This window comes from Streptomyces sp. NPDC005878 (assembly GCF_040629815.1).
Lineage (GTDB): Bacteria > Actinomycetota > Actinomycetes > Streptomycetales > Streptomycetaceae > Streptomyces.
Genome location: NZ_JBEXWK010000011.1, coordinates 1 through 112086, shown reverse-complemented (window position 1 = coordinate 112086; position 112086 = coordinate 1). Strand labels below are relative to the sequence as shown.

General features: G+C 70.6%; 102 protein-coding genes and 1 pseudogene (1 of these 103 only partly in view). 49 read left to right on the top strand and 54 right to left on the bottom strand.

Annotation, left to right across the window (positions count from 1 at the left end; genetic code table 11):
• A protein-coding gene (locus ABZ404_RS18795; protein WP_358832597.1) for a TetR family transcriptional regulator crosses the window boundary here: on the bottom strand, positions 1–240 show its 5' end (the start). It extends 345 nt beyond the left edge of the window; only the first 240 of its 585 coding nucleotides appear in the window; the start codon lies at positions 238–240; the stop codon falls past the left edge of the window.
• A 134-nt stretch (positions 241–374) separates the two neighbouring features.
• On the opposite strand from ABZ404_RS18795, the gene ABZ404_RS18790 reads away from it, so the two are divergent.
• Together ABZ404_RS18790 and ABZ404_RS18785 are read left to right on the top strand one after the other, a co-directional pair.
• Complete coding sequence (locus ABZ404_RS18790) at positions 375–1220, top strand: SDR family NAD(P)-dependent oxidoreductase (RefSeq protein WP_358832596.1); 846 nt, start codon at positions 375–377, stop codon at positions 1218–1220.
• Between the two features lie 98 nt (positions 1221–1318).
• Complete coding sequence (locus ABZ404_RS18785) at positions 1319–2302, top strand: aldo/keto reductase (protein WP_358832595.1); 984 nt, start codon at positions 1319–1321, stop codon at positions 2300–2302.
• A 739-nt stretch (positions 2303–3041) separates the two neighbouring features.
• On the opposite strand, the gene ABZ404_RS18780 is transcribed toward ABZ404_RS18785, so the two are convergent.
• From ABZ404_RS18780 to ABZ404_RS18760, 5 genes are all read right to left on the bottom strand, one after another.
• A complete protein-coding gene (locus ABZ404_RS18780) occupies positions 3042–4310 on the bottom strand; it encodes an MFS transporter (RefSeq protein WP_358832594.1) in 1269 nt (422 codons plus the stop codon).
• Positions 4311–4327: 17 nt separating this feature from the next.
• Complete coding sequence (locus ABZ404_RS18775; RefSeq protein WP_358832593.1) at positions 4328–4867, bottom strand: winged helix-turn-helix domain-containing protein; 540 nt, start codon at positions 4865–4867, stop codon at positions 4328–4330.
• Between the two features lie 430 nt (positions 4868–5297).
• Positions 5298–7472 carry a hypothetical protein gene (locus ABZ404_RS18770; RefSeq protein ID WP_358832592.1) on the bottom strand — a complete coding sequence of 725 codons (2175 nt, stop codon included), beginning with the start codon at positions 7470–7472 and terminating at the stop codon, positions 5298–5300.
• Positions 7473–7795: 323 nt separating this feature from the next.
• Positions 7796–8083, bottom strand: coding sequence for a hypothetical protein (locus tag ABZ404_RS18765; protein WP_358832591.1), 288 nt, complete (start codon positions 8081–8083; stop codon positions 7796–7798).
• A 108-nt stretch (positions 8084–8191) separates the two neighbouring features.
• Complete coding sequence (locus tag ABZ404_RS18760) at positions 8192–9448, bottom strand: hypothetical protein (protein WP_358990569.1); 1257 nt, start codon at positions 9446–9448, stop codon at positions 8192–8194.
• 138 nt (positions 9449–9586) lie between these two features.
• On the opposite strand from ABZ404_RS18760, the pseudogene ABZ404_RS18755 reads away from it, so the two are divergent.
• Positions 9587–11326 (top strand): annotated as a pseudogene (locus tag ABZ404_RS18755) (aromatic amino acid ammonia-lyase); the annotation flags it as partial.
• A 160-nt stretch (positions 11327–11486) separates the two neighbouring features.
• Here the strand turns inward: ABZ404_RS18755 and ABZ404_RS18750 are convergent.
• The gene (locus ABZ404_RS18750) at positions 11487–12269 is read right to left on the bottom strand and encodes a phytanoyl-CoA dioxygenase family protein (RefSeq protein WP_358834089.1); all 783 of its coding nucleotides are present in this window, start codon (positions 12267–12269) and stop codon (positions 11487–11489) included.
• A gap of 119 nt (positions 12270–12388) precedes the next feature.
• On the opposite strand from ABZ404_RS18750, the gene ABZ404_RS18745 reads away from it, so the two are divergent.
• Positions 12389–13258: an AraC family transcriptional regulator gene (locus ABZ404_RS18745; protein ID WP_358834091.1), complete on the top strand. Its 870-nt coding sequence runs from the start codon at positions 12389–12391 to the stop codon at positions 13256–13258.
• A 172-nt stretch (positions 13259–13430) separates the two neighbouring features.
• On the opposite strand, the gene ABZ404_RS18740 is transcribed toward ABZ404_RS18745, so the two are convergent.
• A complete protein-coding gene (locus ABZ404_RS18740) occupies positions 13431–14549 on the bottom strand; it encodes a serine hydrolase domain-containing protein (RefSeq protein ID WP_358834088.1) in 1119 nt (372 codons plus the stop codon).
• Between the two features lie 187 nt (positions 14550–14736).
• Here ABZ404_RS18740 and ABZ404_RS18735 point away from each other — a divergent pair, with 187 nt between their 5' ends.
• Positions 14737–15396: a TetR/AcrR family transcriptional regulator gene (locus tag ABZ404_RS18735; protein ID WP_358834087.1), complete on the top strand. Its 660-nt coding sequence runs from the start codon at positions 14737–14739 to the stop codon at positions 15394–15396.
• Positions 15397–15741: 345 nt separating this feature from the next.
• On the opposite strand, the gene ABZ404_RS18730 is transcribed toward ABZ404_RS18735, so the two are convergent.
• Positions 15742–16359, bottom strand: coding sequence for a TetR/AcrR family transcriptional regulator C-terminal domain-containing protein (locus tag ABZ404_RS18730; protein WP_358834086.1), 618 nt, complete (start codon positions 16357–16359; stop codon positions 15742–15744).
• 67 nt (positions 16360–16426) lie between these two features.
• Here ABZ404_RS18730 and ABZ404_RS18725 point away from each other — a divergent pair, with 67 nt between their 5' ends.
• Together ABZ404_RS18725 and ABZ404_RS18720 are read left to right on the top strand one after the other, a co-directional pair.
• Positions 16427–17683 (top strand): beta-ketoacyl-[acyl-carrier-protein] synthase family protein, encoded by a 1257-nt coding sequence (locus ABZ404_RS18725; protein ID WP_358834085.1) that lies wholly within the window; start codon positions 16427–16429, stop codon positions 17681–17683.
• Between the two features lie 22 nt (positions 17684–17705).
• The gene (locus tag ABZ404_RS18720) at positions 17706–18353 is read left to right on the top strand and encodes a hypothetical protein (protein WP_358834084.1); all 648 of its coding nucleotides are present in this window, start codon (positions 17706–17708) and stop codon (positions 18351–18353) included.
• 178 nt (positions 18354–18531) lie between these two features.
• On the opposite strand, the gene ABZ404_RS18715 is transcribed toward ABZ404_RS18720, so the two are convergent.
• Complete coding sequence (locus ABZ404_RS18715) at positions 18532–18921, bottom strand: helix-turn-helix domain-containing protein (protein ID WP_358834083.1); 390 nt, start codon at positions 18919–18921, stop codon at positions 18532–18534.
• A gap of 148 nt (positions 18922–19069) precedes the next feature.
• Here ABZ404_RS18715 and ABZ404_RS18710 point away from each other — a divergent pair, with 148 nt between their 5' ends.
• A complete protein-coding gene (locus ABZ404_RS18710) occupies positions 19070–19516 on the top strand; it encodes a nitroreductase family deazaflavin-dependent oxidoreductase (RefSeq protein WP_358834082.1) in 447 nt (148 codons plus the stop codon).
• 144 nt (positions 19517–19660) lie between these two features.
• On the opposite strand, the gene ABZ404_RS18705 is transcribed toward ABZ404_RS18710, so the two are convergent.
• Positions 19661–21691, bottom strand: coding sequence for a M6 family metalloprotease domain-containing protein (locus ABZ404_RS18705; protein WP_358834081.1), 2031 nt, complete (start codon positions 21689–21691; stop codon positions 19661–19663).
• Between the two features lie 283 nt (positions 21692–21974).
• On the opposite strand from ABZ404_RS18705, the gene ABZ404_RS18700 reads away from it, so the two are divergent.
• The 3 genes from ABZ404_RS18700 to ABZ404_RS18690 all read left to right on the top strand — a co-directional run bounded on the left by ABZ404_RS18700 (position 21975) and on the right by ABZ404_RS18690 (position 23883).
• Positions 21975–22553 carry a TetR/AcrR family transcriptional regulator gene (locus ABZ404_RS18700; RefSeq protein ID WP_358834080.1) on the top strand — a complete coding sequence of 193 codons (579 nt, stop codon included), beginning with the start codon at positions 21975–21977 and terminating at the stop codon, positions 22551–22553.
• A 75-nt stretch (positions 22554–22628) separates the two neighbouring features.
• Entirely contained in the window at positions 22629–23411 is a 783-nt protein-coding gene (locus tag ABZ404_RS18695; RefSeq protein WP_358834079.1) for an oxidoreductase, read from the top strand.
• 232 nt (positions 23412–23643) lie between these two features.
• Positions 23644–23883: a chaplin gene (locus tag ABZ404_RS18690; protein ID WP_358834078.1), complete on the top strand. Its 240-nt coding sequence runs from the start codon at positions 23644–23646 to the stop codon at positions 23881–23883.
• Between the two features lie 29 nt (positions 23884–23912).
• Here ABZ404_RS18690 and ABZ404_RS18685 read toward each other — a convergent pair whose 3' ends face one another.
• From ABZ404_RS18685 to ABZ404_RS18670, 4 genes are all read right to left on the bottom strand, one after another.
• Positions 23913–24125 carry a hypothetical protein gene (locus tag ABZ404_RS18685; protein ID WP_358834077.1) on the bottom strand — a complete coding sequence of 71 codons (213 nt, stop codon included), beginning with the start codon at positions 24123–24125 and terminating at the stop codon, positions 23913–23915.
• 146 nt (positions 24126–24271) lie between these two features.
• On the bottom strand, positions 24272–24922 hold the full coding sequence (locus ABZ404_RS18680; RefSeq protein ID WP_358834076.1) for a DUF998 domain-containing protein: 651 nt from the start codon (positions 24920–24922) through the stop codon (positions 24272–24274).
• 300 nt (positions 24923–25222) lie between these two features.
• Positions 25223–25960, bottom strand: coding sequence for a VOC family protein (locus ABZ404_RS18675; protein WP_358834075.1), 738 nt, complete (start codon positions 25958–25960; stop codon positions 25223–25225).
• 83 nt (positions 25961–26043) lie between these two features.
• Positions 26044–27021: an acyl-CoA desaturase gene (locus tag ABZ404_RS18670; RefSeq protein ID WP_358834074.1), complete on the bottom strand. Its 978-nt coding sequence runs from the start codon at positions 27019–27021 to the stop codon at positions 26044–26046.
• Positions 27022–27331: 310 nt separating this feature from the next.
• Here ABZ404_RS18670 and ABZ404_RS18665 point away from each other — a divergent pair, with 310 nt between their 5' ends.
• Both ABZ404_RS18665 and ABZ404_RS18660 read left to right on the top strand, forming a co-directional pair.
• Complete coding sequence (locus ABZ404_RS18665; RefSeq protein WP_358834073.1) at positions 27332–29500, top strand: hypothetical protein; 2169 nt, start codon at positions 27332–27334, stop codon at positions 29498–29500.
• A 34-nt stretch (positions 29501–29534) separates the two neighbouring features.
• Positions 29535–29792: a hypothetical protein gene (locus ABZ404_RS18660; protein WP_358834072.1), complete on the top strand. Its 258-nt coding sequence runs from the start codon at positions 29535–29537 to the stop codon at positions 29790–29792.
• A 45-nt stretch (positions 29793–29837) separates the two neighbouring features.
• On the opposite strand, the gene ABZ404_RS18655 is transcribed toward ABZ404_RS18660, so the two are convergent.
• Together ABZ404_RS18655 and ABZ404_RS18650 are read right to left on the bottom strand one after the other, a co-directional pair.
• Positions 29838–31457 (bottom strand): peroxidase family protein, encoded by a 1620-nt coding sequence (locus ABZ404_RS18655; RefSeq protein ID WP_358834071.1) that lies wholly within the window; start codon positions 31455–31457, stop codon positions 29838–29840.
• 39 nt (positions 31458–31496) lie between these two features.
• A complete protein-coding gene (locus ABZ404_RS18650) occupies positions 31497–32789 on the bottom strand; it encodes a cytochrome P450 (RefSeq protein WP_358990566.1) in 1293 nt (430 codons plus the stop codon).
• 277 nt (positions 32790–33066) lie between these two features.
• Between ABZ404_RS18650 and ABZ404_RS18645 the strand changes: the two genes are divergently transcribed.
• From ABZ404_RS18645 to ABZ404_RS18615, 7 genes are all read left to right on the top strand, one after another.
• The gene (locus ABZ404_RS18645) at positions 33067–33744 is read left to right on the top strand and encodes a lysophospholipid acyltransferase family protein (RefSeq protein ID WP_358837664.1); all 678 of its coding nucleotides are present in this window, start codon (positions 33067–33069) and stop codon (positions 33742–33744) included.
• Positions 33745–33862: 118 nt separating this feature from the next.
• Positions 33863–35116: a beta-ketoacyl-[acyl-carrier-protein] synthase family protein gene (locus tag ABZ404_RS18640; RefSeq protein ID WP_358837663.1), complete on the top strand. Its 1254-nt coding sequence runs from the start codon at positions 33863–33865 to the stop codon at positions 35114–35116.
• Between the two features lie 282 nt (positions 35117–35398).
• Positions 35399–36316, top strand: coding sequence for a tyrosine-protein phosphatase (locus tag ABZ404_RS18635; RefSeq protein ID WP_358990562.1), 918 nt, complete (start codon positions 35399–35401; stop codon positions 36314–36316).
• Positions 36317–36394: 78 nt separating this feature from the next.
• Entirely contained in the window at positions 36395–36838 is a 444-nt protein-coding gene (locus tag ABZ404_RS18630) for a hypothetical protein (RefSeq protein WP_358832483.1), read from the top strand.
• Entirely contained in the window at positions 36831–38606 is a 1776-nt protein-coding gene (locus ABZ404_RS18625) for a caspase family protein (protein WP_358832482.1), read from the top strand. Before ABZ404_RS18630 ends, ABZ404_RS18625 begins: the two co-directional genes overlap by 8 nt.
• A 121-nt stretch (positions 38607–38727) precedes the next feature.
• Complete coding sequence (locus ABZ404_RS18620; RefSeq protein ID WP_358832481.1) at positions 38728–39183, top strand: VOC family protein; 456 nt, start codon at positions 38728–38730, stop codon at positions 39181–39183.
• A 568-nt stretch (positions 39184–39751) separates the two neighbouring features.
• The gene (locus ABZ404_RS18615; RefSeq protein WP_358832480.1) at positions 39752–40057 is read left to right on the top strand and encodes an STAS domain-containing protein; all 306 of its coding nucleotides are present in this window, start codon (positions 39752–39754) and stop codon (positions 40055–40057) included.
• A gap of 39 nt (positions 40058–40096) precedes the next feature.
• Here the strand turns inward: ABZ404_RS18615 and ABZ404_RS18610 are convergent, their stop codons facing one another.
• On the bottom strand, positions 40097–40579 hold the full coding sequence (locus tag ABZ404_RS18610) for an SSI family serine proteinase inhibitor (protein WP_358832479.1): 483 nt from the start codon (positions 40577–40579) through the stop codon (positions 40097–40099).
• Between the two features lie 426 nt (positions 40580–41005).
• Here ABZ404_RS18610 and ABZ404_RS18605 point away from each other — a divergent pair, with 426 nt between their 5' ends.
• Positions 41006–41836, top strand: a complete 831-nt coding sequence (locus ABZ404_RS18605; RefSeq protein ID WP_358832478.1) for a hypothetical protein — start codon at positions 41006–41008, stop codon at positions 41834–41836.
• 32 nt (positions 41837–41868) lie between these two features.
• Here the strand turns inward: ABZ404_RS18605 and ABZ404_RS18600 are convergent, their stop codons facing one another.
• The 3 genes from ABZ404_RS18600 to ABZ404_RS18590 form a co-directional block, all read right to left on the bottom strand.
• A complete protein-coding gene (locus tag ABZ404_RS18600; protein WP_358832477.1) occupies positions 41869–42357 on the bottom strand; it encodes a hypothetical protein in 489 nt (162 codons plus the stop codon).
• A 50-nt stretch (positions 42358–42407) separates the two neighbouring features.
• Entirely contained in the window at positions 42408–42959 is a 552-nt protein-coding gene (locus tag ABZ404_RS18595; protein ID WP_358832476.1) for a hypothetical protein, read from the bottom strand.
• Positions 42960–43247: 288 nt separating this feature from the next.
• On the bottom strand, positions 43248–43403 hold the full coding sequence (locus tag ABZ404_RS18590) for a DUF6131 family protein (protein ID WP_358832486.1): 156 nt from the start codon (positions 43401–43403) through the stop codon (positions 43248–43250).
• Positions 43404–43532: 129 nt separating this feature from the next.
• Between ABZ404_RS18590 and ABZ404_RS18585 the strand changes: the two genes are divergently transcribed.
• From ABZ404_RS18585 to ABZ404_RS18575, 3 genes are all read left to right on the top strand, one after another.
• Entirely contained in the window at positions 43533–43973 is a 441-nt protein-coding gene (locus tag ABZ404_RS18585) for a hypothetical protein (protein ID WP_358832475.1), read from the top strand.
• Between the two features lie 152 nt (positions 43974–44125).
• A complete protein-coding gene (locus ABZ404_RS18580) occupies positions 44126–44614 on the top strand; it encodes a GNAT family N-acetyltransferase (protein WP_358832474.1) in 489 nt (162 codons plus the stop codon).
• A gap of 648 nt (positions 44615–45262) precedes the next feature.
• Positions 45263–47347 (top strand): phosphocholine-specific phospholipase C, encoded by a 2085-nt coding sequence (locus ABZ404_RS18575; RefSeq protein WP_358832485.1) that lies wholly within the window; start codon positions 45263–45265, stop codon positions 47345–47347.
• A gap of 66 nt (positions 47348–47413) precedes the next feature.
• Here ABZ404_RS18575 and ABZ404_RS18570 read toward each other — a convergent pair whose 3' ends face one another.
• Positions 47414–47821, bottom strand: a complete 408-nt coding sequence (locus ABZ404_RS18570; protein ID WP_358832473.1) for an FKBP-type peptidyl-prolyl cis-trans isomerase — start codon at positions 47819–47821, stop codon at positions 47414–47416.
• A 212-nt stretch (positions 47822–48033) separates the two neighbouring features.
• Between ABZ404_RS18570 and ABZ404_RS18565 the strand changes: the two genes are divergently transcribed.
• Positions 48034–48480, top strand: coding sequence for an ATP-binding protein (locus ABZ404_RS18565; RefSeq protein WP_358832472.1), 447 nt, complete (start codon positions 48034–48036; stop codon positions 48478–48480).
• 9 nt (positions 48481–48489) lie between these two features.
• Here ABZ404_RS18565 and ABZ404_RS18560 read toward each other — a convergent pair whose 3' ends face one another.
• Positions 48490–49128, bottom strand: a complete 639-nt coding sequence (locus tag ABZ404_RS18560; RefSeq protein WP_358832471.1) for a hypothetical protein — start codon at positions 49126–49128, stop codon at positions 48490–48492.
• Positions 49129–49412: 284 nt separating this feature from the next.
• Here ABZ404_RS18560 and ABZ404_RS18555 point away from each other — a divergent pair, with 284 nt between their 5' ends.
• The gene (locus tag ABZ404_RS18555) at positions 49413–51065 is read left to right on the top strand and encodes an AMP-binding protein (RefSeq protein ID WP_358832470.1); all 1653 of its coding nucleotides are present in this window, start codon (positions 49413–49415) and stop codon (positions 51063–51065) included.
• 9 nt (positions 51066–51074) lie between these two features.
• Here ABZ404_RS18555 and ABZ404_RS18550 read toward each other — a convergent pair whose 3' ends face one another.
• The 6 genes from ABZ404_RS18550 to ABZ404_RS18525 form a co-directional block, all read right to left on the bottom strand.
• Positions 51075–51206 carry a hypothetical protein gene (locus ABZ404_RS18550; protein ID WP_358832469.1) on the bottom strand — a complete coding sequence of 44 codons (132 nt, stop codon included), beginning with the start codon at positions 51204–51206 and terminating at the stop codon, positions 51075–51077.
• Positions 51207–51217: 11 nt separating this feature from the next.
• Positions 51218–52042 (bottom strand): ABC transporter permease, encoded by an 825-nt coding sequence (locus ABZ404_RS18545; RefSeq protein WP_358832468.1) that lies wholly within the window; start codon positions 52040–52042, stop codon positions 51218–51220.
• Positions 52039–53058: an ATP-binding cassette domain-containing protein gene (locus ABZ404_RS18540; RefSeq protein WP_358832467.1), complete on the bottom strand. Its 1020-nt coding sequence runs from the start codon at positions 53056–53058 to the stop codon at positions 52039–52041. The genes ABZ404_RS18545 and ABZ404_RS18540 overlap by 4 nt, the downstream gene beginning before the upstream one ends.
• Before the next feature lie 275 nt (positions 53059–53333).
• Positions 53334–54170 carry a DUF4097 family beta strand repeat-containing protein gene (locus ABZ404_RS18535; protein ID WP_358832466.1) on the bottom strand — a complete coding sequence of 279 codons (837 nt, stop codon included), beginning with the start codon at positions 54168–54170 and terminating at the stop codon, positions 53334–53336.
• Between the two features lie 119 nt (positions 54171–54289).
• Positions 54290–54823 (bottom strand): hypothetical protein, encoded by a 534-nt coding sequence (locus tag ABZ404_RS18530; RefSeq protein WP_358832465.1) that lies wholly within the window; start codon positions 54821–54823, stop codon positions 54290–54292.
• 178 nt (positions 54824–55001) lie between these two features.
• Positions 55002–56117, bottom strand: coding sequence for an NAD(P)/FAD-dependent oxidoreductase (locus tag ABZ404_RS18525; RefSeq protein WP_358832464.1), 1116 nt, complete (start codon positions 56115–56117; stop codon positions 55002–55004).
• Positions 56118–56173: 56 nt separating this feature from the next.
• Here ABZ404_RS18525 and ABZ404_RS18520 point away from each other — a divergent pair, with 56 nt between their 5' ends.
• Both ABZ404_RS18520 and uvrA read left to right on the top strand, forming a co-directional pair.
• Positions 56174–56866, top strand: a complete 693-nt coding sequence (locus ABZ404_RS18520) for a TetR/AcrR family transcriptional regulator C-terminal domain-containing protein (protein WP_358832463.1) — start codon at positions 56174–56176, stop codon at positions 56864–56866.
• Positions 56867–56952: 86 nt separating this feature from the next.
• Complete coding sequence (gene uvrA / locus ABZ404_RS18515) at positions 56953–59421, top strand: excinuclease ABC subunit UvrA (protein ID WP_358990559.1); 2469 nt, start codon at positions 56953–56955, stop codon at positions 59419–59421.
• Positions 59422–59522: 101 nt separating this feature from the next.
• Here uvrA and ABZ404_RS18510 read toward each other — a convergent pair whose 3' ends face one another.
• Positions 59523–60293: an aminoglycoside phosphotransferase family protein gene (locus ABZ404_RS18510; RefSeq protein ID WP_358832461.1), complete on the bottom strand. Its 771-nt coding sequence runs from the start codon at positions 60291–60293 to the stop codon at positions 59523–59525.
• Between the two features lie 283 nt (positions 60294–60576).
• Positions 60577–61920, bottom strand: coding sequence for a lipase family protein (locus ABZ404_RS18505; RefSeq protein WP_358832460.1), 1344 nt, complete (start codon positions 61918–61920; stop codon positions 60577–60579).
• A 242-nt stretch (positions 61921–62162) separates the two neighbouring features.
• Here ABZ404_RS18505 and ABZ404_RS18500 point away from each other — a divergent pair, with 242 nt between their 5' ends.
• Positions 62163–63443, top strand: a complete 1281-nt coding sequence (locus ABZ404_RS18500; protein ID WP_358832459.1) for a helix-turn-helix domain-containing protein — start codon at positions 62163–62165, stop codon at positions 63441–63443.
• Positions 63444–63500: 57 nt separating this feature from the next.
• Here the strand turns inward: ABZ404_RS18500 and ABZ404_RS18495 are convergent, their stop codons facing one another.
• From ABZ404_RS18495 to ABZ404_RS18485, 3 genes are all read right to left on the bottom strand, one after another.
• On the bottom strand, positions 63501–64463 hold the full coding sequence (locus tag ABZ404_RS18495) for an expansin EXLX1 family cellulose-binding protein (protein ID WP_358832458.1): 963 nt from the start codon (positions 64461–64463) through the stop codon (positions 63501–63503).
• Between the two features lie 176 nt (positions 64464–64639).
• Entirely contained in the window at positions 64640–64822 is a 183-nt protein-coding gene (locus ABZ404_RS18490; protein ID WP_358832457.1) for a hypothetical protein, read from the bottom strand.
• 197 nt (positions 64823–65019) lie between these two features.
• Positions 65020–67176, bottom strand: a complete 2157-nt coding sequence (locus tag ABZ404_RS18485) for a PIG-L family deacetylase (RefSeq protein WP_358832456.1) — start codon at positions 67174–67176, stop codon at positions 65020–65022.
• A gap of 433 nt (positions 67177–67609) precedes the next feature.
• Here ABZ404_RS18485 and ABZ404_RS18480 point away from each other — a divergent pair, with 433 nt between their 5' ends.
• From ABZ404_RS18480 to ABZ404_RS18465, 4 genes are all read left to right on the top strand, one after another.
• Positions 67610–68071, top strand: coding sequence for a nitroreductase family deazaflavin-dependent oxidoreductase (locus tag ABZ404_RS18480; protein WP_358832455.1), 462 nt, complete (start codon positions 67610–67612; stop codon positions 68069–68071).
• A gap of 152 nt (positions 68072–68223) precedes the next feature.
• Positions 68224–68667 (top strand): TM2 domain-containing protein, encoded by a 444-nt coding sequence (locus ABZ404_RS18475; protein WP_358832454.1) that lies wholly within the window; start codon positions 68224–68226, stop codon positions 68665–68667.
• A complete protein-coding gene (locus ABZ404_RS18470; protein ID WP_358832453.1) occupies positions 68660–69076 on the top strand; it encodes a DUF2752 domain-containing protein in 417 nt (138 codons plus the stop codon). The genes ABZ404_RS18475 and ABZ404_RS18470 overlap by 8 nt, the downstream gene beginning before the upstream one ends.
• 141 nt (positions 69077–69217) lie before the next feature.
• Positions 69218–69715, top strand: coding sequence for a hypothetical protein (locus ABZ404_RS18465; protein ID WP_358832452.1), 498 nt, complete (start codon positions 69218–69220; stop codon positions 69713–69715).
• Between the two features lie 84 nt (positions 69716–69799).
• Here the strand turns inward: ABZ404_RS18465 and ABZ404_RS18460 are convergent, their stop codons facing one another.
• Both ABZ404_RS18460 and ABZ404_RS18455 read right to left on the bottom strand, forming a co-directional pair.
• A complete protein-coding gene (locus ABZ404_RS18460; protein WP_358832451.1) occupies positions 69800–71086 on the bottom strand; it encodes a glycoside hydrolase family 6 protein in 1287 nt (428 codons plus the stop codon).
• Between the two features lie 98 nt (positions 71087–71184).
• Complete coding sequence (locus ABZ404_RS18455; RefSeq protein ID WP_358832450.1) at positions 71185–72129, bottom strand: glycoside hydrolase family 6 protein; 945 nt, start codon at positions 72127–72129, stop codon at positions 71185–71187.
• Positions 72130–72516: 387 nt separating this feature from the next.
• Between ABZ404_RS18455 and ABZ404_RS18450 the strand changes: the two genes are divergently transcribed.
• Together ABZ404_RS18450 and ABZ404_RS18445 are read left to right on the top strand one after the other, a co-directional pair.
• Complete coding sequence (locus ABZ404_RS18450) at positions 72517–73530, top strand: LacI family DNA-binding transcriptional regulator (protein WP_358832449.1); 1014 nt, start codon at positions 72517–72519, stop codon at positions 73528–73530.
• Positions 73531–74010: 480 nt separating this feature from the next.
• Positions 74011–76047 carry a non-reducing end alpha-L-arabinofuranosidase family hydrolase gene (locus tag ABZ404_RS18445; RefSeq protein ID WP_358832448.1) on the top strand — a complete coding sequence of 679 codons (2037 nt, stop codon included), beginning with the start codon at positions 74011–74013 and terminating at the stop codon, positions 76045–76047.
• A 141-nt stretch (positions 76048–76188) separates the two neighbouring features.
• Here ABZ404_RS18445 and ABZ404_RS18440 read toward each other — a convergent pair whose 3' ends face one another.
• Entirely contained in the window at positions 76189–77244 is a 1056-nt protein-coding gene (locus ABZ404_RS18440) for a M4 family metallopeptidase (RefSeq protein WP_358832447.1), read from the bottom strand.
• A 178-nt stretch (positions 77245–77422) separates the two neighbouring features.
• On the bottom strand, positions 77423–77869 hold the full coding sequence (locus tag ABZ404_RS18435; RefSeq protein ID WP_358832446.1) for a MarR family winged helix-turn-helix transcriptional regulator: 447 nt from the start codon (positions 77867–77869) through the stop codon (positions 77423–77425).
• A 113-nt stretch (positions 77870–77982) separates the two neighbouring features.
• On the opposite strand from ABZ404_RS18435, the gene ABZ404_RS18430 reads away from it, so the two are divergent.
• Entirely contained in the window at positions 77983–78909 is a 927-nt protein-coding gene (locus ABZ404_RS18430; RefSeq protein ID WP_358990557.1) for an alpha/beta hydrolase, read from the top strand.
• A gap of 133 nt (positions 78910–79042) precedes the next feature.
• Here the strand turns inward: ABZ404_RS18430 and ABZ404_RS18425 are convergent, their stop codons facing one another.
• Together ABZ404_RS18425 and ABZ404_RS18420 are read right to left on the bottom strand one after the other, a co-directional pair.
• Positions 79043–79609 (bottom strand): GNAT family N-acetyltransferase, encoded by a 567-nt coding sequence (locus ABZ404_RS18425; protein WP_358837197.1) that lies wholly within the window; start codon positions 79607–79609, stop codon positions 79043–79045.
• A gap of 114 nt (positions 79610–79723) precedes the next feature.
• Positions 79724–81091, bottom strand: coding sequence for an esterase-like activity of phytase family protein (locus ABZ404_RS18420; RefSeq protein ID WP_358837198.1), 1368 nt, complete (start codon positions 81089–81091; stop codon positions 79724–79726).
• Between the two features lie 237 nt (positions 81092–81328).
• Between ABZ404_RS18420 and ABZ404_RS18415 the strand changes: the two genes are divergently transcribed.
• Together ABZ404_RS18415 and ABZ404_RS18410 are read left to right on the top strand one after the other, a co-directional pair.
• A complete protein-coding gene (locus ABZ404_RS18415; RefSeq protein WP_358837199.1) occupies positions 81329–82534 on the top strand; it encodes a serine/threonine-protein kinase in 1206 nt (401 codons plus the stop codon).
• Positions 82531–83067, top strand: coding sequence for a hypothetical protein (locus tag ABZ404_RS18410; RefSeq protein WP_358837200.1), 537 nt, complete (start codon positions 82531–82533; stop codon positions 83065–83067). Before ABZ404_RS18415 ends, ABZ404_RS18410 begins: the two co-directional genes overlap by 4 nt.
• A 94-nt stretch (positions 83068–83161) precedes the next feature.
• Here the strand turns inward: ABZ404_RS18410 and ABZ404_RS18405 are convergent, their stop codons facing one another.
• Positions 83162–84829, bottom strand: a complete 1668-nt coding sequence (locus tag ABZ404_RS18405; RefSeq protein WP_358990554.1) for a M4 family metallopeptidase — start codon at positions 84827–84829, stop codon at positions 83162–83164.
• A gap of 584 nt (positions 84830–85413) precedes the next feature.
• Here ABZ404_RS18405 and ABZ404_RS18400 point away from each other — a divergent pair.
• Positions 85414–86637, top strand: coding sequence for an acyl-CoA dehydrogenase family protein (locus tag ABZ404_RS18400; protein ID WP_358832994.1), 1224 nt, complete (start codon positions 85414–85416; stop codon positions 86635–86637).
• Between the two features lie 48 nt (positions 86638–86685).
• Positions 86686–87144 (top strand): Rrf2 family transcriptional regulator, encoded by a 459-nt coding sequence (locus ABZ404_RS18395; protein ID WP_358832995.1) that lies wholly within the window; start codon positions 86686–86688, stop codon positions 87142–87144.
• Positions 87145–87236: 92 nt separating this feature from the next.
• Here the strand turns inward: ABZ404_RS18395 and ABZ404_RS18390 are convergent, their stop codons facing one another.
• From ABZ404_RS18390 to ABZ404_RS18375, 4 genes are all read right to left on the bottom strand, one after another.
• Positions 87237–88463, bottom strand: a complete 1227-nt coding sequence (locus tag ABZ404_RS18390) for a cytochrome P450 (protein WP_358832996.1) — start codon at positions 88461–88463, stop codon at positions 87237–87239.
• 212 nt (positions 88464–88675) lie between these two features.
• Positions 88676–89893 (bottom strand): cellulose binding domain-containing protein, encoded by a 1218-nt coding sequence (locus tag ABZ404_RS18385; RefSeq protein WP_358832997.1) that lies wholly within the window; start codon positions 89891–89893, stop codon positions 88676–88678.
• Positions 89894–89950: 57 nt separating this feature from the next.
• Positions 89951–91057 (bottom strand): glycoside hydrolase family 44 protein, encoded by a 1107-nt coding sequence (locus ABZ404_RS18380; protein WP_358832998.1) that lies wholly within the window; start codon positions 91055–91057, stop codon positions 89951–89953.
• A 392-nt stretch (positions 91058–91449) separates the two neighbouring features.
• Positions 91450–92385 carry a helix-turn-helix domain-containing protein gene (locus ABZ404_RS18375; protein WP_358832999.1) on the bottom strand — a complete coding sequence of 312 codons (936 nt, stop codon included), beginning with the start codon at positions 92383–92385 and terminating at the stop codon, positions 91450–91452.
• Between the two features lie 126 nt (positions 92386–92511).
• On the opposite strand from ABZ404_RS18375, the gene ABZ404_RS18370 reads away from it, so the two are divergent.
• Positions 92512–93540, top strand: a complete 1029-nt coding sequence (locus tag ABZ404_RS18370; protein WP_358833000.1) for a saccharopine dehydrogenase NADP-binding domain-containing protein — start codon at positions 92512–92514, stop codon at positions 93538–93540.
• A gap of 123 nt (positions 93541–93663) precedes the next feature.
• On the opposite strand, the gene ABZ404_RS18365 is transcribed toward ABZ404_RS18370, so the two are convergent.
• On the bottom strand, positions 93664–94266 hold the full coding sequence (locus tag ABZ404_RS18365; protein WP_358833001.1) for a CGNR zinc finger domain-containing protein: 603 nt from the start codon (positions 94264–94266) through the stop codon (positions 93664–93666).
• 82 nt (positions 94267–94348) lie between these two features.
• On the opposite strand from ABZ404_RS18365, the gene ABZ404_RS18360 reads away from it, so the two are divergent.
• On the top strand, positions 94349–95143 hold the full coding sequence (locus ABZ404_RS18360) for an MBL fold metallo-hydrolase (RefSeq protein WP_358833002.1): 795 nt from the start codon (positions 94349–94351) through the stop codon (positions 95141–95143).
• 10 nt (positions 95144–95153) lie between these two features.
• Here ABZ404_RS18360 and thpD read toward each other — a convergent pair whose 3' ends face one another.
• The 3 genes from thpD to ABZ404_RS18345 are packed head-to-tail and all read right to left on the bottom strand — an operon-like array spanning position 95154 to position 97911.
• Positions 95154–96080, bottom strand: coding sequence for an ectoine hydroxylase (gene thpD, locus ABZ404_RS18355; RefSeq protein WP_358833003.1), 927 nt, complete (start codon positions 96078–96080; stop codon positions 95154–95156).
• On the bottom strand, positions 96077–96628 hold the full coding sequence (locus ABZ404_RS18350) for a GNAT family N-acetyltransferase (protein WP_358833004.1): 552 nt from the start codon (positions 96626–96628) through the stop codon (positions 96077–96079). Before ABZ404_RS18350 ends, thpD begins: the two co-directional genes overlap by 4 nt.
• Positions 96625–97911, bottom strand: coding sequence for a M20 family metallopeptidase (locus tag ABZ404_RS18345; protein ID WP_358833005.1), 1287 nt, complete (start codon positions 97909–97911; stop codon positions 96625–96627). The genes ABZ404_RS18350 and ABZ404_RS18345 overlap by 4 nt, the downstream gene beginning before the upstream one ends.
• Before the next feature lie 256 nt (positions 97912–98167).
• Here ABZ404_RS18345 and ABZ404_RS18340 point away from each other — a divergent pair, with 256 nt between their 5' ends.
• Genes ABZ404_RS18340 through ABZ404_RS18310 form a run of 7 tightly spaced genes read left to right on the top strand, consistent with a single transcriptional unit; the run spans position 98168 to position 105207 of the window.
• Positions 98168–99091 (top strand): polysaccharide deacetylase, encoded by a 924-nt coding sequence (locus ABZ404_RS18340; protein ID WP_358833022.1) that lies wholly within the window; start codon positions 98168–98170, stop codon positions 99089–99091.
• Positions 99088–100101: a pyridoxal-phosphate dependent enzyme gene (locus ABZ404_RS18335; protein ID WP_358833006.1), complete on the top strand. Its 1014-nt coding sequence runs from the start codon at positions 99088–99090 to the stop codon at positions 100099–100101. The genes ABZ404_RS18340 and ABZ404_RS18335 overlap by 4 nt, the downstream gene beginning before the upstream one ends.
• Entirely contained in the window at positions 100102–101049 is a 948-nt protein-coding gene (locus ABZ404_RS18330) for a diiron oxygenase (protein WP_358833007.1), read from the top strand.
• Positions 101046–102077, top strand: coding sequence for an ornithine cyclodeaminase (locus ABZ404_RS18325; protein WP_358833008.1), 1032 nt, complete (start codon positions 101046–101048; stop codon positions 102075–102077). Before ABZ404_RS18330 ends, ABZ404_RS18325 begins: the two co-directional genes overlap by 4 nt.
• A gap of 36 nt (positions 102078–102113) precedes the next feature.
• Positions 102114–103094: an ornithine carbamoyltransferase gene (locus ABZ404_RS18320; protein ID WP_358833009.1), complete on the top strand. Its 981-nt coding sequence runs from the start codon at positions 102114–102116 to the stop codon at positions 103092–103094.
• A gap of 45 nt (positions 103095–103139) precedes the next feature.
• Positions 103140–104057, top strand: a complete 918-nt coding sequence (locus ABZ404_RS18315; protein WP_358833010.1) for a methyltransferase domain-containing protein — start codon at positions 103140–103142, stop codon at positions 104055–104057.
• A gap of 25 nt (positions 104058–104082) precedes the next feature.
• Positions 104083–105207: a hypothetical protein gene (locus tag ABZ404_RS18310; protein ID WP_358833011.1), complete on the top strand. Its 1125-nt coding sequence runs from the start codon at positions 104083–104085 to the stop codon at positions 105205–105207.
• A 138-nt stretch (positions 105208–105345) separates the two neighbouring features.
• Here the strand turns inward: ABZ404_RS18310 and ABZ404_RS18305 are convergent, their stop codons facing one another.
• The 5 genes from ABZ404_RS18305 to ABZ404_RS18285 all read right to left on the bottom strand — a co-directional run bounded on the left by ABZ404_RS18305 (position 105346) and on the right by ABZ404_RS18285 (position 111428).
• Positions 105346–106386 carry an HAD-IIA family hydrolase gene (locus ABZ404_RS18305; RefSeq protein WP_358833012.1) on the bottom strand — a complete coding sequence of 347 codons (1041 nt, stop codon included), beginning with the start codon at positions 106384–106386 and terminating at the stop codon, positions 105346–105348.
• Between the two features lie 123 nt (positions 106387–106509).
• A complete protein-coding gene (locus ABZ404_RS18300; protein WP_358833013.1) occupies positions 106510–107136 on the bottom strand; it encodes a TetR/AcrR family transcriptional regulator in 627 nt (208 codons plus the stop codon).
• Positions 107137–107140: 4 nt separating this feature from the next.
• Positions 107141–108271 (bottom strand): hypothetical protein, encoded by a 1131-nt coding sequence (locus ABZ404_RS18295; protein ID WP_358833014.1) that lies wholly within the window; start codon positions 108269–108271, stop codon positions 107141–107143.
• 16 nt (positions 108272–108287) lie between these two features.
• A complete protein-coding gene (locus ABZ404_RS18290; protein ID WP_358833015.1) occupies positions 108288–109853 on the bottom strand; it encodes a hypothetical protein in 1566 nt (521 codons plus the stop codon).
• Between the two features lie 330 nt (positions 109854–110183).
• Complete coding sequence (locus tag ABZ404_RS18285) at positions 110184–111428, bottom strand: PP2C family protein-serine/threonine phosphatase (protein WP_358833016.1); 1245 nt, start codon at positions 111426–111428, stop codon at positions 110184–110186.
• Positions 111429–112086 lie beyond the last annotated feature (658 nt).

Genomic DNA, 112086 nt, shown 5'->3' with positions numbered 1-112086 from the left:
GAGGAGCGTCGTGGCGCTGTCGCAGACCCGCGCCAGTTCGTTGCGGTAGGCCGCCTCGACCAGTGCCTCACGGGTGGGGAAGTGACGGTAGAGCGTGGCCGAGCCGACGCCCGCGGCCTTGGCGATCGTGTCGATCGCCACATCGGGGCCCTTCTCGGAGAAGGCGCGCACGGCTGCTTCGAGGATCCGCTCGCGGTTGCGGCGGGCATCGGCACGCAACACGCTCGGCTTGCTGGTCAAGTTTGTTCCCTTCGTCGGGGGACCAGTCTACTGGACAACCGGGGAGTTCCCCGTTTACCTTGAGGGCGTAAGCGGGGAACTCCCCGGTTACGGGTTTCCGCCCGTCGTGTCCCCCTGCAAGGAAGACCCCCTCCATGACCTCCCCGAAGACGGTTCTGATCACCGGTACGTCCTCCGGTATCGGCCTGGCCGCCGCCATCGACGCCGCCCGTGCGGGCTGGACGACCATCGCCACCATGCGCGACACCGGCAAGGCCGAGGCCCTGCTCAGGGCTGCCGCCGATGCGGGTGTGTCGGACCGCGTCCAGGTCAAGCGCCTGGATGTGACCGACTCCGCCGGTATCGCCGGCTGCGTGGACGAGGTCGTCGCCGAGCACGGCCGCCTCGACGCGCTGATCAACAACGCCGGTGCCGCCCAGGTCGGCACCATCGAGCAGAGCAGCCTCGACGATGTCCGCGCGGCCATGGAGGTCAACTTCTTCGGCGTGGTCGCGGCGACCAAGGCGGCCCTGCCGCATCTGCGGGCGTCCAAAGGCCGGGTGATCACCGTCACCAGCGTCGGCGGCGTCGTCGGCCAGCCCTTCAACGAGGCGTACTGCGCGGCCAAGTTCGCGGTCGAGGGCTTCATGCAGTCCCTCGCCCCCGTCGCCGCCACCGTGGGTGTCGGTGTCACCGTGGTCGAGCCCGGCGCGGTGGCCAGCGATTTCGTCGCCAATCTCGGCCTGGACATCCCCGGGCAACTGGCCGCCGCCGGGCCCTACGGACCGGCGCTGGAGGCCTACCTCAACCGCACCAGCCAGTCGTTCGCGGGCGCCCAGACCCCCGCCGAGGCGGCCGCCCCGATCATCGAGGCACTGACCGCCACCCACCCGCCCCACCGCATGCAGACCTCGCCGTGGGCCCGCGATTTCGTCGCCACCACCCTCACCGACCTCGACGGCTCCGCCGTCCAGAACCTCACCGGTACCTGGGTGCGCTGAGCGCTTGGCGGGACTCCCGTACGTATGGCCCATCCCACCCGTCCCATCCACCCCTCACGCACCACGGGCACGACCCGAAAACAGCAAGGAAGATCACCATGGAACTCCGCACCCTCGGCACCCAGGGCCTGACCGTCTCCGTAGAAGGACTCGGCTGCATGGGCATGAGCGCCTTCTACGGCCACACCGACGAGGCCGAGTCCCTCGCCACCATCCACCGTGCACTGGAACTGGGTGTGACTCTGCTGGACACGGCCGAGAGCTACGGCCCGTTCCTCAACGAGAAGCTCCTCGGCAAGGCTCTCGCGGGCCGCCGTGACCAGGCCGTCCTCGCCACCAAGACCGGAATCGAGTTCACCGACGACGGGACGCTCCAGGGCCAGAACGGAAGCCCCGCCTACATCCGCCACTCCCTCGACCGTTCCCTGCGCCACCTGGGCACCGATCACGTCGACCTGTACTACCTGCACCGGGTCGACCCCCAGGTACCGATCGAGGAGACCGTCGGAGCGATGAGCGAGCTGGTGGACGCCGGCAAGGTCCGTTACATCGGCCTGTGCGAGGTCGCCCCCCAGACCATCCGCCGGGCCCACTCCGTCCACCCGATCACGGCGGTCCAGACCGAGTACTCGCTCTTCGAGCGCGGCATCGAGGACGACGGGGGCATGGCCACCCTGAACGAGCTCGGGATCGGCCTCGTCGCCTACTCTCCGCTCGGGCGCGGGTTCCTCTCCGGCGCGATCACCAGCCCGGACGACTTCGCCGCCGACGACTTCCGTCGCACCGACCCGCGCTTCCAGGGCGAGAACTTCGACCGCAACCTGGCCGTCGTCGACCAGGTCCGCCGCATCGCCGCCGCCAAGCAGGTCTCGCCGTCCCAGCTGGCCCTGGCCTGGGCACTTCGTCAGGGCGCGGTCGCCATCCCCGGCACCAAGCGCCGCCGCTACCTGGAGGAGAACGTCGCCGCCACCACGGTGACGATCACCGACGAGGAGCTGGCCGCCATCGACGCGGTCGCCCCGCGCGGCGTCGTCTCCGGCGACCGCTACGCCCCTGAGCTGATGCAGACCCTCAACGGCTGAGCGCGGCACGCAAGTTACCCGTCCGGGGCTACCCACCGGCTCACCTCTACGGGCCGACGGCATGCGATCAGCCGACCCGGAGAGCCAAGCGCCGGGACGGGCTCACCGGATGCGGTGCTCAGAGCCCAGTGACGTTCGAGTCCGCTCCGCCGGTTCAGGAGGCAGGGGGAGACAGGGCGGTAACCCGTTCGGACTGCTCCTCGACGCGTGTTCGCGGCAGAGCTCCTAGGGTCGAAGCGACCTCTCGGGGAATCGTGAGGAGGCTCTTGTGGATCGTCGTGCCGCCGCAGCTTGCATAGTGCTGGCTTTCGCTTCCTGTGCTCCCTTGTCCGGGGCCGCCTACGCCCAGACGGATCTGGACTGCAGGGACTTCAGCTTCCAGGAGGACGCGCAAGCCGTCTTCGACAGGGACCGCAGTGATCCCAACCGGCTGGATGAGGACCAGGGCCCCGACGACGGGATCGCCTGTGAGGCGTTGCCCAGAAGGGGCACCGCTCTCCCCACGCGGGCGCCTGTCGTCCCGAGCGCACTGCCCAGTCGCGGTGCCCAGGGCGGGATGGGGGGTGCTTCGGGGACCGGGCCCGGCGGGCTGGAGATCGGCGCGGGCGTGGGGCTGGTAGCTGGTGCCGCCGGTATCGGTTACATCGTTCTGAAGCGACGACGCGAAGCCTGAGCGAGCTTCGTCCGCGCGGTGTCAGCATCGAGGCCCTGACCGACGAGCTCGCCTATGCGCGCAGGACTAGAGGGCATTCTCTTGCACGGATTCCCGCGATTCCGGCCGCTGATCCGGGCCGTCGGCCCGGGCGGCGGCGCTCAGCGCTGCCTCGACCCGGCGGTTGCTGGTCATGGTCGTCGTGACGGCGGTCATGGTGAGGAGGAGGCCGGCCGCGGTGTAGAGCGGGGTGCGTACGTCGTACGTGGTGGCGAGCCAGCCCCCGAGGAAGGCGCCGAACGGGGCGGCGCACATGGCGAGCATGCGGGAGGTGGAGGCGACCCGGCCCATCAGGTGGGCGGGGACGATCGCCTGTCGCAAAGAGGGTCCGAGCACCATCGTGGCGCCCATGCCCGCTCCGCAGACGGCGAGCGCGAGGCCGGCGACGTACGGGTTCGGGGCGGCGGCGAGGCCCAGGATGGCGAGTCCCTCGACTGCGGCCGTGCAGGTCAGCGCGGTTCCGGTGCCGAGCCGTCGGCCGAGGAAGGAGGCGATGCCCGCGCCGAGCAGACCGCCGGTGGCCTCCGCCGTGAGGAGCAGGCCGAAGCCGAAGGTGTCGATGCCGAGACGATCGTGCGCGAAGAGGGCGAGCACCGTCTCCACGGCCAGGAACGCGATGTTCCCGACCGCCGGACGCAGCGCGAGCCCGAGCAGCAACCGGTCACGGAACACGTACGAGGCGCCGGCCCGCGCCTGCCGCAGTAGCGACTCACGGGCTTGCGGCACGGGCCGGGGCAGGGCGGGCAGCGACCGTACGAGCAGGGCGGAGAGCGCGAACGACACCGCGTCGGCCAGCAGCGGGACCGCCCGTCCGAGCGCGAGCAGGGCACTGCCCGTCGGCGGCCCCGCGAAGCCGGACGCGGCGGTCTGGGCGCCGCGCAGACGGGAGTTGGCGCGCTCAAGGAGTGCGGGGTCGCGGCCGAGCAGATCCGGCAGATAGGCCGTGGCGGCCGTGTCGAAGAAGAGCCCGCCGAGGCCGAGCAGGAAGGCGACGGCCGCGAGCAGCGCAATGCTCAGTACGTCGAGCGCGGCCGCTGCCGCCGGTATCGCGAGCAGCACCGTACGTGCCGCGTCGGTGACCCACATCGTGCGCCGACGGTCCCAGCGGTCCACCAGCGCACCACCCAGCACCCCGAAGAGCAGCCACGGCAGCGTTCCGGCGGCCGTGACGACGGCGAGCGCCATCGGGTCCCGTGTCAACGTCAGGGCGAGCAGCGGCAGCGCGGCGTGCGACACTCCGTCGCCGAGCGAGGAAACCGTCTGCGCGGTCCACAACCGCCCGAAGCCTGTGGGCAACTTCCGTGCATCCCACATCACTTGGCGTCCCCCTCGGTCTGAACTCGCGATGCCGGGTGGAACAGGGCGAAGACGAGCGACGTGTCCGGCAGTGCGGGGTCGGACAGCTCTCGGTACTCGTCCGCCAGCGCCTGAAGCCGCGCCCCCAGCTCCGCGAACTGCTCATCGGTGAGCCGCAGATGGGCCATTCGTACGTGCCGTTCGCTCTCCGCCGGCGCCGCTTCCAGGTCGGCCACCGCATGCCGCATCAGCACATCCGGTCCACCTTCGCCCGGATCCGGCAGCACGATCGACCGCGCGGCCATCGCGTAGTACCGCTCGGTGACCCCGCGGACCTTCCGCGTACGTACCACCTTCACCAGCCCGGCCCGTTCGAGCAGCCGTACGTGGTAGCTGGAACTCCCCTTCGCCAGGCCCACGCGCTCGGCGATCTGCGTGATCGTCGCGGGCTCGAAGCGGAGCAAGGCCATGATCCGGTGGCGGGTGAGGTTGGAGACGGCGCGCAGCTGGTCGTCAGTGGTGACGTGGAACGCCTCGGGAAGATCATCGGTAGGCATGGGCCCAATGGTCAATGGTTCTTGACCATTGTGCAAGGGAATTCCCGAGGGAGTCGTGTGACTTGGTTCAGGGGGCGCAGAGCGCTCGACGGCCCGGCGAGGCTGGCCGGCCCCGCGACCGTGGGCGAAGCCGCGTCGGCCGATCGCGGCCTGGGCCTTGATTCCGCGCTTGCGCAGCAGGGCGATACGTGCGACGCACCGGCCCCGCAGAGGGGGCAGCGGAACGCTGCATTTCCCTCTCTGCGGGGCCGGTGCACCCTTGCTGGTGCGGGGTTATTCGCGTATTCACGTGCGCGGGACAGTGCGAGCCTGTGTGCGCGCTCACCACCGTACGGCTGCCACGGGATCAACCGGCGCCGACCTGAGCAGCGTTCGCCCAGCCCAAGGAGTTACGGCGACGGCCGCCACCCCATGGAGACGTGAGGCAGGATCAGAAGAAGGTCTGGAAGCGGGTGGAGTCGCTGCGCAGGGGCAGGGCATGGGCCGCTTCGAACGGGTCGGTGGTGCTGTTGCGCCCGGAGTACAGGGCGGAGCCGGAGGAGCCGATGGCGTAGAGATCGGCCACGCCCTTGCCGTTCCTGCCCGCCGGGATGATGTGCGTGTACTTCTGCCAGCCGCCGCCGACCTCGCGGCGGGCGGTGAAGGTGCCGTCGCCCTTGCCCAGGTAGAGCCAGAGGACACCGTCCTTGTCGCGGGCGAGGAGGTCGCCGCCGGAGGCGCCGGCGATGTTGCCCGGCGCGGTGAGGAGGTTGTAGACCTGCCAGCCGCCGCCGATCTTCTGACGGGCCTTGAAGGGGGTGGTGGCATCGCCGGTGGAGGCGTAGAACCACAGCACGCCGGCCTGGTCGGTGGCGAGGAGATCACCCCGGCCGTCGCCGTTCAGGTCCGACCCACCGGTGATCTGCGTGTAGATGTTCCAGCCGCCGCCTATCTTCGTGCGGGGCAGGAGCTTCTGGTGGTCGCTCTGGTGGAGCCACAGCACACCGTCACGGTCCCGGCCGACGACGTCGTCCGCTGCTGAACCCGCCAGGTTTCCGGGGGAGGCCATCAGCGTGTACGTGTTCCAGCCGGTGCCCAGCACGTCCGGCTTCGGGTCGTGGACGACCGGCGGGCAGCCCTCGTCGTTGCAGTCGGGGCTGTTGCCCATGGCGCGCAGGTGGCTGAGGTCGTACGCGCCCAGGTTGCCCGAGCTGTCGCGGACAAGGGCGTCCGCCTGCGCGTTGTCATTGAAGTCGCGTGGCGCGGTGCCGCGTTCGACCGTGGTGGTACCGGTCTTCACGGCGGAGGGGCCGACGCCGGACGCCGGGCGGGCGGTCATCTTCCAGGTGTACTCGCCGTTGTAGGCACCGACCACCTGGTCGAAGTAGCCCTTCCAGTTGATGTAGGTGTCGTAATAGCTCCACAGTGACACCGTGCGGCCGGTGGCCACGTGGGTCAGGTCGAGCGAGACGCCCAGGTCCGGCTGGTTGGTCTCCCAGGTCACGCGCTTGTCGGTGCCGTCGAAGTGGAAGACGCTCGGAACGTTCGCCCCCTTCAGGATCATTTCCAGGGGGTTCTGCCCGTCGCCGATCATGGTGGCCACGGGGGTGCCGCTCGCGTCGAGCGAGATGCGGAACAGCCCCTGGCCCTGCGCGAAGGTGCCGCCGGACACGAGCAGGGTCCCGTCGCCGGCCGGGGCCACATGACTCGCGAGGTCGAGGAGCGGCACCTTCCGGCCGTCCTTCAGCGACTTCAGGACGATCGGCTTGTTCGGGTAGGTGACCCCGTCGACGACGACCTTGTCGTTGCCCGTGATCGCCAGCCAGTCGCCGCCGAGGGCGATCTGCGCGTGGTAGGGGAGGGTCTGGGCCTGCTTGGTCTTCCGGTCCACGATTCTGGTCTGGCCGGTTTCCGACTCCCAGAGCACGCGGTCGGGCGTGACCTGTGCGAAGCCGCTGTAACGGTCGAGGTCGTACGTCTCGACGGTGGCGGCCGTGGCCACGTCCACCAGGGCGAGATGGAAGGCGCCGTCCGTCGCCGAGGTCTGCACGGCAACGGTCCCGGGCGTCGAGCCATAAGGCGACCCCCAGGGCACACCGGCCGGCATCCCCGTCACCTTGCGGTCGACGACCTCGCCGCCGGGCGCCCGGCTCACCAGGTGGAGGTCCTGGGTGGCCGGGTCGACCATCACGAGCGTCGAGCCGTTGACCTCGCGCAGTTTGTAGGGGATGTCGATGACGACCGGGTCGCCGCCCTTGGCCATGTCGTGGATGGTGTGGCGGGTTCCTTCGCTCGCCACGACGATGTCGGCTCCGGCCGCGCCCTGGTAGGTGACGGCCGGGCTCTTCGGGAAGGGGGTGACGGCACCGTCCGCGTACCGCGTCCAGGCGACGTCGTCCGTACGGACGGCGAGGAACCCGCTGGGCCCTGCGGTCGCGAGGACACTGTTGACGAACGGGAAAGTCGCGTCCTGGGCGCCCTGTTGCGCGGCTGCGGCGGCGTGGGCGGGAGCCGGCGTCGCGGCGTCGGCCGGACCGTTGAGCGTGACGGCCGCGGTGGCGGCCAGGGCGACGGCGACGGCGGCACCGAGCCGCGAGCGAGGGGTGCGAACGCGAGCGCGTGACATGGAATGAGCCTCCTCGTGAGGGATGCGCGTGTCCGGGCGGAGAACGCGACATCCACCAAGACCTCTGAGGAGACTGGACGGTTGTACACCCTATGCAACTAATTATCCGGAACAGGGGCTTTGTGCTTAGTGGTTGAACGCCCCACTCGGAACAACGAAGCCGGGCGGTACGTACTTAATCCAGTGCGCTCCCACCTCTTCGACGCCTGGGGCTGGCCGCGCGGTTGCAGGGGAGCGACTCGACTTCCGTGCGGCCACACCTGGGTGGGCTGTGCTTCCGGCGGCCGGGCACCGAGCAGCCCCGGCCCACCTGCGGCCAAGGCTCAGCCGAGGCCGCGATGGGCGGCCCACAGCGTTCCGGCGCGGGTGGCCGCGTCCGCGACCAGAGCTGCCAGTTCTGATTGGTCGGGGACGGGGAACGAGACGTATGCGCCCCGACCACCGCCGACGGGTCGGCCATAGGCCTTAACGGCGAGGTGACCGTCCGGGAGAAGCCGGATGTTGAGTGTGGTGAGTTGGAAGGTTTCACCCCGTCGCGTGTCCGTCCAGCGGAGCGCCTGCGGGATGGTGACGTTGACCGCCAGAGCACTCACTTCCAGATTGCCGCTCATGGACGGATGATCCCACGCGAGACGAGGCGACCGCACAGATTGCCCCGGGGCCTGCAACTCGAACTCCGTGCGGGTGTTGGTAAGCGGCGCGTGCACCTGCCCGTGCCATCAGACCTGAACGTGCACCCCAAGGGCTCGCAGTAGCCGGACCGCTGCGACCCGTTGGTGGCGCGGACGGTCCTGGGCCAGGAGCCGGCAGAGCATCTCCTGCGGTATGTGGTCGGCGCACGGCAGCAGGGCGGCGGTCGCCTGCCGGACCACGGCCGCCGACGGGTCGTCCAGGAGCGGTCGTACGTCGTCGGCGCGCACCGCGTCCAGGGCCCGCAGTCCGGCCACCGCGCAGGCACGCACCGCGGCCGCCGGGTGTGCGAGGAGGGCCCGGACCAGGTCCACGTCCTCGCGCGCCCCGCACTCGCCGAGGCCCACCACAGCGGGGGGCTGTGCCTCGGGGTCGGCGCACAGTGCGCGGTACAGCGGCACGGGGTCGATGCTCCCCTGCCGCAGCACCCAGCGGGCGCACGCTCGTACGACGGCGGAGCGATCGCCGAGGTACGGCTCGGCATCGGCGTGCCGTCCGGTCCGGCGCAGTGCCGTCACCCCCGCCGACCTGATCCGGGACTGGCGGGAGCCGAGCAGCGGCACCACGACCTCGGTGAAACGGTTTGAACTGCCCTCGCCGAGTGTGGCCACGGCCGCTTCGGCACACAGGTCCTGCACGGCGACGTCTCGGTGCCGAGCGGCGGTCTGAGCGAGCCGCTCGGCGGGGAGCAGTCGTCGCTCGACGGCGACGCGGTACGCCAGGCGGGCCGTGGCCCGGTCACCGCTGCCGAGCAGTGCCTCGGTTTGTGTGGCCGGCCCCGTACGCAACGCCTCCGTCAGCCGCTCCTGGGCGAATCCGCCTCGTCGGCGGCGACCGACCCGCAGGGTCAGCGCGGCGTGCGCGGCAAGCCGGTGCGGGGGCGTCTCGGCCAGGAGTGCACGGGCACGTTCTCGTACGGGCTCGGCCCAGTCCGCGCAGCGGATGATGACCAGCGCGAGCAGCGCGGGGTGGTCATCGGTGTGGTCCAGGGCGGTCGCGCGGATGCGGCCGTCGGGGTGGCAAAGGGCGAGGGCGAGTTCGGTCTCACCGGGCTTCCGGCGCCATGTGACGGTGGGCAGCGACGCGCCCGGATCCCACCTCAGCCGCCGCCCGGACAGCGACGCCTTCGAATGGAACAGCTCCGGCCGCTGCCAGGCCAGTTGGCGCACCCAGAAGTCGAGACCGATCCAGGAATCCGGGTCCGTCACATCGAGCGCCCGGTCCAGAGCAACCCCGGCGGCAAGCCGCCTGACGGCCTCGTACGACTCGTCTCCGCTGGTCAGCATGGGTAGAGCCTAATCGGTGCCCGGCATGACGGGCGGAGGGTCGCCGAAGTCTCGTTCGGGCGGCGCGCCCACAGAGAGATCAACCGGGCGCTCTTGGCGCCTTGTGCTGTTCCTCTTACGGCAGGAGGTAACGATCATATGATCAGTCAAGAAGGCTGGAGTAGATCCCGCCCTGGGCCGCTCGGAGGATGGCTGCGATGCGCCACAGTGCTGGCGGTAGCAGTCGGCGCGGTGTTGCCTTCGGCAGGGTTGAGCGACGCGGCGCCTGTCACACCCGGACATGTCGTGTACCGCTCGCCACCGCACGAGGCCGGACACGAGGTCATCGTCGACGGGGACCGTATCTCGACGGACACCATCCGTCGCGTCCTCGCGGGCAACGATCTGACCTTCACCTTGCCTGCGAGAACTTCCCAGAAACTCGCCTACGCCCGCCGAGGGGCCCTGGAACACCTCAACGAGGGTAACCAGCGGGTCTACGGCTGGAACCAGGCACTGGGCCCCCTGCACCATGCCTCTCTCACCCCGGAGCAGCAGGTCGCATTCCAGAAGAATGTGCTGCGCTCACACGCGTCCGGTGTGGGCAAACCCGTCCCGGAACGGGTAACCCGGCTCGCGCTGCTGCTGCGGGCGAACACCATGGCCCGCGGGCACATGGGGGTGCGCCCCGAGCTCGTCCAGCGAATCCTCAGCTTCCTCAATGCGGGGGTCACTCCCGTGATTCCCCGCACCGGGCCGCTGGGCACCGGGGACCTGCAACCGATGGCGGAGGCCGGGCTCGTTCTCACGGGGGACCGGGCCACCCGGAACACCCGTGCCTGGTACCAGGGGAGGAGGATGCCCGCGCATCAGGCGGTACGTGACGCGGGCCTGGGCGCCGAATTCGCCCTGGAATCGGGTGAAGCCCTGCCGTTGATCAGCGGAAACAGCGTACTCACCGCCCGCTATGCCCATGACGTCGTGCGAGCCGCTGGGCTGCTGAACCACACGGAGAAGGCATTCGCCCTGTTCATGGAAGCGACCCGGGCAGAAGCCGGCTCTCTGGACGCCCGTACACACGCGGAGCGCAAGTTTCCCGAGCAGGCCAACGTGGCCAGGCGCATCAGAGAACTCGTCCACGGCAGCACCTGGATGACGGAAGAGGGCCGTCAGGCCTATGAAGCCCACCCCGAGACCCTGGGCAGCCATACGCCCCGGGTCCAGGACGCGGTGTCCGTGCGCGCCGCTCCCCACATCATCGCGACCGCCCGGCAGACCATCAACGAGGCCTGGGCCATCATCACCAGCGAGGCGAACGCGTCGACGTCCAACCCTCTGCTCTTCTGCGACCGCTCCCAATCCCGCCCCCGTTCCCCTTCTCCTTCCCGCCCCCGTTTCCGCTCCTGTGAGTTCGTCATGGGTGGCAACTGGGACGGCACACGCATCGGCCACGCCATCGACACGCTCAATGCCCAGATGACCGACGTGGCGCTGCTCCTGCACGCGTTGGGGGAGCGGCTGATGGGCAGGGAGTGGAGTTACGGCCTCACACCCAACTTGGTGGGAGTGTGGAGCGACGAGGACAAGGCGGGGCTGAACTCCGGGATGGTGCAGGTCGAGACCGTGGCCGCGGCCGTCATTCCTGAGATGCAGACCCGCGCTGCCCCTTCAGGCGTGCTCAGCCGTCCCGTCAAGGTGGGGCAGGAGGACCACAACCCGATGGCCGTGGCGTCCGTGCAGAACCTCGACGACAATCTCGAACGCTTCGAGAAGGTTCTCGCGGTCACCTTGATGATGACCGCGCAAGGTGTCGACATCGTCCAGCAGATGAACCCGGCCAAGGGCGGCGACCCCTACATGAAGGGCTTGCCGATGGCGGAGAGGACCGAAGCCATCCATCGGGAGATCCGCCGGGTGGTACCGCGAGTGACCAAGGACGAGTGGTTGGCTCCGCACTTGATGAACATGATTGCCTGGGTGCACTCCGCAACCGAGGGGAACGAGGGGCGTACTGGTGGGATTTGTTGTGGGGCTCGCGGCCATAGGCGGACGGACACCATCAGGACCGGAGATGGCCTCGCCCCAGGCCCCGGCGGATCGCCATCTCCACGGGTGAGTACGCGCCGTCGGCCCGCTCCAGTTCGTACGGGGCCGTCGGCATCAGCGGTGGCTGCGCCATGAAGCGTGGCCGCGTCCCGTGGTGGGGCTGTGCCGCGTGCACCAGGAACGGGTGGCAGAGGAAGACGTCCCCGGGGGAACCGGTGGCGAGGGCGAGCGGCCGGTGGGCGGATGCCGCTGCGAGGTCCGGCGCGATGGCCAGGACGCTCGCGCCGTTCTCCCCGTACGGCTCCAGCACCTTCGGTACGTCGAGGTGGGAGCCGACTCGGATCCGGGTCGGGGCATCCTCTTCCCCCACCTCGCTGAAGAGGAACAGCATCAGTAGCGCGCGGCCGCGTGAGCGGAGGTTGGTGAAGGGCCACGTCTCACCCTCCACCGCGTAGCTGCCCTCGATGTGCCAGCCCGCGTCGTCGGGCTCCTCCTCGTGCGGGAAGCGCAGCGGGAAGGTGCCGAGCGAGTAGCGCGGCTCCCAGCGCCCGGCGCCGACCAGGAGGTCGTACGCCCGGTGCAGATCGGGGGAGTTGGGTGCGGCGGCGAACGGTCCCTGTGCCATACCGCCCACCCAGTGCACGGGCCGCGTCCAGGTCTTCGGGTCGTCCGGGTCGCAACCCGTCTCCCCCCACAGCAGCCGCGCGCAACTCGCGGCCACGCGGGGCGCGACGGCGCCCTCCAGCTTGACGAAACCGTCGCGGAGGAAGCGGGATACCAGGGTCGTGTCGTCCATGCCTCCATCGTCCGGGGCCGCACGCCCCGGTGACCCGACACCCGCCGCACCGCTTTTCTCGGGTCCGGCATACGCGGCCGCGTCTGGTTCAATCGATGGTCGGGATCTTGGAGGCGATCGTGCTGGAGCGGCTCAACCAGGCCATGGAGCAGATCGAACGGCAGCTCGACAGCTCGGTCGACGTAGGCGAGCTGGCGCGGGTCGCGGCCACCTCGGAGTATCACCTGCGGCGGATGTTCTCGGCGCTGGCGGGGATGCCGCTGTCGGAGTACATCAGGCGTCGGAGGCTGACCGTGGCGGGCGCGGAGGTCCTGGCCGGTGAGCGGACATTGCTGGAGATCGCGGTGCGGTACGGATACGGCTCGGGCGAGGCATTCGCGCGGGCGTTCCGCGCGATGCACGGCGTCGGGCCCGGCGAGGCGCGGCGCACCGGCGCGGCGCTCAGCTCCCAGCCCCGTATGAGCTTCCGCCTCATCGTCGAGGGGAGCAGCAGCATGCGCTACCGCCTCGTGCACAAGCCGCCGTTCAGCGTCGTCGGCGCGAAGACCCGGGTGCCTCTCGTGCACTCGGGGCCGAACCAGGCGATCATCGATTTCGTCCGCAGGACCAGCAGCGGCCAGTCGAGGGAATCGTTGGAGAAACTGTCCGACCAGGAACCGCACGGCATCCTCGCCATCTGCGACGACCTCGATCCCAGCCGGGCGGAGGGTACCGAGCTCGACTACTACCACGGGGTCGTCACCTCGGCGTCGGCGCCGCAGGGCATGGCCACGCTCCCCGTACCGGCCGGGACATGGGCGGTCTTCACCACCTCCGGGCCGGCGCCGCAGGCGATCCAGACGCTGTGGCGGGATGTGTTCACCGAGTGGTTCCCGTCGAACCCGTACCGGAGCCGCCCCGGGCCGGAGATCCTTCGTACGCGGATGTCCACCGACGGCAGGGAGGCGGATGCCGAGCTGTGGCTGCCGGTGGAGCGGGAGGCCGATTGATCTACGGGTCCCTGCCTCGCCGTGTGCGCCGAGGTCGGTGTGCTGGTCCGGAGGAGGAAGCGGCGACCAGCCGGCCACCCGACCAGAGCGGCCGGCCTCGCCCGGTACGGTGCTCAACCGCATCCGGACGTAACCGCTGCCGGCCGGGGCCCAGGCGATTCCTGAATGGACGTCAGCCGTACATCGCCACGCGGAAAAGGGCTGCGAGCGCGTCGTCGATGGGATGGGGTTGCGGCCTGCCGGAGGCGTCGAGTCTGTTCCACCTCTGCATGTTCACCGCGACGGCCATCCCCCGACGGCCGTCGGCGCTGGTCATGGCGAGCGTTCCACCGCCCCAGACCGTGCCACCGTGGCCCCAGAAGGTGTCCTGGCCGGGGCTCTCTGTGGGGTGCAGGCCGAGGCCGTACTCGATCAACTTGCCCTCCTGGGAGACGACCGGGACAGTGCGCTGCATCTGGGCCAGCGACGACGGGCTGACGATGTCCCCGGCCAGCAGCTTGCCGTAGAAGCGGTTGAGGTCCGAGACGGTGGATATGAGGGAGGCCGACGGACCCACCCACGACATGTCGTAGACGCTGTAGTCGCGCGGCGGGTCGATCATGCCGAACCACGCCTCGTAGAGCTTCGAGTGCGGACCGGCGACATGCGGGCCGGTGGGGAACCCGGTGTCCCGGAGTCCGGCGCGCTCGATGACGTCGCGAGTGATGTACTGCTCGGCCGTGATGCCGGTCGCTTGTTCCAGAAGTTCGACGAGGAGCAGGTAGTTGGTGTTGGAGTACACGCCCGGTGTGCCGCCCGGGGTACCGACAGGAGGTGCGGCGACTCCCATCCCGATCAGTTCGACTGGGTCGAACCGCGTGTGCCGGTGGTCGTCCAGGCTCTCGGGCCCGGTGTCGGCGAGGACGGGGTAGGCCTTGAGGGAGGGGTAGGCGTACGGGAGGTACTCGGCCAGGCCGCTGGTGTGATTGATCAGCATCCGGACCGTGATCGCGTCACCGCGCTCTCCGGGAACCAGCTTCGGAAGGTACTGCCCGATCGGTGTGTCGAGCCCGATCCGGCCGGCCTCGGCCTGCTGCATCACCGCGGCGGCGGTGAAGGTCTTGGTGATGCTGCCGACGCGGTGGCGCATGTCGGCGGTGACGGGGCGACCGGTGGTGACATCGGCGACCCCCGCGGCGCCTCGCCACACCTGGTCGCCGTCTCTGACCTCGGCGAACAGGCCAGGCATCCCGGCGCGGTGGACGGCTTCCATGGCCGCGTCCAGCGCTGCGCAATCGAGTGCGTTCTTCATGTGTCATGCGTCCTTTCGTCTCTCCGGTGGGAGCGCCGTATCCGTCGCCCGATCCCGGACACAAGGGCACGAGTCGGCACACCGCCCCAGCTCCTGGGCTGCTTGGCGCGCTCGTGTCCTCATTATGCACGCGGTGCGTGCAACACCAAGTGCATAGGTTAGGGTCGAATCCGGTGAGAGGAGCGACATGGCAGCCCGTAGGCGTTGGTCGACCGAAGAGATCCTGGACGCGGCGACAGAGCTGCTGCGCACGAGCGACGCGGACTCGTTCAGCGTGCGCAAACTGGCCGCGGTCCTCGGGACCGACTCCTCCAGCCTCTACCGGCACTTCCGCAGCAAGACGGAACTGCTGCGCGCGGTCGCCGACCGGATCCTTCTCGCCGCCATGGACGGCCACCGCGCCGAGGGGGACTGGAAGCAGCGCATCACCGCCCTGGCCCTGCGCATACGGGATGCCTTCGGTCAGCAGCCCCAGCTCGCCGCGGTCTGGGGGCGTTACGCGTCGGGCGGCGCGGGATCCCGGCTGGTCATGGAAGAGGTACTGCAGGCGCTGCGCGCGTCCGGGCTGCGCGACGAGGAGATCCCGGTGCGCTACCACCGGATCGCGGTCCTGATCGCCGCGCTGATCACCTCCGAGGCCGGGGCGGGCGCGGTCACCCCGGAAGAGCACGAACAGGGCATGGAGCACTTCCGCGTGGCGGTGCTGGGCGCCGACCCCGAACGCTTCCCCGCCCTCGCCCACTTCGCCCGCGACGTCCGCCCGCTCGGGTCGGACCGCGGCGCCGCCTTCGAGGAGATCCTGGCCGCCCAACTCGCCCACATCGAGGGCGCGATCAACCCGGATTAGAAGCTTTCCGTACGGTCGTCGGGCGGGCCCCGCTGGCTGCCCCCGTCGGCGGAAGAGTGCCGGTGGCGTGGAGCCCGGCCCGGTGGATGGCCGTGGCTCGCTTTCCCGAAGCGGGTTTCGACGCGGCGTCCCGGAAAACGTCGGGCATAGATCCGGGTAGACGGGGTAAGCGGACGGGGCCGGCCGGGAAGGGGGGGACCTGGGGAGGTCGAACACGCCCTTCCCGGCCGTTGATTGCCCTGGACGGACGCGGCTCAGCTACAGCTATAGCTCCGTCTTGGGCGGTGAAGCCGTGTCGTCAGTGTGCTGCCGTCCCCGACAAGGTCGTCCGGCCGAGCGTGTGAGTTAGCCGGGCTCGGGATCGTCGTGGATGGTCAGTGTTCCCGCGAGGTCGAGTTCGGCATTGGTGCCGTGGGCCCCGGCGCGTACGAGCAGCACCGCGCCGAGCGCGGTGCTCCAGAACGTCCTGGCCTCCACATTGAGCGGTCGGCGGGCTTTCCACCCGCGCTCGTCGAGGAACCGGCTCACGAAGCGCTCGGATTGCCGGAAGAGCAACTGGAGGTGCCGGTCGATGACCGGCGCGAGTTCGGGCTTGGAGATCCCGGCCGCGAGCGCCCGGGCCACTGAGGGCAGCGAGGGCAGAGACAGCACGGCGCGGGCGATGTTGCGCCGGAATGCCGCCGCATCGGGGGCTTGGCGGCCGATGCGCTCTATGCGGCGGGTGTCGTGCAGCAAACCCAGGAAGGCGGCGTGCACGAGCAGCGAGTCCTTGGAGCCGAAGTGGTAGGTGACCTGGTTGGGGAAGACGCCGGCCGCCTTCGCGATCTCCGCGACGCTCACCTCGGCACCCGGCCGCTCCTCGCAGAGCCGGGCGGTGACCTCGATCAGCCGGCGCTTCGTCGCGCGACCACGCTCGAGCGCCTTGATCGGCGTTGCCTGTGCTCTGGACGGCTTCTTCTCCACCCCCGGATTGTATGTGATACAACAAGGTCCTGCCCGCTTGTATGGCATACAAGAAAGGTTGGAACGTATGCGAGGGACCGAAGTCGTCGTGACCGGACTCGGCGCGATCACCCCACTCGGCGGAGACGTCAAATCCACCTGGGAAGCCCTGCTCGCCGGTGAGTCCGGCATCCACGGCAACGCCCTGAGCGGCCACGACGACGTCGGCCTCCCCGAGGTCGTCGGTGGGACGATGGCGGTCGACCCCGCCACGTTGCTGCCGCCGGTACGGGCCAGGCGGCTCGACCGCTCGCAGCAGGCGGCCTTGGTCGCCGCGGCCGAGGCCTGGGCCGATGCCGGCTCCCCGGACGTGGACCCGGACCGACTGGCATCGGCGATCGGCACGGGCATCGGTGGCGTACAGACCCTGTTGAAGGAAGACGACGCCCTGGAGGCGAGCGGGACTCGGCGCGTCTCGCCGCGTACCGTTCCCATGCTCATGCCCAATGCCGCGGCGGCGCTGATCAGCATCGAATACGGTGCACGGGCCGGGTCCTACACCCCCGTCTCGGCGTGCTCTTCCGGTGCCGAGGCGATCGCCCTGGGAGCCCGGCTCATCCGGGGCGGCGAGGCGGACGTGGTCATCGCGGGCGGAACCGAGGCCGCGATCACCCCCATCACCGTCGCCGGCTTCGTCCAGGCACAAGCACTGTCCCGGCACACCGGCGAACCCGCCTCGGCGTCACGGCCGTTCGCCGTCGACCGCAGCGGATTCGTCCTCAGCGAAGGAGCCGCCGTCATGGTGCTCGAAAGCGCCGAGCATGCCAGAGCCCGTCACGCGCGGGTGCACGCGGTGCTCGCGGGCGCCGGTATCGCCGCCGACGCTCACCACATCACGGCACCCGCGCCCGACGGGTCGGGACAGATCTCCGCCATGCGCAAGGCCCTCGCCCAAGCCGGTCTGGCCCCCGAGTGGATCAGCCACGTCAACGCCCATGCCACCGGAACCTCGGTCGGTGACGTCGCCGAGGCGCACGCGATCCGGGAAGTCCTCGGTCGCGCCGCCGTCACCGCCCCCAAGGCGGCGCTCGGTCACCTCTTCGGCGCGGCCGGAGCGATCGAGGGACTCATCGCCGTCCTCAGCGTGGAGCACGGGGTCATACCGCCCACCCGCAACCTCACCGCGGCCGACGTCGATCCCGACATCGACCTCGACGTCGTCGCTGAGCGACGAGACACCCCTCAAGAGGCCGTGCTCAGCAACTCGTTCGGCTTCGGAGGACAGAACGTCTCCCTCATCTTCACCGAGACCGGCACCGGCTCTGCTCTCATGCCGGCCCCGTGAGCCGTCCGCTGCCATCCCCTCGGTGAACGCCCTGGTGGCGCGATTGCGGCGGTTGTCCGTCACGTTGGTCTATGTTCAGTTGCTTCGACATGATCGCCGTGCGGCGGCCGAACAGATGGAGCTGATTGTGGAACCGTCACTGCCCACCCATGCGCCCGACCGGATGGGCAGCACCATAGGTCTTTTCTGGGTCAACGGGGAGAGGGTGTACGTGGGTACGCCGCCCGCGGCGGGGGGACCGGGGGTGCTGCTCTCCCCGGTGGGGGTGCGGATCACCGGCCCCACTCCGCATGCCTGGCGGTGGTCGGCGGTGATGGATCTCCAGGTGCTGCACGTACCGGTCCGCTCCACGCTCGTGCGGTGGGCGGCACGCGGACTTTCCGTGGCCGCCGCGGCTCTTGACGCCTGGGTGCCCGGCAGCCCGGCGGAGATGACGGTCGCCGTCACCACGACGGAAGGGGAGAGCGTCGAGTCAACGGTGTACTCCGGTGCGGCGATCGCCTACACCCAGCGAGAAGTCGACCTCTCTTTGGGGCTGCTCGCCCGCTTCACACGCGGTGAGGCCTCGCCCGTAGCCCTGACGAACTGGTGGAATGAAACCCAGCCCGTCGAAGTCCTGCGCTCGCGGGAACGCGAGGCCGTGCTGGAGAGCTGGCTGGGCATGGCGTAACCGCCGCGTAGCGGTTCTGCCCGCCGCAGGATCCACCGAGGTGCCGATCCCGCCCCCGCTCGCCGTCGCCGTCGCCGTCGCCGTGGCCAGGGGGCGGGTGGCTGCCGCGCGGTTTGACCTGTGCGGCGCCCCCCCCGCGCCCGGCGGGACCTGGCAGGAGCGTTCCCGGGCGGCGGCCTCAGAATCCGCCTGGCGTGTCCGCCTCCTGAGCATCGATCAGCTCGTCCCAGTGGTCTCGCGTCCACTCACACGCCGCGTCCAAGGGGCCCAACAGGCCCAGGCCGAGCGGCGTCAAGGCGTACTCGACCCGGCGCTCCGCGCCCTCGTACTCCTTGCGGACGACGAAACCGTCCCGCTCAAGTCTGCGCAGGGACAGCGTCAACGACTTGGCCGTGATGCCACGCAGCGGCACTTTGAGCTCCGAGAAGCGGCGGGGGCCGCCCTGCAAGCACCGCAGGAGGAGCGGGGCCCACTTGTCGCCCACGCGGAACGGCACCAGCGGGGACGGACAGACGGGGTCGAACATCTCCGGGTCCAGCGGTCTGCGGTCGGCCTGCAACTTGGTCATGATCCACACCGTAGGGCGGTATCCGATCGGAAACCAGCCCCCGGCCTACGCTCTGGCCCATGGAAACGCAGAGCAGCAACATCCCCGTGACGTGCGGAGGGGGCGGCGGCCGGACGGCCGTCGCGCGGGTCATGGGGGTGTCCGCGGTATGACCGAGATCGTGCACGACAACCCGACCCCGTGGATCGCCGACCACATCCGCCGCTTCGAGGAGACCGGCGGCCACCCCCGCCCCGGGGTTGCCGACCTGCTTCTGACAACGCGGGGCCGCAAGTCCGGCCTGCTGCGCCGCACGGCACTGGCCTACGTCCGGGACGGGGACGCTTACGTCCTGACGGCGTCCAACGCGGGCGCGGACCGGCATCCCGCCTGGTACCTGAACCTGTTGAGCAACCCGGAAGTCACCCTCCAGGTCGGCTCGGCCACCTCCCCGGCGACGGCGCGGCCGGCCACGGCTGCGGAGTCCGCCCGTCTGTGGCCGGCGGTGATTGCCGCGATGCCTTCGTACGCGGCCTACCGCACCGCGACGGCCCGGGAGATCCCCCTGGTCATCGTCACCCCGACGGAAGCGGGGAGTGAGCGAGGCCTTGCGTAGGGGCGTAGAGGCGTAGAGACGTAGGGGCGGAGACGCGTAGAGGCCGGCTGAGAGTGTCCCGCCGCTCGCATCACACCCTGATCCGGAACGGCGGCGTGGGGCGGCCGGGCTGATGCGGCCCGGCCACCCCACGCCTTGGGGGAGCTATCTGCCGGGTTTCGGCAGTGAGCAAGTGGCCTGGGCTGTCTTGGTCGGGTCGCTCTCGGAGCGGGCGGTGAGGGTGACGGTCCCCTTGCGTTCGGCGCCTGCTTTGGTCGTGATGGCGACGTCGACGGGGACGGAGGTGCCGGCGGCCGTGGCGGTGAGGCGGTTGGGAAGCCAGGCCGACCAGCCGTGTGCCGAGGTCGCCGCGGTCAGCCGATAGATGTCGGAGGACAGGTGTGGCTGGTCGCGGGGGTCGGGCTGCCCGGTGTTGGCGAGGCGGAACGTGCACACGGCCCGGCCCGTGGCGGGTGCGCTTGTGACGGCACCCTTGGAGAGGGCGACCGCACGGACCTGTGGTCCGGATCCGTCCAAGGACTTGACGCCGATGTCGTAGGAGAGGACGCCGGTGGCGTCGCGTCGCACGTTGAGGACGTAGAAGTGCAACCGGTTGGCTTCGTCGATGTATTCGTACGAGCTGCCGGAGTCCGCCCCGGCGTGGAAGAGCGCGTCGCTGAGCTGCCGGTAGTCGCCCATCGTGATCTTCTGCGGGGTGCCGTCGGGGCGGACGAAGTCCACCAGGCCGATGTCTTCGGGGTGGGCGTCGATCACCCAGGCGAACGGTGCCCGGTCGGCGTTCTTGGTCTTGCTGAGGAGGACGCCGCTGTCGGGGGTGAAGGAGTCCATGCCCATGCGGTCGACGACCTCGACGGTGTAGTTGTCGTAACCACCGCCGTCGCACAGCGGGTCGGTGGACCGGTCGCAGGTGGGCGACAGGTCACGGGCCATGGTGATGTTGAGGCCGGTCAGCCCCTTGTCTCCGGGCGGGGCCGAGCGGGCGGTGACGCGGGCGACGACGGGGCCGGAGTCCTTGAGGGCGTCGCGGTCCAGGCGCAGGACGTTCCTCTCGTCGACCATGCCGAGTTTGAGCTTGTCGCGCAGGACATGCTGGGCCCCCATGGAGCCGCCCGCGGTGGCGGGTATCTGCCATCGGGTGTGCGGGCCGCCGGGACCGTTGAACGAGCCGCGCGAGAGCATGCCCCAGATGCCGGTGTAGGAACGGCTGAGCGGTGTCCCGTAGGGGTTGTTGTAGTTGTCGCCGATGCCCAGGATGTGGCTGAGTTCATGGGCGAAGGTGGCCATGCCGGAGCTCTCGGCCTGGGTGGAGGAGCCGTTGGCGGCGTTGGGCCAGATACGGGCGGCCGCCTGCCAGGACGTCCACGGCACATAGCGGGTGTGTGCCGCGTTTTGTCCGGAGGCGATGGGGGAGGGCGGTCCCCACGCGGCCGGTACGTCCTGGGCGGAGGCGAACTTCATCGGCCCGAACTCCTGCCAGGCGGAGGACTCGTCCACTCCGGCGGTGAGGTAGAAGACGAAGTCGAATTCCGCGGCTTTGCCGGCGCCCACGTCGGCGACCCAGGCCCGTTTGCCGTCGGCGCGGATGTCCTTGCCGCAGGTCGCGCCGACGGGGCAGGCGTCCGGGTTCATGCCGGGCTCGATGCCGTACTGATAGGACTTGCCCGGCATGCGGTAGGCGCCGAACGCGGTCAGCCCGACGCCGAAGCGGCCGCCGGAATCCTCCATCCAGTACTCGTTGATGGTGTGACCGTGGTTGAGCGGGCCGGGCTTGTTGAGGAAGTCCTCGTAGAACCTGGGCAGTTGGGCGCGGGGAATGCCGGACGCGCTGGGCAGGGGATTGCCGAATTTGGCGGCCCCGGCGGACTTGGTGACCGAGAACTCCTCGTCGGCGTAGTCCAGCAGTACGAGAGCCCCTTTGAACTTGCGCCGCGTGGGCTGGCGGTTGGGGTTGGCCCAGTCCGTGCCCGGGACGGAGCGGTATTCGGCCCAGGTCATGTCGTCGGGGTTGCGCCAGTGCTGAGGGTCGAGCGGCCGGACGAGGGGCGGGCGCCACGGCGCGGCATCGGGCGTCGCCCGGGCGGGCCCGGCCGCGACGGCCGCGACGACGCCGAGGAGCAGGATGACGACATTGAGCCGACGCAGTCGGCGTGGGGGGTGGAGGCGTCTGCGGTGCACGTACATGGCTCACCTCTTGCCTGGAGTCATCGAGGTCACGGGGTGCGTGAATGACAAGCCGAAAATGGCGCGGCCATGACAAAAGCAGTGAACTGGGGATGGGTGCGTCCCCCGTGTCACGGTAGAGCTGTGGGCAGGCGTGACGCCAGGGTGCCTGCGCGGCCCCGGGCCGGAGGCATGCCGCAGTGGCTGGAACACCACCTGTCGGGATCGGCCTTCGCGCGAGGCGCGAGGCGAGCTCGGTAGTTGACCTCAAGGTCAAAAACAGCGCTATGATCGTGGCATGGGCAGGCCGAAGCAGTTTGATCCGGACGTGGCGGTGGAGCGCGCGATGGGCGTGTTCTGGCGCAAGGGGTACGCGGCGACGACGCCTCAGGACCTCGTCGACGAGATCGGCATCGGTAAGGGAAGCCTGTACAACACCTTCGGCAGCAAGCACGCGTTGTTCGAACGGGCGCTGGCGCGCTACCGCGACTCGCAGGCCGCTTGGCTGGAGGAGCTCCTCGATCATCCCGGTTCGGCGAAGGACCGGCTGCGCGGCGCCCTGGAAGCCCTGGTCGAGCTCGACCTGGGCGACCGGGACCGACGCGGCTGCATGGCGGTCAACACCGCGACCGAGTTGGCCTCCTCGGACGCCGAGACGGCCGAAACGGTACGCAGGATGTTCGCGCGTACGGAGAGCGCGTTCCGGGCGACGGTCGAGGAAGGTCAGCGAGCCGGCGAGATCGACGGCGGACGCGACGCGACGGCGGTGGCCGCCTGGCTGCTCGCGACCGTGATCGGCATGCGCGTGCTGGCGAAGACCGCCGAGGATGCCACGCAGTTGAAGCGGGTCGTGGACGCGGTGATGCAGTCGCTCTGACCGGCCTGCCCGGGCGGTGGTTTTTTTGTGCACTTGTTTTGTACCTGTGGTTCAAAAATCTGCAAGGAGTCTGACATGGAACTCGATCTCGCCGGGAAGACAGCGGTCGTCACCGGGGCCGGCCGGGGCGTCGGTCTAGCGATCACCCGGCAGCTCGTCGCCGAGGGGGTCCGAGTGGTCGGTGCGGCCAGGACGATTACGGCCCAACTGAAGGAGACCGGCGCCCACCCCGTCGCGGTCGACCTGAGTACGCCGGAAGGCGCCGACGAACTGGGGACGCGGGCACTCGCGGAACTCGGCGCCGTGGACATCCTGGTCAACAACCTGGGCGGCGGCGACGCGTTCACCCTGGAAGGGTTCCTCGCGACCGATGACGCCTTGTGGGCGCGGAGCTTCGAAGTCAACCTGTTCGGCACGGTACGGGTCACCCGCCGCCTGCTGCCGAGCATCCTGGAGCGCCGTGGCTCGGTGGTGAACATCTCGTCGATGAGCGCGCGCCTGCCGGGCACGGGGCCGATCGAGTACGGTGCCGCGAAGGCGGCCCTCAACGCGTTCGGCAAGGCGTTGTCCGAAGAGTTCGGCCCTCAGGGCGTCCGGGTGAATACGGTCTCGCCCGGCCCCACACGTACCGGCATGTGGGAGGACGACGACAGCTTCGGCGCCCGCCTCGCCGAGGCGAACGGCGTCGGGCACCGCGACTTCGTGTCCGGGGTGCCCGCGGCGATGGGCATGGTCACCGGCCGCATGGTCGAACCGGAGGAGGTCGCGGCTGTCGTGGCGTTCCTCGCCTCGGACCGCGCGGCGAGCATGACCGGCGCCGACTACGTCGTAGAGGGCGGCGGCATCAAGACGGTGTGAGCCGCTTCCCGGTGGTGGCGTGTGTACGAGCCCGTCGGCCACTGATCCGGCAGCCTTACGCCACGGGTCAGCACGCGGTTTCGGTGCGTGCTGTCACCGTGACTGCCGGAAGCGGTGTCACTCGTATGGCTTTGAACGACAGGGTGACCTGTGGGGGCGTGGCGCGTTGAGGTGGGTGTCCTCGCTGTCCGGCGGGGGCGTGATCGGTCCTCGTCTGCCCAGGAGTATCACTGTGTCTTCGTTGAGGAAGCTGTCTGCCGCTGTTCTGGCCGCGGGTGCGGTGGTTGCTGGTGGTGCCTCGTGGGCTTTCGCTGACGCGGGCGCGCAGGGTGCGGCCGTGCATTCGCCCGGCGCGATCTCGGGGAACACGATTCAGGTTCCCGTGCACGTGCCGGTCAACGCGTGCGGCAACACCGTCAATGTGATCGGTCTGTTCAACCCGGCCTTCGCCAACACCTGCGTCAACGACTGACCACCTCGGGCACACACACTGCTCGGGCTTCAGATGCCCATCTTGCCGCGGCTGTCGTCGGCGAGGGAGGCCGGGTTCTGGGTGACAGGGTGAGCGGTGCCACCCGGTGACTGCTGCAATGCCCTGGCCTGGTTCACCATGTCCTGGGTGATCGGCGCGCCTACGCCCGCGGACACGATGGACTGGGCCAGGGGCGCGACGAGCGGGTGGACGGTGCTGTCGCTCTGAGCATCCGCGGCCATGAAAACTCCCTCCGGTGCCGACCCCGTGCGGGTCGACGTGGTGCTCCTGCCCTTCCCGGCTCGTTGCCGCTCAGCGGGTATTCCTGGAAGGTCCACCCGAACGGCGGGCGCCGGACGCGTAGGGCGATCCGGTGGCAGCGCCTGGCTCAGGAACTGTTCTCCCGTTCGGACGGGGATGCGTCGGCGTCTGCCGGGCCGGAACGGGGCTCGCGCGTGCAAGGCACCGCGCCCGGCCGCAGTCCGGCTGCCAGCAGAAGGAGCCAGAGGCCGACGCACAGGAGGTGCAGGCGCTGGGCCACGCCTTGGCCGCCCGGATGACCGAGCAGGGGGCCGACGGTGGCCAGGGCCGCCGCCATCGAGATCAACAGGAGCCACGGGCCCCATCGACGTATGGGGCTGCGGCCGGCCCCGTGCTGCCGTCGCGTGTCCGCGACGAACAGCGCCATCGACGCGAACAGCGCGAAATGCACCAGCCCACTGGTCGCGGTGTGCCAAGGATTGACCGGTTCGCAGCCGCCTCCGAGGGAGGGCGCACACCGTATCGGCACCATCACATCCAGAACCGAGAACCCACCGAAGGCCCCGATCGCCACCCACCCTGCCCGTGGCAGCGTCCGCGCGTCTTCCCGGTACATGAAGAGCGCGGCTGAGACCAGCAGAGCGTCACAGCTGAGCTCGATGCCGCTGAAGAGGATCCGGTACGGCTGATCGGCCGCGAATGCCTCGCTGACGTAGGAGTTGGCGGGGTCCAGCCCGGTGGGCACCAGGAACTCCAGGAGCCAGCCGTTGTACGCCACCGACGCGACGACCAGGAGCGCGAGGACGGCCCGACGCCGTCCAGCAGGGGGATCGGCTGCCGCGTCGGAACCAGCGGCAGCCGTGGGCCGACGGGGTCTCCCTTGCGGCTGGTCGGACGGTGGCTCACACGTCATGTACGTGCACTTCCCGCGGCCCGGCGTATGAACACGCTCTTCAGCCATATGGCCAGCGCGAACGGGGTATACCCATGGGCCTGATCCGTGGGGCCGACGCCACGCGCAGCCGACGCCACGGGGGCCGGCCGCCCATCCACGAACAGCCGAAACCGTTACTGGCGGTCAGCGAGGGGTGAGGAGGCGGAACTCGTTGCCTTCCGGGTCCGCCAGAACCCGCCAGGAGAGGGTGGACTGGTCGGTGCCGGGATCGGTGGCACCCAGGGCGCGCAGTCGGGTTTCCTCCGCACCCAGGTCGTCACCGGGGTAGGGGCTGACGTCGAGGTGGACGCGGTTCCCTGCGCTCTTGGTGTCGTGGGTGCGCAGGAACTCCAGGTAGGGACCGACGCCTTGGGCGGAGCGCAGACTCGCGTAGTCGTCGCTGACCTCGTGCAGCGTCCAGTCCATCGCCTCGCCCCAGAACCGGGCCATCCCACGTGGGTCGCCGCAGTCGACCACCACTGCGGCGATCGGTCCGGTGTCCCGATAGATCGGGCGGGGCTCCAGGACGCAGAACTCGTTGCCCTCGGGGTCGGCCATGACCGTCCACGGGACATCGCCCTGACCCACGTCCGCGAGCGTCGCCCCGAGCTTCTGCAGACGCGCGACCAACTCCGTTTGATGGGCGGTGGAGGTGGTGGCCAGATCAAGGTGGACCCGGTTCTTCACCGTTTTGGGTTCCGGGCGGGCGATGATGTTGAAGCAGACCGCCACGGGGTCGGGGCAGGCGAAGCCCACGGGTTCGAGGTGGATCACCCCAGGTGCCTCGCTGCCGACCCCCCATCCAAGCGCCTCCGCCCAGAACTCGCCGAGGACCGGGGCATCCAGGGCCCTCATATGGATCTGCACAAGTCGTGTTGCCATGCCACAGAGCCTAGATACCCGCGATGGTCCGGGTGCCGACGCGATCACGCCGGGCCGTAGGGGAGTGAGCGGGGCCGGCCCGGTCACGGTGCGGCGCGCTGGGTGGTCGTCTCCGTGCGCAGCCGTGCGGCGATGCGCCGTGCGTCCGGCCAGCGCACGTCGTAGGCCCAGCCCCACCGCTCGAAGCGGGCGATGAGCCATGCGGTGAGGTCGGGCTGGCCCTTCAGTCCGCCGTGCCGGGCGCTGTTGGGGTCGGCGTGGTGGAGGTTGTGCCAGCCCTCGCCGAAGGTCAGCAGGGCCACCCAGGCCACGTCCCGGGACTGGTCGCGGGTGCGGTAGTGCCGGCTGCCGAAGGCGTGCGCCACGGAGTTCACGGACCAGGTGACGTGGTGGACGACGGCGTAGCGGACCAGGCTCGCCCACAGGAGGGTGACCGCGGCGGCTCTCCAGTCGTGGGTCACCGCCAGGACGAGTGCCGGTGGCAGCCCGAGGGAGGCGGCCATGGCGAGGGGATAGCAGCGGTCCAGACGGCGTACGTCGGGGTCGGCGAGCAGGTCAGGCGCGTAGCGCGGGTAGTGCGAGCGGACCGGCGAGGAGGCGAACCAGCCGACCTGGGCGTGCCAGAGCCCCTTGAGCAGGGCGCGGCGGGTGGTGCCGTACTTCCAGGGCGAGTGCGGGTCGCCCTCCCGGTCCGCGTGCTGGTGGTGGCGCCGGTGCTCGGCCACCCAAATCGTCACCGGGCCCTCCAGGGCGAGCATGCCCGCGATGCCCAGGGCGATCCGCAGCGGGCGCTTGGCCTTGAACGACAGATGCGTGAAGTGCCGGTGGTAGCCCGCCGTGATGCCCATGATGGACAGGGCGTACATCCCGGCGCCGAGGACCGCGTCGTACCAGCGCGGCCCCCAGCCGGCGGCCAGGGCGGCGGGCAGTGCCAGGAGCAGCACGGCCAGCGGTCCCACCACGAGCGTCAGCAGGTAGCCGGTGCGCAGCGGGAGGCCGACCGGGACGGTGTCGGGAAGCGGGGCCCGCGGGCCTTCCGCGTGGTCGAGGGACGCGGTCACGGCCTACCTCCCACGAGTGGGGAGGAAGATCCTCCCGGGCGTACGGAGGACGGGCCTGCCACGAGCGGGGGAGTGCAGGGAGTCATGTGCGGCGATTATGCGCAACGGACAGCCCTCCTGAGCTCAGGCGCGGCGGGCAGAGCGGCCCCGGAGCCATCCTCTACCTGGATGGATGAAGGTGCGGGCCCGCAGAGCCTGGCCGACGATGGGACCAGGTCCGGGAAGTCTCCCGCGGGCATGGGTCCGGCGGACACCGGGCGGCGTACGCGCACACCGTGCCTCAGCGGGTGGTCGAGGGAGGGAGCGAGGGATGCGAGTGGACGGCCACGCGCCCGGACGGCCCACACCGGACGGAGAGGACGACCGGGAGCTGCTGCGCCGGTGCGCGCGCGATGTGGTCGAGGCCGCCGAAGGCATCCGCGCGGTGTCCGCGCGCACCAGCGGCGCGCTGTTCGCACCGGCCCTGGCCGCCTCCGTGCGCCGTCGGCCCCGCACCGGCCTCGCCGCCCAGTGGGCGCTGCTGCGCGCTCTGACGAACAAGCAGGGCCTGGGCGGCTCGGCGATCACCGCGCCCAGCGGCATGGGACAGGTGCTGGGTGCGGCAGGGGAGGCGCTGGGCCGGGAGAGCCTGGCAGCGCTGGTCGCCGTCACCTCGCTGCGGCTGAGGATCGCCGCCGTGCTCATCGACCACCCCGAGTTCGAACGCGACCCCGGTATGCGCCGGCTGATGGTCGCGGTCACCGCCGACCGCGACCTGGAGGCCGTACGGGCGCTGCGCGCCCTGTTCCGGGACCAGGGCGCCCAGCGCGCGCTGTCCGGACTCGCGCCGCTGATGGCCGAGCTCCTCGCCATTCGGGCCCTCCTGGACGAGGACCCCAAGAACGACGAGACCGCCTGGGCGCTCGCCGCCGGACGGGAACTGTCCGCGGACCCGCTGCACGGCATCAGCGCCTCCCATCTGGCGGCCATGGACAAGGGGGAGGGCGCCGCCGAGCCGGTGGACCTCTCCGACCAGGAGCGGCAGCTCATCGCCGCCGAGGGGTCCTTCCTCGGGTTCCTGGGCAACATCGAGGCACTCCGTACCGACGGGCGCGTCCTCGTGCAGGACGTGCGCGGCCCCGACGGCGTCGTCCGCCACGTCCTCCAGGCACCCGGCATGGCTCCCGGCCGGCCCCGCAACGACTCCCCCCAGGACTTCATCGGGGCCTGGCGCAACCTGTTCATGGCCGACTCGCCCTACACCCGCTCGATCCTGCTCGCCCTTGCGGACTACGGCATTCCGAAGGGTGCCGAGGTCGCGCTGATCGGGCACAGCGAGGGCGGCATCGCCCTGATGAACCTCGCGCAGAACGAGGAGTTCTGCCGCCTCTACCGGGTCACGCACGTGGTGACCGTCGGCTCGCCGGTCGACAACAAGAAGCCCGCCGATCCGCGCACCTGGGTCGCCAGCATCACCAACCAGCACGACATCGTGCCCGTCCTCGACGGCCGGGGCGCGGGCTCCGCGTTCGACCCGCACCCGAACTGGTACGAGGTCGACTACACCGGTCCCAGCCACGAGTTCCCGCTGTGCCACATGCTCCGCGAATACATCAAGCACCTCACGACCGTGATCCCCGAGGCACGCGAGGACGTGGACGCGGCGCTCGGCCCCTACCGCGGACCCGTCGTACGCAGCCAGGTGTACCAGCTCAAGGACCGCGCCCGGCCACCCGAGGGCTACCCCTTCCTCACCCTGCCCACCAGCGCCTTCCCCACGACGGCCGGTCCGGTCGATGTCCCCGTGCGCTACTACGACTCCTCCGCCGCCCATCTCTGCTTCGCGGTCCCCGCCGACGCGGCACGCGCCCTGCTGCCGGACGTCACCTGGATGACCCCCAGCCGACTGGCCCGACGGGCCCTCGCCGTGCTGTCGCTGTACGAGCACCGCTGCACCACGATCGGCCCGTACACGGAGATCACCCTGTCCGTCCTGGTCGACGACCTGTGGCGGCCCCGTCCGTACGACGTCGCGGCCGACCTGCTGCGTCGGGTGGACCTGCGCCGGACCGGCCGGTACGTCCTGTCCCTCGCCGCGACGAGCGAGGAGGCCCGGATCGTCGCGGAGGAGATCTGGGGCCAGCCCGCGGTGCGGACGGCGGCCGAGGCCGATCTGATGGGCCGGCACATCACCGCCCGCTCCCCGGGTCTCGGGCTCGCCGTCGAGGGCCGGATCGGCCCTGGTGTGCGCTGCCTGGAGGCGGACTGGGTGCTCTACGGCCGCCGGAACGAGAGCACCGTACGCACGCTGGTCCGGGTCCACGGCAAGCTGCGGCTGCACCCCGGCCGCGGTGTCCGGCTCCGGCTGGACAGCGGGGCCTCCGGGCAGCTCGCCGGTCACCTGCGCGCACTCGGCATCGACAGGACCCGGCCGCTGTTCGTCCTGAGCTGCCCCCAGCTCATGCTCCACCGCAGCGCGGGCGCCGTCCTGCCCCGCTGAGCCCCGTACCGCACCGACCCGAGTGGGAGCCGCCATGGTGACCGAGTCCCCCCGAGCAGCCGCCCGCGCCTCCGACGACCTCCTCGGCCAGGTGCGTACGTTGCGTCAGGACGCCGACCTCATGGGGGCCTACGCGCGACAGCTGCTCTCCGCCGCCGCGACCCTCGACGGCTGCCCGGCGGCGCCCGAGTGGAGCCGGACCACCCTGGAGCAGCAGGCCGCCGCCTGCGTCACGGCCGCGGAACAACTGCGCACCGCCGCCGACGCCCTGCTCACGCACGCCCGCGGCTGACCCACGCGGCGCGGCCACCGGCAGGACGGCCGCGGGACACTCCGCTCAGCGGGCCGGTGGCGGGGTGTCGCCCGCACCGCTGCCCAGCGACACGAAGTAACGTCCCGAGTCCTCCGGCAGGTTGCGGTGCACCAGGTCGGAGAAGCTCCTGGTCTCCCGGACCACCCGCATGCCCTCCTCCGAGAAGGTCGAGGGGGCGAAGAGGCGGGGCGCGAGCAGCGGGTTGTTCAGGGCCTCGGAGAACGCGTCGACGGAGATGATCCGTTCGAGCAGCCGGCCGAAGATGGCACCGGGCTCCGGCTCCTCCGCGAACAGGCCGACGTAGAGGTCGATGTCGTCGACACCGCCGTACAGGTCCAGCAGCGCCTCCTGGACGCGGAGGTCGCCGGTGATCTGCCGTGGGTGGGTGACCGGCGGGAAACCGTAGTGGACGCGGTAGTCGTTGTACGACGCCAGCCGCAGCTCCCGGCCGACCGCGACGGAACGCGCCTCGATGGGCAGCAGCAGCTCGTCGGTGTTGAACAGCCCCGACAGACCGGCGGGCTGACGGGACAGGTCCTCGAAGAGCGGCCCGAGGCCGCGGTCGAGGACGAGCTGCCCGTTGGCGATCGTCCGGGCGAGCGGCACCTCCTGGTCCGCGATCCGGTAGGTGGACGGGATGAGGCTGTGCCAGCGGTAGACGAGGCTGAACTCGATCGTCGCCCAGTTCTCCCGGTGCCACACCCCGCGGTCGGTGCGTACCGGGTCGAGGACGAAGTCGAAGTGGTACGGCGTGATGTGGTTGATGTACTCCTCCAGCATCACCCGGATCATCATCACGATCAAGGTGTTGCGGGTGGTCTGGAAGACGCGTTCGTCGTCCCACTCCGGGTGGGCGGCGCCGAGGAGACCGGCGACCCGGTTGTGCTCGCGCAGGAACAGGATGTTCAGCGCCATCGGGCCGATGTGCGCGTGCACCCGTTCACCGCCGCACGCGAAGAGCGTGTCGACGCAGTCCTTGGGCACCTCGCCGAAGCGGACCGGTTTGATCACCCCGAACTCCTCGAGGATCCGGCCGTCCCGGCACAGCGCGGGGGGGAACTCGGCGCCGTCGATCATCCGGCTCTTCAGCCTGCCTCCCTCGAAGGTGCGCAGACAGGCGGTGACCTCCTCGCGGTCGCCGTAGAGCTGGCACATGTCCAGGGTGTGCGGGGAGTCCGTGCGCCGCGGGTCGCCGGTGGCGGCGTGTCCGCGCAGGAACCCGTCGGTGAACCACTGCGCGAACGCGGGCAGCAGCGCCGTGGAACGCGCGCAGTACCGTCCCGCGCCTTCGCGGCGGAACAGTTCGGCGACCTCCTGCGGGGCCGGCAGGCTCCCGGGCAGGCCGGTCGTCGGTGGCAGGTGCCGGCCCACCCAGGTGCGGTCGGTGAGGGAGTCCCAGGAGGTGTACGGGCTCTTGGTGCTCAACGGCTCCGGGCGCGGAGGCGCTTTGAGGACCGCCAGATCGGTGAGGGTGGAGTTGAGCCTGCGGTGCAGCCACCTGCTGCGCTGGGCCGTCTGCCAGACCGGGCGGTAGTGGGTCAGCAGATGGGTCTCGAACCGGTTGCGCCGGCCGTCGCGGGACCTGTCCCGGGTTTCGTTGCGCGATGCCGTCCGGTCCTCGGTCTCGCGGGAAGTGACGGTCATGGGTCCTCCGGGTGCGCGGGCGGCGGCGGTCGGTGGCGGTCAGGCCGGTACGGGCGGGCGGCCGGCGCTCACCGGGTAGTGCTGCGGGAACGGGGTGCCCGCGTAGTCGAGGGCGCGTTCCCCGCCGGGCAGCGGGCGGACGCCGGGACGCAGCAGTACCCGCCGCACCAGCTCCGGCACGATCACCTGGGCGGCGTACTTCCCGAGGCAGTCGTGGGCGCCGTACCCGAGGACGAGGTTGTGGGCGGGCGGGCGGCCGGGGCGGAACTCGGCGGGCGCGTCCAGCACCTCCTCGTCGAACATGGCGGAGGCGAAGCAGGCCAGCACCACGCTCTTGGCCGGGACCACCGTCTGCCGAGGCGTCCCGGCGGCCAGCACATGGTCGCGCACGCACAGCCGGGGTGTGACGGGCACGAACGGGTGGAAGCGCAGCGCCTCCCACACGTACGCGTCGAAGCGCTCCGGGTCGCCCGCGCCGGCCGCCCGCTCGGCCTCGGTCAAGGCCTCGGGGCGCAGGGTGAGCTCCTTCAGCGCGGTGGCCGTGCACTGGGTGGCATTCTGCTGATAACCCGTCAGGTACCCGGCCAGGTTGGCGTTGATCCGCTCGTCGTCGAAGCCGTACTCGGCGGGGAGCCGCGTGCGCAGCATCCGGTCGAGGACGTCCGTGGACCCGTCGCCGCCGTCGACGTCCTCGGACGCGGACCGGCGCCGGGCGATCACCTCGGCGACCCGCTCGCGCAGCTCGCGTCCGGCCGCCACCCCGTCGGCGTGGATCCGGGGGTCGCGGTCGGGGTTGACGGCGAACGCCCACTGCATCCGGCGGGTGCAGGAGTGCAGGACCTCCTCCTCGATGCCGTCCAGGCCGAGGTAGGCGCGGGCCACCTGCGCGGCGGCCGGACGGGCGTAGTCCTGGATCAGGTCGAAGGTGTCACCGCCCCGGGCGACCGCCTCGTCCAGGACGGCGTCGGCGATCCGGGCCGTCAGCTCGCGCACCCGGGGCGCGTCCTCGGCGGCCAGGAGCACTTGCCCGTAACCGCGCTCGCGCCAGTGCAGGCCGGGGCCGTCCCGGGCGAGGAGGAAGGGGGCACCGAGCACCTCCTCCAGCGCCGGCCCGAACACGCCCACGGTGAACGTCCCGGGCGCCGACAGCACCTCCAGAACGTCCGGGTGCCGGGTGACGAACACACCGACGGGGGTGGGGAACACCGGCCGGTGTGCGCGCAGTTCGGCGAAGAGGGCCGCCTTGTCGGTCGCCATGCTCTGCCGCAGCAGGCCCACCCGCCGCGGGACGTCGTCCTCCGGGAGCGCGTCGTACGCGGTGAGGAAGTCCATGACGGCATTGAGCCACCGCACGGCGGGCGTCGCACGTCGGGCAGGCATCCGGGGCAGCGCCGGAGTGCGGGGGAGCGGAGCCGGGGTGAGGATCGTGGGGCGGCAACGGCCCGGCCCCGCCGACCGGCCCCGCCGACCGGTCCCGGTGGCCACCAGGTCTGAGCGCGTCCTGGGCCCCTGGGCGGGCCCCTGGCACCGCCTTCGGGTTGCCACCGGCCGTACGGGCCGCGTCCGGTCCGGCAGGAGGCCGAACGTCGTTGCGGAAGGAGGGGCCCGGATGCTGTCCGCGTGGGCCGGATCCCTGGTGCCCGTCCTCAGCGACACGACCGTGAGCGGTGCCGAAAACCTGAGCCGGGCCGTCGGCAGGGGGTGTGTCCTCGCCGCCAACCACACCTCGTTCTTCGACCCGGTGCTGCTGATCGGCACCCTGCACCGGCTCGGACTGCGGCCCGCCGTGTTGGCCACCGCCGGACTGTGGAGGGTGCCTCTGCTGTCCCAGGCTCTCACCCGGGAGGGGTACGTGCCGGTGTACCGGGGCAGCCGACGTGCCGGGGACGCGCTGCGCCACGCCTGCGAGGCGCTGGACGAGGGGCGCAGCGTGCTCATCTACCCCGAAGGGGGTCTGCCCGGCCACCGCACCTCCCACGACCGGCCGCCCGGCCGGCTGAAGACCGGTGTCGTCCGGCTCGCGCTGTCCATCGGCGCACCCGTGATCCCCATCGGGCACGCGGGTGCCCGCCGGGTCGCCTCCGGAAGCCGGGCCAAGCAACTGGCGGGCTGGGCCACCGCACCGGCACGCCGGCCTCGCGTCCACGTACACATCGGACCGGCGCTTCGGCTCGACGCGTCGGACCGGCCGATGGAAGACCTGGAGGCCGCGCTGGGCGTCACCTGGTCCCGCGCGGTGCACGGGCTCGGGGCCGGGCTGTCGGGCGACGATCCCCGTCCCTCGTGACCAGCGCTGATGACGGGGCGTCACCGTTCGCTCGTACGGGTGGTACGGGTCCCTCCTCCTGGGCCGAACGAGTTGCGGCGTCCCCGAAGGGCCCCGCCGGGACCGAAGAATCACCCTTATGCACCCTGCGACAGCACATGGCCCCGGACGGCGCGACCCCGTGGCCGTCACCGGACTGGGGCTGGTCACCCCGGCGGGCATCGGCCGGGACGCGGCGTGGGCGGGCCTCACGGCGGGGCTGTCCACGGCCGCCGACGACCCTGCCCTGAGCGGGCTGCCCGTGGCCTTCTCCTGCCAGGTGCCCGGCCTCGACGCGGCCGGTCTGCTCGGGCACCGCCTCGCCCGACGCCTCGACCGCTTCACGCTCTTCGCGCTGCTCGCCGCCCGGGAGGCCGTCTCCGACGCGGGCCTGGCCCCGGACGGCTGGGACGGGGCGCGTGTCGGCGTGGTGATGGGGGTCGGCACCGGTTCCATACAGGGGTGGCAGGCCGAGTTCGACCGGCTCGCGGCCCACCTGCCCGAACGCGTCTCCCCCCTGGCCCTGCCGCGCAGCGTGCCGAACATGGCCGCCGCCGAGATCGCCCTCGATCTCGGGGCGCAGGGCCCCAACCTGGTGGTCAGCGCCGCCTGTGCCTCCGGGACCAGCGCGATCGGACTGGCACGCGACTGGCTGCTGTCCGGCTCCTGCGACGTGGTCCTGGCCGGCGGCAGCGAGTCGGCGCGGCTGCGTATGACCGCCGCCTGCTTCGCCCAGATGCGTGCCCTGTCGCGCCGCGCCGACAGCCCCGCGACCGCCTCCCGCCCGTTCGACCGGGACCGCGACGGTTTCGTCCTCGGCGAGGGAGCGGCCGTCCTCGTCCTGGAACGCGTCGAGGACGCCCGGGCACGGCGCACGCGCCCCCAAGCCCTGCTCGCCGGTTACGGGGCCTCCTGCGACGCCCACCACTTCACCGCTCCGCACCCCGACGGGGACGGCGCCGCACGCGCACTGCGCACCGCCCTCTCGGACGCCGGCCTGGCCCCGGAAGACATCGGCCACGTCAACGCGCACGGCACCGCCACCCCACAGGGAGACGCGGCCGAGCACAACGCGCTGCACCAGGTCTTCCGGCGGCCCCCGCCCGTCACCGCCCTCAAGGGCACCATCGGCCACGCCATCGGCGGCGCGGGGGCGATCGAAGCGGCCTGCACCGTGCTCACCCTGCGACACCAGCTGATCCCGCCCACCGCCAACCTCGACACCCTCGATCCCGCACTGGACCTGGACGTGGTCGCCAAGGTGCCCCGCCCGCAGCGCATGGAGGCCGCCGTCAGCAACTCCTTCGGCTTCGGCGGCCAGAACGCCGTCCTCGCCTTCACGGCCACGCCCTGAAAGACTTCGAGGACGGGCTGCGGCTGGTGATGCGCCAGGCCCGGCTGCCGGCCGAGCGCGGTGACGGCGGCATGCCGAGCGTCCTGGCCGCGCCCTCGCCCTTCGCGGCCAGGCCCGATCGGCAACAACACGGCCTCCCGGCGCAGGCTCCGTGAGGCGCTGCCCCTGGGCTGAGCCAAGCCGAGCCGAGCCGGCAGGCGGGGCCGCTGCTTTCCGCGCGCGCCTTCCAGGCACAAGATCCACGCGCTACGTTCCCGGCTTCCTCGATGGAAGGAGCCTTTCGTGGCAGCGACAAGACGCGCCCTCAGCATGTCTGTGCTCGCCCTGGCCCTGCTGATGCCCCTGGTATCCGGTACGGCGCAGGCATCCCCGGCCGCGAACGGCCCCCGCCCAGCCGCCGGCTCAGTGACGTCCCCGCGGGTGCTGGCGGTCCCGGGCACCGTCAATGCCCGGGACATCGGCGGCTACCGCACCTACGACGGCAGGACCAGCCGCTGGGGTGTGCTGTACCGCTCGGAGACCCTGTCGAAGCTGCCGCCCGAGGGCGTGAGCGCGCTCGCCGGCCTGGGGCTGGGCAGCGTGATCGACCTGCGGACCGGGCCCGAGGTGCAGGCCGACGGAGCCGACCGGCTCCCGGCCGGCGTGACGTCCGTCGCCCTGCCGGTCGACGACACGTCGCTGTTCGCGTTCATCGGCATGGTGGTGCGCAGCAAGGACCCCGTCTATCAGCGACAGCAGCTCGGCGCGGGAAAGGCCGAAGCGAGGATGGGAGCGCTCTATCGTGCTTTCGTCACCAACCCGGCGAACCGGGCCGCGCTCGGGGCGGCGATCCGCGCCGTGGCGAACGCGGACGAGCCCGCGATGTTCCACTGCTCGGCCGGCAAGGACCGCACGGGAGTCCTCGCGGACACCATCCTGCGCGCGGTCGGCGTGCCGGCGGCCACGTCCGAGGGTGACTACCTTCTGAGCAACCAACTCCGCGCGGCCTCGGACGCCGCGCTGAAGAGCCAGCTCAAGGCCGCGGGCCTCATGCAGGACCCGGCCCTGCTCGATCCGTTGCTCCAGGTGCGCAGCAGTTACCTGGCGGCATTCAGGGCGCAGGCGGTGGCCGACTACGGAACCTTCGGCGACTTCCTCGCCCAGGGGCTCGGTCTCGACACGCTCACCCTGTTCAAGCTGCGGCTCCGCATCGTCGGCTGACCCGCGACGTGCAGCACGGGAAAACGGCCCCCGCGGTCGCACCGCTGTCAGTACCCTTCCCTCCGGGGGTGGTGCACGGTGCAGAAGCTGTACGTACCTATCACGGCGACCAGCGACCGCTTCGACGCCGACGACAGCAGGTGGCTGTCCCAGGTGCGTCTTCTCCTGGACGAACTGAGCAGGGAAGTCCAGATGGAGGCGCGGGCCACGGCGGGGGAGCCGGGTGCCAAGAGCGGGGGACTGCCCCAGGTGGTCCTGGTGATCGTCCCGTCGGCCGTCTACGTGGTCGGTGCGGTCATCAGGGACTGGCTCGCGAACAGCCGCGACCGCAGTGTCCATCTGCGATGGGAAGAAGGCGGCGAGGAGAGCAGGCTGACCGTCACGACCAGGAACAGCGACAACGCCGCCCTGCAGGCGACCGTGGAGACCTGGTTGCGCTCCAAGTTCGGCGGTGGGGAAGGAGAGGAAGAACCCGCTCCGCCCCAGGGCGACTCGTCGCCGGACGGCGGTTCTGTTGGCTGAGGCGCCCCTGCCGTACCGCGCCCTGCTGATCGGCAACGCCGACTACCCGGATGAACCGGCACTGGCTTCACTGCGGGGCCCGGCGAACGACCTCAGGGAGCTGGCCGCCGCGCTGACCGATCCCGAGGTGGGGCTGCCCTGGCAGGTGAGTGAACTCCTCGACCGCAGCAGCCAGGAGGTCGAGGAGGCGCTGTACGACTTCTTCGACGGGGCGGCGCGCGAGGACCAGTTACTGCTCTACTACAGCGGTCACGGCCTGCTGGACACGCGCGGTCGGCTCTTCCTGTGCACCCAGGACACGACCCTCGCCAGGAGGGGACTGCGGGCGGTTGCGCATTCCTACGTCACCGACCTGATGGACGACTGTCCCGCACGCGCGATCATCGTCGTCCTCGACTGCTGCTGCAGCGGCCGGGCGACCGACGCGAAGGGGCCTGCCGTGGCAGCCCCCTTCGGGGGCCGCGGACGGTTCGTCATGAGCAGCTGCGAACGGCGCGGCATCGCCAACGACGCGCCCAGGGACGGCGAGCCGAGCCTGTTCACCCGCCACCTCGTGGCTGCGCTACGGCACGGAGCGGTGGGACGCAACGGTTATGCCACGGCCCACCAGGTGTGGTGCTACGTGGACGACGCACTGCGCGGTACCGGCCAGCGGCCGTACTGCAAGACGGAGGAACACACCCAGGACATAGTGCTGGCGCGGAGACCTGTGCCGGTCGAGCGGACCGCCGCCGAGCCGGAGGGGCAACCCGCGTACGAAGCCACCGTGGACACCTGCCCCGTGTTCGCACCCACCAGGGGGCCGAACCAACGTCCTCCGGTGGAATGCCACTTCACCGGGGCCATGCACGTACTGCTGCCCGGCCTGCGGGGAACGCTGAGCGTCTACCTGGACGCACTCCTCGCGGCGCGGAGCGGCGACGAGGTCCGGGGGTGGTGGTTCGCCGCCCACCCGCTCGGACACCGGCGCAAGCGGGTACGCCTGACCGGCACCGTGACCCCGGACGGTGACGTGCGGTTCCCTCTGCCCGACGACGCCGGCGGAACGGTCACCTGGACGGCGGAGCAGCTGAAGGCCTTCGAGAAGGCACGCGCGACCAGCGACTGGCCCACCACACGGCGACCGACCCAGACCGATGCCACCCACATCGTGCTCAAAACCCATGACCGGACGTACCGCATGCTCACGCGTGCCCCCTGGATGCTGGCGGGATCGCTGATCGCCTTCGCCCTGTCGGTGGTGATGACCGTACGGGTGATGACTCCGCACGTTCCCGACCAGATACCGGTCTACCCGTTCGTCCTCGCCCTCGTCAGCGGGCTGTCCGTGGGCGTCTTCGCCTCCCGGGTCTGGGCTCGCTTCCGACTCCTGCGGTTGGTCAAGATCCCCGAGCTGCCGGTGTGCCGCATGCTGCTGAACGCCTACGTCGAACCCGCGTACACCGTCGTCTCCGAAGAGGGGGTGCCGGTGACGATTCCCCCCAAGGAACACACGTACCTGTGGTCCGAGGACTACATGCTGGCGCTGCCGTCGGGCTTCTTCAACAGCATCCCGCCGTGCGAAGCGCCCCTTGCCCCGGACGACCCGCTGCCCGTGGAGGTGATGGGTCTGCGCCACCCGGGGGAGGGGGTGCTCGTCCGCTCCCCGCAGGGCACCCTCTGGCCGGTCGGGCGGGTCAAGTACTGCTACAGCTTCGAACTCGACCGGGCCATCCGCCACCACCGACCGCTTCCCAGGGGTACCCGTGCCGACAGCGGGCGACAGTAGCGGGACGTTCAGCAGGCGGCCTTGGACCAGAGCGCGCCCCTGACGAGGCTCGGCGCGGTGCGGCGCATGGGGATGGTGCGCACGCGGACCGTCTGTCAGACCTGCCTGGGATGCTCTGGGCATGGAGATGACAGTGCAGCTCACGATCGACTGCTCCGACCCGCAGAGGATGGTGACCTTCTGGGCCGAGGCCCTGGGTTACGTGCCTGAGCCCCCGCCGGCCGGGCATGCTACGTGGCGCGCCTACTGGGCCGCCATGGGGGTGCCCGAGACAGAGCTGCCGGCCGGTGCCGGGGACCTTCCGGAGTCCATCATCGACCCGGCGGGCCGCGGGCCGAGGGTGTGGTTCCAGCAGGTTCCGGAGCCGAAGGCCGCCAAGAACCGGTGGCACTTCGACCTCAAGGTCGGCGGGGGCCGTGACGTTCCCCTGGACGTCCGCGTACAGCGGGTCGAGGCGACGGTGGAACGGCTGGTCACAGCGGGTGCCACCGTGCTGCGGATCAAGGATGAGCCGGACCTGGGGCTCTACGCCGCCGCCCTGTGGGACCCCGAGGGCAACGAATTCGACGTTGTTTGAGCCATCCGTCTGAGCCATCCGTCTGCATGCGCTGGCCGAGCAAGGGGCCAATCGCCCACCAGGGACCAGAACGGCGGACCAGAACGGCCCCTGCCATCGAGCAGCGGAGCAGTCGAGCGGCACGAACTGATGTGCGCGGCTCAGGGCAGCAGGCTGGTTCCGGGAGCCCGGATCAAGCGGGGGCGCGGGCCAACTCGCCCACTCCGACCGAGCGTTGGGGCGTGCGGGCGCGGGCTGATGCGCCGTCGGGCGCCCTGTCCGAGGGACGCGGATGAGCGTACGGTGGTGTCAGCCGTTGGTGTCCACCGCGCTATTGCGTCCTTCCCCGACGGGAGGGGCGCCCTGGGTACGGTCCTCCTCAACCGCGCGGCCCCTTAGTAGCGGGCCGCGGGCTTCCTTGCCGGCACGGCGTTGCGGAGGGGGAGTAGCTTCCCTTCCAGCCGGGACGGCTCAGATGGCGAACGACGTAGGCCCGCGTACATTCCGTTGCCTGTTGCCGGGCCCCGCTGTCTTCGCCGCCGCCTGCGCGGTGCCGAAGCGGAGGCGGGCCCACATCGTGCAGACGAGCGTGGCTCGGACGCAACTGGTGCGGGTCACCGGCGAGGTCGACATCGAGACGGCCCCCGCCCTGGACTACACGCTGCTGTGCGCCCGCGAGCAACGGATCGTCGTGGATCTTTCCGGCTGCGGCTTCGGTGACTGCGCGTTGCTGACCGTCCTGCTGCGAGCTCGCCGCCGCGGCGAACTGGTCCTCGCCGGTCCCCTGTCCGCCCAGCTACAGCGCCTGTTCGATCTCACCGGCACCACCACCGCCTTCACCATCACCGCCGGCATCAGCGAAGCACTTCCGGTACGACCGCTCGGAGCCGCCTGAGTCGGAACGGGGCGCGCGCCCGGCGCTCCCCACCCTGACTCACGCCCCGAGTGCCGCACCCTCGTGCCCGGGCGTGCGGGGGGCCTGCTTGTCCAGTGCGAACAGCGCGCCCGTCCGCGCGTACATCTCGCACTGGTTGGCGAACGTCTCCCGGTACCGCACCGGGTGCCCGTTCCATTGGCCCAGTGCCTGGGCCGTGACGTGGGTGTAGCCGAGGTCGCACGGGATGTCCTGCGGGGGGATTTCGCCGATGTGGCGGATACGTCCGTCGGCAGCGGTGAGCTGCGCGCACGCTTCGGCTGCCCGGGGGTGGTGGCCCTGGGTGGTGGGTGGGCACTGGAGCAGGGTGCCCCGGGTGCTGGAGGTGTGGCTGTCGCCAGTGGTGGTACTGAGCTGAAGCCAGTTACCGGTAGGGGCGGCGGCGTACGTGGGGACGGGAGCGAGCGTGGCGGCGAGCGTCAGTGCGACCAGGGCGAGAGGAAGTGGGTGCGTGGTCTTCGCGGGGGGAGAGAAACGAGGCATGTCTTCGGCGTCGGCAGAACACACCGGTTACGTGAGCCCGCTCATCCGAACGGGAGGGGCGTCGCGTCATCCGTTAGGACCACGCAGGAGTGGGGGAAATCCTCAGCAACCCGGTTCAGCAGGGCGTCCCAAGCGCCGCGGTGGCCGACCTGACAGCCAGGCACCCGCGCCACGAACTCCTGGGAATGAACGTTTGCGTTCCCCATGGTGTCGCTCCGACCACGCGTCGAGACGCGACCGGGGACTTGGCTGGATTCGCAGGTGTTCTCTTCCCCGCCTCCCGGCGAGCCGGTATTCCTTGCCGAGACGCAAGGCGGCCCCTCCCCGGTCAGGGAAAGGACACTGATGACCCATGCGCGGCGCGTTGGCCACGAAGACCTCGAGTCAGCCGCATCCGGCGGTTCGGCCGCTTGCGGCCAAGTGAAGATGACCTCGTTCGACGAGGTGTACGACCAGCCGGACCCCAGGCCCTTCTTCCGCCTCCTGGGCAACTGGGACTATCAGACGCCTCACCATGCACAAGAGGTCTTCCGGCGCCTCGCCGCCGCCCGCAGGCGAGCCGCCCGCGCCCCCGTCACCGTGCTGGACATCTGTTGCTCCTACGGCATCAACGCGGCTCTTCTCAACCACAGCCTGACGATGGCCGACCTGTACGAGCACTACACGTCGCCGCGAGCCGCAGCGCTCACCACGGAGGAGCTGATCGCGTGGGACCGCGCCTACTACGCCGCTCACCGACTGCCGGACACGCACCGGGTGATCGGACTCGACATCGCCGCGAACGCCATCTCCTACGCACGCGCCGTCGGTCTGCTGGACGAAGGGTTCGCCGAGAACCTCGAAGCGGCTCCCCCCACCCCCGCTCTCCGGCACGCCGCGCAGCCAACCCTCCTGGTCACCCTCACGGGCGGAGCGAGCTTCCTGTCCCCCCGTACCTTCCAACCGCTCCTCGCCGCCGCTCATGAGCAGGTGTGGGTCGCGGCCTTCGTTCTGCGCACCTGCTCCTACCGCCCCATCGCCGACGGGCTGACGCCGTATGGCCTCACCACCGAGAAAGCGGCCGCCTTGAGCTATCCGCAGCGCCGCTTCACCAGCGTGCATGAGCAGCGGTACGCCACGGCCGCGGTGACGGCCGCCGGTGAGGATCCACGCGGCAAGGAGACCGAGGGCTACTTCCATGCAGCCCTTTACCTGTCCCGACCCGCGAAAGACGTCGCAGCCCTTCCGCTCACCACTTTCACGTCCGGCGGTGCGTAGGCGCGCGCGAACATACCCGGAACGCGGGATGATCAGGTGCTGAGGAGGCGGTCGAAGAACGAGCGGTATTGGCGCAGGGCCAGGCGCAGGTCCTCGGTGGCGGCCTCTTCACCTCGGTGCCACTGGCTTTCCAGTCCCTGCTTGTGGTCGGCGAACGTGGTGGCGAGGAGCTGCATGACCTCGGCGACGAGTCCGTCCGCCGCGAGGACCGACTGCTTCGGGTCATCGACGAAGCCCTGTTGGATCTCCTGCCACCGGCTACGGAGCCGCTCCGCCTCCTGGGTCCCGAGGAGCGGGGCAGTGTCACGCTCCTGCTCGGATTCGTGCTCCGTGCCGGACGCCGCGACCGGTTCGTCCCCGGTCTCGTCGGTGAGTCTGGTCCGGGGTGCCCTCCCCTCGTCGTCGGGGGCCGCTGCGAGGACCTCGTCCGTCTGGGGCCGGGCGATGTCCTCGGTGGAAAGTGTCTCTTTGGCGGGCTCGTCGTACGCGTCGTCGTGCCCGTACGGTCCTTCTCTCTGCATGTCCCTCAACCTCCGTGCGGAACGGCGGGCCGCCTGCGGCGGGTGGGCGCTCAGTGGCGTTCCTCATCGGCCGCATCGGTACCGTCGTGCAGCAGTTCCTCGAAGAGTGCCCGGTAGTGGACCATGGCGCTCCGTAGCTCTTCCGTGGTGGTGTCCCTGGTGCCGACCCGACCGTTGATCTCATGGGCGATGCGGTAATGGTCCAGGGTTCGGGCGTGCTCGACCGAGAGGTCCCGTTCCTGCTGCTGGAAGTTCTCGGTCGGATAGCCGCGCTCGCTCATGAGCGTGGTCACGAGCCGGTCCGCCTCGCCCACGGCCTGGTCGGGGCTGTCGACGAAGTGTTCCTGCACGCTGGCCCAGTCCCGGGTGTACCGGTCGCGAACCGCCGAGGGCAGCGGCCTGATCTCCAACGACTGATGCCGCTCCTCCCTCGCCTTGAGGTCGCGCTCGGCCGCTCCACGGCTCTGCCCGGTCTGGACGGCGCGCTCGTATTCAGGACCGAACTGCTCCCGAAGGTGCCGGCGCCGGGTCATGGTCCGCATGGTCAACGCGACGGCGGCCAGGACCACCAGGGCGACCACAATGATGACGATGGTCCACATCGCATCCTCCACTCCATGGCAGCGCACACAGCGGCTTGGCCGGGGCATGCCTGCGTCGCCGTCCGGGGCCGCCGTCCTTGGTGGTGCCACCTTCCAGAATTTCACATATCGGGCGAAATGTGCTATCCGGTGGCGCTCCGGCTCTGCCGTGGTCGGCCAGTACGTATCGGCCCGGGGGCGGCGACGAAGTACTGCCGTCGCCGCCCCCACCGATGTCGATATCGATGTCGATGTCGACGTCAGGGTGAGACGGGAACGCGCGGGGTTCCCGCGTCCGGCCGGGGACGCCTACCAGTAGTGCCGCCGACCGCCCACCTCGCGCCCGACGAATCCCAGGACCATCAGGATGAGGCCGAGGACGACCAGGACTATGCCGATGGTCCACAGGATGGCGATGCTGGTCGCGTAACCGATGATCAGCAGAATGATTCCGAGGATGATCATGATGAACGCCGATCTCACGAAGGGAGGAATGCCCCCTGCTCCCAGCTTAGATCCGCTCCTGGGCGATCGCGTCGCGGACATCGCGGTTCTACCGTGGAGGGAACAGAGCGCATATCTCTGGAGCGCGCCATGTTCGTCTTGCTCGGACTCGTCCTTCTGATCGCCGCCCTGGTCATCGGGGTGTCCGGCGTTGTTGCCAACGAGGGCGCCGCCCACGAGCTCAGCGGCGGGTTCTCCGTATTCGGCTACGACTTCTCCGGCTCCACCGGCACCCTCTTCCTCTACGGCATCGTCGTCGGGGCCGTGGGTCTGCTCGGACTCAGTCTCCTCCTGGCCGGTGTCCGCCGTGCCTCGCACCGCGGTATCCACGGGCGGCCCGGACCCAGGATGTCGCGCCACGACACCCTCGACCGCGGCACGGGCCGCGACGACGACCTGAACCGGAACGGCATGGCCCGACCGCCCGCGCGGGGCGATACCGGGACGGCCGCGCCCGGTGATGACCAGCACGACCCGCACGCCAACCCGGACGCTGAGCACCGGAGGGGGCGGAACCCGTTCAGGCACTGATCGCAGCCAGGGTAGGGCGTCGCGCATGTACGGGTGAGCATTCCTCATTGCCGGAATGGGGAGTTGTGGGCGGGGACGGCCGACCGCGCGGGTAAACGGGTCGCGGGTAAACGGGTCGCGGAGTTGATCGTGGGGTTCGTACCCTGCCGTCCATGATGAGTTCTGGGCTGTCGGACAGGGCGGGGCGGCGCATCGCCCTGCATGAGGTGCACGACGAGAACTGGAGGGCCGTCGCCGACGTCGCTCCTCTGGACGACCAACGCCGATACGTCGCTCCCTCGGCCGCTCGCTATCTCCTGTTGTCGATGCGTGAAGAAGTATGGAACTCGCTTGCCGTCTGCGCCGACGACACGGTGGTGGGGCACATCATGTGGGGTCGCGACGGGGACGGCTCGTACTGGATCGGGGGCATGCTGATCGATGGCGCCGAGCAGGGCAGGGGAGTGGGGCGGGCAGCGGTGCGCACGCTCCTGGCCTGGCTCGCAGACCGTGCGGACTGCCAGGTTCTTCGTCTGTCGTACCACCCGGACAACGAGGTGGCCGGGCGTCTGTACACCTCGCTGGGGTTCCGGCCAACGGCCGTCGAGGGGGACGAGATCGTTGTCGAGCTGTCCGCGTCGGGGGTCACCGCGACTGTGTGACGTGTTCCAGCTCAGTGGTGCACGACTCCACGCCGGCCCGGCCGATCAATCGGCCGGGACCCCGGCATACGTAGGGTGACCGTCGGCTTCGCCACCTGGTGTGTCCGACGGCCACCTCCGCCGCTATCGCTACGCCCATGCTCGACGTATCACCGCGGTGAGGCACCTCGGTCAGCATCGGTAGCCGTGCGGGACCTGTAGGAGAGCCACGAAGGCCCACACCATGGCCGCGGACCCGGCTGTGCCTCCCAGGAGGGCGACCGTAAGGTTCCAGCGTCCTGCGTACCCGATGAGGACGCCCCACCACACTGTGGCTGTGATCGCGAGCAGGGCTCCGTAGAAGATCAGCGCGAGACCGTTGGCCGCGCTGTTCACCCCTGCTGGACAGAACAGCCGCATTCGACAGAGTCCAGCCCGCCCCGGCCGCACACTGACCTTCCTGAGCCGCGAGCCGGAACAGAGCCGCCCGGCCCTACGAGTTACGCGGACCGGTCCACCCCGTAGTTGGACTTCCGGGGATGGGCTGTTGGACGTTCACCTGGGAGGCGTGATGGGGTCTTCTGGTGGACACCCCGGGTCACTAGCGTTCCCCCGTAGACACACCACACGGCTCGGGAGGGTCAGTTGATCTCGGACAACGCAGGCGGCATCTCACGGCGGCGACTGTTCGCACTGGGCGGCGGCGCCGTCGGTGCGGCCACGGCCGGATCCCTGCTGCCGCCCTCGCTGCAGACCGCGATGGCCGCGGGACCTCCGGCCGGCGGCCTGAACGCGGTCAAGCACGTCGTTGTCCTCATGCAGGAGAACCGGTCCTTCGACCACTACTTCGGCATGCTGCGCGGAGTCCGCGGATTCGGCGACCGCAACGCCATCCAGCTCCCGGGCGGCCAGTCCGTGTTCGAGCAGCCGGGGGCGCCCGGCGCAACCGTCCTGCCCTTCTCCGTGCGCGGCGCCGCCGCCACCCAGCGGAAGGACCTCCAGTACATAGGCGCCCTCGACCACTCCTGGACGGGCGGGGCCAAGGCGTGGAACGGGGGCTGGATGGACAACTGGGTGTCCGCCAAGACCTCCGCGACCATGGCGTACTACGACCGCCAGGACATCCCGCTGCACTACGAACTCGCCGACACCTTCACCGTGTGCGATGCCTACCACTCCTCCATCCACAGTTCCACCAGCCCCAACCGCAACCACCTATGGAGCGGCAGGACGGGATTCGAGCCGGACGGCCGGCGGGCCGTCGGCAACGACGCCTACGACGAGGGCACCCACCCCGGGTACGACTGGGGCACCTACGCCGAGCGGCTGGAGAAGGCCGGGCGCAGCTGGAAGACGTACACCGAGTGGGAGAACTTCACCGACAACCAGATCGAGTTCTTCACCACGTTCAAGGCGATCGCCCGCAAGGCGCTGGCCAGGACGGGTGGGCACACGTTTATGGAGTCCTTCTACTCCGTCGTACGCGAAGCCCCGGGCGACGCCGAGCGCCAGCGGCTCCTCGGGCTGCTCGACCAGGGCGTCGCCACCCTCACCAAGGCCGAACGCAGCCTCTTCGAGCGGGGGTTGAGGCGGCTGCCGACCGGGACGCTCGCCGAGGCCTTCGGCAAGGACGTCGCCGCCGGCACCCTGCCGGAGGTCTCCTACCTGGTGCCCTCCGCGCTGGACTCCGAGCACCCGAGCGTCTCCTCGCCCGTGCACAGCGCCACGATCGTCTACAAGGTGCTCGACGCGCTCGGCAAGCACCCCGACGTATGGCGGCACACCGTCGTCCTCATCAACTACGACGAGAACGACGGCTTCTTCGACCACGTACCGCCGCCGGTGGCCCCGCCCGAGGTGACGGACGAGCAGTGGCAGGGTAAGCCGACCGGCCTCGGCGCACGGGTGCCGATGCTCGTGGTCTCGCCCTGGAGCGTCGGCGGCTATGTCTGCTCCGAGGTCTTCGACCACACCTCCGTCATCCGGTTCCTGGAGCGCTGGACCGGGGTGCGCGAGCCCAACATCGGTGCCTGGCGTCGCACCGTCACGGGCGACTTGACGTCGGCCTTCGACTTCAAGCACGGCAGGTCGCAGCCCGTGGTGCACCGGCCGGGACCCATTCCGCCGCTGAGCGGCCGCTGGCGCCCCGAGCCGCCGGCGCGGCAGCACATGCCCGTCCAGGAGGAGGGCACCCGTCCCGCCCGGCCACTGCCGTACCAGCCGGACGCGTACGCCAAGGTCGCGGGCGGTGCCCTCCAGGTGCAGCTCAGTAATGGCGGCCGGGCCAGCGCCCACTTCGCGCTCTATCCGTACGCCAAGGAGTTCGCCGCGCCGCAGCACAAGGATGTGCGGGGCAAGGGCCGGTGGACCGTGCCGCTGACCGGCGCCTACCGGTTCACGGTGACCGGGCCGAACGGTTTCCGGCGCGAGTTCGAAGGCGCCGGAGGCGCGGATGTCGCCGAGGTGACCACCCACCTGGACCACCATGACCGCGACGTCCACCTCACCCTACGCAACCGCGGGAAGCGGCCCGTCACCTTCGTCGTGCGGCCGCTCGGCTACGCCGACGAGGCCGATCTGCGGGACTGGGAGCGCTCGGTGACGGTCAAGGCGGGCCGCAGCCGCACCGTGGTCCACTCGGCCGCCGACGCGCACGGCTGGTACGACCTCGAAGTGACCGTGGACGGCGGGAGCCCGTTCCGCAGGCGCCTGATGGGCCACATCGAGAACGGCCGCCCGAGCGTCTCCGGCTGACGGGCCGACCGGCCGGCCGTGGCGGGTGGCGTCCGCAAGTCGAGGAGCGGCACGGGGCGGCCAGGGTTACGACGCGCTGCTCCACCCGGCAGTGCTGGAATACGAGTCCACGAGGTCCACCACGAAGACCAGGGTCGCGCCCGCCGGGATCAACGGGGAGGGCGACTGCTTGCCGTAGCCGAGACGCGGGGGAACGACGATCTCGCGCCGGCCGCCGACCTTCATCCCCCTCACTCCCCGGTCCCAGCCCTTGATCACCTGGCCACTGCCCAGGGCGAACTTGAACGGCCGGCCCCTGTCCCAGGAGGCATCGAACTCCTTCCCGGACTCGAAGGTCACCCCGACGTAGTGGACCCGGACCACCATGCCCGGCTTCACCTCGGCCCCCTCCCCGACGACCAGGTCGCGGATGGTCAGCTCGGTAGGCGCGTCACCCTCCGGGACGTTGACCTCGGGCTTCGTCAGTTCACTCATCGCAACCTCATCACTCTCCACGGGAAGTCCCCGCACGCTCCACGGGAAGCCCCCGCACGGACCAGCCGGACACCCGATACGACGGCGTGTACGGCGGTACCTCTCGCAACGCCGCCCCCCACCAGTTCCGCGCCGCCGCCCGGCAGAACCGCATCAAGGCGGCGGCACCGGGCAGACGCAGACCAGCAGCGTAATCGGCGGAAGGAGAGACAGTGCCGCAGGAACCTTCACTGAAAGCTGTCGGGTGGGCTCGTTCGCTGCCGATCAGCAGCGGCGTGAAGACGGCAAGGGACTGGACGCGCGAGCATCTCGCGAGGCTCGGCTGGGACCGGACCGCGCCGGATCTGGTGGACTCCGTCGTGCTGACCGTGTCCGAGCTGGTCACCAACGCCCATGTCCATGCCCGGAGCGACGCCCAGCTCCTCCTCACCTGGGACGAGACATGCCTGCACGTGACCGTCCACGACGCGTCCCCGCAGGTGCCCGAGCCACGGCACGCTGGTGAAGAGGCCACCGGTGGCCGCGGGCTGCTCCTCCTCGACGCCCTCGCCGACGACTGGCAGGTGTACCGCTGCCCCCGCGGCAAGGACGTCACGGCTTGCTTCCAACCGCCCGCGCCCAGGCTGCCGCACGCATCACCTGCTTCCGCTGGAAGCTGATCCCCGCGGTCAGGGCGTCGGCACGTTCGAGGCCCTGGCGGTGTCCGGGACGTGTGGCCGCCGGGCAAGCAGCACGCTGGCCATGATGATCCACAGCCCCGATACGAGGAAGGCGATGAAGCCGGCCCAGGGGACGAACATCAGGACGCCGAGCACGATTCCGGCCCATCCCAGCCAGCGCGGCAGGGGAGTCCCGCTGCGTGCTGTGCCCAGGCCGGCGGCGAGGACCATGATGCCGATTCCGCCGACGAAGGGGATGAAGAGGTCGTTGCCGATGGCGTTCATGGCTTGGAGGGCCGGGCCTTCGACCTTCTGCTTGTCGCTTGCGTCGATCAGCGCGAGAGTCACGCCGGAGGCGATCCAGAAACCCGCAGCCGACAGTATTCCTCCGGCGAAGGCCACTTGGGGCAGCCAGCCGTGCCGGTCGGAGTCGGCGAGGTGGTGGCGGAGGCTCCCGGCGAAGAAGACCAGGAAGACTCCTGCCAGGACCAGCAGGTAGAGGGAGACGGCCTGCCGGGTGTCGTGCTCCTGGAAGTAGAGCCTGACCTGCGGGCCGGAATCACCGATACCCGGCGTATCGCCGCCGACACCGAATGCGACGACGATCAGAACGACGGCCACCAGGGCGGTCAATGGTCCGAGACGCATCGGAAGCCTCCGATCCGGACATTCAGTACTGTTTTCAGCGTTCCACGCAACCCGGGAACCAGCAAATCGCCCAACCTTGCCGTGCCGGCGGTGTGTTTGCTGATGCCCATTCCTGCGTCGGGCTGATCCGATGCGAGCCATATACATCTATCGGCTGGCAGGGCTCGACGGGCTGTAGAGCGTCGGCGAACCATCCCATACCGGGGCACTGTGCTTCGCTGGCCGGTGGCCGAAGTTGCCCCCTGTGAGGTCACGGCTCCTGAGGGGCATGCTTGCATGTGTTCATGATCGTTAATTCGCGGGACGCATCCGCGCCCCGGACGTACCTGGACCACATCCTGAAGCACTGGCACGAGAACGAGGTCGCCGAGGCGCTCGTCCAGGGTTCGCAGCGGCTGACCCGGGGGGAGGCCCGGCGGCGGCTGTTCAGCCTGGGGCACGCGCTGATGCGGCAGGGGTTGGAGCCCGGCGACGGTGTGGGGTTGTTCCTGGCCAACCGCGTGGACTCCGTCCTGGTGCAGCTCGCGGTCCATCTCATCGGCTGCCGCGTGGTGTTGCTGCCGCCCGAGCCGGGGCCCGGCGAACTCGCCGCGCTGGTCGAGCAGTCCAAGGCACGCGCGGTGGTCACCGATCCGGTCTTCGCCGAGCGTGCCGCCGAGGCGGCAGACCGCAGCGCCCATGCACCCGTGCTGCTCAGCGTCGGTCCCTGTGAGCAGAGGTGTACGGATCTGCTGGCCGTGGCAGCCGAGTGCCCTGTGGTGCGCCCCGACGGCGTGTCCGCCCCCGGGGCGGACGAAGCCGTCACCGTCCTCTATACCGGAGGCACCCTGGGCAGACCCAAGCTCGCCGCGCACAGCCACCGGCTGTACGACGTGCTGCTGGATTTCGTGAAGGAAGACGGGAAGGAAGACGTGAAGGGCGACCCGGAGGGCGCTCCTCATGCGGGCTTCTTCCCGGACATGGACCCGGGTACGGACCGGGTGCTCGTCTCCACGCTGCTCACGCACGGCAGTGGCCACCTCACGTCGATCCAGGCGCTGGTGACGGGGTGCACCCTCGTCGTGCTGCCCGAGTTCGAGGCGGGTGCGGCGCTGGCGGTCCTGCGCGAGGAGCGGATCACCGCCACCATGCTCGTACCGCCCATGCTGTACGCGTTGCTCGACCACCCGGAGTGCGAGCCGGGCGCGGTTCCTACGTTGCGGCGGATCGTCGTCGGCGGTGCGGCTTCATCGCCCAGCCGGCTCCAGCAAGTGGTGGAGGTCTTCGGGCCCGTGATCAGCCAGGGTTACGGTCAGTCGGAGGCGCTCGGCATCACCGCGTTCGACGCGGAGGACCTTGCCTCCCAGGCAGCCCAGAGGCCCGAGCTCTGGCGCAGCTGCGGTCGCGCGATATCCGACACCGAGATCGAGATCCGTGGTGAAGACGGTGTTGCGGCGCTGCCGGCCGGGCAGGTCGGTGAGGTGTGCGTCCGGGGCAAAGCCGTGATGCTCGGTTACTTCGAGGACCCGGAGCGCACCGCAGAGGCGTTCTCCGGGGGCTGGCTGCGCACCGGGGACATGGGCTACCTCGATGCGGAGGGATACCTCTATCTCGTCGACCGTGCCAAGGACATCATCGTCACCGGCAGCACCAGCGACAACGTCTACTCGCGGGTCCTGGAGGACTTCCTGCTCACGCTGCCCGGTGTCCTCAACGCGGCGGCGCTGGGTGTGCCGGACGCGGACTACGGGGAGGCCGTACAGATCTTCCTGGCCACCGCCGAGGGCGCTGACGTCGATCCGGACGTGGTCGGCGCTGCGGTGACGGCCGAACTGGGAGAGCTGTACAAGCCCCGGAAGACGGTCCTCCTCGACCAACTGCCGATGACCAAGGTCGGCAAGGTGGACAAGAAGGCGCTGCGCGCCGCGTGGACGTGCACGGCATCCGACACTCCTTGAGCGGTGCTCTCACCGGCGGAATTGGCCGGTGGCGGGCTCGGTCGCGTAGCGGCTCATCGCGTCGATGTCGGCCTGGTGTGTGAGCGGGCGGCCGTCGGTGAGCACCGCCGCCGCGCGGCCTGGCGCCGGGCGGTGTGTCACCGGGTGGTGCGTCACCGGGTGGTCTCGCGGTTGAAGACCGAGCGCGACCACAGGTAGCCGAGCAGGGCGAGTCCCGCACACCAGGCGAGCGCCAGCCAGGCGTCGTTGCCGATCGGGGTGTTGAGCAGCAGCCCGCGCAGGGTCTCGTTGATGGGAGTGAAGGGCTGGTATTCGGCGAACCAGCGCAGTCCGGTCGGCATGGAGTCGGGGGTGACGATCGCGCTGCCGAGGAAGGGGAGGAAGGTCAGGGGCAGTGGGGCGTTGCTCGCGGCCTCGACCGTCTTGGCGCCCATGCCCATCGCCGCGGACAGCCAGGCCAGACCGAAGGACAGGAAGAGGAGCAGGCCGAGGGCGGCTATCCATTCGAGGGGCGAGGCGTCGGGGCGGAAGCCGATGGCGAGGGAGACGCCGGTGACCAGGACGAGTACAGCGGAGACCTGGATGACGCTGCCGAGGACGTGGCCGGTGAGTACGGAGCTCCGGGAGATCGACATCGTGCGGAAACGGTTGATGATGCCTTCCGTCATGTCGGTGCAGACGGACACGGCCGTCGCGACGGCGCCCGAGGTCGCGGACATCAGGATGATGCCGGGCACCACGTAGTTGATGTAGTCGCCGCGGTCGGTGCCCGTGCCGATGCCGGTGCCGATGGCGCCGCCGAAGACGTACACGAACAGCAGCAGCATCAGGATCGGCATCACGACGATCGAGATCGTCATCGACGGGTAGCGCTTCATGTGGATGAGGTTGCGGCGCAGCATCGTCATCGCGTCGCGCAGGGCGTACGAGCGTGTGGGCTTGGCGGCGTTGGCCGGGGTACGGGTGAGGGTGCTCATCGGTTCGACTCCTGGCGGGCGGCGGGGGCGGTGGGGTTGTTCTGCTGTCCGGTGAGGGTGAGGAAGACGTCGTCGAGGTCGGGAGTGTGCACGGTGAGCGACTCGGCCCGCGCGCCGCTGTGGTCGAGGACGTCGAGGACGGCGCGGAGATTGGTGAGGGAGCCGTCGCTGGGGATCTGAAGGGTGAGTGAGGCGTCGTCGCGGGTGGCGACGCCGAAGACCGCCGCCGCGGTGGCGAGGTCGGCCTCGTCGCCGAACTGCACCCGGACGTGCCCGCCGGGGATCAGCCGCTTCAGCTCTTCGGCGGTGCCCTCGGCGACGAGCCTGCCGTGGTCGAGTACCGCGATGCGGTCGGCCAGGTGGTCGGCCTCGTCCAGGTACTGCGTGGTGAGGAAGATGGTCACGCCTTGCTCCGTGACCAGGTTCCGGATGAGTTCCCACATGACGCGGCGGCTGCGCGGGTCGAGACCGGTGGTCGGCTCGTCGAGGAAGATGATCCGTGGCCGGCCGACCAGCGTCATGGCCAGGTCGAGTTTGCGGCGCATGCCGCCGGAGAAGGTCGCGACGTTTTTGCGGGCGGCCTCGGTCAGCTCGAAGCGTTCCAGGAGTTCGGTGGCGCGGCGGCGCCCTTCGCGGCGGCTCAGGTGGTGCAGGTCGGCCATGAGGAGCAGGTTCTCCTCGGCGGTGAGCAGTCCGTCGACGGCTGCGAACTGCCCGGTGACCCCGATCTGGCGCCGTACCGCGTCGGGGTCTTCGGTGAGTTCGTGACCGCCTACTTGGGCCTGGCCCGCGTCCGCGGTGATCAGCGTGGAGAGGATCTCCACGGTGGTCGTCTTGCCGGCGCCGTTCGGGCCGAGCAGGGCGAAGACCGTGCCCTCCGGGATCCGCAGGTCGATCCCGTCGAGGACCACCTTCTCGCCGTACGACTTGCGCAGTCCGACGGCGGAGATCGCGGTGGGACGGTGGCCTCCGGAGGAGGTGGCGGGGGCCGGGGCGGGAGTCGGGGCGGGGGCCATGACGGGTCCTCTCCTTGCGAAGTGCGCCTGAGTGGCGCCTCGCTCTTTCGCGATGTCGCCAGCATGGCACAAATAATGGCGCCATGTCGAGTGTTTATGGCGCCATCTTGCGAGGGGGTGTGCGCGAGTCTGGGCGCCCGGTCCTGCGGGGTGGATCGGGTTACGCGAAAGCGCCCCTGCTCCGGCCCGGAGGCCGCCAGCAAAGGCGCCTTGGTGGATGGGGGCGGAGCAGCCCCGCCGCGAAGCGGGGTCTCTCCCGCCGTCATGCCTCCGAGCTACGCGCGGCGGATCACGATGTCGCCCACGCTGGTGCGGCCGTAGACCTCGGCCGTCTCCTCGGACGTGTCCGGGCCGTCCGCCGCTCCCAGCTCGTTGCGGACCCGGCCCGCCTTGGACCGCACGTCGAGCCAGGCGGCGGTGCCTGCGGCGATGCCGATTTCGAGGCCTCCCGCGGAGGTCTCGAGCGCGATCCTTCCGCGCACGACCTCGTCGAGGCGGATGGCGCCATTGGCCGACTTCGCGGTGACCGAGGACTCGGCGCGCACGACGTTGATCGGCCCGTTGGACGACTTCACGTGCAACTCGCCGCCGATCTCCCCGATCGCGGTCGCCCCGTTGATGTTCTTGATGGTGGCGGCACCGTCGATCCGGCCGACCCGTACCCGGCCCGACCCGTAGATGTCGGTCTCGCCGGTCGTACGGTCGACGATGACGTCGCCGTGCGTGGTTTTGAGCTGTACGTCGGCGGCCTCTTCGAGTGCGATGTTGCCGGCGGCGACGGTCAGGCGGCAGTTCCCCAACCGCCCCTCGGCGATGAGATCGCCAAGTCCCGTACCGCCGGTCACCTCCGAGCCTGCGGGCAGCTCCACGGTCACGTCGACCGCACCGTACTTGCCGAAGGGGGAGCGTTTCCTCGGTCCCTTGACCAGCAGCTTTCCGTCCGCGCAGGTGATTGCCGTCTCCTGTGCCGCCTGGATGTCCTGCTTGTTGCCCGGGTCGCTGGGCGCCACCTCGACCACCGTGTCGATGCGCTTGCCCGCGATGATCCGTACCTGTCCGACCTGGATGTCGACGGTGGCGGAGAGCGGTTCGGGGGTGTCGAACGTAGGCATGGCTGTGCCGTCCTTGGGGTCGGTGAAGGTATGTGCTCGGAGGGATTGCCTGGTGCGGCGGCGACTTGAGACCGCGCGACGGCGAGTTGAGACAGCTGCCGACGCGGCTGTCGGCGGGGTCAGCGAACCCAGCCCGTGTAGCCCTGGCCGCCGCCCCCGGTGCTCCGCCCGGCCGCGTTCGTCCGGCCCCGGTCCGCCGTGGGTTCGAGAGCGGCGGCGACGGCACGGACCAGCCAGGCGTTGACCGAGAGCCCCTCGCGGTTCGCGGCCTCCTCCACCCGGACCTTGAGCTGGGCCGGCGGCCGGAAGTTGATGCGCGAGGTGGCGCCGTCCTCGATGTCGGCCGGGGCTGCCACCGGAGGCGGCGGGGCCTGCACCGCGGTTCGGGCCTCTTCGAAGGCGTCGGCCGCCGGTGGTGCGGTCACGACGAATTCTGGGTTCAGGCCGCGCAGTCGTACGTCGACCGAGCCGGGCGCAAGGTCACGGGTCACCTCGTCCATCGCGTCGGACAGGGCGTTCAGCAAGGTGAGGCGGACCGCCGACTCGAGCGGGGTGGAGAGCCGCTTGGCCAGGGCACGGGTCTCTTCGCCACCCGTCTCGGCGGCGACGGCGAGCTCGTGTCGGAGATTGTCCACGTACGGAGTGAGGTCCATGACGCAATATTGGCACCTCGATGGCGCCATGGCAAGTGTCATGGCGCCATCGCGGGGCGAGGCGGGTGGCCACGTGACGCCACACTCGAACACTGCCCGGCCCTGTCCCCGACCCTGGACCTGGCCCTGGACAGGAATTGTGGACAAGCTTGCCGGTGCTCTCGCACTCGTCGGTGGTTCAGGACGGCTGGACTTGCTCGAAGAGGGCGAGCGCTTCGGCGGGGTCGGGGCTCACCAGGCGTTCCAGACCGGCCGTCGTCATCTCCGCCCACCTGCCGGCCCGTGCCCACATCCGTTCCTCGAAGGCGCGGACGGTTTCCTCCAGATCTCCAGGGACGGTGGCGAGAGACTCGGCGAGTTCGGCCCCATCCAGCATGGCGAGGTTCGCGCCCGCTCCCAAGGGGGGCATCAGATGGGCGGCGTCGCCCAGCAGCGTCACCCCCGGGACGTGGGTCCAGGTGTGGGACACGGGCAGGACGTAGAGGGGGCGGTGGACGAAGGCGGTGCCGTGGCGGAGGAGGTCGAGGACGGGAGTGGCCCAGCCGTCGAACAGGGCCAGCAGGCTCGATCGCACGGACTCGGCGTCGGCCAGGTCCACGTTCGTGTGCCAGTCCAGCGGCGCACGGAACTTGGCGTACACCTTGACGTGGCCGCCGCTGTTGCGCTGGGCGACGAGAGACCGGTTCACGCCGTACACAGCCAGCGAACCGTCGCCGATCAACCGGGCGAGGTCGGGGTGGCGGGTGCCGATGTCGTCCAAGGAGGTCTCGACGGAGGTGACGCCGGTGTAGTGCGGCGTCACCGGCGAGACCGCCGGGCGGACCCGGGACCAGGCGCCGTCGGCGCCGACCACGAGGTCGAAGGTCTCCTGTCGCCCGTCCGCGAAATGGACCCGTACGCCCCCGGCCCCCGGCGCCACCCGCGTCACACCCCGCCCCCACTGGACGTCGAGCGTGCCGAGCAGCAGGTCACGGAGGTGCCGACGGTCGATCTCGGGATTGGCCCGCTCATCCGGACCGGGCCGCCAGTCGCGCAGGACGGTTCCGTCCGTGTCCAGGATGCGCATGGCCTGCCCCTCGGGACGGGACAGCGCCTGGAACTCCTTCAGCAGTCCGGCCTTGTCCAGCGCGAGCTGGCCCAGCCCTTCTTGCAGGTCGAGCGTGCCGCCCGGCGGGCGGGCGTCAGGGGCGGGATCGCGTTCGAGGACGGTGGCGGGGTAGCCATGGCGGTGCAGGACCCGGGCGAAGGTGAGGCCGGCGGGACCGCCGCCGACCACGGCGATACGATGTCTCATGCCGATACACTGTATTTCCGCGATACGCCGCATCGCAACGGAACGGTGAAGAGACCATGACTGTGTGGGACCGGCCTGAGCCGCCGACCAGCCCCGTGCCGCTCGACCGGGAGCGGATCGTCGCCGCCGCCGTCGCGCTGGCCGACGAGGGCGGGCTGGACGCGGTGTCGTTGCGCAAGGTCGCCGCCAGGCTGAACGCCGGCCCGATGCGGCTCTACGGATATATCGCCACCAAGCAGGAGCTGTTCGACCTCATGGTGGACGAGGTACAGGGCGAGATTCTGCCCGAGGAACAGGCCGGAGACTGGCGGGAGGCGCTGCGCGTCCTCGCCCACCGCACCAGACAGGCCGCTCTCCGCCACGAATGGCTGGCCGACCTGCTCGGCGGCCGCCCGTCCCTGGGCCCTAACGGCCTCGCCGTCACCGAGGCCACGCTGGCCGCCCTCGACGGCCTCGCCGACATCGACACCGTCATGCGCGCCGTGGAGACGGTCAGCGCCTACTACACCGGCGCGATCAGGCGCGAGATCGCGAACCTGCGGGCCGAGCGCGCCACGGGCCTGTCCAAGCTGGACTGGCAGCGCGCCTCCGGCCCGCGTGTGACGAGGATACTGGCCACGGGCCGCTTCCCCGCGCTGACCAAGGCCGTGTACGACGGCACGGACGTGGACGCCGAGACGTCCTTCGCGACCGGCCTGGAGTGGGTCCTCGACGCGGTGGCGGCCAAACTCCCCGGCCCGTCGGCGTGACCAGTCGCGCGTCGCGCGCCAGCCTCGGCGCGTGAGGTGAGGTCGCCTGCCGCGCGGTTCCCGGCGCGATCAGGTAATCAGGAACGGTGAACAAGGACGCGAGCAGCCCTTTCGTGCGGGTCCGGGGCGCCAGTGAGAACAACCTGCGGCACATCGACGTCGATGTGCCGCGGGACGCGATGGTCGCCTTCACCGGCGTCTCCGGTTCTGGCAAGTCCTCGCTCGCGTTCGGCACGCTCTACGCGGAGGCCCAGCGGCGCTACTTCGAGTCCGTGGCACCGTACGCGCGAAGGCTGTTGCAGCAGGTCGGCGCACCGCACGTACAGGAGATCACCGGACTGCCACCCGCCGTGGCCCTGCAACAGCGACGGGGGTCGCCCAGCTCGCGCTCCACGGTCGGCACCCTCACCACGCTGTCCAATCTGCTGCGCATGCTGTACTCCCGCGCCGGCACCTATCCGCCCCGGGCCGCGCGGCTGGAAGCCGAGTCGTTCTCGCCCAACACGGCGGCCGGCGCCTGCCCGGAGTGCCACGGACTGGGCGTCGTGCACGACGTCGCCGAGGACCTGCTCGTCCCCGACCCCTCGCTCAGCATCCGCGAGGGGGCGATCGCAGCCTGGCCCGGCGCCTGGCAGGGCGCCAACCTCCGCAGTGTCGTGAACGGTCTGGGGATCGACATCGACCGACCGTGGCGCAAGCTCAGGAAGAAGGACCGGGACTGGCTGCTGTACACGGACGAGCAGCCCTCCGTGTACATCGAGCCGGAAGAAGACCGCGTCGACTACGGCTACCAGGGCACGTTCTGGAGCGCCCGCAAGCACGTCATGCACGTCCTCGCCGACTCCAAGAGCGAGAAGATGCGCGCACGGGCGCTCTGCTTCGTCAGGAGCGTGCCCTGCCCCGAGTGCCAGGGCAGCGGGCTGCGGCCCGAGGCCCTCGCCGTGACCTTCGCCGGACGTTCCATCGCCGAGATCAACGCCATGCCGCTCACCGAGTTCGCCGCGCTGCTGCGGCCCGTCGCGGAGCGGGCCCAGGCCGACGGCGCCACGGCGACCGCCCGATCCGGGGAGACGACGGAGGTCGCGGTCCGCATCTGCCGCGACATGGCCGCGCGGGTCGACGTCCTGCTCGACCTGGGCCTCGGATACCTCAGCCTCGGGCGCCGCTCCACGACCCTGTCGCCCGGCGAGGCACAGCGTCTGCGCATCGCTACCCAGTTGCGCTCAGGACTGTTCGGTGTCGTCTACGTCCTCGACGAACCCTCCGCGGGCCTGCACCCGGCGGACGCGGAACCGCTGCTCGACGTGCTGGACCGCCTCAAGGCGGCGGGCAACTCGCTGTTCGTCGTGGAGCACGACATGGACGTCGTACGGCGGGCGGACTGGGTGGTCGACATCGGCCCCGGCGCGGGGGAGGGTGGTGGACGCGTGCTCTACAGCGGCCCGGTCGCCGGTCTTGAGCGGGTCGGGGAGTCGGCCACGAGCCAGTACCTGTTCGGGCGCGCCCAGCCGCTCGATCACCGCCCGCGCACCCCGCACGGCTGGCTGCGCCTGCGCGGCGTCTCCCGCCACAATCTGCACGACGTGTCCGTCGACGTACCGCTGTGCGTACTGACGGCGGTGACGGGTGTGTCCGGTTCCGGGAAGTCGACGCTGGTGACGCAGGTGCTCGCCGAAGTCGTCCGCGGGCACCTCGGACTCGTACCCGAGGAGCCGGATCAGGGGCCGTTGGAGGTGGGCGTCCAGGACGCGTCGGGGGCCGAGTCGTTCGACCGGCTGGTCCTGGTCGACCAACGGCCCATCGGCCGGACTCCCCGGTCCAACCTGGCCACGTACACCGGCCTGTTCGACGCGGTGCGCAAGGTGTACGCGGCGACCGACGAGGCCAGGGCGCGCGGCTATTCGGCCGGGCGGTTCTCCTTCAACGTGCCCGAGGGGCGGTGCGAGACCTGCCAGGGCGAAGGCTTCGTCGCGGTGGAACTGCTGTTCCTGCCCGGCACCTACGCGCCGTGCCCGACCTGCCGGGGCGCCCGGTACAACGCCGAAACGCTGGACGTCACCTACCGCGGCAAGAACATCGCGGAAGTCCTCGCGCTGTCCGTCGACGCCGCCGCCGCGTTCCTGTCCGCCGTCCCGGCCGCCTCCCGCAGTCTGGAGACGTTGCGCGAGGTGGGCCTCGGGTACCTGCGGCTGGGCCAGCCCGCCACCGAACTCAGCGGTGGTGAGGCGCAACGCATCAAACTGGCCACCGAACTCCAGCGGGCCCGCCGCGGGCACGCGCTCTATCTGCTCGACGAGCCGACGGCGGGGCTGCACCCGGCGGACATCGCGCTGCTGCTGCGGCAGTTGCACCGGCTCGTCGACGCCGGCAACACCGTCGTCCTCGTCGAGCACGACCTGGACACGATCGCCACCGCCGACTGGGTCATCGACCTCGGACCGGGAGGCGGCGACGCGGGCGGGCGGGTGGTCGCGGCGGGCTCGCCCGCCAAGGTGGCGAGGGCGCGGCGCAGCGCCACCGCGCCCTATCTCGCGGCCCGGCTCGCGCGATCCTGAGACGTGTTCGGGCCGGCGTTCGCGCCGCGCCGGGTGTACGGCCCCACCCCCGTTCGCGGGCGGACGGTGAAAGGGCCCTCGGTGCGGCGGGTGCGGCAGGGCTACGCCGCCTCGAAGGCGGAGCGCAGGATGTCGCGATGGGCGCGCACATAGCGGATGTCCGCTTCGTACAGACCGGCGTGGCCCTCCGCGATGTGTTGCCGGAACGCGTCGTTGCCCCGCGCCGCCTGGTCGCGCATGAAGTCGACGAGGGCGTGCAGCCGGTCGGGGACGATGTCGAGGACTTCGGCGCCCACCCCCGGGCCGTACGCCCGGCAGAAGGCGGCGACGCGGCGCCCCTGCTCCTGCGGCGTGCCGAAGCTCTCCGGGTTGTCCGGCCCCTGGAGCGGCGCGAAACGGTACACCGCGTAGGCGACGTCCCAGACGCGTGGTCCGGGGTGGGCCGCGTCGAAGTCGATGAAACCAACCACCACGCCGTCTTTCACCACGCTGTTGTACTGGGCGGCGTCGCCGTGGCACATGACCTCGGCGGGTTCCCGGCGCGGGAGCAGCCAGAGGTCGTCGGGGCGTGGCCGGAACGTGGTGCCGGCGTCGTGAAGGTCCCGCAGCAGCGTGGCCGCGGAGGTGAGGAGTTCGGGCGTACGCAGGTCCGGCGTGAGCGCGTCGGGCACCTCGCCGTCGAGGAAGGTGAGCAGCTCTTTGCCGTCCGCGTCGAAGCCCCGTGGCTCCGGTGCGCCGTGGAAGCCCTGGGCGTGGAGGTGCCGCAGCAGCCGGTGGATCGCCGGTGTCGCCGGTGATGTCGGCCGATGGACCACGTCGCCGTGGCGGCGCACGACGTTCACGCCTCCTCGGAATTCCTGCCACTCAGTCATGTCTGCCTCCGACCGGCTCACTTCCGCCGTCAAGTGACCCTATGTCACCCCTCCGACTCTGCGACAGGGCCGGTCACTTGACGGCCTGGCCCACCCGGGGCCGACATCTCCGGTGAGACCCAACCGAGCCGCGCCGCGCGCAACCCCGCCTCGAACCGGCGGCGTGCGCGCAGCCGTTGGTCGGGCGATGCCATGCGCGGCTCCCGGTCCCTGCCGGGCCAGCCGAAGGCGCCGGCGTCCCGTACGTACACGGGCCGTCGGCGCCTTCGGGTTGAGTCGCGGATCACGACAGCGGAGCGGGCTCCTCCGGGGCGAGGGAGTTGCCGGCGGCTATCCGGCCGCAGTCGGACGGGGCGGTCCGTCCGGCGAAGCGGTCGTTCAGCCAGCCCAGCGCGGCGGGGGCCCAGGCCAGGGTCGCGCCCGTGTGGCTGAGCAGCTCGTACTGGGTGTACTTGACCGCGGAGCCACCGGTGGCGCAGTACTGCCGGGCGAGCGAGCGCACGTCGCCGGCGACCATCACACCGTCGCCCCTGCCGATGCCCGGGCGGTTGCTGAAGGTCCCCTCCAGGACGCCTCCGTTGCCCTGGCCGATGAACCCGGGGACGGCCGGGGTGGCGGCGGAGCCGAGGTTGAGCTTGTTCATCGCCGTCAGGAAGGCGGGGATCGAATTGGGGTTGGCGTACTCCGGCTTCGCCATCTTCTTCCAGGTCAGCCCCGGGTAGTGGCCGAGCGCGTCGATGATCGAGCCGCCCTCCAGGTCCTTGTAGACGCTCAGACCGTAGCCGTTGAGGTAGCTCTTGAGGTCGATGCCGTACGAGCGGGAGACACCGATGACGGCCATGGGCACCACGCCGGACCAGGCCAGCGAGCCGTCGACGTACTTCAGGTTGTGCGCCGGGTCCACCAACAGGCCGCCCTCGGCGTAGCCGACCAGGCGGCGGTTCACGTCCGGCGCGTAGCTCGGCGCGAGCGCGGCGGCCCAGTTCGTCGCGATGGCGCCGCCCGAGTAGCCGATGAGGCCGAACGACGTGGTGGAGTTCAGTCCGGTCTCGGCGGCCTTCGTCGCGGCGCGGATCGAGTCGAGGGTGTTGGTCCCGTACTCCGGTCCGGCGGCGAAGTTCGCCTGCTGCCCCTCGGTGTCCGGGATGACGAGGTTGTAGCCCTTCAGCAGCAGCGGAGCCATGATGAGGGACTCCGCGTTGGGGATGACACCGCCCAGGGTGACGTTGCCGGCGATTGCCCGGGAGGGGCTGTCCGCCGGGTTGAGCGAATCGTAGAACGACTGGTAGGAGACGGCCTTGCTGCTGTCACCCGTCGGGCTGCGCACCACCGTGGTGACATTGGCGGCCGGACGGCCCTGGGCGTCGGTGGTGCGGTAGAGCAGTTGGACTGCCTTGAGGGGCGTGGGGATGCCGAGGACGTGGTACGGCAGGGTCCGCGTCTTGAGCACGGTGCCCGGCGCGAACGCGGACAGCGGCTCGCTGCCGGTGTACGTGTAGAACGAGTCGCTTGCCGAGGCCGTCGCGGCGGTCGGCGTGGCTGCTGCCGCGGCGGTGGCGGCGGGCGCGGCGGCCATGGCTGCGGCGGCGACGGCGACGGAGATCAGGCGAACGGCTGCCTTGGACATGCGTTCCTCGATTCCTGGGTGGGGGTCCGACGCGCCGGCCGGTCCGGTGCGCGGCACGCCGGGGCCGGGGGCGGCGGTCCCCGGCAGGGAAGTGCGGTGAACGACGCGGCCGAGGTCCTGCCACATCTGGCCATCCCCCGGCCAGTCGTGTTACCAACCAGTAGGTGATGTCCCGGAAACATCATGCGGCCGGTAGGCGGCCGAGTCTCCGGGGTGGGGAACAGAGATGCGCGAGGTGGATTGTGACCGGATCCAACGCCGTGGAACGGGAGCGGGTGCCGCGGTTCGGCGGTGTGCCGGTCCACAAGCGGCTCCAGGACGCGGCCGGTGCGCTCGAGCGCGCTGTGATGGTCCGGCTGGTCGAACGGCTCCCCGTGTACGGGACGCTGCCGGCGGAACAGCTCGGCGGTGACATCGCCAAGCAGGTGGCGCACGGTATACGGGGCTTCGCCGCGGTTCTGCGCACCGGAGAGATGTCCGGGCAGGCCGAGGCGGCGGTGATCCGTGAGTCGTCGGCCCGGCGCGCGGACGAGGGCGTACCGCTGGAGGCCGTGGTCGGTGCCTACCACCTCGGTGCGGAGGAGTGCGCCGCCCAGGTCTTCTCGGCGGCCGAACCGGACGACCTGGCCGACGTCCTGCTGGTGCAGCGCCAGATGCTCGCGTACCTGCGGCTGGTGAGCTGCGAGGTGGCCGCCGGGTACGTGCAGGAGCGGCAGACGGCGCTCAGCGACGAGCAGGTCGCCCTCCAGTCACTGCTGTCCCGGCTGCTGGAGGGCGGCAGCCCCCAGTACGCGGCCGAGCGGGCCGGCATCCGGCTGCCGCCCTGCTACGTGGTGCTGAGCCTCGCGGTGGGGCCGCATCCGGACGAGCTGGTGCCCGGCGTGAACCACTCGGTCGCCGCCCGCCGCAAGCTCCGGCGGCTGCGCAACGAGATCCAGCGCCACACGACGGGCGTTCCGCTCTCCGTGCTCTCCGGCAGCGGCGGCCTGGTGCTCATTCCGTACGAGACTCCGCCGGCCGACTTCGGCCCGGCGGACCGGGCGCGGCTGTCCCGGCTGGTCGAGCAGCTCGGCCTGGTGTGCGGCGCCGATCTGCTCGCCGCCGCGACGACCGCGGCGCCCGAAGGGGTGGCGAACGCCGCCCGGCTGGCCGGAGAGGTACGCGCGGTGGCGGAGGCGTCCGGCCGGGGGCCCGGGCTGTACCTGCTCGACGACGTGCTGCTGGAGTACCAGTTGAGCCGGCCCAGCCCGGCCAGGGCGGGACTGGCCGCACTGCTCGACCCACTGGACGCCCGCCCGGAGCTGCTGGACACGCTGCGCGCCTTCCTGGCGCTGGGCCTCGACCGCCGCCGGGCCGCCGCCCGGCTCCAGGTCCACCCGAACACCGTCGACTACCGCCTGCGCAAGGCAACCGAACTCACCGGCCTGGACGCTTCCCGGGGCGCCGACATCCTCACTCTGCGCGCGGCCTTGTCGGCCCATGACGCCCTACGCCAGGCTAAACCGCCGCAAACCGGCCCGTGACGTCACAGTGGCCGAACGAGCGGCGGGCCCGAGAGGGTCCCGCCGCGAGACGGACGGTCAGTGCTGAGCGAACTGGGCCCCGGTGGGTTGCACGGCTTCCGGACGCAGGGCGATGCCGTTGAAGGTCAGCCGTTCTCCGTAGATGTCGGTGATCCTGATGGCGCCGCCGCACCCGCTGCCGTCGGGGGAGAGGAAGTAGTTGTAGCCGGTACGGGTCAGTTGGTGCCAGCCGCCGCGGCCGCGGACCTCAAGCCGCGCGAGCGGGTTGCGGTGGCCCAGTGCCTGGATGCCGCACCAGTAGGGGCTGGAGCCCGTCTTGTAGCGGATCGATATCGCACGCGGTACGTCGGGGCTCAGCAGACTCCAGGTGATGGCGAGCCGGCCGGTCGAGATCGGGGCCAGCTTGGCGAAGGCCTGCTCGCTGAGGTCGAGTTGGCCCGGCGCGCAGGGCAGAGGGCACTCGTTGGTGATCCGTACCGTGACGGAGGCGCCGTTTGCCGCGTGAAGGCGCACATACGCTCCGCAGGCCTTGGAGGTCTCGTAGTCGGTGGTGTTCATCGCCGCGATCATCATGTCGTCGCTCGGCCCGTAGGAGCAGGCGCCGTCCCCGACCCCCGCCTTGTAGACGGTGGCGACCCCCCGGTAGGTCTGCTTGGGCCGAATCCGCCCGGCAACGGGTGCGGTGGCGGGCCTGGACGGGGAGGCCGATGGCGGGGCGGACGTGGTCGGGGAGGCAGTCCGGGACGGGGCACCCGGAGTAGGGGTCCTCGTGCCGGGCGACGAGGTCGCAGAGGGGGCCGCCGGGGAGGCCGGGGCGCGCCCGTTGCCCGGGGAGGCCGGTGAGGGGGCGCCCCGGGAGTCGGCGACCGCCGTGTTCCGCCCGGTAGCCTCCTTGCCGTCCGGTTGCAGGGTCATGACCAGGTAGACGAGAAGACCGGCGACGGCCAGCGCTGTGGCGGTGCCCACCATCAGCCTTCTTCTGCGCCTGCGCTGTCGCGCGGCCTGACGTGTCTCTTTCATGTCCATCCGTTCGAAGAGCGTGCGGTGTCCCCCTACTCAGTGGCCACAGGCGACGAGAAGGTTGCCACTGACTCTTCGGCCGGATCGGCGTATACGTGCATGAGGGCTTGCGATCGCGGCGACAGGTGGCGCTGTGCCAGGTCGCGCGATCGACGGCAGCCGGAACCCGGGAACGCTCAGCGTCGGCGACCGCGCCTCGGCGGAGCCCATCCGGACCCCACACCGGCTGAATGCATGGCGAGGAGGGCGAGTCCGACCAGCATGAGACTCGTCGGGCTGAAGATCGTCTCGGTTGACGTCTCCGTCGCGTGGATGACGAAGGCGATGACGAAGAACACGGCCGCCACGATTGCCAGCATCTGTCTTCTCCTGCCGATGGACGGCGAACCACCGGCCTGTCCGGTGGTCGCGCAGACAGACGAGTTCCCCACCCAGCCGTGGTCATGCGTCACAACACCCCCTGCACGACCGAGGGGGAAGCCGACAACCGCCCCGACCGCCGTAGCGGTAGCCAACCACTGCGCCGGCCGCGACCTCCGCGTTCGGAGGGGAGTGTTCACGGCGTCGGTGGTCCTTGGGACCCGTTCTGGTGGAGGTTCGTGAGCGGGACGCTCTGTGACGCGGCTTCCGTCGTGCGTTGACGGTCTCCCTGCTCGGCGGGCCCGTGTTCCGGTACGGCCTGGATACGGAGTGTCGCGTCGGGGGCGAGCCGGGCGAGGACGGGACGGTTGGCGGAGTCGGTCGCCAGGGAGACCGCCCCGACCACGGCGCCGGGGACAGTGCTCCAGCGCGGGGCCCGCCCGGTGTCCAGAGGGACCAGGCTCGTACTGCCGTCGTTGTTGCGGGTGACCAGCAGCACTCCGTCGGGGACGGGGCTCAGCGTGAGCGCACCATAGCCGCGGTTGCCCAGATCGACGTGCTCCTCGCGCCACGCTCCACCACCGGCCGGCAGGGTGCGCACGAGTACGCGCGCGTTCCCGGCCCGGCGGAAGGCGAGGAGGAGCGAGCCGTCGGGCCGAGCCAGCGCCGCCGGTGGATCGGCCGGGGCGGGCAGCCCCGTGGGGACGACCGCGAACGGTCCTCCCGGATACCGCTGCGCCCAGTGGCGAACGGTGTGGTGGCCGGCGCCGAAGACATGCACGATGCCACGCGTGTCGGTGACGGCGCTGAGTCCTTCCTGCACTTCGGCGCCGCCGAGGTCCGACCAGTTGGTCCACGTACCGTCGGGGCGCTGACTGCGGACGGAGACGCCCTTGGCCCAGTTGCGGGCGAACAACCAGGTGGTGCCGTCGGTGCCGCGCGTCACGACGGGCCCGCCGACCCGGCGGCCGTGCTCGGGATCGCGGTCGGGGGTGCCCAGCGAGACCCACGCGCCGAACGGCCCGCCCGGGCGCGTCTGTTCCGCCATGACGATCTCCCGCCGGTTGTCCGTCGCCCCTGCCCCGAGGGCGGTGATGCGCTCGGCGAACAGCTGCCCGCGCCCGTCCCGCGTGGATGAGGCCGTCAGGCCCGGCAACAGTCCACTGCCCGCCAGGAACGTCGGCGCCGTCCATCGGCCGCTGCCGCGGGCGGTCTCCTGCCACAAGGCGGCCTGCCCGTTGAGGACGGCGAACGCGGTCAGCCGCCCGTCGTTGTCCAGCCGCAGTTGCGGTGCCGCGGTGGGGTAGCGCAAGGAGGTGCGCTGGAGCCATCCGGTGCCGTAGGAGCGGTCCCGGCCGACGTCGTAGTCACCGCAGCCACCGAGGGCCTTTTCGTCGCAGCCCTGGGGTGAGCCTCCGTAGGCGTTGAGGACGTCCGCCTTGTCGCGGACGATCTGTGCGGGGAGGGCTTGCGGCCAGCGCTCGTTGTAGTAGCCGCGGAAGGCGGTGACGGCGTGCGGAGCCCGGTAGCGGTCGAGTGCGGCGTAGGTGAACAGCGCGACGGCGGTGTGGTCGGGGTGGTCCGAGTAGCCCCGCTGGTCATGGTGGGCGCGGTGCTTGGCGTCGCGGACCTGCATGTCCGGGTCGGGGTCCATGGTGCGTACGAGCGTGGGCCGGTAGCTGTCCATGAGGTGGGCCAGCGCCCCTATCAGCGACGCACGCGTGACCGGATGCGCTGTACGAGCCGGTGAGCCCGTGCCCACCAGGGTCCGCGTGACCGTGTGGGGGTCCTCCCAGAGGTGCCGCAGGTCGAGGTCGGGGGTGGTGCCGTGGGAGGTGGAGTGCTGGGACACACCGAGGAAGGCCAAACGGATGCCGGGGTGGTGGCTCAGGGCGTCCACTTCTATGAGGGTGCCGTCGGGGAGGGCCGTGGCCTGCCTGGACCAAGGTGTCTTGGGGTCGCCGGTCGCCATGAGCGCGTAGGCCTGGCGCAGGCCCTGGCGGCGGGCGCCGGCGTAGTCGGCGACGTCGGGCTTGGGAGGCTTGCGGCCGGGGACCTTGTTGAGGCCCTGGGCTTCGCCACTGGTCACATAGACGCTGATGAGCTGGTCATTGGCGTCTATGGACTGTTGGAGCTCGGGGTTCATGAAGTACAGGTCGTCGTCCGGGTGGGCGAGGACCTGCATGACCCGGACACCGCTCGAACCATCCCGGGACGCCTGTACCGTGCCGCGCTTGTGGACCGGCGGCGGGGAGGCGAGCGTCGATGAGGCGGGAGTGCAGGCCGATATCGCCGCGGAAAGGGCTATGAGCCCGGCGATGAGGGCACGGCGAACGGCGGGCTGAGGCGGCACGGGAGGTCTTTCGCGGGTGGAGGCATAGGGGCGGGACGAGGGGTGAGCACGACTCCTGGGAGGAGGCGTGCACCGGCACGGTGGTCTGCCCGAGGCGTGGCACGGCGTTGTACCGGGTCTACGGGATGAGGGTCGGGCTGATGGCGGCGCCGGGGCGTGAGCGGCAGGGCCGACGTTACGAAGAGCGCACGTAGGTATTCCATCGGCGATGTAACAGTTGTCCGGACATTGCCATGCGAAGGTGTTAAGTCATTCCGGCCGCCCGCGGCCTCGCCGAGTGGGCGGTACGACGTCACTGCCCTGACTGCCTCTGTTTCCTGCCGAGCGACAGGCGGCCGCCCGCTGCCGGGGCACAGGCACGGCATCTATCAGCAAGGCCTGGTTTGTGTTGAACTGTGCGACACAGGCTTCAGGCGACGGTGGGGTGAGCGCGGTGCCTCTTGAGGGTGAGTACGAGCCGAGCCCGGCGCAGTGGGTGCGCGAACAGGTCGAGTTGTACGAGAGCTCGGGCGGCACGCGGGGCGGGACGCTGTGGGACACGGGTCTGCCCGTCGTCATTCTCACGACGCGCGGCGCGAAGAGCGGCAAAATCCGCAAGATCCCGCTGATGAGGGTGGAGTACGAGGGACGGTATGCGGCCGTGGCCTCGAAGGGCGGTTTCCCGCGTCACCCCGTCTGGTACTTCAACCTCAAGTCCGACCCGCACGTGGAGCTCCAAGACGGTTTGGTGCGCCGGGACATGACGGCTCGTGAGGTCAGTGGGGAGGAGAAGGCCCAGTGGTGGGAGCGCGCCGTCGCCGCGTACCCCCCGTACGCCGAGTATCAGGCGGCGACCGACCGCGTCATCCCCGTCTTCGTGCTGGAGCCCGTGCCGTCGCCGTCGCCCCTGCCGTAGCAGCACCGCGTCGGAAGAACCCCCAAGAAGCGGGCGATAGCTGAGCATGCCACAACGCGGTGGACGCCTCCCCACCGCCACAATTTCTCTTTGGTGGCCGAGTCCTGCAGTATGTCCGGCAGCCTTCCATACCATTCAGGAGTGACGCCACTGTGAGCGAGCAGCCGCCGCAGCCTTCCCAGCCGCACGGTTACGGCTATCCGAACCAGAGTCCCGGCGCGGCGGGCCAGGCCGGTCCCTACGGCCACCCGCAGGGCGGCAACCCGCAGGCCCCCGGCGGCTACCCCCCGCCCGGCTACCAGCAGGGGCCGGGCTATCCGCCGCCCCCCGGGTTCTACACGGGCGACCCCAACGCGCCCTACGGCTACGACCCGTACGGCCGCCCGTACTCGGACAAGTCGAAGATCATCGCCGGGATCCTCCAGCTCTGCCTCGGCACGCTGGGCATCGGCCGCTTCTACGCCGGTTCCGTGGGTGTGGGCCTGGCCCAGCTGTTCACCTGCGGCGGCCTCGGCATCTGGGCACTGATCGACGGCATCATGTACCTGGTCGGCAACGACCGTACCGATGCTCAGGGCCGACTCCTGCGTGGCTGATGTGCCCCATCCGGCGCCGACGCGGAAGCGTCTGTTCCGGCACCCCGCGGCGGCGCCCCTGGCGGTGCTCGCCGCGGGCGTCGCGGGGGCTTGCTACCTGTGGGGCACGAATCCGCACGAGGGCGGCCACCTGCTGCCCGCCTGCCCGTTCCGGCTCGTCACCGGACTGTTGTGCCCGGCCTGCGGCGGCACCCGCATGACGTACGACCTGATGCACGGTCACCTCGGCGCGGCTTGGCTGGACAACCGGGGCCTGCTGCTCGCGGCGCCGTTCGCGCTCGCCCTGTGCGGTCGCTGGGCGCTGGAAGGCCTGCGCGGCCGTTCCTGGCGACCGAGGATCGCCCCAGCTGTACAGGTGCTGATCCTGGTGACGGCGGTGGCCTGGGCAGTGGTCCGCAACCTCGTCTGACATCCCCGGGTGCACCAGGTGGGGCCCTACGGAGCGATCGTCATCCCGTTCGGCGGCCCCCTGTGGGCCAGTGGTTTGGGGTGGTTGTCAGTGGCGTCTGATCTACTGCCCGCAGGTGAACCCGGGACGGGGAGAAGAACGATGGGTGTGCTGACCGACTACTTCCGCGCGCCGGATGCCGCATCGGTGGTGCGAGTGCTGGAACAGGCGGAGGGTGGTTCTCCGCTTTTCACGGAGCCGCCGGCGTTCGACGGAGTCGAAGCCAAGCATGTGGATCCCGCCGTGGTGCTGGCGCAGCTGATCGCCGCCATCCGGCAGATCGAGTGGCGCGTGGATCTGGTGCAGGAGACGACCGTATGGCCCACCTCCCCGCCACCACCCGGCCCGCACAGCCCGGAGGACGAGGACGACCCGTGGGCGACAGGACCATGGGTATCGGAACTCCCACCTGAGGTACGCGACACCTTGGCAGGAGTGCACGACTCCGAGATACCGGCCATCGTCACCAGATGGGTGCAGGCCGAGGAGCTGCGGGGAACGCGCGCCGAAGACATACAGCCCCTGGCCGAAGAGCTCATCCTGCTTGCCAGACAGGCTCACAGCGCTGACGATCGGCTCTACTGCTGGATGTCGCTGTGAGCGTGTCCGCCCTGACTGTCCGCGCCATCGCGCAGACTTCCGCGCACGGTTGAACGGGACAGACACCGACCGACAACCCGTCCGTCAGCGGCCGAAGGTGAGCCGTGGTGCCGCGTTGCGAGCCAGCGTGTGGACCTGGTCGGGCCACCAGGCCCCTGCGGCCGGATCGACGATGCCGTACTCGGGGTCGATCGTCCCGCCGGTGTTCCGTGTACAGCTGCCGTCGGACTCGCCGGGGATCTTGATCCAGAGATAGGCGTCGACGAGGGGGACGCCGGTGTTGGCGGTGGGGCGCGGGCCGAGTCCTCGGCCGGGCGCGTTGCACCAGGGCTCCGGGTCTCCGCTGTACTTGCCCGGCTCCGGGGCCCAGGCGCCAAGACCGTTGCGGCCGGTGTCGATGACGAAGTGACGCAGCTTGTCGGCGGACGGATTGCCCACGTTCTGGTCGAACCACGCGTCGGTCCATCGCCAGGTGGTGGGGTCGGTGGAGGAGACGGAGCTGCCGGGGGTGCCGTCGTTGGGGGCGGCGGAGGAGTAGTACTGGCTCGCGCACCAGTCGGTGTGGCCACGCGCCTGCTCGGGCCCCTCGGTGGCGAACCACATGCACTTGGCCGTCCAGGTGCCGTACTTGGCGTTGTGGTCGGTGGGGTGGTAGTTGGACACGTTCAGCGCGAAGCCGTCGCCGTAGCGGACCCCGGCGTCCAGCAGTCGCTGTGCCATCTCGCCGACGGAACGCCACTGGACGTTCCCCGCGTCCAGGTATACCGCGGTGCGTGGCTTGGCCTTCAGGGTTCTGACGGCGTATTGGAGGTCGGCGATCCGGGCGGCGGTGCGTTCGCCGGTCGGGTCCACGGTGGGCCCGCATTCCCGGGGCAGGAGGGCCGTGCCGTCGGGTTCCACGACGACGACCGCCTTGCTGTCGCCGATGGCGGCGGCGAAGGCGTCGATCCACTGCCGGTAGGCGGCCGAGGACGCGGCGCCGCCGCTGGAATACTGCGCGCAGTCCCGGCCCGGGATGTTGTAGGCGACCAGGACGGGAGTCCGGTTGACCGCACGGGCCCGGCGCACGAGCCCGCTCACCTTCGAGCGCACCTCGGTGGGTGTGCCGTCGGTGAACCACTCGGCCTGCGGCCAGCTCGCGAGCTTGGCCATGTTCACGGCGTTCTCGGTGTCGCCGCTGCGAAAGTCCACGAAGGCCTGCTTCGCGGCCTTGCTGTGCGGGTCCACATAGAACTTCGTGGCCGGGGGGATCGCTTCCCGCGAGGGCGAGGGTGTAGGTGTGGCCTGCGCGTGCGTCGCGGTGAGGGCGGCGCAGGCGGTGAGGGCCGCGGCGATGGCGGCCGCGCGGCGCCGTGGGCTGCGTGGAGTCATGGCTGCTTTCTGGTCGATGAGCGGGGCGGGGGAGCGCCTGACGTCGCCCGGTTTTCCGACGGAATGCCGATCGAACGGCCGGGTGGCGGGAGTCCTGGTCAGTAGCCGTAGATCATCTTGTAGGCGACCTCCGGGAGGTACTGCCCGGCCGTGGAGCCTGCCCCGGCGCCGCAGTTGCCGTCCGACTCGCCGGGGGTCTTGATCCACAGCAGCATCTCGGCTCCTCCGCCCGTCCGGGTGGGTGTGCCGATGCGGCGGCTCGAGGGGTTGCACCACTGTCCGTTGGAGCCGTTGCCGTTGCGGCTGGTGTCCACGACGAACGGTTTGGTGTAGCCGAAGCGGGCGCTGAGTTCGCTGTTGACGGCGTTGCCGTAGGCGGTGTTCTCGGCGGTGGTGAAGTAGTTGGAGACGTTGAGCGAGAAGCCGTGGGCCTGACGGAGACCGGCTTCGTGCAGGCGCCGGGCCATGGTCGCCGCGTCTATCCAGTGCGCGTTGCCGGCGTCCAGATAGACCCAGGTGTTGGGGGCCTGGCGTTGGAACTCGGCGAGGGCTCCGGTGATCATGCCCTCGCGTTCGTCGACCTGAGCCTGTGTCAGGCAGCCGTAGTCCGCGATCGAGTCCGGTTCGAGGACGACGACGGCCGGGCGGTTGGCGATGCCGCCGGCGAACTGGGCGATCCAGGTGGCGTAGGCGGACGGCGAGGAGGCTCCGCCCGAGGAGTGCCCACCGCAGGAGTCACGGTTGTAGATGTTGTAGGCGACGAGGACGGGCAGCTTGTCCCGGTAGTCCGCCGCTCCGACGTAGGCACCCGTGGCGGCGCCGACGGAGCCGCTCCAGGAGCCGAACCAGCGGGCCATCGGCGTGTTGGCGATGGAGGCGTTGATCGCGGCCGCCCGCCCGTCAGCAGGGTTGGCGGCCACCCATCTCTTCGGGCTGGAGTCGGGGTCCACGTAGAACCCGCTGGTCATGGTGGTCGGGTCGGCCGCGTGGGCGGATGGTGCGGCCGCGAATGCCAGCGGCAGAGCTGAGAGAGCTGCGGCCATGGCGCGGAGTCGGCGCATGAGCGAACCTCGTTCTCCTGACGGGGATGCGGCACGCTCTCGTCCCGAGCATGCGGCACTGAGGGAAGTGCGGTGAAACGATCATTGGGAGCGCTCCCACTGGAAGCGTACCCAACAGTGCGGCGAAACCGTTGGTGTTGTGGTCGGTATGGTGTGACGAGGTAGTTGAGCTGTCAAGGGCCAACACGCGGACAGGCGCTTCGACTTGTGTGTAGGCTCGTGACGAGCAGATAACTGGAAGCGCTTCCAATCGAGCGACAGGCGCGCGTCTTTGCTGGTCTCCGGCTCGTCCGCCCGCCCGCGGGTGGCGGTGGCGTGGGCCTTGTTGAGAGGGTGCCCGTCCGGTCGAAGGGGAAGGGTTCGTCGTCCATGGCAGAGGGTGCACCCCGTCGGCAGCCGACACTCGACGAGGTGGCCGAGCGTGCCGGCGTCTCCCGCTCCGTGGCCTCCCGCGCCCTCAACCGTGCTCCGCACGTCAGCCGTGCCAAGCGGGAGGCGGTCGAACGGGCCGTACGGCAGCTGGGGTACGTACCGAATCCGACCGCCCGCGCTCTGGCGACGCGGCAGACCGGAGCGGCGGCCCTCGTGGTCTCGGGAGAGAATCCGTCGATCTTCGCCGACCCGTTCTTCGCCCAGGTGATCGTGGGGGCGTCGGCGGCCCTGGAGGAGGCCGACCTGCATCTGATGCTGTGCCTGGCCGCCTCCGACCGGGGCCGCAAGCGGGTCGAGGAGCTTCTTCGGTCCCGGGGCGCGGACGGGGCGATGCTCATGGCGCTGCGTGAGGACGATCCACTGGCTCGTATGGCCGAGGAGGCGCAGATGCCCGTCGTGTTCGGTGGACGCCCCGTCGGCTCGACCCCCCGGTGGTACGTGGACGTCGACAATGTCGGCGGAGCGCGCGAGGCGACCGAGTACCTGGTCGCGCGCGGCAGCACAAGCGTGGCCGCGATCTGCGGGCGCCTGGACACCGAGGCCGGGCGCGCCCGGTACCGCGGCTACCGGGACGCCATGCTGGGCGCCGGCCTCGAACCGTTCCCCCCGTGGGAGGGCGACTTCACCGAGCCCAGCGGAGCCGCCGTCATGGCCGCGCTGCTGGTCGACCATCCCGGTGTGGACGGGGTGTTCGCCGCCAACGACAACATGGCGGCGGGCGCGCTGCGCACGTTGCGGGAGGCCGGCCGACGGGTCCCCGAGGATGTCGCCGTGGTGGGCTTCGACGACCTGGCGGTCGCCCAGGTCACCGATCCGCCGCTCACCACCGTCCACCAGCCCATAGAGGCTTTGGGGCGGGAGACGGCGCGCATGCTCGTCTCGCTCGTCAACGGGCAGGAGCGCACTCCGCTCATCCTTCCGACCCGCTTGGTCGTACGTTCCAGCGCCTGACGGTTTCGATCGGCCCTTCGGCGGTACGGCGGGTAAGGCCGGGCAGCCGTCCCCGCGCGCTTGCCCGGAGGCAGAAGTCAGCCGCATTCGCAGGCTGACGTGCACCTCAGCCTTCGAAAGATTTCGAAGGCAAACCCGAATCATGCGAGACGTATTGACGGGAGCGCTCCGCCTCGTATGATCCAGGGTGCTCGATGAGTCGACCGCCGTTCGTCATATCGAACGTCAGGGAGCCAATCCACCGACCCAGGCGCGCCGCGCCCTCGCAGTGAGGTCGACAGATGGTCATGTCATGTCCTGATCAAACCTCGGGTCGCCGCCGAGCCCTGGCCGCGGCCGGCCACCACCGGCGCCCTGCTGCTCCACACCGCAGCCCGTACTACCGGCGCGGTGTTCACCAGCCCGGTGGCCGCGTCCGGCCCTGACCTCATCCCACCAGCCGCACTACCCAAACCCCCCACGAATCCATAGAGGAGAACCATGAACAATCCCCTGAAACGGCTCGGCCGTCGTCGGGCCTCGGTCTTATCCCTGCTGGCCGTGGCCGCCCTGGTGACGCCTGCGGCCGCGGCGGCCGCACCCGGTGCCGTGCACGCACCCGGTGCCGTGCAGGCCTCCACCCTCGGAGCGCAAGCCGCGCAGTCGGGGCGCTACTTCGGAGCGGCGGTGGCGGCCGGAAGGCTCGGCGACGGCACGTACACCTCCATCCTGGACCGTGAGTTCACCTCGGTCACCCCCGAGAACGAGATGAAGTGGGACACCACCGAGCGGTCCCGCGGCTCGTTCAACTTCGGCCCCGGTGACCAGATCGTCAACCGCGCGGCGGCCCACGGCCAGCGTGTGCGCGGACACACCCTGGTGTGGCACTCCCAGCTGCCCGGCTGGGTCAGTTCCCTCACCGACGCGAACACGCTGCGCAGCGTGATGAACAACCACATCACCACCGTGGCGAACCACTACAAGGGCCGCATCCACTCCTGGGACGTGGTCAACGAGGCGTTCGCGGACGGCGGCAGCGGCCAGCACCGTTCCTCGGTGTTCCAGAACCTGCTGGGCAACGGCTTCATCGAGCAGGCCTTCCGCACCGCGCGCTCGGCGGACCCCGCGGCCAAGCTCTGCTACAACGACTACAACATCGAGGACTGGAACGCCGCCAAGACCCAGGGCGTCTACCGCATGGTCCGCGACTTCAAGGCGCGGGGCGTGCCCATCGACTGCGTCGGCTTCCAGTCCCACTTCGGCACCGGCGGCCCGCCGTCCACCTTCCAGACCACGCTGGCCAACTTCGCCGCCCTCGGCGTCGATGTCCAGCTCACCGAACTGGACATCGCACAAGCCCCGCCGACGGCCTACGCGAACACGGTGCGGGCTTGCATGAACGTCACCCGCTGCACCGGTATCACCGTCTGGGGGATCCGCGACAGCGACTCCTGGCGTTCCGGCGAGAACCCGCTGCTCTTCGACCGCTACGGCAACAAGAAGCCGGCCTACCAGTCCGCCCTGACCGCCCTGGGCGGCAGGGCGGCGGCACCCGGCACCGCACCGGCGCCGCGGTCCGCCGCCGCGCTCCCCTCGTCGTTCCGGTGGAGTTCGACCGGACCGCTGATCGCCCCCAAGCCGGACGCCGGCCACAACATCGCCGGGATCAAGGACCCTTCGGTCGTCTACTACAACGGCAAGTACCACGTCTTCGCCAGTACGGCGAGCGCCGCCGGATACAACCTGGTGTACCTGAGCTTCTCCGACTGGTCGCAGGCCGGCTCGGCCACCCACCACTACCTGGACCGCACCGCCATCGGCGCCGGGTACCGGGCCGCACCCCAGGTCTTCTACAACGCGCCGCAACGTCTGTGGTACCTGGTCTACCAGACCGGCAACGCGTCGTACTCCACCAACCCCGACATCAGCAACCCCAACGGGTGGAGCGCGCCCCGCAACTTCTACTCGTCGATGCCGGACATCATCCGTAAGAACATCGGCAACGGCTACTGGGTCGACATGTGGGTGATCTGCGACAACGCCAACTGCTATCTGTTCTCCTCCGACGACAACGGGCACCTGTACCGCTCGCAGACCACCGTCGGCCAGTTCCCCAACGGTTTCACCAACACCGTCATCGCCGCGCAGGACTCCAGGAACGCGCTGTTCGAAGCGAGCAACGTGTACAAGGTGCAGGGCACCAACCAGTACCTGCTCCTCGTCGAAGCCATCGGATCCGACGGGCGGCGCTACTTCCGCTCCTGGACCTCCGGCAGCCTCGCCGGTTCCTGGACTCCGCTCGCCGCGTCCGAGAGCAACCCCTTCGCCCGGGCGAACAACGTCACCTTCCCCGCAGGCGCCTGGAGCCGGGACATCAGTCACGGTGAGATGATCCGCGCGGGCTATGACCAGACGCTGACGATCCCCTCCTGCCGGCTTCAGTACCTGTACCAGGGACTGAACCCCAACGCGGGCGGCGACTACAACAGCCTGCCGTGGCGGCTGGGCCTGCTCACCCAGACCAACTCGTCCTGCTGACCAACCGGCCGCGTGGGCCCCGCAGTGCGTGCGGGGCCCACGTTCTGCGGCGGCCGGCGAACTGAGGTGGACGGCCCCGGCCGCAGCCGCGGGGAACGCTTCTCCGGCCGGAGGCGCCGTCGGTGCTGAACGACCGTGTTCCTAGACCCCGGGAATCTCCCGGGCCTTGAACGCCGCGCGCACCGCGTCCGCCGCGCTCGCCCCGTACATGCGCTGCGCGGTCGCGATCGTCGTCAGTGCCGCGTCCTGGAAGCTGGTGTCCGCGCGGAAGCCGAACTGCGCGTTCACGATGACCCGGTCGGCGGTCCGGGCGCCGAGGGCCTTGCGGATGTCGAACAACGCCCGGGACCAGATCTCACCGTCCGCGTGCACCTCCCCGACCCGGTCCGCGTACACCTTCGTCCCGTCGATACGGCGCAGACAGTGCGGAGCCGCGCTGTAGGCGACCGAGTCCCAGTCGGCGACGCAGGCCAGGTCGGTCTTGAGCGGCCACCTGTACTTGGTGTCGGCGTACGCCCCGACCGTGACGGCCAGATAGTCGCCGAACGCCTCACCGATCGCACCGGCCTCCGGTGACGCGCCGAAGCCGGGAACCTGCGCGTTGTGCACCGCGTGCCCGTACTCGTGGACGATGACCTCCGCGTCCTCGGCGTCGTCCACCCCGCCCTTGCCGAAGCGGATCTCGGCCTTCTTGTCGGTGAAGAAGGAGTTGTCCGCACCCCACTGGTTGATCCGTACGGGCTGCGCGCGGTCGTTGGCGCCGGGCAGTTCGCTGCCGAAGCCCAGGCCTTGCAGGTACTCCTGGGCCTCGTTGACCCAGAAGTACGCCATGACCTGCTCGAACTGGTCGTCGTTGCGGCTGTAGGTCCCGACGTCCGCGAGCCGTGCCGAGGCGCCGGTGTCCGAACGTACGGTCACCCACCTGCCCGAGAGCGAGCCGCTGCCGTCCAGATTGCGCAGCGCGGCCACGGCGTACGCGGACGCGGGTACGGCGGCGTTGCCGTCCTTGCCGTCGGTCAGCGACTGGTCGCCGGAGGACTGGACGGGGTTGACCATGAACAGCCGGGCTTGCGGAAGCGCGGTGCCGGACGCGGCGGAGGTCGCTGCGGGCAGGGCGGAGACCAGGCCGGCCTGGGTGAGGAGCGCCACGGTGGCGGCGGCCGCGGCGACGAGGCCACGAGATGTGCGGCGAGCCATACAAATCCTCCGGTGGGGCGGTGGCGGGGAGGTGGCGTGGGGGGTGCGGCGGCGATCCTCGCGTACGCGGCCCCGCTTTGACCAGGCCCAGGACGAGATTCCTGGGGAGGCCGTGCCGAAGAGATCACCGCCCGGAAAACCGGCGGATCGGCGGACCGACGGCCATGACGAGCGTCCCTCAGCCCGGTTGACCCTGACCGTCCGCCTCCAGGTTCGCGCGGAGAGCGGCGAGGGCGGGGGCGAGGAGCTTCAGGTCGGCGGCGGGAACCGTCGCGGTCAGTGAGGCGAGCGCGCCTTCCACCACGGGCCGGGAGGCCGCCAGCACCTTCTCGCCCTCGGGCGTGAGGCGCAGTACCGAGGAACGGCGGTCCTGCGGGTGCGCGACACGCACGCACCAGCCCGCGGCCACCAGCCGGTCGACCGCCTTGCTGACGGCCCCCACGGTGATGGCCAACTCGCCCACGATGTCGAGTACGCGACAGCCGTCCACCCGTTCGATGATGTCCAGGAACTCGAACTGGCCCAGGGTCAGGCCGCATTCGGCGCGCAGCCGGGCGCCGACGGCGTTGTACAGCCGGGTCTCCACGCGGACGAGATCGAGGAAGACCGGGGTGACGTGGCTCATAGAACCTCCAGTAGATTCCCAGGAATCATATTCCTCGGAAGGCGGTTGGAGATGGACAGATGGATTCCGAGGAATCCATCTTCGCATCCCGACCCGACCGACGGAGGCCCACCATGTCCCGACAGCAGCGCCACGCCCTGGACGCCCTGCTCCGCTCCGCCCCTCGCGGCGAGTCGACACCTACCCCCGCGGAGCTGCGCGCGTCGTTCGCCACGGTCATGACGCGACCGGCGCCGGACGGCGTCACGCTCCGCAGAACCGTCCTCGGCGGACGCCCCGCCCTGGACCTGGAGCCGCCCGGAGCCGCCGAGCGCGGACGGCTGCTGTACCTCCACGGAGGCGGTTACGTCATCGGCTCACCGGACACCCACACCGGCCTGGCCGGTGAACTCGCCGCCCGTGCCAGGCTGCGGGCCACCTCGGTGGACTACCGCCTGGCTCCCGAGCACCCTTTTCCCGCGGCGGTCGACGATGGGCTCGCCGCCTACCGCGAACTCCTGGCGACCGGTACCGACCCGCTGGACCTGGTCGTGGCCGGTGACTCGGCCGGCGGTGGCCTGAGCATCGCCACCCTGCTCGCCGCCCGGGACGCCGGGCTGCCGCAGCCTGCGGCCGTGGTCGTCTTCTCGCCATGGGTGGACCTCACCCTCTCCGGAGCGAGCATGCGTACCAAGAAGGACGCCGACCCGATCTTCACCGAGGCCGATGTGCGCGCGTACGCGGATTTCTACGTCGGTGCGGGCGACCGCAGCCACCCTCTGGCGAGCCCCGTGTTCGCCGACCTCTCCGGACTGCCCCCACTGCTCGTGCAGGCCGGGGCGAACGAGGTGCTGCTCGACGACGCGGTCCGTCTGGCCGGGCGCGCGGGCGCCGCCGACGTCGAGGTGACATTGGAGATCGGGCCGGAACTCCCGCACGTGTACCAGAGCGAGCACGGCCGGCTCGACGAGGCGGACGCCGCGCTCGACCGCGCCGCCCGCTTCCTCCTGGGCCACCTCGGAGTTCGGCACGAAAGGGACGCGGTCGCCGGCGTCCGGTGAGAACACACGGCCTCAACTGCGCGGGAACCGCGTAGCGTTCGGCGGCTCGACGGCAGCGACACCCGGCGTCGCTCTGGACGCCGGTGTCGCTGCCGTCGGGCGTTTTCCCGCCCTCAAACCGCCCGCCTTCCGCTCAGCGGCAGGGCATGCTCATGTAGAGCGCCTGCTCGCCCTCGGAGGCGGTGCCGTCGTAGAGCGAGGTGTCCAGGCCGCAGAAGGTGAAGCCCAGCTTCTGGTAGGCGTGGATCGCGGGGGCGTTGACGCTGGTGACCTCCAGCCAGATGTGCCCGGCGCCCCGCTCGCGGGCGTAGCCCACGGCCAGCCCCACCAGCGCCCGGCCGACGCCCCGGCCCCGGTGCTCCGGGGCCACCTCGATGTCCTCGATGACGAGCCGACGGTTCCAGGGTGCGTACGAGACGGCGATGAACCCCGCCAGGCCCCCGCCGACCCCGAGAGCGACAAACGTGCGGGAGTCCTGGTCGTCCTCGCCGTCCTCGTCACCGCCGTCCGGCTCGTCCTGGGGGAACACCTTGGTCAGGGGCGGGTCCACCGGCACCTCCCGCAGCGTGAAGCCGTCCGCGGTGAGGCTCACCCGGAAGACCGTGTCGGTGGTGAAGGAGCCGTCCAGGGCGGAGATGGCTTCACTGTCCCCGGGGACGGCGGCGCGGAACCGGTACACCGTGTCGTCAGCAGTGGTCATGGCACAACGCTACGTCGATCGGGGGCGATTGTGCCGACGTGCCGTCCCGGTACGGCTTACGGACGCCGCCGCCCCGCCGGGTGCCCGGCAACGCATCCGCTCGCGGTCCGGGCCTCAGCCCCGCAGTGCCCTGGACAGTCGTACAGACGTCACCGTCGTCTTGATGCCGCTGTCCACCAGTCGTCCGTGTGCGTCGAATGCATCGGGGCCGTCCGTCATGCCGAAGTCGTTGTCGTTGATGAGCGCGAGGGTGTCCGGGCCGGTCAGGGCGATGCCCTCGATCTTGCCGGGGACGCCCGGGATCTGGCCGAAGTCGGCCACCAGGGTCTTGCGCAGGAACGGCGTACCGGCCGGTGCGGAGTCGTCCAGCTGCTCGTACGAGGGGGAGGTCGCCGGGTCGTCCCAGGCGCTGCCGAGGATGCCGGGGCCGTGCGGGAGCCGTACGCGGTGGACGCGGGAGGTCTTGTCGGTGCGCTCCTGCACCAGGAGCGTGTCGCGGCCGACGGCCACGAGGGAGGAGATCTTCAGCTCCGAGGTGTCGTGCTGGCCGGGTTCGACGACGTCCACGGGGTCGAGGCGGTAGGCGTACTCGGCCGTCACCGCGCGCTGCCTCGGTGAGAACCGCAGCAGGCGCGTGTTGCGGGAGGCGTTGCCGACTCTCGCGTCCGGCACGGACAGAGGACTCTGCACGGCCAGGACCAGGTCGCCGCCGGGAAGGTGGGCCAGGCCCTCGAAGCCCCGGTTGGTCTTGCGCTTGAGGAGGATGCCGGGCAGCGACTCCACGACGGGGTAGTCGGCGCCCTTGAGCCCCAGGCCCTTGGGGACGTACCGCGTGAGGACCCTGCCGCGTGCCGAGACGTGCGCGAGTGACGGCCCGTACTCGTCGACGAGCCAGAAGGTACCGTCGGCCGCGCGCACGATTCCTTCGGTGTCCAGGCCGTTGGGATCGTAACCGAGCGGGACCTTCGCGTCGTACGTGTACGGGGCCTCGTCCCGCGAGGCCTGGTTGGGCAGCCCCGTGACGGGCTTGCCGGAGCGGGTGGTGAGCGGGATGGCCTGGAGCACCTGGACGCGGGGGCCGGACACGCGGATGCGGATGATCGCGGGGTCGAAGCCGGGGACCGGGAAGGTGCGGCGCTTGACGCCGGCGACCTTGATCTGCCCGTTGGGCCCGCGGTCGGTCACCGTCCAGAACTCCCCTTTCCGCCCAGCGGGGTAGAGGTCGCTGCCTATGCCGCCGAGGTCGATACCACGGTCGTCCGCGACCGAGCCGGGCAGCAGGTGGTTGCTGAACGAGCCGAGCGGGATGTCCCCGAGCGTGGCGGTCGCCACGACGCGCGCGCCTCCGGGCACGCGACCGTCCGCCGCAGTGGGCACGCCCGTGGCGGTCCCGGCCACCGTGACGGTCGCGAGCAGGGCGAGCGGTACGCCCGCCGCGAGTGAGCGGCGTATGGTGCGCTGGGTGTGCGCGAGGGATGACATCGGGCCTCCTGGCCGGCGGGGCATGTGACTGCGGCCAAGCTGGTGGCTCGTCGCTAACGCGATGAGTCCAGGGGGTGAATGCCGTCCGACGCGCGGCCGACGCCCTGGTGGGCCGCGCCCGGGCAACGGATCAGCCCGGCTGCCGCAGGCCCTCCGTTCGGACGGCGATCGAGGCGACTACCCCTCCTCGTGATCCGAGGAGCGTTACGCTGGGTGGAGCCAGGGGGAGGGCACCAGGTGGAGAGCGGCGAAGTACTCAATGGTCGCTACGCGTTGGTACGGCGTCTCGAGGACAGTCGCGGCCTCGAAGTCTGGGCAGGACGCGACCTGACCCGGGGGCAGGACGTGGCCATCAGGCTGCTGCGCCGCCGGGCGGAGAGCCAGGCGCGCACCGATCTGGTCGCCCGGTTCCAGGTCGAGGTCGCACGGTTGGCGGCCGTGGACGAGTCCCACATCGCTCCCCTGTACGACTACAGGCGCGGCACCACCAGCGACGGGCCCGTCGAGTACGTGGTGTCGAAGCTCGTACATGGACGAACCCTGGCCGAGGAGACCAAGGAAGCGCTGCCGACGCTGCCCCAGGTGCTGTCGTTCACCGTGCAGATCCTCCATGCGCTCCATGCCGCGCACAGCAGGGATGTCGCCCACCTCGATCTCAACCCGGCGAACATCGTGATCGAGGATTCCGGAAACGTGAAGGTGGTGGACTTCGGAGTCGCGCGGCTCGATGACACCCGAGCCGGTGCGGACCTCGATAAGGAATCCTTGATCTCCGCGATCCCTGAGCAGTCCGCCGCGGGGGATCTCGACCGCAGCGTCGACGTGTACGCGCTGGGCTGTGTGATGTACGAGATGCTGACGGGCGCGGCGCCGTTCGGGCAGGGGGATGAGCAGGACGGGCGCCCGCGGAGGGCGATCGATGCCGTGCCGGAACCGCCCAGCACGTTCCGGCCGGCGGTTCCGGCCGAGGTGGATCAACTGGTACTGCGCCTGCTCGCCAAGGACCCCAAGGACAGGCCAAGGAGTGCCGAGGCGGTCCTCGGCCTGCTTCGAAGATTCATGGTGGAGGCTTTTCCCGAGCCGGGGTTCAGTTCGCCGGCTGCGGTGGAAGGGGACGTCGACGTCACCGTCCTCAAGAACGCCCTGCAACAAGTCGCGTCGGACACCTACCGGTCGGTGCGCGCGGAGATGCTCGACACGGAGAACAGTCGAGAGGTCGACCCGGTGTCGGGGACCGGGATGGTGCTTTTTCAGGCTCAACAGAGCATGTCGTCCCCGCCTCCGTCCCCAGAACCCTTTGACGCGGACGAGGACGCGGCACCGGCCGCCGCGACCCTCGACGAAGCCCTCGCCCGTCTGTTCCTGCGGCTGGGGCCACCGCCTGAGTCGGCTGAGAGAGAGATTCAACCAGTGGGGTCCGACGGCGGAGGGGCGCAGGGATGACAACGGGACCGGCCGGCAGCCTGCCGGTACCCCAGGAAGACCCCATCATCACCGCGGGTCTGGGGATCGCGGCCCAGTGGGGTGAGGTCCTCGGCGCGGAGAAGCTGGAGATCGCGCTGAAGGCCATGGAGCCGCAGCTGAAGCGTGAACATCAGCTACGAAGAAAGCAGTTGGACAACCAGCGGTATCGCGCCGAGCAGGAGGCCGCCGGCCGCGAAGCCGAACGCGAGCGAGCCGCGGCTCTGGCGAAGGCAGAGGGTGAGCGTGCCGCGCGGGACGCGGAGAAGCACCGCAACCATGTGTTCCGCATGAGCGGTCTGATCACGGGGGCGGTGCTCGCGCTGTCGCTTTTGGGCGCCGGAGTGGCGGTGGCGCCGTCACAGCCCTGGCTCGCCGCGGGCCTCTGTGGCCCGAGCCTCCTGGCGGTGCTCAAGATCGTGGTCTTGCGCCGCAGCGACGCGGGTGATGTGAAGGCGACGGAACGTACGGTCCGGCAGGCGGCCGCGTCCCCCACCCCGCCTCTCGGTCCGTAGCGCGTTTCCTTCTCGGCCGCTGGGGCCGGCCCGGGTGGCGCGGCAGTGCCGCACCGGTTCAGCGGCCGGTGCGGCACTGTGTCGTTCACAGGGTTCAGGCCTTGACGTTCACCCCGGCCCAGGCGGCCTCCACGGCCTTGGCTTCGGCGCTGTTCGCTCCGTAGAGGTCGGCGGCCGCCTTCAAGGTGCCCTGGCGGGCGCCGTGGTAGTCGGTGGTGGAGGTGAAGTACGTGGTCAGTGCCTTGTACCAGATCTGCACCGCCTTGTCGCGGCCGATGCCCGTGACCGTGGAGCCGTCCACGGTCGGGCTGTCGTAGTGCACACCGTTGATGTCCTTCGCGCCGCTGCCCTCGGACAGCAGATAGAAGAAGTGGTTGGCGACACCGGAGGAGTAGTGGACGTCGAGATCGCCGACGCCGGAGCTCCAGTAGTCGGCCGAACCGCGGCCGTCCTTGCTCGGCTTGTCCTGGTAGCGCAGCGGCTTGCCGTTGCCGAAGATGTCGATCTTCTCGCCGAGCAGGTAGTCCCCCTTGTCCTGGGCGTTGTTCGCGTTCCACTCCACCGCGGTGCCGAAGATGTCCGAGGTCGCCTCGTTCAGGCCGCCGGACTCGCCGGAGTACTGCAGGTTCGCGGTGGCGGAGGTGACACCGTGGCTGAACTCGTGACCGGCCACGTCGAGCTGGGTCAGCGGGTGCTGGTTGCTCGCGCCGTCGCCGTAGGTGATGGTGAAGGAGGCGTCGTCCCAGAAGGCGTTCTGGTAGGCGTTGCCGTAGTGGACGCGGGAGACGGGGGCCCGGCCGTCGTTCTTGATGCCGTTGCGGTGCAGGACGTTCTTGTAGAAGTCCCAGGTCTGGGCGGCGCCGTAGGCGGCGTCGACGGCGGCCGTCTGGTTGTTGGCGGGGCTGCCGGTACCCCACTTGTTGTCCGCGTCGGTGAAGACGCTGCCCTTGCCGCTCGTACGGTGCTTCAGGTCGACGGTGCTGGAACCGCCGCGCACGCTGTCGACGAGGGAGTAACCCGTGGACGACTTGGCGGTGTTCAGGCTGACGGTGCCGCTGTACTGGCTGGCACCGGTGCCGACGGCGGCGACCTGCGAGCCGCCCGGTGCGGCCGCCCCGGCGCCGCCCCTGGCGGTGACGCCCTCGGTTATGTCGTTGATCAGCTGGATCTCGTACAGCTTCCTGCCGGTGTCGGCGTCGGTGATGACACGCAGTCTGCTCGGCGTGACACCGTCGCGCTGGGTGCCGGTGACGACGCTCTCATAGGCGAGGACGGGCTTGCCGCCGACGGCCCAGACCACCTTGCGGGGGGCGTCCTCGGCGGCGGCACCAGCCGTCTTCGCAACCTTGGCCGCCTTGATCGCGGCGGACGTGGCGGCAGTCGGGGTCAGCTTCGGGTCGAGCGAGGCGACCTTGATGGGGGCCTTGACGGCTTTGGTGACGTCCTTGACGGTGCCGTCGGCGGCGCGGTGGACGATGAGGTCGCCGCCGAGGACGGGAAGACCGGCATAGGTGCGCTCGTAGCGGGTGTGGACCGTGCCGTCGGCATCCCTGATGACGTCCTTGACGACCAACTTCTCCTGTGCGCCGAGACCGAGCGCCTGGGCGGTGGCCGCGACGGAGGTGCCGCCGGGGTGTTCCGCGGCGGCACCCGCTGATGCGGTGGCGGCACCGGCGACGAGCAGGGCGCCGGTGAGGACGGCGGCGCCGGATGTGAGGGCGAGTCGGCGGGCACGGTCACCGGTGGGGAAGAGCGAAGACATGTGGTTGCTCCAGAGAGTCATGGGGAGTGGGGCGGTGTGGCCGCCCATCTGTCCAGGGAGGGAGGGACTGCCTTGATGGGGAGGGACACTCGCAGCCCGTCGCGCACATGTCACGTGGCAAAAAAGAGGGTTCGTTGGCGCATGCCGGATTTGCGGCCTGCCGCGTCATGGGATGGACAAGGCTCTGATACGCGCCGACATGGGGAGCACAGGAGTCCGCAACATGCTGGAAAGACGTCCTGCGGTGCGCGCCGCTTCGTATGAAGGCCGAGCCGCTCGCTCTGGGTCCGGCTCACTGCCAGCGTGAACTAGCCATGCAGGAGGGCGAATCGGCCGGGGCGGACCGCTATCCCTAGTATTCCTATCGAATTACTAGGGAAGCATTGACGGTGATCGAGGCGGAGAGTGAGGATGAGGAAGCCGACGCGTCACCCCGCACCGCTGCACCTCCCGCGCCGCCACGCCGGGCACCGCGTCGTCCTCGGACCCTTGGAGGAAGACGCCATGAGCCCAGCAGTCAGCTGTAGTTGCCGTCGTAGTCGTAGCCGCGGTCATCGTCGTCCGAATACCAAGGGGATACGGGCATGACGGTCGCAGCGGATGAGGTCATGGACATCGAGGCCGGACAGACCCGCTGGCTGCACATCGCCGGTGAGATCGCGGACGACTTGGCCACGGACGCGGTCGAACGCGAACAGCGCGGTGATCCGCCGTTCGACGAAGTGGCCCGGCTGCGCGAGTCGGGGCTGCTGACCCTGTTGGCACCGGCCGAACACGGGGGAGGGGGCGCGGACTGGCGCACGGCCTACGCGGTCGTCAGAACCGTCGCCGCGGCCGACGGGGCCATCGGCCACCTGCTCGGCAGTCACTACTTCCTTTCCTTCAGCGCCCGGTTCTTCGCCAACTCCGGCCATGCCGCCCGCGTCGAGCGGCGAGCGACGGTGGAGCGATGGTGCTGGGGAGGGGGTATCGCCGCCCACGAGCCGCCGCTCATCCTGACCCCCAGGGGGGACGGGTATCTCCTGGACGGGTACCAGCGGTTCGCCACGGGCGTGGGGGTTGCCGACATGCTGGTGGTCCGAGCCGCCAAGTACGGCACCGGCGAGCCGCTGGCCGTCCTCGTCGATCCCACGCACCCCGGTGTCGTGAGCGGCAGCAGCGGGGACACCTTCGGCCAGCGTCTGGCCGCCGGAGGCGCCGTCGAATGCGACGCGGTACTGATCGCGGTGGACGAGGTGCTGGGCGCCCTCTCGCCGGACGAGGCCGTTCTGCCGCCCTCCGCCTCCCTGGCTGTGCCGACCGCACGCCTGGTGTCCACCCAGTACTGTCTCGGCATCGCCGAGGGACTCCTGGCCGAGGTCCACGAGCACGGAAGGGCCGTGCGCTCACCCTGGCAGCCCTTGTCGCCCCACCCCTGGCCGGGCGGCCCGCCACAGGATCCGTACGCGCTGACCGTCTACGGCGAACTCGCCGTCGTCGCGCGTGGAGCATCCGCACTCGCGGGCCAGGCGGTGGACGCCCTGCTCCACGGCCTGGGGCGGTGGGATGATTTGAACGACGAGGAGTGTGCGGAGATCGCCGTCCTGGCGAGCGTGGCGGAGGCCGCCGCCTCCCGGGCGGCACAGGAGATCACCACCCGTGCTCTGGACGTCATCGGCGCCGACGCCGCCTCCGCGCGCCACGGCTTCGACCGCTTCTGGCGCAACGCCCGCACACACACCCTTCGTGAGCCGGTCGCCCACAGACTGCGGGAGATCGGGGACTACTTCCTCAACGGCGCACACCCGTCGTTCACCTTCCCCGCCTGACGCCGCAACCCCGGTCGGGCGGAGAAGGCGATGAGGGATAATCACGGTATGCGGATCTCGGCGCGGGCGGACTATGCGGTGCGGGCGGCGCTGGAACTGGCAGCTGCGGGAGACGGTGTCTCCCTCAAGGCCGAGGCGATCGCGACGGCGCAGGGCATCCCGCACAAATTCCTGGAGGGCATCCTCGGCGACCTGCGCCGGGGCGGCCTCGTCGTCAGCCAGCGAGGCGGCAACGGCGGCTACCGGCTGGCCCGTCCGGCGGACTCGATCGCCATCGCGGACGTCATCAGGATGGCGGACGGCCCTTTGGTGTCGGTACGGGGAGTACGCCCGCCCGAACTCTCCTACGGCGGACCGGCGGAGTCGCTGCTGCCCCTGTGGATCGCCGTCCGCGCCAACGTCCGCAAGATCCTCGGCGAGGTCACTCTGGCTCATGTGGCCGCGGCCGAACTGCCGGACGAGGTCGTGAACCTCGCACAGGACCCGGAAGCCTGGACCAATCCCTGAGCTGCCTTCGGCTTCGCCGTGGCGTGTCAACGGCGCCCGGCCGACCTGGCTTCGGCCGGGAAGACACATCACGCCCGGCCTTGTCCTTGCGATCACTCCACGGTGGTGGACGACCATGTGACGGGCAGGTCGACGGGGCCTCGGATCAGGACGTCGGTCTGCCAGTTCATGTCTTCAACGGGGATGGCGAGCCGCATCGAAGGGAATCTCCCGACCAGGGTGGAGAGCAGGACCTCTGCTTCCATCCGGGCCAACAGGGGGCCCACACAGGAATGGGGGCCGAATCCGAATGCCAGGTGGGGCGGGCCCTGACGTTCGAAGTCGATGCGCCCCGGATCGGGGTAGACGGCTTCATCCCAGTTGGCGGCCACGTAGGAGACGTAGACGAGTTCTCCTTCGGGGATCAACACGCCGCCGACCGCCACGGCTTCGGTGGTGATGCGTGGTTGCCCCACGCCGTGCTTGTGGGGGATCCAGCGCAGGAGTTCACTCACCGCCGGCCCGATCAGATCGCCGGGCTCCCCGCGGAGCCGTTCCATGAGATGCGGCTGCGTCAGCAGTACGTACATCATGTTCGCGGTGTTGTTGCACACCGCGTGCCAGCCGTTGAGCCCCATGAGCGTGGCCAGGGCGAGCAGCTCCTCCTCGTCGATACGCCCCGCGTCGACGGCAGTCACCATGGCGCTCATCACGTCCTCGCGGGGCCGGACGCGTCGCTGGGCCGCCAGTTGCCGGAAGTAGGAGCGGGCCGCCTGCTTGGCGTCCTCCGCCCGCAGTGCCTGAGCGTCGTCACCGGCCCGGGTCAGGACCGTCTGCGCCCAGTCCCGGATGCGGGGTCGGTCCTCGGCGGGGATGCCGATCACCTCGCCGATCATCGCCAGGGCGAAGGGGGAGATGACACGGCTGATGAGATCGGCACGCGGACCTGCGGCTTCCAGGTCCCGGCAGAGCTCTTCCATGACGAGGTGGGCGCGGCGGCGGCGCCGGTCGATGCTGCGCTTGGTGAAGTGCGGGGCGACGACAGAGCGTACGCGGGCGTGGTCGGGCGGGTCGACGAAGCTGACGGCGCGGTCCAGAGGGATGAAGTGTCGGGTCATTTTGGGTACGGAGCGGCCCAGGATGTCCCGGCTGAAGCGCGGATCGGAGATGACGAGGCGGACATCCTCGTGTCTGGTGACCAGCCAGCACTCACCTGTGCCATGGGGAAGACGGATCCTGGAGACCGGCGCTTCGGACAGTGACTCCCACAGAAAGGGGTCGAAGGCCAGGCCCGGGAGGTCGTGGACGTCATAGATACGGGCGTCGTCGGTTTGGGACACGTCGGCCTTCCCGGAATGGTGCGCTGCGCGAGGCCTTCGGAGACCTCGCATCACCTGGCACACTCAACCAACGAATGGTCAGGGTCCGGGCTACCCACATAAGGCCGTGCGCGCTCTGGTATCACCCGGTCGAGTGGTGGGTTCCATCCGGACGGTGACGCTCGGCCGACCCTTGGTGTCAGGGTCGGCCGAGCCTGGGCCGGGTGGGCAGGTCAGTGGGGAGCGTTGTGTACGGGTGCGTGTCCGACGGCCGGGGAGGGAGTGGCTGCCGTGGCGCCCGCGGTGGTGCACCTGGTGCCGTTGAGGGTGAAGTTGCTGGGCGCGGTGTTGGCGCCGGAGTAGGCGCCGTTGAAGCCGATGGTGGTGGAACCCCCGGTGGGCAGCGACGCGTTCCAGCCGGCGTCCTTGACGGTGACAGCGGGGCCGGTTTGCGACCAGGTTCCGTTCCAGCCCTGGGTGACCTTCTGCGTGCCGGTGAAGGTGAATCCGAGGCTCCAGCCATTGACCGGTGCGGCCTGGTTGGTGATCCTCACGTTCGCGGTGAAGCCGGTACCCCAGTCGTTGCTGATCTGATAGGCGACCGTGCAGCCGCTTGACGGGGCCGGCCCGGTGGTGACCTGAAGCGCAGCCGACGGAGGCGAGCTGCGGCCCGCGGTGTCGGTGGCGACGACGCGGAACGTGTAGGCGGTGGCCGGGCTCAGGCCGGTGACCGTGGCGGTGGTCGTGGACGCGGGGACGGTGGCCAGCGGCGCGGTGGCGGCCGGGTCACCGGCGTACACGCGGTACTCCGCCAGCGGGGAGGTCCCGGGCAGTGCGGCCGGCCAGGTCAGTGTCACGCGGTCGGAACCCGTCGCGGAGGCCGTGGGAGCGCCGGGTGCCGAAGGCGGGGTGCTCTGGGCCGAGCCGGCGGGTATGACGTACTCGGTGATGGAGTACGCCGGGAAGGTCGCGGTGAAGGAGCCGCCGCTCAGCGGCTGGTCGGCCGGGTGCTGGATCGCGTTGGGGTCGGCCTGGCCGTAGCGGTAGACCTGCGCCGCCGCCGGATGCGCGGTGCTGGTGGTCAGGGAAACGGGTGCGGTCAGGTCGCCGGTGGTCTTGTTGATCACCATGACCGTGGTGGCGTGGTCGCCGCTGCGCTCGGCCGCGTAGACCGACAGCTTGTCCTGATCGGCGCTCGCGGCCCGGACGGAGGTGTCGCCGAAGGTGCCGCCGTGGCCGTCGTAGTTGAGGAACATACGGAAGGCGTACGCTCCGGGGTCGGTCGCTTTCGGCGGTGACCACAACGTGGCCAGGTCCAGCCCCTGACGCCCGAAGATTCCCAGCACGTCGGCTTCGGCCAGGCCGCCGTCGATGTGGTCCAACGCGCCCCAGTTGTACTCCGAGATGGCCAGCTTCGTACCCGGGTAGTTCTGGTCGACCAGCGAGCGCATACGGGGGATGAACTGGATCGGCTGGTTGATCCAGCTCTCGTCGACGTAGGAGGGATCTCACAACTGCCGGGTGGAACGCAGCCGCAGGGCCTGCGTCGCCGCGTCGTCCGCGCTGCCGGACACACCGGACTGCTGCGGGTAGATGTGCTCGTCGAAGTAGTCCAGGATCCGGCGTCCGTGCGCCTGCTGGTATTCCTTCATCTTCCCCAGGTACCACGGGGCGAACTGCGCTCCGCCGTGCGCGGCGGCGTCCGGCGGGTTGGACCAGCAACTGCCCCCCTGCTCGCCGCACACCTGCTGGTCGAGGCCGGAGTAGATCAGCGAGTTGAAGCCCCAGCCGACCGGGCCGAGGGTCTGCGCGGCCGGGTCGGCGTCCTTGACCGCCGCGGCCGTGGCGTAGGTGCTGTCGCGCAGTTCGTCGAAGCCCGCCCCCGTCGGGTGGACGTCGCGGTGGGTGCCGGACCAGAGGTCGGGTTCGTTGTCCAGGTCGTAGAAGCGCACCCCACCGCTGTCGGCGGCGCCGTAGGTGCTTTTCAGGTGCTGCACCCAACCCTTGACGAAGTCCGGGCCCGCGGGTGTGCTGGTCTCCGCCGGATCGTTGCCCTTGATCGGGGTGCCGTCGGGCTTCTTGCCGTTGCCGCAGTCCGGTCGCCACTGTGCGTCGGTGTCCTGCTGGGGGCCGTATTTGGCGATGCTGAACCCGCAGTGGTCATCGCGTCCTGCCGCCGTCCAGCCGATCATCGGCACGGTCATCAGCGTGTCGGTGCCGGTCCTGCGGTTCTGGTCGACGAACTTGTCCGCCTGCGATCCGGCGGGCAGGTCCTTGGTGTCGTTGGTGTAGTGCAGGTTCTCGAAGTACCAGTCGGACCCGGCGTTGTAGGCGTCGAGCTTGTAGTTGTAACGCGTGGTGGCGTTGCCGCCCCAGCGGCCCGTCGGCAGACGCAGTTCCGCGGCCAGTGCCTCGTCGGGGAAGTTCATGCCGTAGATGTGGGGGTCGATGGCGTGCCGCCCGGTGGTGGCGTCCACCGTGATCGCCGGACCCGCGGCAGCATCGGCTGCCCGTATCGAACGGCCGGGCCCGTGATCGTCACCCTGCGCCGTCCCGGCGCCTGCCAGCAGCACCGCGCATGCCGCGAGGGCGGCCGCCTTGTGTGTCGTACGCATGGTCTCCTTCTCAACAGCCGGCAGCACGGGCGGTACGGTCCGCAGCGCCGAAGCGTGCGACGGTACGTACCGTCGGCGGTGCCGCGGCCTTCGGTGGGGGATGGAAACGGCCGCGCTGGGGGAGTGGATTTGTCCCGGCCGGTGGCCGCGGGACAGGACGCCGCGACCGCCGATGGCGTCGCGCGGCCGACAGCGATACTCCTCAACTCGGCGCTAGTGGTGCCCGGTTGACTGGCCTGTGACTCATGGGAGCGCTCCCAAGCAGGAGTCTGGAGTGCCTGCCCCCGAGTGTCAACACGTATGCACGAGCGTCCCCGGTCACTGCCGTACGGGCGGCGCAGGTCCCCGCCTTCGCGGTCGCCGGTCGGCCGGTGGGCTGTGCTCCAGACCCTTCAGGAGCGGAAAGTGCGGCGGTAGGTGTCGGGGGGGACCCCGACGCTGCGGTGGAAGTGGCGGCGCAGGGTGGTGGCGGTTCCCATACCGGTGGCCGTGGCAATGGTGTCCACGGTGGCGTTCGTGGTTTCCAGGAGTTGCTGGGCATGGCGGATGCGTTGGGTGTGGAGCCACTGCAACGGCGTGGTGCCGGTGAGGTGTTTGAAGTGCCGGCCGAGGTGGCGTGAGCTCATCCGGGCCTGGCGGGCCAGGTCTTCCACGCTGAGCGGCTGGTCCAGTCGCTCCAGCGCCCAGGGGAACAGTTCGCCCAGGGGATGGTTGCCGGGCGCGGGGAGGGGCGTGGCGATGAACTGGGCCTGGCCGCCATCGCGGTGGGGCGGGATGACCAGACGTCGGGCGATCTTGTTGGCGTTCGCCGAGCCGTGGTCGAGGCGGACCAGATGCAGGCACAGGTCCATGGCGGCCGCCTTGCCCGCCGAGGTGAGGACGTCGCCGTTGTCGACGTAGAGGACATCGGGATCGACCGTCGCGGCGGGGTGGCGCCGGGCCAACTCCCGCGTGTGGCCCCAGTGCGTGGTGGCGCGCCGGCCGTCGAGGAGTCCCGCGGCGCCCAGGACGAAGGCGCCCGTGCACAGTGAGGCCACGCGGGCACCGGCTCCGTGAGCGGCGCGCACCGCCTCGACCAGTTCGGAAGACGGCTCGCGATCCGTGTCGGCCCAGCCGGGGACGATCACCGTGTCCGCGTGCGCGAGACGGTCGAGTGGCTGGTCTGGTTCAAGGGTGAAGCGGCCGACGCGCACGGGGCCGTTCCCGCAGAGGGAGAAGTCGTACCAGGGGTCCACGAGGTGGGTCAGGTCGGACCCGAAGATCTCGACGGCCACGGACAGTTCGTAGTGGAGCATGCCTTCGGTGACGGCCAGCGCGACAGAGGTCATGTCCGAAACTGTACGCCGCGTGTCGTTTCCGACGCTCGTGCGGGATGCCGCCGCAGGACAGGATGGCCGTGTCAGGCCGCGGCGGATCGAGATCGCAGCCGGCGTTCGAGTACGGGGAGCAGTCTCATGGGGTCAGGTCAGCTGGTTGCGGTCTTCGGCGCGTACGGTCACACGGGGCGGTTCGTGGTCGCGGAACTGGCCGCGCGGGGGTTCGTCCCGGTACCGTCCGGGCGCAACGCGCAGGCGCTCGAAGAACTGGCCGACGAGCGCGGGCTGGAGGCCCGGATCGCGTCGGTCGCGGACCCGGCTTCGCTGGACCGGGCTCTGGCGGGAACGGTGGCGGTCATCAACTGTGCCGGCCCCTTCGCTTCGACCACCGGCCCGGTCATCGAGGCCGCGCTGCGCGCCGGCATCCCGTACCTGGACGTGGCCGCCGAACTGGAGGCGAACCTCGACACCTTCGCCCACTACCGCGAGCGGGCCCGGGACGCGGGGGCGGTGATCGTCCCGGCCATGGCCTTCTTCGGCGGTCTCGGCGACCTGCTGGCCACCGCGGCGATGGGGGACTGGACCGAAGCCGACGAGGCCCACATCGCCTACGCGCTCAGCAGCTGGCACCCCACCGCCGGCACCCGGCTCTCGGGCGCGGTCTCCCGCGAGCGGCGGGGCGACCACCGCCTGCGCTACAGCGGCGGGCAGTGGGAGCGCCGCACCGACGAGGCCCCCACCCTGGAGTGGTCCTTCCCGGACCCGATCGGGCCCCGGGAGGTGATCGGGGAGTTCACGATGGCGGACGTCGTCACCGTCCCCCAGCACCTGTCCATCCCCGAGGTGACCACCTATATGACCACCGAGGCGGTCCGCGACATCGCCGCCCCCCACACCCCCGCCCCGACCGCCACCGACGAGAGCGGGCGTTCGGACCAGACCTTCCTCGTCGACGCCGTCGTGCGCTGGGGTGGGGCCGAACGCCGGGCCACGGCCGGCGGTCAGGACATCTACGCCGTCACCGCGCCCCTGGTCGTCGAGGCCCTGGAACGCGTCCTGAGCGGCCGCACCAAGGCCATCGGCGTCGCCTCCGCGGGCGAGATCTTCGACGCCCCGGACTTCCTGCGCGCGCTTGCCCCGCACATCACCTTCCACTCCCACGCGTAGACGCGGAGCGCCCCGACCCCATCGCTCCGAGCTGCCGCCGGGTGCGCGGGAGGAGGCGGTGCACAGGACAGGCGAGGGACGGTCGGGTGGTCCCCGCCATGGCCGGGAGTGGCGGACACCGCGTTACTGCGGCGTGGTGCGGCGGGCGTAGGCGCGGGCGGCGCGGGCGCGGTCGCCGCAGCGGGTGGAGCACCACTGGCGGCGGCCGTGCTTGAGCAGGAAGCGCTTGCAAGGCGGGGAGGCGCAGGCGGTCAGGCGGGCGGCGTCGGGCGAGGTGAGCAGGTCGGCGGCGTCGGCGGCGATGACGGCCAGGGCATGCTCGACGATCGCGGTGGTGGGGTGGGGTGTGGCGCGGTAGGGGCCGGTCTTCTCGTCCCACAGCAGCAGGGGCGCGGTGGGGACGCGGGTCATCGCGTCATTGATCGCCGTGACGGCGGCGGGCGGGGCGGGTTGTTCGGCGACGCGGGAGGCCAGGAGGGATCTGACCTGTTCGCGCAGTGAGCGCAACTGTGCCGCGCATACCTCCGCCAGGCCTGCGTCGGCCGGGGCCAGGGCGCGCCGCGCCAGCCACTGCTCGGCCTGCGCCGGGGTGGCCAGAAGGTCGGCCGTGTGCCCCCCGGGCAGCGCGAGGGCGCTGTTGGCCAGGGCCAGGGCGGGGTGCTCGTCCTCGCCCGGCGCCGAGGGCGGGGCAGCTTCTTCCGTCACGAACTCTTCCACGCTTCTCATGGTACGGCTTGCCTTCATCCGTGAGGCATGCGTACAGTCATCTCACGGTTAACGTGCTGTCTATCCGTGAGGATCACGTCTGATGTCTTCCCTGCCCCAGCAGTCCGCCTCCTTCCCCGTCCGCGTGTTCGGCGGCCCCACCGCCCTCTTCGAGTACGGCGGCCTGAGCTTTCTCACCGACCCGACCTTCGACGGCCCCGGTGACCACCCGGCGCCGGCCACCGTGCTGACCAAGACGGCGGCGGCCCACGGCACACCGGACGACCTCGGCCGCGTAGACGTGGTCCTGCTCTCCCACGACGAGCACGCCGACAACCTCGACACCTCCGGCCGGGCCCTGCTCGCCGACGTCCCGCTGACACTCACCACCCCCGGCGGAGGCGGGCGTCTGGGGGTGACTGCCACCGGCCTCGCCGACTGGCAGTCGGTCGAGCTGGAGCGCCGGGACGGCGGACCCGGCACGGTCACCGTGACCGGCGTGCCCGCCGTCCACGGCCCCGGCCCGCGTGAGGAGGTCGAGCCGATCACCGGCCAGGTCGTCGGATTCGTCCTTACCGGGGAAGGCCTGCCCACCATCTACGTCAGTGGCGACAACGCCTCTCTCGACGCCGTCAGGGAGATCGCCGCACGCTTCGCCCCGGTGGACACCGCCCTGCTCTTCGCCGGGGCGCCCCGGTTCGCCGAGATATTCGACGGCGAGGTGCTCGTCCTGGACAGCGCCCAGGCCGCCCGGGCCGCGCAGATCCTCGACGCCCGGCGCGTGATCCCCGTCCACTACGACAGCTGGGCCCACTTCACCGAAGGGCGCGACGAGCTCGCCGCCGCCTTCGCCGCCGCCGGTCTCGCCGACCGCGTCGACTTCGGCGTCCGCGGCTGACCTCCGTACGTCACCCCGCGGACAGGCGGGGGAGCGGGGTGAAGGTGCGGCTCGCCAGATAGGCGGGGCGTGCGCGCGGTGCCGCGTACGGGGTGCCGATCGGATTCTCGACGCTGTTGTAGACGACGAACAGGTTGGTGCGCGGGAAGGGCGAGACGTTGGAGGCGGACGCGTGCAGGCTGTTGGAGTCGAAGGCGACCGCCGAACCCGCCGGTCCGGTGAACTGCCGGATGCCGAGGTCGCGGGCCAGGGCCGCGACCTCGGCGCGATCCGGTGGGCCGGCCGGGAGGTCCCTTCCCTGAAGGGAGGTGTGATGGTAGTCGGGAGGCGTCCGGCCCGCGGAGGGGACGAAGGTGCGGTGCGCCCCAGGGATGATCATGAGGGGGCCGTTGTACGGGGCGTTCTCACTCAGGGCGATGGACAGGCTGAGTGCGCGCGGCGCCGGCATGCCGTCCTCGGAGTGCCAGGTCTCGAAGTCCGAGTGCCAGCCGAAGCCCGAGCCGGTGAACGCCGACTTCAGGTTCACCCTGGTCTGGTGGACGTACACCTCCGAGCCCAGGATCTGGCGTGCGATCCCGACGAGCCCGGCGGACCGGACGATCCGGGCGAACGTATCGCTGAGCGCGTGCACCTCGAACACCGAGCGGATCCCGCCGCCGTGGGGCTCCGGCACCACGCGTCCCGACGCGTTCAGCGAGCGGTCGGCCTTCAGGCGCCCGGTCTCCTCCAGGCAGGCCGCTGTCTCCTCCTCGGACAGCAGCGCGTCGAAGTGCAGGCAGCCGTCGCGGTCATAGGCGCTGAGCCGGGCGGAGGACAGCGGGCCTTCGGCGTCGGCGCTCCAGACGACGGGGTGCCGGCGCGGAAAGGGGGCGGTGGCGTGCGGGGTGCGGGTCGGGTACAAGTCCCCGGGGTCGGAGGGGTGCACGGTGGACGTCATCGTCGGCTCTCCGTTGCCTCGGGAGACAGGACCGGCCGCAGGGCCGCGGCAGGGGAGGCGGCTCGTTGGAAGAGAGCCCCGGAGTTGCGGTGCGGCAGGTCGACGATCCGCAGGAGCGCGAAACCCTGGTCGAGGTAGTAGCGGTGCAGCCGGTGGTTGCTCTTCCACGCTTCCAGCCGTAACCAGGGTTTGCTCCGTCGGTGGGCCAGGGCGCCTGCCCAGTCCAGCAGGTGTGCGCCCAGCGCCTGTCCGGCGGCCGCCCGGCTGACCACGAGGTCATGGACGTAGAGCGCTGATGTGGGATCGTCCTCGCTCCACCATTCGAGGTCGGCACGCTCGTGGACGGTGAGGGTGGCGATGGCCGTGCCGTCGCGGAAGACGAGGTAGCAGTCGCCCGCCTCGATCGCCTCCTCCATACGCCACCGGCGCGGAGGGTACTGCCACTGGTCGAGGCCGCGGCCGGCCAGCCAGCGGCTTCCCTCCAGCCACAGGCCCTCCACCTGGTCGAGGTCATCGGGGAGAGCGGTGCGTAGGTCGGGGGCCGTCATGGCGCGGGCTCCGTCGCGCCTTCTGCGAGGAAGGCGAGTGCCACGGCCGCGTGGCAGGCGATGCCCGAGGTGATCGCGTCCTCGTCCACTTCCATACGGGGCGAGTGCAGCGAAGGGGCCTCGTGCGGTTCCAGGCCGGGCGGGCACACACCGAGGAAGGCCAGGGCGCCGGGAACCGCCTGAAGGACGTAGGCGAAGTCCTCCGCGGTCATCTGTGTGGCCGTCAGTTCGTCCACCGCGTTCGCCCCCAGCGCGCCCGTGGCCGCGCGAACGACGAAGTCGGTGAACCCGGGGTCGTTGACCGTGACCGGATAGCCCGGCTCGACGACCGCTTCGGCTCGCGCTCCGTGGGCGGCGGCCACCCCCTGCGCCACCCTGATGATGTTTTCGTGCAGCATCTTCCGGGTGGGCTCGGACAGGGTGCGCAGAGTGCCGCCCAGCTCCGCGGTGTCCGCGATGACGCCGGTCGCCGTACCGGCGGCGAGGCGCGTCACGCTGAGCACGGCCCGGTCGTCCGCGGACAGACTGCGGGTGACCATCGTCTGCAGCGCCAGCACGATCTCGCACGCCACCGGTACCGGGTCGCACGTCGTGTGCGGCGCGGAGGCGTGACCGCCGCGGCCACGGACGAGGACGCGGAACCGGTCGGAGGCGGCCAGTTGCGGACCGGGGCGCAACCGCAGTGCGCCCGCGGGCAGTTGGGGGTGGACATGGAGGGCGAAGGCGGCGTCGGCCGTGTGTCCGGACGCCTGGAGGACACCTTCCTCGATCATGTGGCGGGCGCCGTGATGTCCCTCCTCACCGGGCTGGAACATGAACACCACGCGCCCGGCGATCTGCGCGCGGCGTTCGGCGAGCAGCCGTGCCGCGCCCACGAGCATCGCCATGTGGGCGTCATGGCCGCACGCGTGCATCAGCCCGGGGGTCCGGGAGGCGAAGGGCAGACCGGTCTCCTCGGTCACCGGCAAGGCGTCCATGTCGGCGCGCAGCAGGATCGTCGGCCCGTCGGCCGCCCCGGAGAGGACCGCGGTGAGGGAGCTCAGCGTGCGGCCGCCGCGGATGTCCAGGCCGAGGCCGTCGAGGGCGTCGCGCAACAGGCCCTGCGTGTTCGGCAGGTCGAGGCCCTCCTCCGGACACTGGTGCAGCGCGCGGCGCAGGGCGACGATTTCGGGGGCCAGCCGGCGAGCCGCGTCGAGCAGGGGCGGGCCCGCGGGAGCCCCGGCGGACGGCTGTGAGAGGGCGGCGTCTTGTGCACCGTGCGGAGCCCGAGGCGCAGGGGTCATGCAGCCGTTCTCCTTCCCGGGCCCGGCCCGTGGCGGCCCGGCCCGCGGCGGCGTCGAGGGAGGCGGCCGTACCGTCTCACCGTAGGGACCCCGGGCGGGGCTGGACAGCCCCCGTGCGCCGCGGCGGACGGGATCAGGACACGACCGCGTGCGGACAGGATGGCGGATTCCCTGTGCTGACCGGGGGCCGACGCGCTGAGATGCTCGACCGAGTCAGCCCGCCAACCCGAGCGAGGGTGAGGACCGACCCATGACGATGTCCGCGTCCGCGGGAGCGACACCTGAACGCCCGTGGGAATGGGGCGAGGCCGAATGGCGGCGGCACGTCGAGCGGGTCCGTGCCGGGCGCGCTCTCAAGCCCGCGTCCTGGCCCGAGGGCGCGCGCTGCGCGGTGGCACTCTCCTTCGACCCTGACCACGAGACCATTCCGCTGCGGGACGGCGAGGTGACGCCCGGCAAGCTGTCGCAGGGCGAGTACGGCGCCCGCGCCGGCGTCCCCCGCATCCTGCGCCTGCTGGCGCGGCACGCCGTACCGGCCACGTTCTTCATGCCGGCGGTGTGCGCCCTGCTGCGTCCGGGCGAGGCCCGAGGCTACGTCGACGCCGGGCACGAGGTCGCTGTCCACGGCTGGATCCATGAACGCGCCATGGGGCTGGAGTACAAGCACGAGCGGGACCTGGCCTTCCGGTGCGCGGACACCCTGGAACGCGTCACCGGCCACAGGCCCCTGGGCATCCGCACGCCCTCCTGGGACTTCACCGAGCACACCCTCGACATCATCCGCGAGCTGGGGCTCCTCTACGACTCCTCCCTCATGGCGGACGACGAGCCGTACGAACTCCTTGCGTACGGCGAGCCCACGGGCGTGGTCGAGATCCCGCCGGAGTGGATCCGAGACGACGCCGCGTATCTGAACATGGACCGCCACACGGCCGTACGTCCCTACACCCCGCCCCGGCAGCTGATCCCGTTGTGGCGCGACGAGTTCGACGCGGCCCACGCGGACGGCGGTCTCTTCCAGCTCACCCTGCACCCGCACGTCATCGGGCACCGTTCCCGGATGGTGGTCCTGGAGGAACTGCTGGAGCACATCGCCGCCCGTGGTGACGTCTGGTACGCGACACATGCGCAGGTCGCCGGGTACGTGCGGCAGGAGGCGACCGGCGGCACGGCCTTATGACCCGGTCACCAGAGGAGCTGCTCGCGTGGACGCCGGTGCTCCGGCTGGGCGTCGAGGTGGCCGGCATCCCCCGGCGGCTGTGGCTGAAGCTGGAGGGCTGCGACCCCTACGGGTCCATCAAAGGACGCACGGCGCTGGCGCTGTGGCGGGACGTCGCCGACCGGGTGGATCCGGGTGTGGGGCTGGTGGAGTCCACGTCCGGCAATCTCGGTCTGGCACTGGCCGCACTGGCCGCCGCCCACGGTGTGCCGTTCACCGCGGTGGTGGACCCGCGCGCCAGTGCGGCACTGCTGTACGACATCCGCGCCCTGGGGGCCCGCGTGGTGACCGTGGACGCCCCGGACGGAGCCGGCGGCTATCTCCTGAACCGTCTCGCCCGGGTGCGGGACCTGCTCGACGCCCGGCCCGGGCTGGTCTGGCCCGACCAGTACGCCAATCCGGCCAATCCGGGTGCCCATGAGGCCGGCACGGCGCCCGAGCTGCACCGGCAGACGTCCGGGGAGCGGATGAGCGTCCTGGTCGCGGTGTCCACGGGCGGTACTCTCGCCGGCTTCCGACGGTACGCGGCCACGTCCGGCGCCGACTGGGAGCTGATCGGGGTGGACGCGGTCGGCTCGGCGGCCCTGGGCGGGCGGGTCGGACCCCGCCTGCTGTCCGGCATCGGCTCCAGCCGTCCGTCCGCCTTCCTCCCCGGCGGCCACCGGCCCACGGTCCACGTCGGCCCGGCGGAGGCGGTCAGGGGCTGTCTGTGGCTGCGCGACACCACCGGGATCGGTGTCGGCGCCAGTGCGGGCGCCCTGGTGGCGGCGGCGCTGCGCCTGTTCCGGGCCGACGCCCGGCGCACCAGCGCCGCCTGTCTGTGCCCTGACGGCGCGGACCGCTACCTCGACACGGTGTACTCCGCGGCATGGCGCCGGACGCACGGCCTCACCGGGCACGCGGCGGTGCCAGGGGTCCGCATCCTCGCTGTCGGCGAGGCCGTCGGCGCGGTGAGCGAGGAGGCGGGATAGGTGAACACCGACGGCGGCGAGCGGGACTGGTACGCGAAGGCGGGTGTGCGCAGGGATCCGCGTCGGCTGCTGCGGGACGAACTGCGCGCCGGGCGGCTGTACTTTCCGCCCGCCCTCATCCCCTACGGTGCTCATCCCCTCGTACGTGCGCTGCCCGCGCGGACGCAGGAGGCGTTGGCCGCCCGGCACCTGTTCCAGTATCTGGGCTTCACGACGCATTTCGAGACGCAGGTGGTCAACCGTGCCACCCAGCTCATCGCCACGGGTGGCTGCGGCGTCGACATCACCGCGGACACCAGGCTCGACGCCTTCCGGATCTACTGCGACGAGGGCTATCACGCGCTGTACAGCTTCGACGTCATCCGGCAGATCGCGGACGCCTGCGGCGTCGAACCGGTGCCGTACGTGTTCACACCGTTCCGGGCGGCCCTCGACGCGATCGGCGCGGAGGCCCTGCCGGGTCAGCCGGTGCTCGCGCAACTGCTCCAGGTCGTCGTCTTCGAAACGCTCGTCACCGCCATCCTCAGCGAGCTGCCCAAGGACGAGCGGGTACTCGACGTCGTCCGGCAGACCGTACGCGACCACGCGCGGGACGAAGGCTGGCACCACGCCTTCTTCGCGGGCTTCTTCCGGGAGTTGTGGGCCCAGAACGCCCCTGCCCAGCGGGTGCGCATCGCCCGCTGTCTGCCGCGGCTGATCCGCTCCAGCCTGCTGCCCGACCTGCGCCCGGTACGGGCCACGCTCAGCATCGCGGGTCTCGGCGCGGCGCAGGTGGAGGAGGTCGTTGCGGACTGCTATGGGCGGGCCGAGGACCAACGGGGGACGCGCGTGGCGGCGCGGCACGCTCTACGGCTCTTCGAGGAGACAGGGGTGCTCGCGGTCGAGGGCGCCCGCGACGCCTTCCACGCGGCGGGTCTGCTGAGCGACGGGAAAGAGGGCGTCGGGTGAGCGAGGACGTGCTCTTCCTGGACCGCACGGCCGTACGGGAGTGCGCGGCCGCCATCGATGTGTGCCAGGTCGTGACCGACGCGCTGGTCCGGCACGCCCGCGGTGCGGGCACCCTGCCCGCCGAGGGCCATCTGCCCTGGACCAACGACCGCGGCGGCTCCTGCCGTTCGCTGGCCATGCTCGGCGCGCTGGAGGGCGACGGCGCCCCACCCGTGCGCGGGATAAAGCTGATCAACGCCGCCACCAGCAACCCGGCGCTCGGCCGGGAAAGGGCAGCCGGCGTCAGCCTCCTGTTCGATCACGACACCGCGCGCCCGCTCGTACTGGCCGAGGCCGGCTGGCTCAGCGCGGCCCGCACCGCGGCGTACACCATGGTGAGCCTGCGCCACCTGGGCCCGCCCGGCTGGCAGGAGCTGACGCTCATCGGCTGCGGCACCCTGGCCCGTATGCATCTGGAGCTGCTCGGCACGGCCTTTCCGCGGGTGCGCACGGTGCACCTGTACGACATGGATCCCCGGCGGGCCGGTGGCCTCGCCCACTGGAACGCACAGCAGCGGCCCGAGCTGCGCACGCTGGTCCACGCCACCGCGCGGGAGGCGGTGCGGGCCTCCCCGGTGGTGGTGACGGCGACCACGACCGGGGCGGGCTATCTGCCCGCGGCCTGGCTGTGTCCGGGCACCTTCGTCGCCCATGTGTCGCTCGCGGACCTGCTGCCCGACGCCCTGCTCACGGCGCAGGCCCTGTACGTCGACGACATCGGCCTGGTCCGGGACAACCCGCGGCGCGTCCTGGGCGCGCTGATGCGGGAAGGGAGGATCACCGCCCGGGAGCCCGGACCGGCGGGCGGACGCGCCCTCGACGGAACGCTCGGCCAGGTCCTCATCGGTGAGGTGGCGGCGAAGCGGCCCGGCGCCGGGCACGTCGTCAGCAACCCGTTCGGCATGGCCGTCCTGGACGTCGCTCTGCTCGCGGCCGTCCACGAGGTCGCCGTGCGCCGCGCGTCGGGCCGACGGCTGCGCCTTTACTGAGACGCCTTTACTGAGACACGGAAGGCAGGACCGCGCATGCGTGACATCACCGGCCCGGACTCCCTGCTCGGAGCCCCTGCCTCCGGCCCGGAGCATGGACTGTTCTCCCTGGCCGAGTCCCCTCCTGAGCAACTGAGCGCTCTCCTGGCCCGATCGGTCGAGCTGTTCCGGGACCGTGACGCACACGACCGGCCGCTGGAGGGCAGCGTCGTCGGCGTGCTGTTCACCCGCACCTCCACCCGGACCCGCACCGCCTTCCACAGCGGTGCCGTCCGACTCGGCGGTTCACCCCTGTCCTACGGACCCGACGACCTCCAACTGAACACGGGTGAGTCGGTGACGGACACCGGCCGGGTCCTCGCCACCATGCTCGACCTGCTGGTGGCGCGCACGGCCGGTCCGCTGGAACAGCTGCGTGAGCTGTCCCGTGCGGGCCGCCTCCGCGTGGTCAACGCCATGGCGGCCGAGGAGCATCCCACACAGGGCGTGTGCGACCTCGCCGTACTGACCCTCGCTTTCAGCGACTTGAGCGGGATCAGGGTGCTGTACGTGGGGGAGGGGAACAACACGGCCACGGCCCTCGCCCACGGCCTGGCAGCCATCCCCGCGGCGCACGTCACCTTCGCCACCCCGCCCGGCTACGGCCTGCCCGAGCAAGCGCTGGCCGTGGCGCGCAAGAACGCCGAGGCCACCGGGGCGCGGATCGGCGAGATCCATGACCTCGCACAGGCGCCGACCGAGACCGACGTCGTGTACACCACGCGCTGGCAGACCACCGGCACCAGCAAACCCGACCCTTCCTGGCGGGAGGTCTTCCGGCCGTTCCACGTCGGCGCCGCGCTGCTGCGCAGGTATCCGGAGGCCGTCTTCCTGCACGACCTGCCCGCGCACCGCGGCGACGAGGTCGCCGCAGAGGTGCTGGACGGCCCCCGGTCCCTGGCCTGGACCCAAGCGGCGATGAAACTTCCCAGCGCCATGGCCGTGTTGGAGCACACCATCGGGCTGCGGCCCCACTGACGCGCCCCCCGGACTCCCACCCGTTCACCAGGAGCGAGGCACGCCATGCCGCACGTCTCACGGGTCACCGCCTACACCCACCTCACGCCACACGATCTCCAGCCGCCAGGGGAACCAGAGGTGTTCTTCGAACCGGCCGACACCGAGACCGGTGTGTGGGTCGCCACGGACCTGCTGCCGCCCGGCGGCGGAGGCACCGTGCTGGACCTCGGGTCGGGCAGCGGAGCCGCAGCGGCCGCCATGGCCCGGGCCGGCGCGGCCCGCGTCCACGGCATCGACTCCGGTGAACAGACCCTGCGCTACGCCCACGCCCGCTACGCCTCCCCTCCCGGCGACGGCAGAGTCACCTTCGCCCGGGGCGACTTCGCGCTGATGAGCGCGACGCAGCTCCTGGCCACGGCCCCCGGTCCGCTTCCCCCGCCCCTGGTCGTCACCAGCAATCCCGCCTATGTGCCGCTGCCCCCGGACGCGGGCCGGGCCCGGCCCTCGATCAGCGGTGGGGCCGACGGCCTGCAGTGGGCCGGGCCGATCGCCGGGCACGCCCGGGCCCTCGGCGCCGACCTCGGCCTCACCCTCGGCAGTTACTCCACGCCCCGGCGCGCGGTCGCCGTATGCACCGAGGCCGGTTACCGCATCGCCGCCGTGACCCTGTGCCCGTTGCCGCTCGGAGACTTCACCCGGCGCCATCCCGAGCGCGTCCTGGCCCTGGAAGAAGCGGGGGAAGCCGTCCTGTGGCGCCGCGGACCCGACCCCCTCGCCTACTTCATCGTCGGTCTGGCCTGCCGCCGGGCAGAGGGAGGAGGCCGCCCGGCCGGCGCCGAGGAGCTGATGGACCTCCTGCACAGCGCGGCGCGGTCGACGACCACCCGGCTGGAGAACCTCGACGCGCGGGGCGAGACGCCCTGCCCCTGGCCCGTACGCGTCCTGGACCTGCCCCGAGCAAGCGCACGTCACCACTGGTAATGCCGCCGCCCAGGGAGCCCGCCTCATGCCTTTGTCCGTTCCCGCGGCACCGCAGCCCGCGGAGCCCGTCTCTCCCGTCAGCGTCACCGAGGGTGCCGTCGAACACAGCGTCGACTTCATCCGACCCCACCTGCGCGCGCACGCGGCCACACACGTGGCCCTGTACGCGGGAGTCCAGATCAACGGAGCTCCGCACCTGGGCACCGGCGTCCTGCAGACGGCGGCCTTCCTGCTGGCGGAGGCGGCCCGTGACCGGCTCGGCGTCCACGCCGAACTCCGCTTCGGCGCGCTCGACAACGCCCCCTGCCAGACCCGCCTCTGCCCGCGCACCGGCACCCTCTACACCCGCTCCTACCACCACGCGGCCGGTCCGGACCGGATCCTGGAGCTGGTGAAGCGGTTCTACAGCGGTCTGTTCGACGCGCTCAGCGCCATGACCGGCGTGCCGTACACCGTCGAGACGTACACGCGACAGCAGCGGACACCCGCCTTCCGCGAGGAGTTCCTCGACTCCCTCGCTCACTGGGACCGGCTGCGGTTCACCCTCGCCCCGTACAGCGGGCATGTTCCCATCAGCTTCCCGTGTCCGCGCTGCGGCTGGCTGCAAAAGCACGGCGAGGACACCGAACTCCTGGCTTTCGACGGCAACCGCGCCCGGTTCACCGCCGTCTGCCTCGACCACGGACGCCACGAGGCCGAGGTAGGGCCGCGAGGGGACGCGTACGTGGGGCTGACCACGCTGCACCGCAACGTCGTCAAGGAGCGGCTGGCCGCCCGGGAGACCGCCTTGCCCGTCATCGTCAAGGGCGCGGACTGGGCGGCGGGTTGCCGCCTGCTGGACGAGGCACACCTCTGTTTCCCGGGCGGCGCCCGTCCGCCGGCCCGCGTCCTGACGCCCGTCGTCCTGTCCGCGTCCGGTGCCAAACTGTCCAAATCTTTGATGCGGCAAGGGAAGGCGGAGCTGTCCCCGGACACACCGCCGTGGATGCTGGACGCGACGCGCTGGGAGGGCACGACGCAGGAGTACGCCTCGGCGCTGCACCGGCTCGTGTCACTGATGCTGTCCGCTCCGGAGCACTTCGAGCGCGGCTACACCACAGCCGAAGTGGTGCGGCTGCTCGGCCGGACCGGCTCCGGGCCGGGCGGCTGAGCCCGGAGCCGGAGAGCCGGGCCGCGGTCCCGCAGCGCCACACAGGGGGTGTGGCGAACCACGCCACCTGCGACGCGTATGCCGCACACCGTCGACGGCTCAGCACGGCACGTCCCGTGGCGCGTGCCCGTAGAGCGTTCAGCGGCCGAATCCGCCTTCGAGTACCGCCAGGGCCCGCAGCGGGTCCGGCAGCCCTGGCGCCGCCGTCCAGGCCGCCGTGCAGGCCGCCCACAGTCCGGCACAGGCGTCGCCGCTTCCCTCCACCAGCACGGCGCCGTCCTCGACCCGGGCATACCAGCCCCGGCACCACCATCCCCGCGCCCGCGGGTCGGCGACGAGCGGCGGCGCGCACAGCGCTCGCAGATCCCGTCCCAGATGGGTGGGCCGGAGGTGGGGTGGTGCGACGAACAGGTCGGCCGGGCGGGTACGGCCGGTCAGGACCAGGAGACTGTCGTATCCGGCACGGCGGGCACCCTGGACGTCGGTGTCCAGACTGTCGCCGACCATCAGGGGACGGTGGGCCCCGGCCCGCCGGGCGGCCTCCCGGAACAGCTCGGGGGAGGGCTTGCCCGCGACGACCGGATCGGCTCCCGTGGCGGCCTGCACCACGGCGACCAGGGCACCATTGCCGGGCACGGTCCCCCGGGGAGTGGGCACGGTCAGGTCGGTGTTGGTGACGATCCACGGCACGCCCCGCGCCACCGCGTGACCCGCCTCGGCCAGCTCCTGCCGGGAGACCGTCGGCGCGAACCCCTGGACCACGGCGGCGGGACGGTCCCGCTCGGACGTCACGGGCCGCAGCCCGTGTGCGACGACCGCCGCCCGCAGCGCCGGCGAGCCGATGACGAGGACGGGCGCGTGGCGGCTGCACCGCTCGGACGCGAGGCGCGCGGCAGCCTCTGCCGACGTCACCACATCGTCGTCGTCGACCGCCAGCCCGAGGTGGCGCAGAGCCGCTGCCACACCGGCGGGGGAGAGGTTGGCATTGTTGGTCACGTAGACGCCGCGTCGGTCGGCCTCGCGCAGCCCGCGCAGCACGGGCACGGCATACGGCACGGGATGGGAGCCCACGCGGACCACGCCATCGAGATCCAGCAGTACGGCGTCGTACAGCCGCAGCAGCGGCAGCCCGGCCGTCGGACTGGATGCCGTACCTCCCGCTTGCTCCGATGCGTCCATACGTCCGCCTCTGTCGACCCGTGCAGTGTGCTGAGGGGCCCCGCCGGGCTCAAGGGGGCGATTCGGACACCGGCCGATCCTGTTCCGGCGGAAGTGACCGGACCTCGGCGCTGGGGGCGAGCCTCAAGACCGCGGAGGCACGGCGGCGGTCGCGGCCCGGGACAGTGCCGGGGCCAGCCAGCGGTTGAGGAGGGCGCGGACGTGTGCCTCGTCCTGCGGCGGCTCGCCAGGGTGCTGCAACAGCGAGGTCAGCAGCCGCATGATGATCTCAGCGAGGCCGTCGAGATCGGGGGCGCCGATGTCGGCGGCGGCCCAGTTCACGGGAAAGCGCTGCAACATCTTGGCGCCGTAGGCGATGGTATCTGGGGTGGTGGCGCCGCGGCCGAAGGCGGTGGTGTCTCCGAGTTGCAGCAGCAGGCTCAGGCGCGGCTCGGTGGGGATGGTCCGTACGCAGAAGACCATGCCTTCAACCACGGCTTCGGCAGGATCCGTGATCCCTTGCAGATGAGCGATCATCTGGTCGACGAACGACTCGGCGCCCTGCGCGGCGACCTCGGCGATGATGTCGTTGAGGCGGCCGAAGTGGCGGTAGACGGTCTGACGGGTGACGCCGAGCTCGCCGGCGACGTCGGACAGCGTCGTCTTGGTGACACCGTGCCGGTCGATGCAGCGGGCGGTCGCGTCGATGATGCGCTGCCGTGCCTCCGCCTCCGATGCGGGAGGTCGGCCTCCCCAGCCGTGGTGCCCCATGGCCTCAGGATCGCACAGGCACTTCGGCCCGTTGGGGCATGGTCGCGCGGAGTGCGGCGAGGGTGAGCCCGGTGGCGGCGACGGTGCACAGCGCGGCGTACCAGAGGCTCCCGATCGGGGTGCCCTGGGCGGTGATGCCGTCGGTGGCCGCGAAGTAGGCGGGCAACGCGCTCAGCCAGAGGACGAAGAGGACGCCGAGGTAGAGCGCCGGGTAGGTCCGCACGAACAGTGGTGAGGCCGTCGGCGCCGGGTCGGTTCGCCGCGTGCGCCAGGCGTCCGCGAGAAGGCAGAGGCCGACGATCCAGACCAGGGCGAGCTCGGCGCCGAGGACGGCTCGCTGGATCCCGAGGTGGTCGCCGCCGCGGAAGGCGTTGCTCGGCACGCCGGCGATCGCCATCGCCAACGGGGTCAGGGCGCCGGCGGCGATGGTACGCAGGGCGATCCGGCGGCCGTCTGGCGTGTTCCGGCGCCCGTCGTACGCGCCGACCAGGCGGACGACGAGGTAGGTCATCGCGCCGAAGGACACCGAGGCGAACAGGAACATGCTGTTCATCGGGACCGAGGCGAGTGCCGGTTCGTTGATCCTCTTGTTCTCGGGGTTCCAGGCCCACCACTTCAGTTGGGGTCCGAGCTGGTCGAAGATCTCGTAGAACGCCTGGCAGACGAACGCGACCGCCAGCGAACCTGCCAGGGGACCGCGCCGCGCGAAGACTCCGAGGGCACGGACCACCTCGTAGGCGAGCTGCGAGATGGCCGGGTAGAAGGCCACGATGTAGAGCGGCAGCCGGTCGTACATGAACTGCACGGTGAACACGTTGTGGGAGAAGATGAGACCGACGTGTTCCTCCAGGCCGAACCAGCCGGGGAAGTAGAGCGGCGGCTCGATCACCGCCAGGTAGACGACCGAGGCGAACCACAGCGAGATGTTTTCCGGGTCGCCGTCGCGCCGCCATCGCCGCCACGCATGGACGAGGGCGAACACCGCGCCGCCGATGACCAGCAGTTCCAGAAACGGCATGGTGCCGTTCTCAAGACCGAAGGGGTTGCGGACGTCCATGACGGGGTGGGCGTCATGGCAGGAGAAGCCGAGCTTTTCCGCGAGGCGCTCGGCCGCTGCGTCGCATGAAGAGGCCATGGGCGTGCTCCTCAGATCAGTCGTGGACGAGATCGGCCTCGGAGGACGGTGTGGTGCCGATACGGCCGGTGCCGGTGCCGGTGCCGGTGCGGGCGCGGGTGGTGGGGCCGCCGGTGCAGTCGGTGTAGTCGGTGCCGGGCGGGTCCTGTTGGTCGTCGAATCCGCCCGGCACGACCGTGCGTCCGAGCCGCTTGCGGACCTTGTACCGCGCGATGCCGAACCAGAACCGGGGGTCGGTGGCCATGTCCCGCAGCGATGTGTCGAGGTTGAAGACCTCGGCGAACGTCCGCTCGACGTAGGCGTCCTCGCGGCTGGTGGCGGTGATGGCGTTGAACACCGGCCAGCTCAGACGTGCGGCCAGCCTGCGGCGCCACGGCGCGACGACCTCGCTGCCCGTCGCGAAGTCGTACGCCTGGTCGCGGGCCAGGGCGAGCATCCACGGTACGTCGAGCGACTTCTTCTGCCGGTCGAGGAAGTCACGGAAGAAGGCGGCATCGAGAGCGGTGCGGCCGTGCAGCAACTCGGCGAGGACGAGCGCGGAGCGGGCCGCCGAGCTCATCCCCTGGGCGTAGAAAGGGTTGAACGCGCAGATCGAGTCTCCGACGCACACCAGCCCGAGCAGTGGCCGCTCCAGCAGGTCGTAGCGGCGCCACTTGTTGCCGGTCGAGCGGGTCAGGTGCACTTCGGAGGTGGGCGTGCAGGCACGCGTCGCCTGCCCGAAGGCGCGGGCCCGCACGCGGTCCACGGCCTTCTCGAAGGCGTCGGCCTCGCGCGGCATCCTGATGCCCCACGCCCCCATGCACACGATGGCGCGGTCGCCCTCGATCGGGAAGAAGTTGCTGAGGAATTCGTGCTCCTCGGGATGGTCCCCGGCGTCCTGGGTCGGAGTGACGACCAGGTGCTTCCACCACCATGACTCCGGACGCCGCCCGGCGGGCGGCAGGTCGTACCACCGCGAGGTGTAGGTGACCTTGGCGTCGAGGGTCTTCTCCGGCGGCGCCGGCCAGCCCGCCTTGACCAGCCAGTCGGCGACGGAGGATCCGCGCCCCAGCGCGTCGACGACAAGATCGGCGGCCAACTGGCCCGGTTCGCCGTCCATGCGGTACTCGACTCCCACGACGCGCCCTCGCTGGGTGCCGCCAACGCCGCCGCCGCTGGTGCGGAGGCCGGTGACGGTGACGCCCTCGCGGACCTCGACGGCCGGCAGCTCGCGGACCTTGTCGCGCAGGACCCGCTCGATGAGTACGCGCGAGCTGTAGATCATCGTCATGGATCCGGATTTGCGTGGGGCCCATCCGTCGCTCTCGCAGTAGGCCGCGTCCATCGACGGCATCAGATGCATCCCGCCGGCGGCGATCAGCGCCTCCTCGAAACCAGGGAAGATCTCCCCGATCGCGCGGCGCCCGGAGTTCAGAAGGAAGTGCGGATGCTTGCTCTGCGGCACGCCCCGCCGGTGCTCCGCGTCCGGCGGGAGCCGGTCCCGCTCCAGAACGATCACCGTGTCGAAATGCCGCGCGAGCACACCCGCGGCGCACAGCCCTGCCACGCTGCCGCCGAGCACTACGGCTGTCTCTCTCCGCATGTGTCCTCCATTCATACATTGCCTGAGTGAACGTATGATCGGTGGGGACCGGGAGGCTAACAGGTAGGGCTCCAACGAACCAGTCTTTCCACACGACTTGGTGGCCGGCTCCTGATGCCGAGGGAGGAGCCAGAGACGGCCAACTCCTGCTGGCTGAACCGCCTTTGAGGTGTGACGGTATGTCACCCGAACCGCTGTGCACGCCGCGGGGGACTGGTCTGCTGCGAGGTGCGGGGGGAACGGGCCAGGCCGTGACCGGGGTCGTTCTTGGGGCAGAAACCGCAGTGGCCGTCCGATCGCCGCTGAAGGGGGTCACGTGGACCGTTCACGTCATCGCCGGGGAATGGTCGGCCCTGTCCCTGTCCCTGACGGTGCGGAGGCGTCGGCGAGGTCGGCGCCGTTGTCGGCGTCCCGCTGGGATTGGCCGACGCCGTGCCAGTCCAGACACATGACGGTCGCGTCGTCCTGGAGGTGGCCCTGGCCGGCGTCGACGATCGCCGCGATGAGGGTGCGGGCGGCCTCGCGGGGATGCAGCGCACGGGTGCGGACGATCAGATCCGACAGGTCGAGGCTGTTGGCGTTGCGCTCCAGCATGCCGTCCGTCACCATCACCAGCCGGTCGCCCGGCCGCAGGTCCAGGGACTGGACCTGATAGCCGTGCGGGGCGCTGAAGCCGAACGGCATATCGACCTTCGGAGTGATCTCCTCTACCCGCCCGTCCCGCATCCGCAGCGGCCAGGGGTGCCCGGCGTTGATGAACTCGGTGCTGCCGTCGATCAGGCTGATGCGCAGGAGCTGGCCGGTGACGTACCCCTGGCGGCCGTGCTCGCGCATGGCCCGGTCGGCCTGGCGGGCCTGTTCGGCGAGGTCGGCACCCGCCCGCCGCGCCCGGCGCAAGGCGCCCACCAGCAAAGTGGCCAGCAGCGCGGCGTCGACGTCGTGGCCCATGGCATCAGTGACGGAGAGCTGGACCGTGTCGCGGTCGATGACGTAGTCGAAGGTGTCACCCCCGACGTGGTCGGCCGGTTCGAGCGCCCCGGCGACCGCGAACTGCGCCGCCTCACACGCCAGTGACGCCGGGAGGAGCCGGTGCTGGATCTCCGCGGCCAGGCTGAGTGGCTTGGTGCGGCGACCCCATTGGTACACGTCGGTGAAGGACCGGTTGGCGATCACGATGTACGCCAGGGCGTGCGCGGTCTCGCCGATTTCCCGCATCACCCCCGTGTCGGGCGCCTCCGGCAGGAACAGTTCGAGGAGCCCGATCGCGTCCCCGCGATTGGTCACCGGGGCGACGACCCGCACCAGCGCGCCGTCGCCGGTGTCCTCCACGGACGGCCGCTGGGTGCGGATCACGTCGTCGTACAGCGTGCCCCGCACCTTGATGCGCCGGGCGGGCTCACTGATTTCCACACTGCCCGCCGCCCCCAGTCGTACCACCGAGCCGCCGGTGAAATCGATGATCAGGAACGATGCCGACACGGCGCCGAGGTGCTCCCTGAGCATGCGCGCGACGACGTCGAGCGACTCCACGGGCGCCGCGGTCTCCGCCGCCGCCAGCGCCCCCGCCAAGGTCATTTCCCTGACCCGGCCGCCCCCGTTCTCCAGGGCGTGAGGGGGAGTCGCATCGTTCCCGTCGGGCCGAGTCGCATCGTTCCCGTCCGGCCCATGTACGGTCACGGTGGCTCCTCGCTGCTCGCTGACTCTCAGGGTTCCGCCCCTGTCGCGCGAGGGCCGGCGTCAGGCCCGGTGCCGGGCAGATGTCCCATATTGCACCACAGGGCCCAGGATCAGGCGCGGTTGCCGGCGAACCCGTTCTCGAACGGCCATCGTCGGACCGACGCGGGGCTGACCGGCACGCCCCAGCCGATCAGCAAGGTGCGAATACGTGCGCGAAATGGGTCATATCCCTCTGATTGTGAGGCGCCCGTCACACCCGACCAGCACTTCACGGGGGTATGGGTGGTTACGTTAAGTGACATTTAGGGGGGTTGGGGGTGACTCGTCCCATAGGGCCCACGTCACATACGTATGAGACTAGTAGCTCTCCGTTCCCGTTCAGGGTCCCTCAGACCGCCTCTCACCTGCAGGAAGCGTTTCTCGGACGCTCTGAATCAACGGTCCTTCCCTGCGAATCGGCGTAGTAGGAGGGGTCGTTGCCAGGGCTGGGGGTGGCCGGTAGAACTGGATGAGTCGCCGAGCGGTTCGGGTGTTTCTCCCCGGCCGCAGACGAACC

Bases quoted from the DNA above. Each gene is read 5' to 3' on its own strand.
- ABZ404_RS18790 (WP_358832596.1), top strand. From the start codon at position 375: ATGACCTCCCCGAAGACGGTTCTGATCACCGGTACGTCCTCCGGTATC.
- ABZ404_RS18785 (WP_358832595.1), top strand. From the start codon at position 1,319: ATGGAACTCCGCACCCTCGGCACCCAGGGCCTGACCGTCTCCGTAGAA.
- ABZ404_RS18775 (WP_358832593.1), bottom strand. From the start codon at position 4,867: ATGCCTACCGATGATCTTCCCGAGGCGTTCCACGTCACCACTGACGAC.
- ABZ404_RS18770 (WP_358832592.1), bottom strand. From the start codon at position 7,472: ATGTCACGCGCTCGCGTTCGCACCCCTCGCTCGCGGCTCGGTGCCGCC.
- ABZ404_RS18765 (WP_358832591.1), bottom strand. From the start codon at position 8,083: ATGAGCGGCAATCTGGAAGTGAGTGCTCTGGCGGTCAACGTCACCATC.
- ABZ404_RS18760 (WP_358990569.1), bottom strand. From the start codon at position 9,448: ATGCTGACCAGCGGAGACGAGTCGTACGAGGCCGTCAGGCGGCTTGCC.
- ABZ404_RS18750 (WP_358834089.1), bottom strand. From the start codon at position 12,269: ATGGACGACACGACCCTGGTATCCCGCTTCCTCCGCGACGGTTTCGTC.
- ABZ404_RS18740 (WP_358834088.1), bottom strand. From the start codon at position 14,549: ATGAAGAACGCACTCGATTGCGCAGCGCTGGACGCGGCCATGGAAGCC.
- ABZ404_RS18735 (WP_358834087.1), top strand. From the start codon at position 14,737: ATGGCAGCCCGTAGGCGTTGGTCGACCGAAGAGATCCTGGACGCGGCG.
- ABZ404_RS18725 (WP_358834085.1), top strand. From the start codon at position 16,427: ATGCGAGGGACCGAAGTCGTCGTGACCGGACTCGGCGCGATCACCCCA.
- ABZ404_RS18715 (WP_358834083.1), bottom strand. From the start codon at position 18,921: ATGACCAAGTTGCAGGCCGACCGCAGACCGCTGGACCCGGAGATGTTC.
- ABZ404_RS18710 (WP_358834082.1), top strand. From the start codon at position 19,070: ATGACCGAGATCGTGCACGACAACCCGACCCCGTGGATCGCCGACCAC.
- ABZ404_RS18700 (WP_358834080.1), top strand. From the start codon at position 21,975: ATGGGCAGGCCGAAGCAGTTTGATCCGGACGTGGCGGTGGAGCGCGCG.
- ABZ404_RS18695 (WP_358834079.1), top strand. From the start codon at position 22,629: ATGGAACTCGATCTCGCCGGGAAGACAGCGGTCGTCACCGGGGCCGGC.
- ABZ404_RS18685 (WP_358834077.1), bottom strand. From the start codon at position 24,125: ATGGCCGCGGATGCTCAGAGCGACAGCACCGTCCACCCGCTCGTCGCG.
- ABZ404_RS18675 (WP_358834075.1), bottom strand. From the start codon at position 25,960: ATGGCAACACGACTTGTGCAGATCCATATGAGGGCCCTGGATGCCCCG.
- ABZ404_RS18665 (WP_358834073.1), top strand. From the start codon at position 27,332: ATGCGAGTGGACGGCCACGCGCCCGGACGGCCCACACCGGACGGAGAG.
- ABZ404_RS18660 (WP_358834072.1), top strand. From the start codon at position 29,535: ATGGTGACCGAGTCCCCCCGAGCAGCCGCCCGCGCCTCCGACGACCTC.
- ABZ404_RS18655 (WP_358834071.1), bottom strand. From the start codon at position 31,457: ATGACCGTCACTTCCCGCGAGACCGAGGACCGGACGGCATCGCGCAAC.
- ABZ404_RS18650 (WP_358990566.1), bottom strand. From the start codon at position 32,789: ATGGACTTCCTCACCGCGTACGACGCGCTCCCGGAGGACGACGTCCCG.
- ABZ404_RS18645 (WP_358837664.1), top strand. From the start codon at position 33,067: ATGCTGTCCGCGTGGGCCGGATCCCTGGTGCCCGTCCTCAGCGACACG.
- ABZ404_RS18640 (WP_358837663.1), top strand. From the start codon at position 33,863: ATGCACCCTGCGACAGCACATGGCCCCGGACGGCGCGACCCCGTGGCC.
- ABZ404_RS18620 (WP_358832481.1), top strand. From the start codon at position 38,728: ATGGAGATGACAGTGCAGCTCACGATCGACTGCTCCGACCCGCAGAGG.
- ABZ404_RS18610 (WP_358832479.1), bottom strand. From the start codon at position 40,579: ATGCCTCGTTTCTCTCCCCCCGCGAAGACCACGCACCCACTTCCTCTC.
- ABZ404_RS18605 (WP_358832478.1), top strand. From the start codon at position 41,006: ATGACCTCGTTCGACGAGGTGTACGACCAGCCGGACCCCAGGCCCTTC.
- ABZ404_RS18600 (WP_358832477.1), bottom strand. From the start codon at position 42,357: ATGCAGAGAGAAGGACCGTACGGGCACGACGACGCGTACGACGAGCCC.
- ABZ404_RS18595 (WP_358832476.1), bottom strand. From the start codon at position 42,959: ATGTGGACCATCGTCATCATTGTGGTCGCCCTGGTGGTCCTGGCCGCC.
- ABZ404_RS18590 (WP_358832486.1), bottom strand. From the start codon at position 43,403: ATGATCATCCTCGGAATCATTCTGCTGATCATCGGTTACGCGACCAGC.
- ABZ404_RS18585 (WP_358832475.1), top strand. From the start codon at position 43,533: ATGTTCGTCTTGCTCGGACTCGTCCTTCTGATCGCCGCCCTGGTCATC.
- ABZ404_RS18580 (WP_358832474.1), top strand. From the start codon at position 44,126: ATGATGAGTTCTGGGCTGTCGGACAGGGCGGGGCGGCGCATCGCCCTG.
- ABZ404_RS18570 (WP_358832473.1), bottom strand. From the start codon at position 47,821: ATGAGTGAACTGACGAAGCCCGAGGTCAACGTCCCGGAGGGTGACGCG.
- ABZ404_RS18560 (WP_358832471.1), bottom strand. From the start codon at position 49,128: ATGCGTCTCGGACCATTGACCGCCCTGGTGGCCGTCGTTCTGATCGTC.
- ABZ404_RS18555 (WP_358832470.1), top strand. From the start codon at position 49,413: ATGATCGTTAATTCGCGGGACGCATCCGCGCCCCGGACGTACCTGGAC.
- ABZ404_RS18545 (WP_358832468.1), bottom strand. From the start codon at position 52,042: ATGAGCACCCTCACCCGTACCCCGGCCAACGCCGCCAAGCCCACACGC.
- ABZ404_RS18540 (WP_358832467.1), bottom strand. From the start codon at position 53,058: ATGGCCCCCGCCCCGACTCCCGCCCCGGCCCCCGCCACCTCCTCCGGA.
- ABZ404_RS18535 (WP_358832466.1), bottom strand. From the start codon at position 54,170: ATGCCTACGTTCGACACCCCCGAACCGCTCTCCGCCACCGTCGACATC.
- ABZ404_RS18530 (WP_358832465.1), bottom strand. From the start codon at position 54,823: ATGGACCTCACTCCGTACGTGGACAATCTCCGACACGAGCTCGCCGTC.
- ABZ404_RS18525 (WP_358832464.1), bottom strand. From the start codon at position 56,117: ATGAGACATCGTATCGCCGTGGTCGGCGGCGGTCCCGCCGGCCTCACC.
- ABZ404_RS18520 (WP_358832463.1), top strand. From the start codon at position 56,174: ATGACTGTGTGGGACCGGCCTGAGCCGCCGACCAGCCCCGTGCCGCTC.
- ABZ404_RS18510 (WP_358832461.1), bottom strand. From the start codon at position 60,293: ATGACTGAGTGGCAGGAATTCCGAGGAGGCGTGAACGTCGTGCGCCGC.
- ABZ404_RS18505 (WP_358832460.1), bottom strand. From the start codon at position 61,920: ATGTCCAAGGCAGCCGTTCGCCTGATCTCCGTCGCCGTCGCCGCCGCA.
- ABZ404_RS18495 (WP_358832458.1), bottom strand. From the start codon at position 64,463: ATGAAAGAGACACGTCAGGCCGCGCGACAGCGCAGGCGCAGAAGAAGG.
- ABZ404_RS18490 (WP_358832457.1), bottom strand. From the start codon at position 64,822: ATGCTGGCAATCGTGGCGGCCGTGTTCTTCGTCATCGCCTTCGTCATC.
- ABZ404_RS18465 (WP_358832452.1), top strand. From the start codon at position 69,218: ATGGGTGTGCTGACCGACTACTTCCGCGCGCCGGATGCCGCATCGGTG.
- ABZ404_RS18460 (WP_358832451.1), bottom strand. From the start codon at position 71,086: ATGACTCCACGCAGCCCACGGCGCCGCGCGGCCGCCATCGCCGCGGCC.
- ABZ404_RS18455 (WP_358832450.1), bottom strand. From the start codon at position 72,129: ATGGCCGCAGCTCTCTCAGCTCTGCCGCTGGCATTCGCGGCCGCACCA.
- ABZ404_RS18450 (WP_358832449.1), top strand. From the start codon at position 72,517: ATGGCAGAGGGTGCACCCCGTCGGCAGCCGACACTCGACGAGGTGGCC.
- ABZ404_RS18445 (WP_358832448.1), top strand. From the start codon at position 74,011: ATGAACAATCCCCTGAAACGGCTCGGCCGTCGTCGGGCCTCGGTCTTA.
- ABZ404_RS18440 (WP_358832447.1), bottom strand. From the start codon at position 77,244: ATGGCTCGCCGCACATCTCGTGGCCTCGTCGCCGCGGCCGCCGCCACC.
- ABZ404_RS18435 (WP_358832446.1), bottom strand. From the start codon at position 77,869: ATGAGCCACGTCACCCCGGTCTTCCTCGATCTCGTCCGCGTGGAGACC.
- ABZ404_RS18430 (WP_358990557.1), top strand. From the start codon at position 77,983: ATGTCCCGACAGCAGCGCCACGCCCTGGACGCCCTGCTCCGCTCCGCC.
- ABZ404_RS18425 (WP_358837197.1), bottom strand. From the start codon at position 79,609: ATGACCACTGCTGACGACACGGTGTACCGGTTCCGCGCCGCCGTCCCC.
- ABZ404_RS18420 (WP_358837198.1), bottom strand. From the start codon at position 81,091: ATGTCATCCCTCGCGCACACCCAGCGCACCATACGCCGCTCACTCGCG.
- ABZ404_RS18410 (WP_358837200.1), top strand. From the start codon at position 82,531: ATGACAACGGGACCGGCCGGCAGCCTGCCGGTACCCCAGGAAGACCCC.
- ABZ404_RS18405 (WP_358990554.1), bottom strand. From the start codon at position 84,829: ATGTCTTCGCTCTTCCCCACCGGTGACCGTGCCCGCCGACTCGCCCTC.
- ABZ404_RS18400 (WP_358832994.1), top strand. From the start codon at position 85,414: ATGACGGTCGCAGCGGATGAGGTCATGGACATCGAGGCCGGACAGACC.
- ABZ404_RS18395 (WP_358832995.1), top strand. From the start codon at position 86,686: ATGCGGATCTCGGCGCGGGCGGACTATGCGGTGCGGGCGGCGCTGGAA.
- ABZ404_RS18385 (WP_358832997.1), bottom strand. From the start codon at position 89,893: ATGCGCTCGCTGGTCGACCAGAACTACCCGGGTACGAAGCTGGCCATC.
- ABZ404_RS18380 (WP_358832998.1), bottom strand. From the start codon at position 91,057: ATGCGTACGACACACAAGGCGGCCGCCCTCGCGGCATGCGCGGTGCTG.
- ABZ404_RS18375 (WP_358832999.1), bottom strand. From the start codon at position 92,385: ATGACCTCTGTCGCGCTGGCCGTCACCGAAGGCATGCTCCACTACGAA.
- ABZ404_RS18370 (WP_358833000.1), top strand. From the start codon at position 92,512: ATGGGGTCAGGTCAGCTGGTTGCGGTCTTCGGCGCGTACGGTCACACG.
- ABZ404_RS18365 (WP_358833001.1), bottom strand. From the start codon at position 94,266: ATGAGAAGCGTGGAAGAGTTCGTGACGGAAGAAGCTGCCCCGCCCTCG.
- ABZ404_RS18360 (WP_358833002.1), top strand. From the start codon at position 94,349: ATGTCTTCCCTGCCCCAGCAGTCCGCCTCCTTCCCCGTCCGCGTGTTC.
- thpD (WP_358833003.1), bottom strand. From the start codon at position 96,080: ATGACGTCCACCGTGCACCCCTCCGACCCCGGGGACTTGTACCCGACC.
- ABZ404_RS18350 (WP_358833004.1), bottom strand. From the start codon at position 96,628: ATGACGGCCCCCGACCTACGCACCGCTCTCCCCGATGACCTCGACCAG.
- ABZ404_RS18345 (WP_358833005.1), bottom strand. From the start codon at position 97,911: ATGACCCCTGCGCCTCGGGCTCCGCACGGTGCACAAGACGCCGCCCTC.
- ABZ404_RS18340 (WP_358833022.1), top strand. From the start codon at position 98,168: ATGTCCGCGTCCGCGGGAGCGACACCTGAACGCCCGTGGGAATGGGGC.
- ABZ404_RS18335 (WP_358833006.1), top strand. From the start codon at position 99,088: ATGACCCGGTCACCAGAGGAGCTGCTCGCGTGGACGCCGGTGCTCCGG.
- ABZ404_RS18320 (WP_358833009.1), top strand. From the start codon at position 102,114: ATGCGTGACATCACCGGCCCGGACTCCCTGCTCGGAGCCCCTGCCTCC.
- ABZ404_RS18315 (WP_358833010.1), top strand. From the start codon at position 103,140: ATGCCGCACGTCTCACGGGTCACCGCCTACACCCACCTCACGCCACAC.
- ABZ404_RS18310 (WP_358833011.1), top strand. From the start codon at position 104,083: ATGCCTTTGTCCGTTCCCGCGGCACCGCAGCCCGCGGAGCCCGTCTCT.
- ABZ404_RS18305 (WP_358833012.1), bottom strand. From the start codon at position 106,386: ATGGACGCATCGGAGCAAGCGGGAGGTACGGCATCCAGTCCGACGGCC.
- ABZ404_RS18300 (WP_358833013.1), bottom strand. From the start codon at position 107,136: ATGGGGCACCACGGCTGGGGAGGCCGACCTCCCGCATCGGAGGCGGAG.
- ABZ404_RS18295 (WP_358833014.1), bottom strand. From the start codon at position 108,271: ATGGCCTCTTCATGCGACGCAGCGGCCGAGCGCCTCGCGGAAAAGCTC.
- ABZ404_RS18290 (WP_358833015.1), bottom strand. From the start codon at position 109,853: ATGCGGAGAGAGACAGCCGTAGTGCTCGGCGGCAGCGTGGCAGGGCTG.
- ABZ404_RS18285 (WP_358833016.1), bottom strand. From the start codon at position 111,428: ATGACCTTGGCGGGGGCGCTGGCGGCGGCGGAGACCGCGGCGCCCGTG.